Origin of the sequence: Streptomyces sp. NPDC016845 (assembly GCF_044332585.1) — a bacterium.
In the GTDB taxonomy this organism is placed as follows: domain Bacteria; phylum Actinomycetota; class Actinomycetes; order Streptomycetales; family Streptomycetaceae; genus Streptomyces.
Genome location: NZ_JBIRPI010000010.1, coordinates 58514 through 171521 on the forward strand (window position 1 = coordinate 58514; position 113008 = coordinate 171521).

Consider the following 113008-nt stretch of genomic DNA (forward strand, 5'->3'; position numbering starts at 1 on the left):
CGGCGCGTGCGGCGCCGTCGTGGCTGGTCGCGCAGTTCCCCGCGCCCCTGGCGGGGCGCTCCTTTCCGGCGGACCCGGCTCCTCGTCGGCTGTTGCACCGACGCCCGCGCGCCGTAGACGTACGTGTCTCGTCGGCGCGTGCGGCGCCGTCGTGGCTGGTCGCGCAGTTCCCCGCGCCCCTGGCGGGGCGCTCCTTTCCGGCGGACCCGGCTCCTCGTCGGCTGTTGTACCGACGCCCGCGCGCCGTAGGGGTTCGTGTCCTGTCGGCGCGTGCGGCGTCATCGTGGTTGCTCGCGCAGTTCCCCGCGCCCCTAGCGGGGCGCTCCTTCCTGGCGCCTGCGGGTGAGCCACAAGGTTCCCGCCACTCCGGCCAGGAGGACCGTTCCGCCCAGGGTGCCCAGGGCTATCGCGGAGTCCTCGGGGCCGGTCTGCGGGAGTTGGCTGTCGCCGGAGGCGGACGACTGGGAGTCGCCGGCTGTGGTGCTGCCGCTGTCGCCGCTGCCGGACGCGGCGCCGCCGGCGCCCTGCACGGTCAGTTCCAGTGACGGCTTCGGGCTGTTGCCCGGCGTGCAGGTCGTCGTCGTGCCGAGCGCCTCGATGGTCAGGACGCCCGCCGTGAACGTGACCTTGCCGCTGCTCTTCGGCGTGTACGTGCCCGAGAGATCACTGATCTTGATGGGGGTGTTGGCGGGGATCGCCGCGGAGTTCGGCGGGCCCGACACCGGCAGCGAGCCGCTGTCCGCACCGCCGAGTTTGATCACCGCGCTGGGCTTCATCGCACCCTTGCCGAGCTCGACCGGGCTGGAGGAGACGCCCTTCTGGAAGGTCATCGTGATCTTGTAGCCGCTGCCGCTCTTGACGCTCTTCATGTCGATCGGGGACACGGCCGACTTGTTGCCGATCGGCGTCTTGCACTGGTAGTTGACGTCCTGCACCGTGGCCTCGGCCGCGGGAGCGGCCATCAGCACCGCCGAGCCGGCCAGGGCCGCGCTGAGCGCACACGCGGCGGTTCGTTTCTGGTACGTCCGGTACGACACCTCGGGATCCCTCCAGACCGACGGCCGCCGACAGCACGTTTGCTGACGGTTCATCAGATGCGGGTGGCTCAAGGTACGCCCGGCGCCTTGCCGAGGGAAGACACAGAGCAGGGGAAGACAAAGAGCGCGCCGGATCGGTTTCGATCCGGCGCGCTCCTGGTACGCGTGAAGGGTGCGCCTCAGGCGGGAGTACCCAGCTCCGCCCAAACGGTTTTGCCGACGACCCCGGGCGCGCGCACGACACCCCAGTCGAGGCAGAGACGCTGAACGATGAACATGCCGTGCCCGCCGGGGCGCCCCGCGCGGTGCGGCGTGCGCGGCTCGGGCTGTCCGGCACCGTGGTCGGCGACCTCGATGCGCAGGACCTTGTTGTCGAGGGAGACCGTCAGCGAGTCCGGGCCCTCGGCGTGCAGGCAGGCGTTGGTGACCAGCTCGGAGACGACGAGCAGCACATCTTCGGCGGCGGCACGGCTCTCCGCGCTCGGGGCGGGCAGCCAGCCCCACGCGTGCAACGCGTCCCGGGAGAAGTCGCGGGCGAGCGGCACGATGCCGCTCGCCCCCGCGAGGCTCAGCGTGCGGACCTGCCGGCCGCCGGCAGCCGGGACATCGCCGGACTCGGGGCCGTGGTCGCCCGGCGAGTAAGGCCGGGTGGCGCTCATCAGCACTTCACCTCACCGATTCACCATTTCAGCTTCTTCTTCAGGACTCAGGGCTCAGGGTTGCAGGGGTGGTCGGGTGTCTCCTGCCCGGCCGGACGACGAGAACACCCATCGATTCGGTGTGGACCCTGTGACGCCGATAACGCCTCGGTCACGTGGAGACAACTGGAGCGTAACTTCTACCGCTCCAGGGCACGAGCGCATCCGCTCACTCGGCGGCGAGCGCCGCGGAGAGGGTTTCGTGCACCGTAAAGACGGCGTCGGCTCCGGTGATCTCGAAGACCCGGGCCACCACCGGCTGCATCCCGGCCAGATGGACCCCGCCACCCTGGGCCTCGGCCTTGAGGCGCGCCCCGAGCAGCACGTTCAGCCCCGTGGAGTCGCAGAACTCGAGCCGCGCACAGTCCACCACCAGCCGGGAGAAGCCGCTCACCAGGCATTCTTCGAGAGGTTCACGCAGCAGGTCCGCGGTGTGGTGATCCAGCTCACCCACCGGGGTCACGACGGCGCTGGCGCCCTCTTCCCGTACCTCGACCAGAAGCCGGCCCCGATGAGCGCTGCCGACTGTCCCGCGGTCCATGACGTCTCTCTCTCGCTGCCTTCGACGTGCCGGTTGACGCCCTCGAACACTACGCCTTCTCTATGGCACCCGGTACCCAACAACCCCTAAGAAACGGACATTTAGGGGCATAGCGCACTTGCGGCCCGGCGACGAAAGCGGGTAGGCCTAGTAAGGACAGAAAACGAACCCGCCGGCTTTGGAGGCGCCGCACTCCCGACAGTGCACGTATTGGCATCGGCAGCCATATGCCGAGAACGATGGAGGACATCATGTCACCCCGGCTCGACGCCTCGCATACCGACCAGGCGACGTCGACACCCGCACCGGAACGCCACCGCGACCTCGAGTCCGACGCTGCGGAAAGCGCTCTGGAAGGTCTCGACGGGCTCCCGGAGATCCCGCCGTTCGCCGAGGTGGGAGCGGTCGACGCCCGCGCCCTCTCCAAGACGCTCTTCGAGCGCCTTGAGTCCCTCGAAGAGGGCACCCACGAATTTTCTTATGTCCGCAACACCCTGGTCGAGCTGAACCTCGCCCTGGTGAAGTTCGCGGCCTCCCGGTTCCGCTCCCGCAGCGAGCCCATGGAAGACATCATCCAGGTCGGCACGATCGGCCTGATCAAGGCGATCGACCGCTTCGAGCTGAGCCGTGGGGTCGAGTTCCCCACCTTCGCGATGCCAACCATCGTCGGTGAGATCAAGCGCTTCTTCCGCGACACCTCCTGGTCCGTACGGGTGCCCCGGCGCCTCCAGGAGCTCCGTCTCGACCTCGCCAAGGCGGGCGACGAGCTCGCCCAGCAGCTCGACCGAGCACCCACGGTGGCCGAGCTCGCCGAGCGCCTGGGCCTGTCGAACGACGAGGTCGTGGAGGGCATGGCGGCGTCCAACGCCTACACCGCCAGCTCGCTCGACGCCCAGCCCGAGGAGGACGACTCCGAAGGCGCGCTCGCGGACCGTATCGGCTACGAGGACCACGGCCTCGAGGGCATCGAGTACATCGAGTCGCTGAAGCCCCTGATCGCCGAACTCCCGGCCCGCGACCGCAAGATCCTCTCCCTGCGCTTCGTCGCCAACATGACGCAGTCCGAGATCGGCGACGAGCTGGGCATCTCCCAGATGCACGTCTCCCGCCTGCTCTCCCGCACCCTCGTCAAGCTCCGCAAGGGGCTGACGGTCGAGGAATAGAGCGCCCAAGTCCTGCCGTGGGCCCGCCGGTCGTCACCGAGTGACGACCGGCGGGCCCACGACGTTCCGCAACATGCGCAGCGCCTCCTCCGAAGAGGAGCCCGGCGTGGCGGTGTAGATGACGACTCGCTGATCGCGGTCCATGATGTCCAGGACATCGCAGTTCACGGCGACGGTGCCGACCAGAGGGTGCTCGAAGGTCTTGCAGAGCGAACCCCCGGCTTCCGGTGCGGAGTTCACCGACCAGTGACCGCACTTCCGGATCGTCGGGGTAGCGGGCGGCCGTGGCCCACAGGTGACGCACCGAGGTTCTGATGAACTCGTCGGCGTCCGCGATCCCGTACAGCCGCCCCGGAAGAGATCGCCCAGGCGGCGGCGTGGCTGCTCAGCGACCGGGCGTCCTACGTCACCGGGACGGTTCTGCGGGTGGACGGGGGGATGTGGGCCTGAGCGCGAGCAGCGCGGAACCCCGGGCATCGCGGTCCCGGGAACCGGCGGCCGCCGCCCGTCCGGCCGGGCGCTCCCGCCGGGCTCAGGCGACTCGTGCCCCCGCCCGCCACACCTCGCCGACCAGCGGCACCCCCGGCCGGTACGCCAGATGTACGTGGCTCGGGGCGTCCAGGAACGCCAGGTTCGCGCGGGCGCCCGGTGCCAGGTGGCCCACGTCCGTCCTGCGGAGCGCCTTCGCGCCGCCCGCGGTGGCGGACCAGAGGGCCTCGTCCGGGGTCATGCCCATGTCCCGTACCGCCAGGGCGATGCAGAAGGGGACGGACGAGGTGAAGGAGGAGCCCGGGTTGCAGTCCGTGGAGAGGGCCACTGTCGCGCCCGCGTCCAGCAGGCGGCGGGCGTTCGGCCATTGCGCCCGGGTGGAGAACTCGGCGCCGGGGAGGAGGGTCGCCACCGTGTCGCTCTGGGCCAGGGCGTCCACGTCCTCGTCCGTGAGGTGCGTGCAGTGGTCGGCGCTGGCCGCGTCCAGTTCCACCGCCAGCCGGACTCCGGGGCCGTACGAGAGCTGGTTCGCGTGGATGCGGGGGGTCAGGCCCTTCGCCTTGCCCGCCATCAGGATCGCCCTCGCCTGGTCGCCGTCGAACGCGCCCTTCTCGCAGAAGACGTCGATCCAGCGGGCGTGGGGCGCGCACGCGTCCAGCATCTCGCCCGTCACCAGGTCCACGTAGGCCGCCGGGTCGTCCGCGTGGTCGGGGGGCACGATGTGCGCGCCCAGGTACGTGACCTCGTCCGTGTGGGACGCCGCGATGCGCAGCGCACGGGACTCGTGCTCCGTCGACAGCCCGTAGCCGGACTTCGTCTCGAAGGTGGTCGTGCCCTGGCGCAGGGCCTCGGTCAGGTAGCGGGTCAGGTTCGACTCCAGTTCGGCGTCTGTCGCCGCCCTTGTCGCCGCCACCGTCGTGCGGATGCCTCCGGCCGAGTACGCCCTGCCTTCCATACGGGCGTTGAACTCGTCCGTGCGGTCGCCCGCGAAGAGGAGGTGGGAGTGGCTGTCCACGAAGCCGGGGATCACGGCCCGGCCCTGTGCGTCGTACGCCTCGTCCGCCGCCGGGACGTTCTTGTCGGGGCCCGCCCAGGCGATCTTGTCGTCCTCGACGACCAGGGCGGCGTTCTCGATCCGGCCCAGGGGGCCGCTGCCCAGGTCCGGGCTGTTGGTGACCAGGGTGCCGATGTTGGTGATGGCTGTGGTCGTCATGGTGCTGTTCCTCTTCCCTGAGGTCACGGGGCTCCGCCCGGGGCCCCGCTCCTCGAACGCCGGAGGGGCTGAATGGGCCTATGCGCGCAGCGCCGCGATCGCGTCCGTCAAGGCCGTCGCCACGTCGCCGACCCGCGCGTGCCGGCCCTCCGCCACGATCCGGCGGCCGCCCGCGATCACGTCCGTCACGTCCGCCGCGCCCGCCGCGAAGACCGCCGTCTCCGCGCCCAGGCGCGGCGCCGCGCCCGCCGTGCGGACCGAGGTCAGGGACAGCGTCACCAGGTCCGCCACCGCGCCGGCCTCCATGGTTCCCGCGTCGGACCAGCCGAGCGCCGCGTGGCCGTCGACCGTGGACGCGCGGAGCAGGGCCGCCGCCGTCCAGTGGCCGCGTGTGCGGGAGCGCAGGCGCTCGTTCAGCTCCATCGCGCGCGCCTCCTCGAACGGGTCGATCACGGCGTGGCTGTCCGAGCCGAGGGAGAGCGGGGAGCCCGCCTTCTGGAGGGCCGCCGCCGGGCCGATGCCGTCGGCCAGGTCGCGTTCGGTCGTCGGGCACATGCAGGTGCCGGTGCCCGTGCCGCCGATCAACGCGATGTCGGCGGGCGTCAGGTGGGTGTTGTGGACACCCGTCGTCCCCCTCCCCAGCACACCGTTGTCGGCCAGGAGCCGGGTCGGGGTGCAGCCGTGGGCCGCCTCGCACGCCTCGTTCTCCGCCGTCTGCTCGGAGAGGTGGACGTGGAGGGGGGCACCGCGCGTCCTCGCCCACTCCGCCACCGTCGGCAACTGGTCCGCCGGGACCGCTCGCACCGAGTGCACCGCCGCGCCGATCCTCGCGTGCGGGCGGTCCTCGAGGAGCGACGCGCGTTCGGCCCAGGCCTCCGTCGTGCCGTCGGAGAAGCGCTGCTGGTGGCGGTCGGGCGCCTTGCCGAAGCCGGAGGAGACGTACGCCGTGTCGAGGAGCGTGATGCGGATGCCCGCCTCGGACGCCGCCGCGATGAGCGCCTCGCCCATCGCGTTCGGGTCGGCGTACGGGGTGCCGCCGGGGGCGTGGTGCAGGTAGTGGAACTCGCCGACCGCCGTGATGCCGGCCAGCGCCATCTCCGCGTACACCGCCCGCGCGAGCGCGTGGTACGTGTCCGGGGTCAGCCGTTCGGCCACCCCGTACATCGTCTCGCGCCAGGTCCAGAACGTGCCCGAGCCGACCTGGACCGTCGAGCGCAGCGCCCGGTGGAAGGCGTGGCTGTGGGCATTGGCCAGGCCGGGGAGGGTCAGGCCGCGCAGGACCACCGCCCCGGGCGGGGGTGTCGTGACCTCCTTGTGGACGGACGTGATCCGGCCGGCGCCGTCCTCGCCGGACGACACCTCCACCGTCACGCCCCGCTCCACCGTCGGGTCGAGCCAGGCGTACTCCAACCAGTACGTCGTCACTTGCAGGCCAGTCCTTCCAGTACGTCGGCCAGGGCGCGCACGCCCGCCACGCAGTCGTCCTCGGACGCGGACTCGGCCGGGGAGTGCGAGACGCCCGTCGGGTTGCGTACGAACAGCATGGCGGTGGGGACCGACGAGGCGAGTATTCCCGCGTCGTGTCCCGCGCCTGTCCCCAGGACGGGGACCCTGAGGCCGGCCGGAGCGGCGCTCGTACCGAGGATGCGAGCCAGTTCGTCGCGCAGCGCGTGGTCGAAGTCGACGACCGGGGTGAACGACTCGCGTGTCATGGCTACGTCGATGCCGTGTGCGTCCGCGTACGCGCGGGCCGCCTGCTCGATCGCCGTGACCGTACGGTCGAGCGCGTCCTGGTCCGCGGCGCGCGAGTCGAGCCAGCCGCGGACCAGGGACGGAATGGCGTTGACGCCGTTCGGCTCGACAGCGATCTTGCCGAATGTCGCCACCGCGCCCGCCAGTCGCGCTTCCCTGCGCGCCGCCAGGACCGTCTCCGCGTACGGGAGCATCGGGTCCCTGCGGTCGGCCAGGCGGGTCGTGCCCGCGTGGTTGGCCTCGCCGCGGAAGTCCAGGCGCCAGCGGCCGTGGGGCCAGATGGCACTGGCGATGCCCACCGCGTCGCCGGACAGGTCGAGGGCGCGGCCCTGTTCCACGTGCAGTTCGATGAACGCGCCGATGCGGGACAGGCGGTCCGGGTCCGGGCCGATCGTCTCCGGGTCGTAGCCCGCGCGCTCCATCGCCCGGGGGAGGGTGATGCCGTCGGCGTCCGTGAGGGCGTACGCCTGGTCTCGGGTGAGGTGGCCGCCCGTGAGGCGGGAGCCTACGCAGGCCAGGCCGAAGCGGGCGCCCTCTTCGTCGCCGAAGTTGGTGACGGCCAGGGGTCTGGTGAACTCGGCCCCCCGGTCCCGGAGTTCGTCCAGGGCCGCGAAGGAGGAGACCACGCCCAGGGGGCCGTCGAAGGCGCCGCCGTCCGGGACCGAGTCCAGGTGGGAGCCCGTGACGACCGCGTCGCCCGCCTCCGGGTCGCCGAGCCAGGCCCACTGGTTGCCGTTGCGGTCCAGTTCGTAGGTCAGGCCGCGGGTCTCGGCCTGGGCCTTGAACCAGGCCCGGCAGTCGGTGTCCGCGCCGGTCCAGGCGTGGCGGCGGTAGCCGCCGGAGTCCGCGTGCCGGCCGATCGGCGCCAGGTCCCGCCACATCTCCAGGAAGCTTGGGGCTGAGGTCGCGGGGCCCTGCCCCGGACCCCGCTGCCTCTCGTACGAAGGCGGGGCTTGGTGTGGGCCCGTGCTCACTCGCCCTCCCGCATCGGCACCCGCACGCCTCGCTCCGACGCCACCTCGGCCGCGTGCTCGTACCCCGCGTCCACGTGGCGGATGACGCCCATCGCCGGGTCGTTCGTCAGGACCCTCTCGATCTTCCGCGCCGCCAGCTCCGTACCGTCCGCCACGCACACCTGGCCCGCGTGGACGGAGCGGCCCATGCCGACGCCGCCGCCGTGGTGGAGGGAGACCCAGGACGCGCCGGAGGCCGTGTTGACCAGGGCGTTGAGCAGGGGCCAGTCGGCGATCGCGTCGGAGCCGTCCTTCATGGACTCGGTCTCGCGGTACGGGGAGGCGACGGACCCCGAGTCGAGGTGGTCGCGGCCGATGGCGACCGGGGCCGACAGCTCGCCGGACGCGACCATCTCGTTGAACTTCAGGCCCGCGAGGTGGCGTTCGCCGTAGCCGAGCCAGCAGATCCGGGCGGGCAGGCCCTCGAAGGAGATGCGTTCCGCGGCCATGTCGAGCCAGCGGTGCAGGTGCTTGTTGTCCGGGAAGAGTTCCTTGATCGCGGCGTCCGTCCTGGCGATGTCCGCCGGGTCGCCGGAGAGAGCCGCCCAGCGGAACGGGCCGAGGCCCTCCTCGAACAGCGGGCGGATGTGGGCCGGGACGAAGCCGGGGAAGTCGAAGGCGCGCTCGCAGCCGGCCTTGCGGGCCTCGTCGCGGATGGAGTTGCCGTAGTCGAAGACCTCGGCGCCCCTGTCCAGGAAGCCGATCATCGCTTCGACGTGCAGGCGCATGGAGTGGCGGGCCTTGTCCGTGAAGCCCGCCGGGTCCGCCTCGCGCTCCTTGTCCCAGTCCTCGACCGAGACACCGAGGGGGAGGTAGGCCAGCGGGTCGTGGGCCGACGTCTGGTCCGTCACGATGTCGATCGGGGCCTCGCGGCGGAGCAGCTCCGGGAAGACCTCGGCCGCGTTGCCGACGACGCCGATGGACAGGGCGCGGCGCTCGTCGCGCGCCTGGACGGCCAGTTCGAGGGCGTGGTCGAGGTTGTCGGCCTTCACGTCCAGGTAGCGGGTGCCGATGCGGCGGTCGATGCGGGTCTCGTCGACGTCGACGCAGACCGCCACGCCCTCGTTCATGGTGATCGCGAGGGGCTGGGCGCCGCCCATGCCGCCCACGCCCGCCGTCAGGGTGATCGTTCCGGCCAGCGTGCCGTCGAACCTCTTCCGCGCCACCGCGCCGAACGTCTCGTACGTGCCCTGCACGATGCCCTGCGAGCCGATGTAGATCCACGAACCGGCCGTCATCTGGCCGTACATGGTCAGGCCCGCGGCCTCCAGCTTGCGGAACTCCTCCCAGTTGGCCCAGTCGCCGACGAGGTTGGAGTTGGCGAGCAGCACGCGCGGCGCCCATTCGCTGGTGCGCAGGACGCCGACCGGCTTGCCGGACTGGACGAGGAGCGTCTCGTCCGACTTCAGCGTCTTCAGCGTGCGCACGATCGCGTCGAACGCCTCCCAGGACCGGACCGCCTTGCCCGTGCCCCCGTAGACGACCAGCTTGTCGGGGTGCTCGGCGACCTCGGCGTCGAGGTTGTTCATGAGCATCCGCAGGGCGCCTTCCTGCTGCCAGCCGAGCGTGTTCAGCTCGGTGCCGCGCGGGGCTCGTACGGGGCGTGGTCCTGACATCGGCGACATCGGCGGCCTCCTGGGATACTCCATTGACGATCCGGCTATTCACATCCTGGTCTTCTGAATAGAGCTAGTCAATACATTCCCCTCGACGCGCTCCGGGTGGTTGTCTGGACAACATGGCACCCACGGACGCATCCACCGGCCCGACCCTCGCGATCTCCGCCCTCTCCACCCGCCGTGACCGGGCCGTACGCGCCGCCGTCGGACAGGGACTCGTCGGCCCGGCCGCGCCCGTCGCCGGGCTCCTCGACGTGGCCGGTGTCCGCGCGTCCGCCGCCGCCCTGCGCGCCGCCTTCGCCGCTGTCACCGCCCCCGGCACCGAGGTCCTGCACGCCTTCGCCGTGAAGGCGACGCCGCTCGTGCCCGTACTGCGCCTGCTGTACGAGGCGGGCATCGGGGCCGAGGTGGCGAGCCCGGGGGAGCTGGCGCTGGCCCGGGCCGCCGGGGTGCCGCCGACGCGGACCGTCCTGGACTCCCCCGCGAAGACCGGCGCCGAACTGCGCGAGGCGCTCGCCGTCGGCATCGCGGTCAACGCCGACAACCCGCAGGAGCTGGCCCGTATCGACGCCCTGGTCTCCTCGGCGCCGACCTCGTCGCCCATCGGCGTACGCGTCAACCCGCAGATCGGCGCGGGCTCGATCGGCGCCCTGTCCACCGCGACCGCCACCTCCAAGTTCGGCGTCGCACTGCGGGACGAGGGCGCCCGCGACTGGGTCGTGCGCGCCTGCCTCGACCGGCCGTGGCTGACCCGCCTCCACACGCACACCGGGTCGCAAGGCGTACCTCTGGAGCTGATGGCGCAGGGTGTGCGGGCCGCGTACGAACTCGCCGAGGAGATCAACGAGGCGGCCGGGCGGCGGCAGATCGACACCCTCGACATCGGCGGCGGGCTGCCCGTCAACTTCGCCTCCGACGACCACACCCCCGACTACGCCACCTACGCGAAGCTGCTCGCCGCCACCGTTCCCGGGCTCTTCGACGGGCGCTACGGACTCGTCACCGAGTTCGGCCGGTCACTGCTCGCCAAGCACGGCACGATCCTCGCCCTCGTCGAGTACGCGAAGGAGAGCGGCGGGCGGCCGATCGCCGTCACCCACGCGGGTGTCCAGGTCGCCACGCGGACCGTGTACGCGCCCGCGTCCTGGCCGCTGCGGATCGCCGCCTACGACGCGCAGGGGCGGCGCAAGACCGGTCCGGCCGTCGCCCAGGACGTCGCCGGGCCCGCCTGCTTCTCCGGTGACCTGCTCGCCGAGAACCACGCGCTGCCGCTGCTCGAAGCCGGCGACTACGCGGCCGCGCTCGACACCGGCGCGTACTACTTCGCGCAGCACTACTCGTACAACTCGCTCACGCGGCCCGGCGTGTACGGGTTCGGCACGGCCGACGACGCGAACGGCGGCGTACGGTTCGCGACCGTGCGCGCGCCGCAGACCGTCGAGGAGATCGTGGCGGAGTCGGGCGGTGACCGGAGGGGCGCCCTGCTCGACCTGTGACGCCCGGGGCTGCCGTGAACCCTCCGCAATTGTCATGCGGTTGGCGGATTTTAGCCCTCTTCTGAATGTTCCACCGGAAAATGCCAGAACGCTCACCAGGTCGCCGCACAGTGCGTAGTTTCGTCGTCACGCAAGCGACAGCTTCGCACGAACACGACGATCTGGTGAGGAGTTTCAGGCGTGCCCGGAATCGACGAGTGCCTGCTCCAGGTCATGCGGCTGCCGGGGGCGCGCGGCGCCTCCGTCGTCGACTGGACCAGCGGGCTCGCCCTCGGCACCATCGGGGACTCGCCCAACGGGGACCATGAGGCGACCGCCGCGGAGGCCGCCGAGCTCGCCCGGCTCGCCGCCGAGCACCGGGTCTTCTCCCCGGCCGACGGCAGCGACTGGTCGCCGGGGTCCGCCAGCGACAAGGCGCCGCCCGTCGAGGACGTCATCGTCACCAATCGCGACGGCTACCACCTGCTGCGTTTCGTCCGGACCAGTTTCGACAGCAGCGTCTTCCTGCACCTGTGGCTCGACCGGGACGAGGGCAACCTCGCGCTCTCCCGGCTGCGCCTCGCCGACCTGGCCGACCGGCTGGTCCTGGGATGAGCGCGGCGACCGCCGCCGCGGGCGGAAAGATATCCCCGATGCTCGACCGGCTCGCCGAGGAGCGGGCCACCGGGGCGCTGATACGCGAGCACGGCACGCTCTACCTCGCCGACGGCCACGTCGTGCACGCGGAGGCGCCCGCGACGCCCGGCATGGACGTCCTGCTCACCGCCAGCGGCGCGATACAGGCCGACGGCTGGTGGGAGGCGGTCGACCGGGCGGGCGCCCGGCAGAGCGTCGGCCGCTACCTCGTCGAGCGGGGCCGTCTCTCGGACGGCGCGCTCGAACTCTGCCACCTCGGCGCCGTCTTCGACGCCGCGTACTTCATCCTCGCGCCGAGCAGCGGCCCCTCCCGTTTCCGGTACGGGGTCTCGCACTGGTTCGGGGCGGTACGGCCCGTGCCGGTGGCCGCCGTCGAGCGCGAGACCCGGCGCCGCCGCGAACTGCTCCAGCGGATCTGGCCCGAGCCCGACACCGACACCGCGCCCCTGGCCAGGACCGCCGGCCAGGAGCCGCCCGTACCCGCGCGCAGGCGCCGCGTCCTGGACCTGGTCGACGGGGTGCGCACCGCCTCGCAGATCGCGCTCGCCCTGGGCAGGCCCGCCTTCCACACCCTGGTCGACCTGCGCCGCCTGGCCGCGGGCGGCCTGGTCACCACCGCTCCCCCGGAGTCGGCCACCACATCCACCGCGATTCCCGTCCCCGCGTGGATGGCGCACGCCGCCGTCGAGGACCCCGACGTGGCGCTGCTGCGCAGGCTGCGCGCCGCGCTGGAGTCGCTGTGAAGCGCCTGCGCCGCATCGCGCGGGCCGGCTCCGAACCTCCCGTCACTTCCGGAAGGAGACCGCCGATGGCCGACGAGGCCGAAGTCCTCGGCGAACTGCAACGACTGCGCGTCCGGGTCCCCCAGGTCACCGGCGCGCTCGCGGCCAGCGTCGACGGACTCGTGCTCGCCCAGGACACGCCCGGCGTCGAACCCGAGGGCGTGGCCGCGCTGACCGCCGCCGCGCTCGGCGTGGCCCAGCGCCTCTCGGACGCCACCGGGCAGGGCGGCTTCCGCGAACTCCTGGTGCGCGGCACGGACGGCTACGTCGCCACGTACGCCGCCGGGGGCGCCGCCGTCCTCACCCTGCTCGCCGAGGACCGGATCAACGTGGGGCGGCTGCATCTGGAGGGCCGCCGCTCCGGTACCCGGATCGGCGAACTGGTCGACGCGGCCGTCGCCGCCGCCGAACCGCCCGCGAAGCCCCGCGGCCGGTCCCGGGCGCGTACGACACCCGCCCTGCCCCCGGCGCCCGCCGACAGCAGACTTCCCGTCCGCACGCCCAAGACCACCAGAGCTCCGGAGACCTCCGAGGCCGCCGGGGCCGAGCTTCCCGAACCCGAACTGCAACCCCGCACAGCCCGTTGAGGCAGCGTAGGAAAGGACCCAGCACCATGGCCAACACCGAGACCGCACTGAAGGACGCCGTCACCTCCATCGAGGGCGCGAGCGCCGCCGCCCTCGTGGACTACAACAGCGGCATGGCCCTCGGCACCATCGGCGGCTCCAAGAGCTTCGACCTGGAGGTCGCCGCCGCGGGCAACACCGATGTCGTCCGCGCCAAGCTGCGCACCATGGAACACCTCGGCCTGAAGGACGAGATCGAGGACATCCTCATCACCCTCGGCACGCAGTACCACCTGATCCGGCTGCTCAAGGGCCGCAGCGGCAACGGTCTCTTCCTGTACCTCGTGCTGGACTCCTCGCGCGCCAACCTGGCGATGGCCCGCCACCAGCTCAAGAAGATCGAGACCGAACTCGACGTATGAGCGAGCGGGCTGGGCGAATTCGCCGAGTTCGTCTCCGAGTCAGCGACGCCGTGCCCCGCCGGGCGCGGCGTCGCCCGCCGCCGTCCCCGTGGACCGGTACGCCTTGACCTGCTTGCCCGCGGGCGCGCCCGCGCGCGGGCCCAGCCAGTCCACGCGCAGCCACACCAGCGCGCTCTCCTCCCGCTCCCGGCGCCCCAGCCAGGCCGCCTTCAGCCACAGTCCGGCGCCCGCCCCGGCAAGGGCCATGCCGCCCGCCGCGGGCACCGCGAACGCGCCGGCGAGCGCCGCGAGGAAGGCGAGCACCAGCCACCACCGGTGGCCGCGCCGCCAGTTCCGTACGGTGACGTGCCGGCTCTGCAGCACATCGAACTTCCCCGCACGGGACGCCCCGCGCGCCAGCCGCACGTACCGCTGCCTGCGGCCGTACGCCACCGCCGCCGCGGTCACGAGGAACAGCGCGGCCCCGCCGAGCACCCCGATCCGCCGCCCGGTCAACCCGCCGGGGACGAGGCCGACGCCCGCCGCGACGACGCCGAGCCACCACAGCGGGGCGGCCCCTGCGCGTACCACCACAGCGGTCCTGACCAGTCCCTGCGCTCCGCGCGTCGCCACCTCGTGCCCTCCTACCGGCGTCCGTCCATGCGTCCGGTGCGGGAGGTTAGCGACGGTTTCTGAAGGTTGGGTGAGGAGGGTGACGAGGGGGTGCGGGGCGTGCCGCTCCGGGCGGAGGCCGCGGGCGACCGCGTCCGGCGGCTACTCCTCCCATTCGTCGGAGTCGCGCCGCTCCCGGCGCTTCTCCCCGAAGCGCGGCCAGACCCCCGCGTGCAGCGCGTTGACGCCGACGATGCCGCCCCACGCGATGAGCAGCCCCGGCAGGTGGGCGTTGACCACGGCGATGGCGGAGAGCGGGATCGCGAGGACGAGGGTGACGACGGCGAAGCCGAAGCGTTCGCCCCAGCCGTCACCGCCGGGGTTGCGGCCCCCGCGCGCGTCGCGGGCCACGACCATCTGCCGCTCGGCCAGCTGCCTGCGCACCCGGCGGTCCACGCTGGAGTCCAGGCGCTGCTCGACCTTGTCGAGGAACGAGTCGACGAGCGCGGTCTCGTACTCTTCGCCGAGTTCCCTGCGGGCGTGCAGGGTGGCGTCGAGTTCCTTCTTGAGTTCGGCGTCACGTGCCTGTTCACGGGCTTCCATACCCGGTAACGGTACGGAGCGCGGGCCCGTGGGGCATTGGGGTTATCCCCCCTCTTGTCAGGGGGTCGCGCCCGAGGCCACCGGTTCCGCGTGCGGCGCCTCCAGGATCGTCTCCGCCGGCACGTGCGCGGTGTCGCGGCGGGCGAGCAGCCAGTACAGGGCCGCCGGGACGACGAGCCCGACGATCCAGGAGACGTCGGCGCCGCCGAGCGGATCGACGAGCGGGCCTGTGTAGAAGGAGGTGGCCAGGAACGGGAACTGGGCGACGAGCCCGATCCCGTAGACCATGAGCGCCTTCCAGCGCCAGGCTCCGTAGCGGCCGTGCGGGTCGGCGAGGGCCGGGATGTCGTAGCGCTCGCGCGAGATCAGGTAGTAGTCGACGAGGTTGATGGCGCTCCACGGCGTGAAGAACGTCAGCAGGAACAGCAGGAAGTCCTTGAACGACGACAGGAAGCTGTCCTTGCCCGCGATGGCGACCGCCGTGCCCGCGACCATGATCAGTGCGATGTAGAGGGTCCGGCCGCGCTGGGAGAGGACGCGCTGCCCGCGGAAGCCGCTGACGCCGGTCACCATCGCCATGAAGCCGCCGTAGGTGTTGAGGACGTTGACGGTGAGCTTGCCGAGCGCGATGACGAAGTAGAAGACGGAGGCGACCGCGCCCGCGCCGCCGAGCGAGACGACGTAGCCGACCTGGTTGTCGAGGAACGCCTCACCGGCGGTCGCCGCGACGAGCACGCCGAACGTCATCGACCACTGCGAGCCGAGCGCCGACCCCGACAGCGTCCACCAGAACGTGGCCCTGGCGCTGGTGTCGCGCGGCAGATAGCGCGAATAGTCGGCGACGTACGGGCCGAACGCGAGCTGCCACGACGCCGACAGGGACACGGCGAGCAGGAACATCGGGAGCGAGAAGTGCGCGTCGCTCAGCAGGTCGCCGAGGTCGGCGCGGTCCAGCAGCCGGATGCCGAGGTAGACGAAGGCGACGGCACAGATGACGCTCGCGACGCGGCCGAGGACGTGGATGACGCGGTACCCGACGACCGCGAGTACGGCCGTGACCAGCGCGAAGACGATGATTCCGGTCGTGTCGTCCGTGTGCGTCAGCTCGGCCGTCGCCTGCCCGGCGAGCACGCTGCCGCTCGCGAAGAAGCCGACGTACATGAGGATCACCAGGAGCAGCGGCACGATGGCGCCCTTGACGCCGAACTGGGCCCGCGACTGGATCATCTGCGGCAGCCCGAGCTTCGGCCCCTGCGCGGAGTGCAGCGCCATGACGGCGCCGCCGAGCAGGTTGCCGAGCACGAGCCCGACTAGGGACCACACCACGTCGCCGCCGAAGACGACGGCGAGCGCGCCGGTGACGACGGCGGTGATGTGCAGGTTCGCGCCGACCCACAAGGTGAACTGGTTGAAGGCGCGCCCGTGCCGCTCACTGTCCGGGACGACGTCGATGGAGTGCTTCTCCACTACCGCTGCCATGCGTTGACCTCTTACTTCTTGCTCAGTCCGTGGGCGCGCGCGTAGTCGTTCGCGACGTCCTCGGGGTCTTTCTTGTCCTTGTCGACGAGCCGGTTCAGCTCGGTCAGCTGTTCGGTGGTGAGTACGTTGCCGAGCCGGGCCAGCGCCTTGCGGACGGTCGAGTCGGCCTTGCGGTCGGAGATCAGCGGGACGACGTGCTGACCGGGGACGAGGTTCTTGGGGTCGGTGAGGACGACCCAGTGGTTGGCGGCGATGTCGGTGTCGGTGGTGAACAGGTTCGCCACGTCGACGTCGCCCTTCCTCAGGGCGCCCTTCACCAGCGGCCCGGAGGAGTCGAGGGACTTGAACTCCTTGAACTCGACGCCGTAGACGTCCTTGAGCCCGACGGCTCCGACCTGCCGCTTCTTCACTTCCGGGGCGGCGCCGATGACGAGCTTCCCGTTGTGCTGCGCCAGGTCGGCGAGGGACTTGAGCCCGTACTTCTCGGCGGTCTCGCGGGTGACGGCGAACGCGTCCGAGTCCTCCGCCATCCCGTACGGCAGGATCTGCAGGCCCGCCGGGAGCGCCATGGCGAGGGCGTTCTGCATCTCGCCCTCCTCGGTGGCGTCGGCCTTGGTGTCGAGGTAGTGGAGCAAGGCCCCCTGGTACTCGGGCAGGAGGTCGATGTCGCCGCCCCTGAGCGCGGGGATGAGGATCTCGCGGGTGCCGAGGTTGGGGCGGACCTTCGTCTTCACCCCGGCCGCTTCGAGCACGGCGGCGTAGAGGTGGCCGAGGACCTGGTTCTCGGTGAAGTCGGCGGTGCCGATGGTGACGCCGTTCTCGCTGGAGCCGCCGCCACCGCCGCCACCGCCGTCCCCTTCGAGAGAGGTGATGCCGCTGGAGCAGGCGGCGAGCGCGGGCAAGGAGGCCGCGGCGACCAGACCGCCGAGGAGAGTACGTCGGTTCATCTGCATTGCTCTGCCTTGCTCCTAAGCCGGCTTCGGGGCGGCGGGACGGTGACGGAAGAGGAGACGCTGGAGCCCGGAGAGGGCCAGGTCGAGGACGACGGCGACGACCGCGACGAGGACCGCGCCGCCGAGCACCTGCACGAGGTCCCGCTGCGCGAGCCCGTCGAAGACGTAGCGGCCGAGCCCGCCGAAGGAGACGTACGCGGCGATGGTCGCCGTCGCCACGACCTGGATCAGCGCGAGCCGGAGCCCCGTCATGATCAGCGGGAGCGCGAGCGGCAGCTCGACCTGGAGGAGGACCTGGTGGGCGCGCATGCCCTGGCCGCGGGCCGCGTCCTTCACCTCCGGATCGACGGCGGTCATCCCCGCGTACGTGTTGGTCACGATGGACGGCACGGCGAGCGCGACGAGGGCGATGTAGACGGGCCACATCGAAAGGCCGCTGGCGAGGAAGACGAGCACGACGAGGCCGACGGTCGGCAGCGCGCGGCCGAAGGAGGAGAGGTTGATCGCGACGAAGGCGCCGCGGCCCGTGTGCCCGATGAGCAGGCCGACGGGGAGCGCGATCGCGGCGGCGACGAGCGTGGCGATCAGCGAGTACTGGAGGTGCTCGGCGAGCCGGTGCGCGATGCCGTCGGGGCCGGTCCACTGCTCGCCGCCGACCAGCCAGGAGCCGAGGTTCTTGAAGAGTTCGTACATGGCGGTCAGGCCTTCCGGGTGCGGGCCCACGGGGTGAGCAGCCGCTGTACGAGGACGAGAGCCGCGTCCGCGACGAGCGCGAGCAGCAGCGTGAGCACGACGCCGACGATCACCGGGGTCGGGAAGTTGCGCTGGAACCCGTCGGTGAAGAGCTGGCCGAGCCCGCCGTCACCGATGTACGTGGCCACGGAGACGAGCGAGATCGACATGACCGTCGCGATCCGCACCCCCGCCATGATCACCGGCAGCGCGAGCGGCAGCTCGACGGTGAGCAGGGCGCGCAGCGGCCGCGTGCCCATGGCCTTCGCGGCTTCCTTCGTCTTCTGCGGTACGGAGTCGAGACCCTCCACCGTGTTCCGGAGCAGGACGACCAGGGTGTAGATCGTCAGGCCGATGACGGTGGTGGTGCGGGTGAGTCCGGAGACCGGGAGGAGGAGGACGAAGACGGCGATGGACGGGATCGTGAACAGGACGTTCGACATCCCGAGGAGGAAGCCGCGCAGGGGTTTGACCCGGTGGGCGAGGACGGCGAGGGGGAGGGAGATGAGGAGGCCGAGCGCGACGGCGGTCAGGGCGGCCTGGAGGTGGGAGAGGGTGAGGGTGGTGAGGTCGGACCCGTGGGATCCGATCCAGTCCCAGTCGACGCTCATGCGGCATCGCGCCCGCTCGGACCAGCCGAATCAAGCCCCTCCGACGCATCCAGGCCCTCTGACTCATCAAGCCCCTTCGGCTCCTCAAGCCCCTCCGGCGATTGAGGAGCGGGGGCCGGGGTGGAGTCCCGAGACGGCGCGCCGGACAGAGCCGCGGCGTGAGCAGCCCCCGCCCGCACATGGATGTCGTCCCGGGACGAAACCCCGGTGAACACCCCGTCCGCGTCGACGCGGGCCACGAACCCGGCCGGCGACGCGACCGACTCGTTCAGAGCGGAAAGCAGCGAGTCCGAGTCGCGCAGGGGACGGACGGGCGCCTCGGCCCCGCCACCCCGCTCCCGCCAGCACAGCGGCTTGCGGGCGGCATCGAGCACCAGCTCCCAGCCCGCCCCGTCCGGCAGGGCCCCCTGGGCCACATCCGCGAGCACGCTCAGCGACAGCAGCTTCAACCCGCGCTCGGCCCCGAGAAAGTCCGCGACGAACCCGTCGACGGGCCGGGCCAGAAGCTCCGCGGGAGCCGCGCACTGGACAAGGTGCCCGCCCTCGCGGAACACGGCGATCCGGTCCCCGAGCCGCACCGCCTCGTCGATGTCGTGCGTGACGAAGACGATGGTCTTGCTCAGCTCCTTCTGCAGGCGCAGGAGTTCGTCCTGGAGCTGGCTGCGCACGACGGGGTCGACCGCGCCGAACGGCTCGTCCATGAGCAGCACCGGCGGATCCGCCGCGAGCGCCCGCGCCACGCCGACCCGCTGCTGCTGCCCGCCGGAGAGCTGGTGCGGGTAGCGCTTGCCCATCTCGGCGGCGAGCCCGACCCGTTCCAGGAGTTCACCGGCGGCGGCGCGGGCCTTCTTGCGGCCCCAGCCGAGCAGCAGCGGCACGGTGGCGACGTTGTCGAGGACGGTGCGGTGCGGGAAGAGGCCCGCCTGCTGGATGACATAGCCGATGGAGCGGCGCAGTTCGGCGGCGTCCTGGTCGAGGACGTCGCGGCCGCCGACGCGGATGGTGCCGGAGGTCGGCTCGACCATGCGGTTGATCATCCGCAGGCTGGTCGTCTTGCCGCAGCCGGACGAGCCGACGAAGACGGTCACGCCCCCTTCGGGCATGTCCAGCGTGAGGTCGTGGACCGCTGTCGTGCCGTTCGGGAACCGCTTGTGGACCGCTTCGAACTGAATCATGGAGCGCCTCTGTAGTCCTCTTGCCCGGCCTGCATACCTTCATGCAGAGTTCTCGGTGCGTGAATAACTTGTCAATGCCCCCGCGTAAATCGCTGGTAAATCACCCCGGGCCGCCCGGGATGTGAGACGCGACGGCCGTTCCGGCGGCGATTGACACCACAACAGACCCCTTCAGGCCCCTTCGAGGAGGAACAGCGCGTGATGCCCCCTATCGACACGGCACCGCCCCCGGTCGTCGTCCTCGACGGCCACGGCCTCCCGGTCACCGATGTGGTCCGCCTCGCCGACGCGGACGCACGACCTGTCCCCGGCACCGAGGCGATGAAACGCGTCGAGGGGTCCTGGAACGCGGCCCGCGAGATCGCCGCCTGGGGCCGCGTCTACGGCCGCTCCACCGGCGTCGGCGCCAACCGCAGCGAGGACGTGCCCACCGAGGCCGCCGCCGGCCACGGCCTGCGCCTGCTGCGCAGCCACGCGGGCGCCATCGGCGACGAGCTGCCCGAACGCGAGGTCCGCGCGATGCTCGCGGTCCGCGCCAACCAGCTCCTGGCGGGCGGCGCGGGCCTGCGCCCCACCGTCGTCACCGCCTTGTGCGAGGCGCTGGAGAACGGCGCCCACCCGGCGGTCAACGAACACGGCTCCGTCGGCACCGGCGACATCGCCGCCCTCGCCCAGATGGGCCTCGCCCTCGCCGGCGAACACCCCTGGCGCGGCAAGGGCACGGCGCCCGCCGCCCAGCCGCTCGACAACAACGACGCGCTCGCCCTGATCTCCAGCAACGCCCTCACCCTCGGCCAGTCCGCGCTCGCCCTGCACGAGCTGCGCTCCCTGCTCGCCGCGACCGGGCTCGTCGCCGCGCTCAGCCTCCTGGCCGTCGACGGCTCGTACGAGGCCTACGCGCTCCCCGTCCACGAGGCCCGCCGCCACAAGGGCTCCTACGAGGTCGCCGCCCGGATGCGCGGCCTCCTCGGCGCCCCCGACCGCCCGACCCCACCGCTCGGCCGCATCCAGGACCCGTACGGATTCCGCTGCGTGCCCCAGATCCACGGCCCGGCGCAGGACGCGGCGGACGCGCTCGAAGCGGTCCTCACCGTCGAGATCAACGCGGCGGCCGAGAACCCGCTGATCTCACCCGAGGACATGACCGCGTACCACCACGGCGGCTTCTACATGGCCCAACTCGCCCTCGCCCTGGACCACTTCAGGCTCGCCGTCACCCAGGTGGCCCGCCTGTCGACGTCCCGCCTGTCCACGCTCAACGAACCGGCGTACACGCGCCTGCGCCCGTTCCTCGCCGACGGCGAACCCGGCGCGTCCGGCGTGATGATCCTGGAGTACGCCGCCGGAGCCGCACTCGGCGACCTGCGCGCCTTCTCCGCCCCCGCCTCGCTCGGCCACGCGGTCCTCTCGCGCGGCGTCGAGGAACAGGCCAGCTTCGCCTCCCTGGCCGCCCGCCAGACCCTGCGCGCCTGCGCCGCCTACCGCCAGGTCGTCGGCTGCGAACTGGTCGCCGCGGTCCGTGCCCTGCGCCTGCGCGACCACCGCCCCGACGAGGAGCTGCCGGTGGGCCGCGCCTTCGCCCTCGCCGACGCAACCCTCGAACCGGACCTGACGGACCGCCCGCTGACGGAGGACGTGGAACGGGCGGCGTCGCTCCTCGACCGCTTCGCGGAACAGCGGTAGCCGGGTCTCGTCGCGACGCCGTGACAGGGCACACCCGGCGCCCCTACGCCCCCGCGGCCCCTGGCGCCGAACGCCACCGCCTGAATAACATCATGCACGGCGACTTTTTACTGAATGGACTGGACGGCGCGGGGCGCGGGACGGACGGGGACACATGACCGAGCACACGACGAACGACACCGGCGCTCCGGGGGGCCACAGCCCGGCCACCCGCCTCCAGCACCTCTTCGAGGGCCACCGCCTGACCCCCACCCAGCGCCGCATCGCGCACTGCATGGTGCGGCGTGCGGCCGACGTACCGTTCCTGTCCTCCGTGGAGCTGGCCGAACTGGCCGGGGTCAGCCAGCCCTCGGTGACCCGCTTCGCGGTCGCGCTCGGCTTCGACGGCTACCCGGCGCTGCGCAAGCACCTGCGCGAAGTGGCCCCCGCCGGACCCACGGCGCCCACCCGCGCCAACGAGTACCAGCAAGCAGTCGAGGCCGAGATCGCCAACCTCCGCCACCTGGCCGACCTCCTCGCCGACCCCGCCCCGGTCGAGCGCGCCGGCGCCCTCCTCGCCGCCTCCCGGCCCCTCCTCGTCCTCGGCCTGCGCGCGGCGGCCTCCCAGGCGTACGGGTTCTCGTACTTCGCGGCGAAGGTCCACCCCGACGTCCGCCTCCTCGACGAGGGCGGCACGATGCTCGCCGACCGCATCGACGCGGCCGTCCGCGCGGGCGCCACGGCCCTGCTCTGCTTCGCCCTGCCCCGCCACCCCCGCGAGGCCGTCGACACCCTCGCCTACGCCAGGTCCGTCGGCCTGACGGTGGTCACGGTGGCCGACTCGGCGTTCGCCCCGGTCGCCGCCCACTCCGACCTGCTCCTGCCCGCAGCCGTCGGCACGGGCCTCGCCTTCGACACGGCCTGCGCGCCGATGCTGCTCGGCCGCGTACTCCTGGAGGCGATGTGCGACGGCCTGCCCGAGGCGCAGGCGCGCCTGGAGGAGTTCGACGTACGGGCGGCGGAGCGCGGCCTCTTCATGGAGTGAGGGCGCCACCGTGTCGCCGCAGAGAATTGCGCGGGGACCGCCGCACCCCCTGTGACGGGGGGCGGGACGACGGCGGTCCCCGCGAGGAGCGCGCGACCGGGTCAGAACCGGCCTGCCGCGCCCAGGGCGTCCATGGAGATCCGGGAGCCGCTCCGAAACCGTCCTTGACGCCGCTCTGTGCCGTCAGAGGCGGGGAGCCGCTCCCGCCCCTTCCGACATCCACCAATGTGCCGGACCCGTGTTAAGCGGGTGCTGCGCGCACGTGACGTGCGCGTACCAGTTCGGCGACGTCCCTCTCCTGCTCCCCACGCCACACGGCCACGAAGGCCACGAAGGCCCCGAAGACCCCGAAGACCCTGAAGACTCCGACCGCCTGTACCGCGCCCCGACCGTGACCGACGACGGTCTCTTCATCGCGCGCCGGGCCGTCCACGGCCTCCGCCCGCCCGACCGCCCGTCGTCGAGCGAGGCGAACTGCGGCGAGGGCCGCCCCGCACCAGAGAGCGCACCGGACGGCACGCCCGGGGGACGCAGGTGCTCGGCCCCGGCGCCGTCACCGGCCGCGGGGCCGCACGAGGATCACTTGCCGTCGCCCGCCATGTAGGCCAGCAGGTCCTGGCGGCTGACCACACCGGTCGGCTTGCCCTCGACCAGCACGATCGCGGCGTCCGCCGCGCCGAGCACGGCCATCAGGTCCGCGACCGGCTCGCCGGAGCCGACCTGCGGCAGCGGTGCGGACATGTGCTTCTCCAGCGGGTCGAGCAGCGCGGCCCGCTTCGTGAACAACGCGTCGAGCAACTCCCGCTCGACGACGGAGCCGACGACCTCGGCGGCCATCACGTCAGGATGTCCCGCGCCGCGCTTCACCACCGGCATCTGGCTGACCCCGTACTCGCGCAGCACCTCGATGGCCTCGCCGACCGTCTCCTCCGGGTGCATGTGGATGAGACCCGGGATGGTCTCCTCCTTGTGGCTCAGTACGTCGAGCACCCGGCCGGCCTCGGCGGGCTCCTCCAGGAAGCCGTACGAGGACAGCCACTCGTCGTTGAAGATCTTCGAGAGGTACCCGCGCCCGCTGTCCGGCAGCAGGACGACCACGACGTCGTCGGGGCCGAGCCGCTCCGCCACCCGCAGCGCGGCCACGACCGCCATGCCGCAGGAGCCGCCGACCAGGAGGCCCTCCTCCTTGGCGAGGCGGCGGGTCATCTGGAAGGAGTCCTTGTCGGAGACCGGGACGATCTCGTCGGCGACCTCACGGTCGTAGGCGCTCGGCCAGAAGTCCTCGCCGACGCCCTCGACGAGGTACGGGCGCCCGGAGCCGCCCGAGTAGACGGAGCCCTCCGGGTCGGCGCCGATGACCTGGACGCGGCCCTCGCTCGCGTCCTTCAGGTAGCGGCCGGTGCCGGAGATGGTGCCGCCCGTGCCGACGCCCGTGACGAAGTGCGTGATGCGCCCCTCCGTCTGCTCCCACAGCTCGGGGCCCGTGGAGTGGTAGTGGGAGAGCGGGTTGTTGGGGTTGCTGTACTGGTCCGGCTTCCAGGCGCCCGGCGTCTCGCGTACGAGCCGGTCGGAGACGTTGTAGTACGAATCCGGGTGCTCCGGGTCGACGGCGGTCGGGCAGACGACGACCTCGGCGCCGTACGCGCGCAGCACGTTGATCTTGTCCGTGGAAACCTTGTCGGGGCACACGAAGATGCACTTGTACCCCTTCTGCTGCGCCACGATGGCCAGGCCGACACCCGTGTTGCCGCTGGTGGGCTCCACGATCGTGCCGCCCGGCGCGAGCTCCCCGCTCTTCTCGGCCGCCTCGATCATGCGCAGCGCGATGCGGTCCTTCACGGAGCCGCCGGGGTTGAAGTACTCGACCTTGGCCAGGACGGTCGCCTGGAGCCCTTCGGTCACCTTGTTGAGCCTCACCAGCGGGGTGTTGCCGACGAGGCTGATCATCGAATCGTGGATCTGCACGTTGTCTCCGGGTCTCCTACAGACAGTTGTGTTCAGCGTATGCCGGACATCGGCCCTTCATCCCCGGTTGCGATTGACCGACCGTGCTTACGGGGCAAGGACTCTGAGAGCCGTAAAAGCGAAAGAGGTGGCCGCGGAACATGTCGAGCAGGGCAAGGGTGGCACGGCGGATCGCCGCGGGTGCGGCGTACGGCGGCGGCGGGATCGGACTGCTGGGCGCGGCGGCGGTCGGGGTGGTGGTGGCGGAGGTGCAGTTCGCGCGGCGCCAGGTGGGCAATCACGGTTCCTCGCCGGTCCATCTCCCCTCGGCCGACGGTATCTACGGCAGAACGTACGGGGACTCGGGCTCGGAGCCGCTGCGCTTCGCCATGCTGGGTGACTCCACGGCGGCGGGCCAGGGTGTGCACCGGGCCCGGCAGACCCCCGGCGCGCTGCTCGCGTCGGGCCTCGCGGCGGTCTCGGAGCGGGCGGTGCAGCTCCGCAACGTCGCGCTGCCCGGCGCCATGTCCGACGACCTCGACCGGCAGGTGGTCCTGGTCCTCGCCGACCCGGAGTGGCGTCCTGACGTCTGCGTCATCATGATCGGCGCCAACGACGTCACGCACCGCATCCCCGCCACCAAGTCCGTGCGCCACCTCTCGGCGGCGGTACGGCGCCTGCGCACGGCCGGCGCCGAGGTCGTGGTCGGCACCTGTCCCGACCTGGGCTCGGTCGAGCCGGTGCAGCAGCCGCTGCGCTGGCTGGCCCGCCGCGCCTCGCGCCAGCTCGCCGCGGCCCAGACGATCGGCGTGGTGGAACAGGGCGGCCGCACGGTCTCCCTGGGCGACCTCCTCGGCCCGGAGTTCTCCGCGAACCCGCGCGAACTCTTCGGCCCCGACAACTACCACCCCTCCGCCGAGGGCTACCAGACGGCCGCCATGGCCGTCCTGCCCACCCTCTGCGCGGCCCTGGGCGCCTGGCCCGACGAGGAACGCCCCGACGTCTCCCGCGCGGAGGGCTTCCTCCCGGTGGCCCGCGCCGCGGCGAAGGCGGTCGAGGAGGGCGGCACGGAGGTCACGGCCGCGATGCCGACGGGCCCGCGCGGCCCCTGGGCCCTCCTCAAGCGCCGCAGGCGCCACCGAGTCGAGACCCAGGACCCGATGCCAACCGATACCCGCATCTCAAGCCCCTCCGGCGACTGAGTTCCCTATCAAGCCCCTCCGGCGACTGAGCTCCCTATCAAGCCCCTCCGGCGATTGAGGAGCGGGGTCCGGGGCGGAGCCCCGAAACCCGGGCCCCGGCCGCCGACCCATCAGGCCGGAACAAGGACCCGGCCGAACCGGCGGAGCCCTGAGCAAGCGCTTAGAAAAATGCGGCAGGGGTCACACACCCACACCCGTGACCCCCGCCATACGTACGGGTAACTTCCCAAGCGGTCCTGCCTTTCGCCAGAAACCCCTGGAGCCGTGATGCCCGAAGCCGTAATCGTCTCAGCCGCCCGCTCCCCCATCGGCCGCGCGTTCAAGGGCTCCCTGAAGGACCTGCGCGCCGACGACCTGACCGCGACGATCATCCAGACCGCGCTCGCCAAGGTCCCGGAGCTGGACCCGCGCGACATCGACGACCTGATGCTCGGCTGCGGCCTCCCCGGCGGCGAGCAGGGCAACAACCTGGGCCGCATCGTGGCCGTGCAGATGGGCATGGACCACCTCCCGGGCTGCACGGTCACCCGGTACTGCTCCAGCTCCCTGCAGACGACGCGCATGGCGCTGCACGCCATCAAGGCGGGCGAGGGCGACGTCTTCATCTCGGCGGGCGTCGAGATGGTGTCGCGCTTCGCGAAGGGCAACTCGGACTCCCTGCCCGACACCCGTAACCCGTTCTTCGCCGAGGCCGAGGCCCGTACCGCCGCGGTCGCCGAGCAGGAGGGCACGAGCTGGCACGACCCGCGCGAGGACGGTCTGGTGCCGGACGCCTACATCGCGATGGGTCAGACGGCCGAGAACCTGGCCCGCCTGAAGGGCGTCACCCGCGAGGACATGGACGCCTTCGGCGTGCGCTCGCAGAACCGCGCCGAGGAAGCGATCAAGAACGGCTTCTGGGAGCGGGAGATCACCCCGGTCACCACTCCGGACGGCACGGTCGTGAGCAAGGACGACGGCCCGCGCGCCGGCGTGACGACGGAGGGCGTGGCGGGCCTCAAGCCGGTCTTCCGCCCCGACGGCATGGTCACGGCGGGCAACTGCTGCCCGCTGAACGACGGCGCCGCCGCCCTCGTGATCATGTCCGACACGAAGGCGCGGGAGCTGGGCCTGACCCCGCTGGCCCGCGTCGTCTCCACCGGCGTCTCCGGTCTCTCCCCCGAGATCATGGGCCTGGGCCCGGTCGAGGCGAGCAAGCAGGCGCTGAAGCGGGCCGGTCTCGGCGTCGGCGACATCGACCTGTTCGAGATCAACGAGGCGTTCGCCGCGCAGGTCATCCCCTCCGCCCGCGACCTCGGCATCGACGAGGACAAGCTGAACGTGAACGGCGGCGCCATCGCCGTCGGCCACCCCTTCGGCATGACCGGCGCCCGCATCACCGGCACGCTGATCAACAGCCTCCAGTTCCACGACAAGCAGTTCGGCCTGGAGACGATGTGCGTCGGCGGCGGCCAGGGCATGGCCATGGTCGTCGAGCGCCTCAGCTGATCCCGGAGCCGGCCAGCACCCCGCTGTCCTGAATCCGGCTATGCAATCGTGATCCAATCTCCCCCAGGATGTGACGTACATCTCGGGGGAGAGGGATTTCGCAGGTCAGGGCGGTACCCGGACCATATGTGGGCTAAACGCCTGGCCAAAAGACCTGTCCATTTCGTGACGTAATGCACTGACAGCGGGTTCGTCCAGGCTTCAAGCTGATGTAGGAAGTCGGGGGTCGACTTGAAACCGGGAGTACGTCAGTGAGCGCCATCCCTCTTGCACTGCTGCTCGCCACGGCCGCTGCCACGGCCGTCGGCGCCGCCACCCTGCACAACGTCCGGGGTCTGCGACGACAGATCACGGACCTGCGCGAAGAGGTGTCACGTGCCCGTGCCACCGGCGCGCACCCGGGCGTGCCCGCCGCACGCACCGCCTCGGACCTGAACGCCGACATGGACGCCATACGGGTCGCCGTCGCCGACGCCCTCGCCGAGGAGCGGGAGCGCGAGCTGGCGGAGGCGCGGGCGTTCTGGGCCGCGCAGGAGGCCCGGGACACCTCGGACCTGCCCCCGTTCCTGGCGGGCGGCGGTCTCGGCGGGGGCGCGTCCCTGGACGAGGTGCTCGGCGGCGACTTCTTCATGCCGCGCCAGTCCGACTTCGCGGGTCTGGAGCCGGTCGTCGAGCCCGTGGTCGAGTCGGTCGTCGAGTCGGCCCTCGAGCCCGAGGACGAGTTCGCGGGTGAATCGCCCGAGCTGGCCGCCGCCCGGCGCCGCCACCCCTCGCACCCCGGCTTCGTCCCCGTCCAGTCACCGGTCGTCAGCGACCACGAGCGCACGGTGGCGTGCCTGGAGGAGCTGGCGCACACCCGCACCGCCCTGTCCGACGTCCGTCCGGGGCCGCTCGGCACCCTCGACGTCTACGTCTTCGCCGACGGGACGACACTGTGCATGACCCCGGGCCACCGCGAGACGGCGGAACAGCTCGCCGCGGCCCTGCGCGACGGCGACAGCCCGGTCCTGCTCGGCGGCTCCGGCGTCTCCGGCGCGTACGCCCTGACCTTCGAGTGCGCGGGCGACAACGTCTACATCCTGGCGGACCGCGTCATAGCGTCGGCCTGACCCCGGCCGGGGCCGAAGGATCGGATCCCGGCCAGGACCGAAGGGCCGGATCCTGCCGAGACCGAGGAGGTCAGACCCCGGCCCGCTTCATGGCGGCCTCGACGAGGTCGACGGCGTCCGCCAGTCCGCCCTCCTCCCGGAGGGCGACCGCCAGGTCCCGCGCGGCGACCGTCACCTGGTCCGCCGCCGCGAACATCCCGGCGTCGGGCATCTCCCGCACCGGCGCCCCCGGTTCCTCCAACCGCTGCGCCCGCGCGGACAACTCTCTGGCCAGGGCCAAAGCCTCCGCGGCGGCCCCCCGTTGCAGCCGGCTCTGCGGCGCGGCCCGCAGCCGGTCCGCGAACTGGTCCACCGCGGCGGTCAATGACGTCGTATCAAGCACTCGGCGACTGTAGCTGTTTACAAGCGTGCGGCGCTCAGGCACGGTGGCGGGAAAGGACAGGCAACATCGAAGCGTTCCGGAGGCGCCGATGTCCCAAGTCTTCTACGCGGAGACCCACCGCAATCTGCTGGCTCGCATCCCCCACTGCACCGGTCGTGAGATCTCCGACTGGCTGCGCACCGTCGAAGAGGGCCCCTGCTTTCTTCGCTTCGAAGAGAAAGTGAGCTGGCTCCGCGGAGAGCACGACCTCGCGTACGGCCACGCCAAAGCGATCATCCACGAGTACGACCTCAGGCGCGCCGCTCGACGGTTCGGCTGACCACCCGACTCCCCCACACACAAACGGCGAGGGCCCGCGCACCGGAGTGCGCGGGCCCTCGACTCATGAGGCGACCGGTCAGTCGTTGCCCTGCAGGATCGCGATGATCCGCAGGAACTCCATGTAGATCCAGACCAGCGTCATGGTCAGACCGAAGGCGGCGAGCCACGCCTCTTCCTTCGGGGCGCCGTACGCGATGCCGTCCTCGACCTGCTTGAAGTCCAGAGCCAGGAAGCACGCGCCGAGCAGGATGCCGACGACGCCGAACACAACGCCGAGGCCGCCGCTGCGGAAGCCGAGGCCGTCACCGCCGCCGAAGACGGCGAACAGCAGGTTCACCGCCATGAGCAGGATGAAGGCCATCGCGGCGGCCATCACGAAGCCGTAGAAGCGCCGGTTGACCCGGATCCAGCCCGCCTTGTAGGCGATGAGGACGGCGGCGAAGACGGCCATCGTGCCGAGCACGGCCTGCATGGCCGCACCGCTCGCGATGCGGTTGTCGACGACGCTCGACACGACGCCGAGGAAGACACCCTCGAGCGCCGCGTAGCCGATGATCAGCGCCGGGGACGCCGAGCGCTTGAACGCCTGGACGAAGCCGAGCACCATCGCCACGAGGCCGGCGCCGATCGCGATGCCGTACGACTTCGCGATGTTGGCGTCGTCGACCGGCAGCAGCGCCCAGGCGAGCGCCGCGGTGACGATCAGGACACCGAGGGTGGTGGCCGTGCGCATGATGACGTCGTCCATCGTCATGCGGCCGGTGGTGGCGGGCGCCTGCGGGGCGCCGTACTGCACGTCCTGCTGCGCGTAGGGGTTCTGCGCGTACGGGTTGCCGGCGGGTGCCTGGCCGTACGGGTTGGCCTGCGTACCGACCGCGGGGCCCCCGGCCTGCGGCTGCGCGTTGAACTGCGCGTAGCCGTTGTCGCGGCTGAATCCCCGTCGCGAGAAGACCGGGTTGCTGCTCCTCATTTCACTCCTCCATGGCCACCGTGTATGGCCTTGCCACAAGAGTAATAGGCTGGCAAAGATCTGGCCCTAGTGCTCAGGGAGGATCTTTCCCGACCTGTTACCGCACAACGTGCGGGGTACTCCTGTTGTTCCGCGCACAGGCGGCACATTGCCCGCTCAGAGCGTTCAGAGTGTTCAGAGCGTTCAGAGCGGGAATCCGGTGTACGCCTCCGCGAGATCGGTCTCCGCGGCGCGCGACGTGGTGACGCGGTCGAGCCGGGCGAGCTGGATCCGGTCGTCGAACGCGGTCGCGTCGGGCGCGCGGTGCAGCATCGTCGTCATCGCGTACGAGAACCGCTCGGCCTGCCAGACGCGGCGCAGGCAGGTGGCGGAGTACGCGTCGAGCAGGGTGGGGTCGCCCTCGGCCAGGTGGGCGGTGAGGGCGCGGGCGAAGGTGACGACGTCGCCGACGGCGAGGTTGAGGCCCTTGGCGCCGGTCGGCGGGACGATGTGGGCCGCGTCGCCCGCGAGGAAGAGCCGGCCGTGCCGCATGGGCTCGTGCACGTAGCTGCGCATGGGCGTGACGGATGTGGCGGTGATGGGTCCGCGGGCGAGGCGCCAGTCCGGGTCGTCGACCTCCAGACGCCGGTCGAGCTCGTCCCAGATCTCCTCGTGCGTGAAGGCGTCGGCGTCCGTGCCCTCGGGGACTTGCAGGTACGCGCGCGTGACCGTCGGGGAGCGCATGGAGAGCAGGGCGAAACCGCGGTCGCTGCGTGCGTAGACCAGTTCGTCGTGGGAGGGCGCGACGTCGGCGAGGATGCCGAGCCAGCCGAAGGGGTACGTGCGCTCGTACGTCGCCGAGAGCGCTTCCGGCACCGCCGCGCGGGCCACGCCCCAGAACCCGTCGCACCCCACGACGTAGTCGCACTCCAGAACCTGCTCGCTGCCCTCGTGGCGGTAGCGGACGCGCGGGGTGTCGCTCTCGGCGCCCTCGACCGCGAGCGCCTCCGCCTCGAAGAGGAGCGGGCCGCCGTCGGCGAGCCGGGCGGCGATCAGGTCCTTGCAGACCTCGGTCTGCGCGTACACCATCACCGACCGGCCGCCGGTCAGGCCGGGGAAGTCGACGCGGTGGCGGCGGCGGTCGAAGCGCAGCTCGATGCCGTCGTGCGGCAGGCCCTCGCGGTCCATGCGCGCGCCGACGCCCGCGGCGCGCAGTACGTCGACGGTGCCCTGCTCCAGGATCCCGGCGCGCTGGCGGCGCTCCACGTAGGCCCGGTCGCGGCTCTCCAGGACGACGGAGTCGATCCCGGCGTTGTGCAGCAGCCTGGCGAGCAGCAGGCCCGCGGGGCCCGCTCCGATGATCCCGACGGTGGTGCGCATACGGTCCCTCTCCACTGCCAGCGTTCGCCTGGCGAACTTTCGTTCACGTGCGGTTCAGCGGGATCATCTGCCGTCGGCTCCGCCGGTGTCAATGGGTCAGGACGCCCGGCCTGATCTCGATCCGGACGCTGTCGTCGTCCTCGATGACGTAGATCGGGCCGGTCCGGCGCTCCCAGCCCAGGGGCAGCAGGTAGTACCTGTGGTCCCGTTCGACGAGCAGCCGCAGGCCCTCGTAGCGGTACCGGTAGTGGGCCGCCTTGCCGAGGTCCTGGCCGCGCGGGCCCGGGGGCGCGATGGAGAGCCGGTCGGCGCTCAGGACGACGACGGAAGGGCGGCGCACGATCAGCCGCGCGTCGGCCTCCGCGTCCTGGCGGCCGAGGGCACCGGCGACCAGGGCGACCGCCCAGATGAGGAACAGCCCCGCCATGAGCAGCGACACCGCGCGCTCCCAGCCGGCCCGCGCCCCCGCCGCCTGCGCCTGCCCGAGCAGCAGCCCGCCCGCGACGAGCAGCGGCGCCACCCAGCCGTACGGCTGGACCCACCGCCACAGCGACAGCAGTACGGCGCCGGCCGCGACCGGCACGAGATGCGCGCGGGCCGCCGCGCGCCCCGCGCCCCGCACCCGCTCGACATGGTGCGCGGGCACCCGCAGCGCGGCGAGCAGCCGCGGCAGCGCGGGCGCGAGCAGCAACAAGGTGAGCACTTCCAGCACCGGCAACGTGGCAAGCCGCAAGCTCCGCATGACCAACTCGAAGGTGTCGAACCCGACAGCGAACGTATCGAGCCGGAAGTACCCGAAGTAGGCGTTGGTGTAGATGTACCCGGCGTACAACATGAGCCCGCCGACGAACGAGGCGGCCCCGACGAGGGAGTTGACCAGGTCGAGCCGGATCCCGCGGGCGGGTGCCGGGTCGGCGGGCGGGGGCCGCGGCGCCGCGGGTCCGGGTCCCGGCGCCGGAACCCTTGGCGGGTAGGAGGGCGGCGGCGGTACGGAGCCGGTCATCGGGCCCCCCGCCCGCTCACCGGCGCCGATGCCAGGCCGCCGGCCCTTGCCTCACCCCTCCCCGGACCCACCGGTCTCCCCCGGCGTGGGCCCTGCGCCCTCCGGTGTCGTGGGATGCGTGGTCTCCGGGGAAGGGGGCGGCGGCTCGGAACAGGAGGCGCCCGGCGTCGCCGCGCTGGGGTCCACACAGCCGGAGGGGCCGGTGGGGGAGCCGGCCGGGGGTGGGCTCCCGCTCACTCCGGGGCCCGTGCCGGGGTCCGGGCCGGTGTCCGTGGGAGGCGGGGCGACCGACGGGACACCAGGATCGCCGCCGCCACCGTCGCCGTCACTTCCGCCCCCGGTGATCTCACCGTCGACGCTGCCGCCGCCCGCGGGCTGCGCGAGCGACGAGCCGACGGTTCCCCCGCCCCCTGGGCCGTCGCCGCCTCCCGAGCCGCTCCCGGCGCACCCGCCCGCGCCGAGCACCGCTGTCGCCGCCGCCCCCACCACCGCGTGTTGGAACAGCACCCTTCCGCGCATGAGCCACTCCCCCGTGTCCGCGCCGGTTCCCGTTCGTGTCAGGGCAGCAGGTTGCCACCGGTGGGCCGGGGCGTGCGTGTACCGGCGGCAAGACCCTCAAAAGTGAGGGGAAGGGGAAAGGAAGTCGGAGGTGCCCGGAACCGGACTTGAACCGGTACGCCCACGAAGGGCAGCGAGGTTTAAGCTCGCCGTGTCTGCATTCCACCATCCGGGCAGGCTGTGGGGCTCCGCGTAGACCGTCCGAGCCTATCCGGCGGCCTCCCCCGGCCAGCGGGCCGATGGCCCGATGTTGTCTTATTTTATTGGCGTCTGAGGGTGCATCAGCACAAGACAGTGGCCATACGCACTTGCCGGGGGCCCTTCCACGGTTGACGGCCCGTCGCCGGGGATTGACGGAATTTCACCGCCCGCCGGGGAGCCGCGCAAGTGCGCCCCTCTCAGGGATCCGTGTCATCCCCAGGTATGACACCGCCCCGCACGGTCCGACCGAAGTCGCCCCCAGGAACGGGATCAGCGGCTGACTACACGCGCTCCGGCGGCCGGGACGATGGAAACGTCCCCAGCAGTCGTCCCGACAGGAGCGCCCTCCCGTGACCACCACCCCCCTCGCCGGCCGGACCACCACGGCGGCCGCCCGCGCCACGGATCTCTCCAAGGTCTACGGACAGGGCGAGACCCAGGTGGTCGCCCTCGACCGGGTCTCCATCGACTTCCGGCAGGCCGAGTTCACCGCGATCATGGGCCCGTCGGGCTCGGGCAAGTCGACGCTGATGCACTGCGTCGCGGGCCTGGACACCTTCTCCTCCGGCTCGGTCCGCATCGGCGACACCGAGCTGGGCTCGCTCAAGGACAAGCAGCTCACGAAGTTGCGCAGGGACAAGATCGGGTTCATCTTCCAGGCGTTCAACCTGCTGCCGACGCTGACCGCCCTGGAGAACATCACGCTCCCCATGGACATCGCGGGCCGCAAGCCCGACAAGCAGTGGCTGGAGAACGTGATCCACATGGTGGGCCTGTCCGACCGCCTCCGTCACCGCCCGTCCCAGCTCTCCGGCGGCCAGCAGCAGCGCGTGGCGGTCGCCCGTGCCCTGGCCTCCCGGCCGGAGATCGTCTTCGGCGACGAGCCCACCGGCAACCTGGACTCCCGCTCCGGCGCGGAGGTCCTCGGCTTCCTGCGCAACTCCGTACGCGAACTGGGCCAGACCGTCGTCATGGTCACCCACGACCCGGTGGCGGCGGCGTACGCGGACCGCGTCGTGTTCCTGGCCGACGGCCGCATCGTCGACGACATGTACGAGCCGACGGCGGACCGGGTCCTGGACCGCATGAAGCGCTTCGACGCCAAGGGCCGCACCAGCTGACCCAGGCGCGCGTCAGCGGCCCGAGGGGGCGCGGGGAACCGCGCGCCCAGCCATGACGCACGCGCGTCCGCCCACGAAACAGCAGCCCCTGCGGCGAACAGGCCGAGGGCGCCCCGCCAACCCCTGGACTGGCAGAAACCCATGTTCCGTACCGCCCTGCGCAACGTCTTCGCGCACAAGGCCCGCCTCCTCATGACGGTCCTCGCCGTCATGCTCGGCGTCGCCTTCGTCTCCGGCACCCTCGTCTTCACCAACACCATCTCCTCCGCCCTGGAGAAGTCCTCGTCCAAGGGCTTCGACCAGGTCGACGTGGCCGTCACGCCGGGCTGGAAGGACGGCACCGACGACAAGGTCGGTGAGGACATCGAGCTGACCGACGCCACGCTCGAGAAGGCGCGGAGCGTGCCCGGCGCCGCCTCCGCGACCGGCGTGCTCAGCGGGTACGCCGCCGTCGCCGACCAGGACGGCAAGCTGGTCGGCAACGGCTTCTCCACCAAGGGCGGCAACTACTGGGGCGACAAGGACAGCCGCTACCCCCTCAAGGAGGGCACGGCCCCGCACGGCAAGGACCAGGTCGCGCTCGACGCCGAGACGGCGAAGCGCGCCGGGTACAGGGTCGGTGACCAGGTCCGGATGTCCGTCGACGGGCCGGTCCTCACCCCGACCCTGACGGGCGTCTTCACCACCGACGACGGCAACGTCACGGCGGGCGGCTCCCTCGCCCTCTTCGACACGGCGACCGCGCAGCGGCTCTTCCACAAGCAGGGCACGTACGACGAGATCGACGTGCGGGCCGCCCCGGGCACCACCCAGGACCAGCTGCGGGCGGGGCTCGACAAGGCGCTCGGCACGAAGAACGTGGAGACGGAGACGGGTCAGCACCTCGCCGACGAGCAGGCCGAGATGATCTCCTCGTCGATGAGCTCCATGAAGCAGCTGCTCCTCGGCTTCGCCGGTGTCTCGCTCTTCGTCGGCATCTTCATCATCGCCAACACCTTCACGATGCTGGTCGCCCAGCGCACCAAGGAGCTGGCCCTGATGCGCGCGGTCGGTGCCTCGCGCCGCCAGGTCACGCGCTCCGTGCTGATCGAGGCGTTCGTGGTGGGCGCCGTCGCCGCCGTCACCGGTCTGGCGGTCGGCGTCGGGATCGGCGCGGGCATGCGCTCCCTGATGAACGGCACGGGCGCGATCATCCCGGACGGCCCGCTCGTGATCTCCATGGGCACGGTCGTCTCCGCGCTGGTCGTCGGCGTCCTGATCACGATGCTGGCCGCCTGGCTGCCGGGCCGCCGCGCCGCGAGGATCCCGCCGGTCGCCGCGATGAACGCGGTGCACGCCGCCCCGACCGCCAAGTCGCTGATCCTGCGCAACACCCTCGGCTCGCTCGTCTCGGCCGCGGGCACCGCCGCCGTGCTCGCCGCGACCACCATGAAGGGCGACGCGGGCCAGGCCCCGATGGCGCTCGGCGCCGCGCTCCTCGTCATCGGCGTCTTCATCCTGACCCCGCTGCTCTCCCGCCCCTTGATCGCCGCCGCCTCCCCGCTGCTTCGCGTCTTCGGCATCTCCGGCAAGCTGGCCCGCCTCAACTCGGTCCGCAACCCGCGCCGCACCGCTGCCACCGCCTCGGCGCTGATGATCGGCCTGACGCTGATCACGGGCCTCACGGTCATCGCGGGCAGCGTGCAGTCGGCGATCAACAAGATGGCCGCCGACGCCATCAAGGCCGACTACGTCGTCTCCATGGCGAACGGGAACTCGCTCTCCTCCGACGTCCGCGAGAGCCTCGACAAGACCGCCGGGACCACCGCCACCAGCGGCCTGTCCAACTCGCCCGCCGTGATCGGCGGCTCCGGCGAGGACCTGACCGGTGTCAACGGGAAGACGATCGGGCAGCTCGTCGAACTGCCCGTGAAGGACGGCGAGTTCACCGTCGGCGGCACGCGCGTCGTCGTCGACGACGCGACAGCCGAGGACCACCACTGGAGCGCCGGTTCGGCCTTCACCGTCACCTATGAGGACGGCAAGAAGCAGCGGCTCACCGTCGCGGGCGTCTACGAGGCCAACGACATGATCCGCGGCATCATGGTCGACTCCCCGACCCTCACCCCGCACATGACCGACGGCGTCTCGGACATGCAGGTCATGGTGAAGACCTCCGGCGGCGCCTCCGACGCCACGAAGGACAAGCTCACCAAGGCGCTCGGCGAGAACCCGGCCATCAAGATCCAGGACCGGCAGGACATCTCCAACGAGGTGGCCCAGATGTTCACGCTGATGCTGAACATGCTCTACGGCCTGCTCGCCATGGCGGTCGTCGTCGCCGTCCTCGGCGTCATCAACACCCTGGCGATGTCGGTCTTCGAGCGTCAGCAGGAGATCGGGATGCTCCGCGCGATCGGCATCGACCGCAAGGGCATCAAGCGCATGGTCCGCCTGGAGTCCCTGGTCATCTCGCTCTTCGGCGGCGTGCTCGGCATCGGCCTCGGCGTGTTCTTCGGCTGGGCCGCGGGCGAGCTGATCGGCAAGACCATGTCGACGTACACCCTGATCCTGCCCTGGGGCCGGATGGGCGTCTTCCTCGCGCTCGCCGCGGTCGTCGGCATCCTGGCCGCCCTGTGGCCGGCCCGCCGCGCCGCCCGCCTGAACATGCTTTCGGCGATCAAGGCCGAGTAGCGGCGGCGAAGGGGTTACGTGGCTGGGGGCGCCCGGTGGTCATCACCGGGCGCCCCCAGCCACGTACGGCTCACTGAGACGCTAGTTCCACGTACGGGCCCGCAGCGGCATCCCCGACGCCCCGCTCTGCGGGGTCTTCACGGCGAGGATCTGGTTGACGCCGATGCGGTTGCGCTCGAAGCTCAGGGCGGAGGCGGCCATGTAGAGGCGCCAGACGCGGGCCCGGCCGGGGCTGACCAGCTTCATGGCCTCGGTCCAGCGGGCCTCCAGGTTGCGCACCCACTGGCGCAGGGTGAGCGCGTAGTGCTCGCGGATCGCCTCCAGGTCGCGGACCTCGAACCCGGCGCGCTCCAGGAGCCCGGCGGTCGTGCCGACCGGGGCCAGCTCACCGTCGGGGAAGACGTAGGCGTCGATGAACTCGTCGACCTCGTACGCCGACTCGTCCTCCTGGGGGCGCCGGCCGATCTGGTGGTTGAGCAGCCGCCCGCCGGGCTTGAGCAGGGCGTACAGGTCGCTCGCGTACTCCAGGTAGCGGGCCGAGCCGACGTGCTCGGCCATGCCGATGGAGGAGATCGCGTCGTAGGGGCCGTCGCGCACGTCGCGGTAGTCCTGGACGCGGATCTCCACGCGGTCGGTGAGTCCCTCGTCGGCGACGCGCTTCCTGGCGTACGCGGCCTGCTCCTGGGAGAGCGTGACACCGACGACGCTCACCCCGTGCTCGCGGGCGGCGTGGATGGCCATGGAGCCCCAGCCGCAGCCCACGTCGAGCAGGCGCATGCCGGGCCGCAGGCCGAGCTTGCGGGCGACGAGGGAGAGCTTGTCGCGCTGGGCGGATTCGAGCGTGGCGCCGGGCGACTCCCAGTAGGCGCACGAGTAGACCATCGAGGGGCCGAGGACCAGCTCGTAGAAGTCGTTGCCGACGTCGTAGTGGTGGCTGATGGCCTGTCTGTCGCTGCCCTTGGTGTGCAGATGGAGGCGGCTTCTGCGGCGCATTTCCTCGGCGGGCGGGGCGGGTGGCGGGAAGGGGCCTGCCAGCTTGGCCAGGTCCGCCGCGGCGGCGCGCACCTCGGGGTCTCTGAGGGCCTGGACGAGTGATCTGTGCTCGCCGTCCGCGTCCGGCTCCCGCTCCCAGATGAGTCCGGCCATGACGTCGAGCGCCTCGTAGAGGTCGCCCTCGACGTCGAGTTCACCGGCGACCCACGCGCGCGCGAGCCCCAGTTCGCCCGGCTTCCACAGCAGCCTGCGCAGGGCGCGCCGGCTGCGTACGACGAGTACGGGGGCCTCAGGGGGACCGGCCTCCGAGCCGTCCCAGGCGCGCAGGCGCACCGGGAGTTCGGTGCCGAGCAGTCGCTCGGCGATGTTCTTCAGCCGCTGTGCGGCGTCCTGCATGGCGCACACCTCCGTGACAGGGGGTTCCCGGAACGGTCCAACACCACGTAAACACCGAGCGGCACATTCCGCAGTCCCGCTATCGCGTCACGGATGGGCAAAATATGTGTACGTGCCACGCATGTGGTCGGAGGGACGCCGAAGGGGCCACTCGCACCACGGATGGCGAGCGGCCCCTTCGGGGTTGCGCGGTCCTACGGAACCACCGACTGCGCCCGGGTCAGGAGGCCTTGGCCTTCTCCCCGGCCTTGTCGCTGTTCTCGGGCGACTTCTCGGCGGCCGGCTTGGGCGCCGGAGCCGGCTTGGCGGCCTCGTAGAACTCCTCGCGCGGAGTCTCCAGGGCGCCGAGCGCGGTGATGTCGCGCTTCTGGAACATGTTGATCGTCCACTCGGCGATCACACGGATCTTGCGGTTGTACGTCGGCATGGCCATGCCGTGGTAGCCACGGTGCATGTACCAGGCGAGACGGCCCTTGAGCTTGATCTTCATCTTGCCCATGACGATCATCGCCACGCCCTTGTGGAGGCCGAGACCGGCCACCGCACCCTTGTTGGCGTGCTTGTACTCGCCCTGCGGGAAGCCCCGCATGCCCGAGACCACGTTGTCACCGAGGACCTTGGCCTGGCGCATGGCGTGCTGCGCGTTCGGCGGGCACCAGGCGTTCGGGTTGCCGTTCTTGCGGCCGACGAGGTCCGGGACCTGGGCGTTGTCGCCCGCGGCCCAGATGTAGTCGGTGCCCTGGACCTGCAGCGTCGCGCCGGTGTCCACGTGGCCGCGCGGGCCGAGCGGGAGACCGAAGCGGGCGAGCGCCGGGTTCGGCTTGACGCCGGCGGTCCAGACGACCGTGTTGGAGTCGGCCTCCAGGCCGTTGCTCAGCACCACGTGACCGTCCACGCAGGAGGGCATCGTCGTGGAGAGGTAGACCTCGATACCGCGGGACTCCAGGTGCTTGCGGCCGTAGACGCCGAGCTCCGGACCGACCTCGGGCAGCACCTTGTCGGCGGCGTCGACCAGGATGAAGCGCATGTCCTCGCGCTTCACGTTCTTGTAGAACTTGGCGGCGTCGCGCGCCAGGTCCTCGACCTCACCGATCGTCTCGGCACCCGCGAAGCCACCGCCGACGAAGACGAAGGTGAGCGCCTTGCGGCGGATCTCCTCGTCCGTCGTGGACTCGGCCTTGTCGAGCTGCTCAAGTACGTGGTTGCGCAGGCCGATGGCCTCCTCGACACCCTTCATACCGATGCCCACCTCGGCGAGGCCGGGGGTCGGGAAGGTGCGGGAGACCGCGCCGAGCGCGATCACCAGGTAGTCGAAGGGCACCTCGTACGCCTCGCCGACGAGCGGGGCGACCGTGGCGACCTTGCGGTCCTGGTCGATGGTGGTGACGCGGCCGGTGAGAATCTCGGCTCCCGGCACAGCGCGTCGCAGCGGGACGACGACGTTGCGCGGCGAGATGCTGCCTGCGGCGGTCTCGGGGAGGAAGGGCTGGTACGTCATGTACGAGCGCGGGTCGACGACCGTGACGGTCGCTTCCGCGTAACGCATCTTCTTCAGGATGCGTCGCGCCGCGTACAGGCCTACGTACCCACCCCCGACAATGAGGATCCTGGGACGCTCCGTGGTGCTCATGCCATCGAGTATCCACCCGTGTGGAGGGGGGTGCTCGTGCGCCCCTTCACAAGAACGGACGGTGCCTCTGCTACACTTCGCCGCCCACGTGACCCATGTCATGGTCGGCGAGGGGAACCACGGTGTACCGCCACTCGTTGCTCACCCCTCTTGAGCAGCCACAGTGAGCCTTCCGACGCACTGGACCACTCCCGGAGTTCACCCTCCCGCAACACGCGGGACACACCACGGGCAGGCCCCGCCACCCCACCTGGACGCCGCCGAACGGGCCTGTGGGCCACAAAGCGCGCCCAACAGGGCCGAATTCCTTGTGAAGAACTTCACGAACTTTGTCGCCGGGGCACGCGAAGAGCGTGTCGCGACCCCCTTCAACCATGCTCAGACGGGGCGCGACACGCTCAGGCGAGATCATTCGAAGGCCCTGCGGTCAGATTGCGGTCAGATTGCGGCAGGCCGCGGTCAGACCGCGGTCAGGCGAGCGACCAGGCGATTCCGTCCAGAATGTCGTGTTCGCTCACGACCACCTCACGGGCGCCGGTCCGCTCCATGACCAGCCGCAGCACGAGCGCCCCCGAGGCGATCACGTCGACGCGACCGGGGTGGATCACCGGGTTCAGGGCGCGCTGGTCGTGCGTGGACGTCAGCAGCCACTCCGTCAGCTCGGCGACCTTCTCGTAGGAGACGCGCGAGTGGTGGATCGCGGCCGAGTCGTACTCCTTGAGGCCGAGCGCGAGCGCCGCCACCGTCGTCACCGAACCGGCCAGGCCGACGAGCGTGCGGGCCTCGGCCAGCGGGACCAGCCCCGCCACCCGGTCCAGCGCCGCCACGATGTCCTCGCGGACCGCCTCGACCTGCGCGGCGGTCGGCGGGTCGGTGACCGTGCCGTCCTGCGCGACCAGGTGCCGCTCCGTCATCCGTACGCAGCCGATGTCGACCGAGTGCGCGGCGCGCACCTCCTCGTCACCGACCACGAACTCGGTCGAGCCGCCGCCGATGTCCACCACCAGGAACGGCGTGTCCAGGTCGGCCCGGCCCGTCAGCTCCTTCGTCGCACCCGTGAAGGAGAACGCCGCCTCCTGCTCACCGGTGATCACCTCGGGCTCGACGCCCAGGATGTCCAGGACGCCCCGGACGAAGTCGTCCCGGTTCGAGGCGTCGCGCGAGGCCGACGTGGCCACGAAGCGGACGTGCTCGGCGCCGTGCTCCTTGATCACTTCGGCGTACTCACGGCACGCCGCGAAGGTGCGCTCCAGCGCCTCGGGGGCCAGGCGCCCCGTCTTGTCGACGCCCTGGCCTAGCCGGACGATCGTCATCCGCCGGTCCAGGTCGACGAGTTCACCCGTCCCCGGATCCGCGTCCGCGACGAGCAGCCGGATCGAGTTCGTACCGCAGTCGATGGCGGCGACACGGGTCACTCGGCCACCTCCGGGGAGACGCACGGGCCCTTCTTCCACCACTCGGGCAGCATCTCGATCGCCTCGTCGCCCAGCGGGTTCACCCCGGGGCCCGCCGCCAGCGAGTGCGCCACGAGCACGTGCAGGCACTTCACACGGTCCGGCATGCCGCCCGCGCTCGGGAAGTTCTCCAGGACCTCGATGGCGTCACGACGGGCGATGTAGTCCTCGTGCGCCGCCCGGTACTGGCGCGCCAGCTCGGGGTCGGTCGCGAGCCGCTCCGTCATCTCCTTCATCACGCCGTTGGCCTCGAGGGTGCCGATGGCCGAGGCCGCGCGCGGGCACGTCAGGTAGTACGTCGTCGGGAACGGCGTGCCGTCCTCCAGACGCGGGGCCGTCTCGACGACGTCCGGGTTGCCGCAGGGGCAGCGGTGCGCGATGGCCCGCAGGCCGCGCGGCGGGCGGCCCAGCTGCTCCTGGAACGCGTGGATGTCGGCGTCCGTGGGCGCGGTGGGCTCGGTCTGGGGCGGGGGCGTTTCCATGCCTGTCTTTCACTTCGGTGTGGGGCGGGGTAACGGTGATCAGTTCGCGCGGTCGGCCTTGTCGACGCCGTCCCAGACGTTCGAGTACCAGGGGCGGTCGGCCGCGCCCTGCTCGTCCCGGCCGTCCTCGGTGGCGCGGGGATCGGGCACCACGTACCCGGTCTCCCCCGGCGCCACCATGTGCAGGCGCTCCCGGATCCGCTGCTCGGCGTAGGCGTCGTCCTGCCAGCGCGCCTTCTCGTCGCGCAGCCGCTCGACCCGGTCCTTCGCCTCCTGCTGCTGGCGTTGCAGGTCCGCGATCTCGCCGCGCTGGGACACGTACTGCCTCATCGGGTAGGCGAGCGCGACCACGAGCGTGCAGACGACGAGGGCGAGCAGCGCGGCCCGGCCGGTGAGGCGGGAGCGGCGGGCCTGGCGCTTGTTCTGCGAGCGGTAGACGCGCTCGGCCGTCTGCTCGCCGAGCACGCGCAGGCGGGTGGCGGTGGAGAAGCGGGCCGAGTCGCCCTGGCCCCTGCTCCTTACCTTTCCCGGCATTCGCCTGTCGCCTCCCCGATCCGAGCGCCGTCCGGCCGCCCACGTGCGTACGTCCCCGCACACGGTACGGGACCGAGTGCGGGGACGTACGGAACTACGGCGCCGGGGCGGTCAGCCCCTGCAACGCGGGAGCTCAGCCCTTGAAGCGCGGGAAGGCCGAGCGGCCGGCGTAGACCGCCGCGTCGTCCAGGATCTCCTCGATGCGCAGGAGCTGGTTGTACTTGGCGACGCGCTCGGAGCGGGCCGGGGCGCCGGTCTTGATCTGGCCGCAGTTGGTGGCGACGGCGAGGTCGGCGATGGTGACGTCCTCGGTCTCGCCGGAGCGGTGGGACATCATGCACTTGAAGCCGTTGCGCTGGGCCAGCTCGACGGCGTCCAGGGTCTCGGTCAGCGAGCCGATCTGGTTGACCTTGACGAGCAGGGCGTTGGCCGAGTTCTCCTCGATGCCGCGGGCCAGGCGCTCCGGGTTGGTGACGAACAGGTCGTCGCCGACGAGCTGCACCTTGTCGCCGAGCTTCTCGGTGATGGTGTTCCAGCCGGCCCAGTCGTCCTCGAACAGCGGGTCCTCGATGGAGACGAGCGGGTACGCGTCGACGAGCTCGGCGTAGTACTCGGTCATCTCGGCGGCCGAGCGCTGCTTGCCCTCGAACTCGTACACGCCGTCCTTGTAGAACTCGGAGGCGGCGACGTCGAGCGCGAGCGCGACCTGCTGGCCGGGGATGTAGCCGGCCTCCTTGATCGCTTCGAGGATGAGGTCGAGCGCGGCGCGGTTCGACTCCAGGTTCGGGGCGAAGCCGCCCTCGTCGCCGAGGCCGGTGGACAGGCCCTTGGTCTTCAGCACCTTCTTGAGGGTGTGGTAGACCTCGGTGCCCCAGCGCAGCGCCTCGGAGAAGGACTCCGCGCCGATCGGGGCGATCATGAACTCCTGGATGTCCACGTTGGAGTCGGCGTGCGACCCACCGTTCAGGATGTTCATCATCGGGACGGGCAGCAGGTGCGCGTTCGGACCACCGAGGTAGCGGAACAGCGGCAGGTCGCTGGCCTCGGACGCGGCGTGCGCGACGGCGAGGGAGACGCCGAGGATGGCGTTGGCGCCGAGCGAGCCCTTGTTGTCGGTGGCGTCCAGGTCGAACATCGCCTGGTCGATCAGGCGCTGCTCGGTGGCGTCGTAGCCGACGAGCTCCGGGCCGATCTGCTCGATGACGGCGAGGACGGCCTTCTCGACGCCCTTGCCCTGGTAACGGTTGGGGTCACCGTCACGGAGTTCGATGGCCTCGAAGGCACCGGTGGAGGCGCCCGACGGGACGGCAGCACGACCCGTGCTGCCGTCGTCGAGGCCGACCTCGACCTCGACCGTGGGGTTGCCTCGGGAGTCCAGGATTTCCCGGGCTACGACGACGTCGATGGACGGCACGAGCATCTCCTTCTGGGATGTGACACAACAGCGCGGGCGGCTGGCCCGCACCCCTGAGCGTAACCGCCCCGGGGGCATCGGCCAGCCGACCGCCCGTGTTGTGGACAACGCCGATAGCGAAATGTTTCCTAACGGAACAAAGACGGCGACCCCCGTTCCGCACACGTGCGGCGGAACGGGGGTCGCCTGAGCGAGCGGCCCTGGACCCGGCGTCCGCCGATGCCGGGTCGTCTAACTCCGGGGCTCCGGGGGCTCCGGGAGCTCCAGGGGTCCTACTTGAGGTGCAGCTGCTGGCCCGGGTAGATCAGGTCGGCGTCGGCGACGATGTCCTTGTTGAGCTTGAACACCTTCTGCCAGTTGGTGCCGTGCGCCTCGGCGATCTTGCTGAGCGTGTCGCCGGTGACGACCTTGTACTCGCCGTCGCCCTTCTCGACCTTCTTGCCGGTCGGGGTGGTGACGGTGTCCTTCTTGGTCTCCTGCTGCGGCTGAGCCTGCTGCTGCGGCTGCTCACGCTGCTGCGAGCGGGTCGTCGTGGAGGAGTCCGAGCGCTCCTGCTGCTGCGGCTGGGACTGCTGCGAGGACTGCGACTCGACCGGGGCGGAGTTGCCGGTGGAGGCGCCGGACAGGCCCACGCCGCAGCTCGGCCAGGCACCCTTGCCCTGCGAGGCGAGAACCTTCTCGGCGACCGATATCTGCTGCGCCTTGGAGGCCTGGTCGGCGGAGGACGCATAGGCGGTGCCGCCGTACGCGGCCCACGTCGAGGACGAGAACTGCAGGCCGCCGTAGTAGCCGTTGCCGGTGTTGATCGACCAGTTGCCGCCGGACTCGCAGGAGGCGACCTGGTCCCACTCGGAGGTGGAGGCGGCGGAGGCGCCCGTGGCACCCATCAGCGGAACGGCGACGGCGGCACCGGCGACACCCGCGAGGGTGGCGACACGGACAGCCTTGGACGGGCGACGGTGCTTGCCCTTGCTGGAAAGCAGCATGAAGGAATCCCCTCACCGACGCCTACGAGGTGAGCTGTCGGGTTCGGACCAGTGAGTGTCCGGCCGCGCAACCTTGTGCGCGGCTTAACCCCAAGCCGGCGGACCGGCGCTTACCTTGGGTCCCCCGCTCCTGCCTACGGCGCTGACGCGTCGACTGTTCCCGTACGGACGTTGGCAGGATTCGGCGTGACGTCCGTCGGGGCCCGCTGTGGCGAGCGGTGACGACGTTAAGCAGTCGATCCGCCCGATTTCAAAGACGATCAGGGTGTTTGAGACTCATGTCTCACTCTCGCAAAAGTGGACATACGCGCCTCAACCCTCCCTATTTTTCAGTTACTTTTCATCCGTTTCGAGGCCAAGATCCAGACTCTGACCAGGAAGGATGAGATCCGGGTCGGTACCGACCGTCTTCTTGTTGAGGTCGTAGAGGGCATTCCACCCGCCGTCGACGTTCTGCGCGGCCGCGATGTCCGTCAGATTGTCGCCGGAGCGGACCGTGTACGCGCTCTCGGCGCGGACCTCCTCGCGGGAGGCGTGACGGCCTTCACCCTGCCGGGAGACGGCGGTGTCGTCGGCGGCGCGGTCGCCCCGGTGGCGGCCGGCGGAGGACGCGTCCGGGCCGGCGTCGGAAGTGGCGTCCGTCTGCCCCGACTTGCCCGACTCGCCCTCTTCGGCGGTGCCGCTCGGCTCGTCGCTCGCCGTGTTACCGGGGGTATCGCCGGTGGCTCCGGCCGACGGGGCGTCAGATGCGGGCGCGTCGGCGTCCCCGGAGGAGCCGGAGCCGGATGTGCCGCCGTCCGCGCCCGACCCGCGCGCCTCGGACGCGCCACTCGCGCCCGGGTCCTGGTGACTCTTCTCTCCATCGGAGGCCGAAGAATCCGCCGAGTCCGCTGAATCCGACGAGTCCGCCGAGTCCGAGGCGCCGGAGGAACCCGCGGAACCGACCGCGTCCGGCGACTGGGCGAGGCCGGACGGCCGCGGGGAGACGCTCACCCCCGGGTCCACCTCGGCCGCGTCGTCGCTCTGCGTCAGACCGGCCACGATCGAGCAGCTGGGCCACACGCTGGGCCCCTTCGCCTGGAGCGCCTTCTCGGCGACGGCTATCTGCTGCGAACGGCTGGCCTCGTCGGCGGTCGGGGCGTAGTCGAGGCCCCCGTACTGCTCCCACGTCTCCTGCGACAACTGCAGCCCGCCGTAGTAGCCGTTGCCCGCGTCGAGGCTCCACTGCCCACCGGACTCACACTCGGCGAGCTTGTCCCAGGTGGTGGTGGTTGCGGCGTTCGCGCCCGTCGCGGCGAGCAGCGGGATCGCGATGGCGCTGCCGGTGACACCGGCGGCGACGACCAGAGCAGGGGCCTGACGAGGGCGACGGTGACGACCGTTCCCGGTGAGCATGCGGTTGCCTTTCGCGAGACTGATGCAGCACGCGACAGGGTGGCGGAAGTGGTGCCGGTTGTGCCTGTGTCGCGATGACTGGTGAACGTAGCGGGACTCGAACGCTTGTCACAAGTCGATGCAGCGCAGATCACGTGAAAGTCACGAAGTTGAAAATCTGTCAGCTTTCCGGGGTGTACGTCCGGCCGCGCTCGGGCGTGAACTCCACGGGCAGCGTGCGCAGTCCGCGCATGATGAGCCCGCCGCGCCAGCGGAGTTCGGCCGGCTCCTGGGCGAGCCGCAGGTCCGGAAGGCGCGTCAGAAGCGTGGCGAGGGCGGTCTGTCCCTCCAGCCGGGCGAGGGGCGCGCCGAGGCAGTAGTGGATGCCGTGGCCGTAGCCGAGATGCTGGTTGTCGCGGCGGGAGAGGTCGAGGGTGTCGGGCTCCGCGAACCGCGCCGGATCGCGGTCCGCGGCGGCGAGGACGACGAGGACCGGGTCGCCGGTGGCGATGGACTGGCCGCCGATGGTGAGGGGTTCGGTCGCGAACCGCCAGGTCGCCAGCTCGACGGGGCCGTCGAAGCGGAGTAGCTCCTCGACGGCGGTGGCGAGGAGAGCGGTGTCGTTCCCGGCCAGGCCGCGCTGCAGCCGCTCACGCTGCTCAGCGTGTGTGAGCAGGGCGAACGTCCCGTTGCCGATCAAGTTGACCGTGGTCTCGAAACCCGCGAACAGCAGAATGAAGGCCATGGCCGCGGCCTCGTTCTCGGTCAGGTGCTCGCCGTGGTCGGAGGCGCGGATCAGGCCGGAGATGAGGTCGTCGCCGGGCTCCTGGCGCTTGCGGTGGATGAGTTCGGCGAGGTAGCCGCGCATCTTCTTCACCGACCGGGCGACGCCGCCGCGCGGTCCGCCCCCGTGCCGGATCATCATGCCCGCCCAGTCCCGGAAGTCGTCCTGGTCCTCGCGCGGGACACCGAGCAGGTCACAGATGGCGTAGATGGGGAGCGGGAAGGCGAAGTCGTGGATCAGGTCGGCCTCGCCCTTCGCCGCGAACCGGTCGATGAGGTCGTCCGCCAGCTCCTGCACCCGGGGTGCGAATTCGGCCACCGTACGCGGGGTGAACGCCTTGGAGACGAGGCGACGCAGCCGGGTGTGGTCCGGAGGGTCGATGTTGAGCAGGTGCGTCATCAGATCGGCCTTGCGCTCACCCGGAATGCCCGTCTTGCCCTTGGCGTGCGAGGGCTCGTCGTGATGCTCCGGATTCTTGCTGAGCCGCTGGTCGGCAAGGGCCTGCCGGGCATCCGCGTACCGCGTGACCAGCCATGCCTCGACCCCGCTCGGCAAGGTGGTGCGATGCACGGGCGCGTGCTCGCGCAGCCAGGCGTAGGCGGGGTACGGGTCGCTCGCGAACTCCCAGGTGAAGAGTTCGGGCATGTCGGCGGGGGCGGGGCTTTCGGTCACCCTCCGACGGTATCCGGAGCGGGTGGCGGAGCCGTAGCGAAGGGGGCTAGTCCTCGTCGAGCCCCTCGTCGAGTCCCTCGGCCACGCGTACCGCCGCCCGGTACGCCCGTGCCGCCGCCCTCAGCGCTGTCTCCGGGTCGACGCCCTCCGCCTCCGCGCGCAGGGCCAGGGCGAGGAGTTCGTAGCCGATTCCTGTGCCGGTCGGCAGCGGGACGTCCAGGGACGCCGTGCGTACGCGGGAGCCGAGTTTCGCGGCGAGGGCGAGACCGGGCTGGCCCACCGGGACGCCGTCCGTGACCGAGGCGCGGCGCTTGGCCTCGCCCTTCTTGCGGAGCCAGATCTCCCTGACCTCTTCCGGCGTGGACGCGGTCTCGTCGCCGAAGACGTGCGGGTGGCGGTGGATGAGCTTGGTGACGATGCCGCCGGCGACGTCGTCCACGGAGAAGGGCTCCTCGGGGTCCTCCTCCGCGATACGTGCGTGGAAGACGACCTGGAGGAGGACGTCGCCGAGCTCCTCGCGCAGCTCCGTACGGTCGTCCGTCTCGATCGCCTCGACCAGCTCGTACGCCTCCTCGATCGCGTACTTCGCCAGCTCCTCGTGGGTGCGCAGGGACGACCAGGGGCATTCCCGGCGGATGCGGTCCATGACCTGGACGAGGTCGAGGAGGCGGGCGCCGGGGAGGTCGTAGGAGCCGGGGAGGAGTTCCAGGGACGGCATCCGCTCGCGGCCCGAGCCGGCGAGCGTGGCGAGGCCGTCCGTGAGGCGGCGGTCGCCCTCGGCCGTCGTGAGGACGACCGCCGTGCGGTCGCCGTCGGCGCAGAGGTCGACGAGGTCGCGGGCCGTCAGGGGCCCGGCCGCGAGCGTCACCTCGACGCCCGCCTCCTTCAGGTACGGCAGCTGCGGGTGCGCGGCGTCGGCGCACAGCACCGCGTCGGCACCCCGCAGCACCTCCCACGCCGGCCAGGACAGCAGCCCGGGGGCGACCCGGTGGCTCGTGGTGAGCAGGACGATGCGGCCCGCCGCGTCGTCGCCGGTCGCGCTGGTGGAGGCGTGCATCTCTCGATCGTTCACCATTCGAACGTAACCCAGGGGGCGAGGGTACGAAGACAGGCTCCTACGCCGTCTGCTGGGACGACGGGGGCTCCTGGCGCGTGACCTGCTTCAGCCATGGCGTCTTCGACTCGACGAGACGGCTGCGCGGGGACACCTCCCAGGCGCCGTAGCGCGGGTTCAGGTCGACGTTGAGCTCCTTGGACGCCTCGCCGATCGCCTTCCAGAACGTGCTCTGGCCCTCCTGCGTCTGCATGTCGGCGCCGAGCGCGGTCGCGAGCTTCTGCGCCTCGATCTCGGTGCGCAGGCTCTCGGTCAACCGTTTCGGCGGCACGTTGTACTGCGCCAGCCAGCCGGTCTCCAACTGTTCGGCGCCGCCCGCCCGTTGTTCCAGACCGGCCCGCATGTCCTGCATCTCCTTGCGGGTGACGGTGACGCCCGCGTCGGTGGCGGCGCGGTGCAGGACCCGGTCGAGGACCATGGTGTGCAGGGTGTTGCGGGTCAGGCCGCCGGATTTGGCGATGGCCTGTTCGTACTCGGCGCTGTCCTTCGTGGCGGCCTGCTGGGCGTCCCGTACCTCGTTGACCCGGGTCTCGAGCTGGGCGACCGTGATGCGCTGGCCGCCGACGACGGCCGCGGCGCCGGGGTGCGCCTCGCTCCCGCAGGCGGTCAGAAGGGGCGCGGCGGCGATGGCGGCGGCGGACAGGACGAGCGCGGTACGGCGACGGCTGCTGGTGCGGCGGTGCAAGGTGAGCCTCCCTGCGGCGAGTTTGTGCGTCGGTGCACAAAGTCCGTGATCGATGGTAGGAGGTGGCCGCTGGCTCGGCCACCTATTCGACAACGATTCGCCGCGAGTTGAGGTACTCGGGTCCGAACGGGTGGTCGGCGCGGGAGGGGTCAGCCGACGATCGCGACCGGCGCGTCCCACGCGTTGCGGTCCACGGTGATCGTGTAACCGCCGCGCTTCTCCTTGCTGTTGACCATGTACTGGTGGCCACGGCTGTGGTTCGTGTACAGCGACTTGGCCCAGGGCCAGTCGGACGTGGTGGTGTTCACCTTGTCCCACTTCGCGTACCAGAGGTTGCCCGGCAGGTCGGTGCGGTCCTTGGCGGTGGCGACGGCGGCGGCGCTGGAGCTGCTGAACCCGTAGTAGCCGGCGCGGTACGTCTTGGCGCGCAGCACCTTGTCGAAGGAGCGCACATAGGTGAGCACGGCCTTGTTGCAGGACGCGTTCTTGATGTCGTAGGGCTCCATGTCGAGGTAGAGCGCGCTGCCCGCCTTCATGCCGAGCGCGGACGCCTTGGCGACGGCGTCCTTGCCGTCGGCGGTGCCGAGCGAGGCCGCGCCGGAGGCGGTCATCTTCTCGTTCCTGGTGCCGGTCTGGCAGGGCGGCTGGGCGCCCACGTAGAGCGGGATGAGCTTCCAGCCCTGCGCGTTGACCGTCTTGACCCAGGACTTGGTCAGGTTGGGCTGGGCGCAGCCGCGGTTCTTTCCGCCGATGTAGACGGCGGCGGCGCCGTAGAAGCCGGTGTGCCAGGCCTTCATGGCGGCGGCGGAGGGCGCGGTGCAGGTGTCGAAGGCGCGGCCGGTGTACGTCTTCTGCGCGGGCCACGTGGTGGCGGCCGAGGCGTTGGTGGCGGCGAACGCGGCGCCCGCGACGACGACCGCTCCGGCGGCGCCCCAGGCCACGTAGCGGTTGCGCTTGGAGAGCCGGTGGCTGCCCGGTCTGGAGCCCTTGGTGCTGCTCGTCATGAGATCCCCACCCCTGTGTGCTGTTCCGGAGCCGATCGCGGCGATCGGCGGCTACGAAAGATAGCCGGTGCCCCGCGTCAGCCCCTGACCTGCCCCAGCCACTGCAGCGTGCGCCGTACCTCCGCCGGGAACGGGTGTCCGGGTCCGTGCAGCCGTTCGGCGTCGTGCAGCAGGCGTACGAGCGTCTCGTGCGCGGCGCCCCGGTCGCCGACGGCGAGGAGGAGCTGGCCGATGCGGCGGCGTACTTCGAGGGCGAGGCGCAGGTCGGTGGTGGCGTACTGGTTCTCGTAGTACGGAAGCAGTGAGCGGTACTCGGCGAGCGCGGCGGCCGGTTCGCCGAGGGCCTCCAGGCACTGGGCCGCCTCGTAGCGGAACTGCAGCGACTGCGGGTCGGCGTGACCGGCCTCGGCGGCGCGCTCGTCGGCGAGGCGGCGCAGCTCGGGCAGGGCGCGGCGGTACTGGCCGTCGTCCATGAGCGTGGCCGCGTACTGCTTGCGCAGGGTGCGCACCACGGGAGAGTGCTCGCCGTGCTGGGCCGCGGCGGCGGGCAGGATCGCGCCGAGGATGTCGACGGCCTGGGTGATGCGGCCCTCGCCGAGGAGGCGCTTGACCTCGTCGACGGCGCGGGCGACGTCGGGGCGCTCGCCCTGGACGTCGGAGCCCGCGGGCTGCGGCGCGGGCGTACGGGCCCGGTCCGGCCAGGGCGCGTGCGGGCGCAGGAACGGGCGGGTCGGGTCGAGCGGATGCCCGGTGGGCACCCCGCGCGGGGGCAGCAGCGGGAGCAGTTCCTCGTACGTCTGCTGCGCGGAGGCGGGCCGGTGCTGGGGGTCCTTGGCGAGGAGGCGCAGGACGAGGTTCTCCAGCGCTTCGGGGACCTCGGGGCGGATCCTGCGGACCGGGACCGGCGCCTCGTACAGGTGGCGGTGGAGGATGCCGAGGGCGGTGGTGCCCGCGAAGGGGACGTCGCCGCTGAGGAGTTCGAAGAGGAGCACGCCGAGCGCGTAGAGGTCGGTGTACGGGCCGACGGCGCCGCCCATCGCCTGCTCGGGCGCCATGTAAGCCGGGGTGCCGATGGGTGAGCCGGTGTGGGTGAGGCGGGTGGTGTCGCTGTCCATGACGGAGGCGACGCCGAGGTCGAGGACGGTGATCGTGCCGTCCTTCTTCACCATGATGTTGCGGGGTTTGAGGTCCCTGTGGACGATCGGCACCGCGTGCACGGCGGAGAGCACGGCGCACAGCTGGGCGGCGACCGAGACGGCCCAGGGCCACGGGTACGGGTCGTGCTCGGCGAGGTGGTCGCCGAGGTCCGAGCCGTCGATGTACTGCATGACGAGGTACAGGAACGAGGAGGCTTCCTCGCCCTCCGTGCCCGCGTCGTGCACGGTGACCAGGCCCGGGTGGTCGACCTGGGCGGTGACCCGGCACTCGCGCAGGAAGCGGCGGCGCAGCTCGTCGGCCTCGGCGCCCGCGACGCGGTCGGGGCGCAGGAGTTTGACGGCGACGCGGCGGTCCAGGCGCTTGTCGTACGCCGTCCAGACCTGGCCCATGCCGCCCTGGCCGATGAGCGTGGAGAGTTCGTAGCGCCCGGCGATGACGTGGCCGCCGCTCGCCGCGGCGGCGGGTGGCGGGAAGGTCACCGGCCGCCGTCCTCCCGCTTGCGCAGGTAGTCGCTCAGCTCGTCCAGCTCGGCGCGGACCTGGTCGATGCGGTGCGGCGGCGGGGGCGGGGTCTGGTTCTGCGGCGCGGGGGCCGACGGCGCCGGCGGGACGGGGGCGGGCGCCGGGTTCGCGGCCTGGGTGGGCATGGCGTGCATCGGCCGCGTGGGCGGCTGGGGCTGCGCGTAGGGCTGAGGCTGGTGCTGAGGCTGGTGCTGCGGGTAGCCGTAGCCGACCGTGGTGGCCGTCGGCGGGTACGGGTGCGCGTGCGGATGCGGCAGCTGGGAGCGGCGTATGTCGAACACCAGGAAGTGCGCGGCGCTCGCGGCGGCGATGATCAGGACCGCGGCGAGCGCCACGTCGGTGCGGTGGTCCCCCTCCGGCAGCGAGCCGACGACGGCGAGGAGCGCGAGGGTGACGGGCAGCGCCGTCCAGGCGAGCACCCAGTCGAGCGCCTTTCCGCGCAGCACCGCGATCCGGAACAGCGGCACGCACGAGAGCAGGCCGCAGCTGATGACCGACAGCACGGGGAACAGGACCCGGAGGGTGATGACCGTGCCCTCGTTGCGCGAGGGCGGCGCCGCGCCGGGCCCGTACATGTCTGCTCCTGCTGGTCTGTTGCCGCTGCGAACCGCACGCTAGGAACCGCGTGCTGCTCCGAGCGTATAGGCCGACAGGGACAACAGGCCCCGGGATGGGCCCACTCCGGTTCTCCTCGTTGGTTCCGGTTCGATCACACCGTTCATTCCGGTTCGATCACACCGTTCATTCAGGTTCGGTCACGCCGTTCATTCCGGTTCGATCACGCCGTCCGTGAGGCCGTCGTGCAGGCCCTGTACGAGTTGCTCGCCCAGGCGGCCCGCGGAGCGCAGCGCGTTCTCGAAGGCGGCGAGCGACTTGAACCGGGCGCCGTACCCGGCCTGTTCGGTCAGGGGCAGGCGGGGCAGCTGGAGGCGGCGCACGTCGAGCCGGGTCGCCGTGGAGGCGTAGCTGCTGGCCTGCCGGTTGTTGGCGGTGCCGCGCAGGAACCCGGCGATGAACCAGGGGTCGAGCGCGGCCGGGTCGGGGCGGAGCAGGGCGAGGCCGCGGCCGAGGGCGGCGCCCGCGGTGGCCTCGTCGACGACGCGGGCGGTGGCCCCGCCGCCGACGACCGGCACGACGACGTCCCCCACTTCCAGGAGGACGGGTTCGCCGTCGACGGCGGCGCCGGTGTGGCTGCCGGAGGGAGCGGACCCGGTGAGCACGTCGTGGTCGGTGAGGACGGGCACGCGCGCGTGGCCGTCGATGTCGCCGCCCAGGGTGACGGTGGTGGCCGAGCGGAGCGTGAGCGCGCCCGCGCGCGCGAGTTCGCCGATCGTGGTCTGCGGCCAGCGCGCGGGTGACGCGGCCGGGGTCGCGTCCTTCGGGGTGAGGTCGGTGGTCAGGCGCAGGGTGTCGGTGAGCTGCTCGCGCACGGCGGACAGCTCGGCGGCGCCGCCGCCCGCGGCCTGCGGCGGGAGGCGGCGGGCGGGCGCGAGGTCGACCTCGTCGTCGAGGAGTTCGATGACGGGCACCGAGCGGGCGAGTTCGGGCCGTTCGGCGAGGGAGCCGGCCCGGTCGAAGGCGCGCCAGGCGTCGAGCACGGCGTCCCGTACGGCGGCCCAGCCCTGCTTCTCGCGTACGTCACCGGCGGCGGTCAGGGAGGTCGTGTCGACGAGGAGCAGTTCGGGGGCGGCGAGCGGCTGCGCGGCGGGCCTGCGCAGGACCCACAGGTGCAGCGGGATGTTGTTCGGCGGGACGGCTCCGGCGGGCAGGGCGATGACCGCGCGCAGGGCGCCGCGCCGCAGCAGGTCGGCGCGGATGCGGCGGCCCGAGCGGCGGGAGGCGACGGCGGGGGGCATCAGGAGCACGGCGGTGCCGCCGTCCTTGAGGCGTGCCAGGGCGTGCTGCACCCAGGCGAGTTCGGACTCGGTGCGGGCCGGGAAGCCGTACTCCCAGCGCGGGTCGTAGGCGAGTTCGTCGTGGCCCCAGCCGCGCTCGTTGAACGGCGGGTGGGCGAGCACGACGTCGGCGCGTACGTCGCTCAGGGCGTCGCCGCGCAGGGTGTCGGCGGCGGCGGTGCGGATGGCCGGGGTGCCTCCTTGCCCGTCCTGTCCGTCGAGGGCGAGGCGCAGCGCGGTCAGGGCGGCGAGTTCGGCGGTTGAGTCCTGGCCGTAGAGGCGCTGTCCGGGGCGGGTGTCCAGGGCGCGTACGGCGTGCAGCAGTGCGCCGGTGCCGCAGGCCGGGTCGAGCGCGGTCTTCGCGGGTCCGGCGAGGGCGGCCATCAGCTCGGCGGGGCCCGGCGGGGTCAAGGTGTACTGGCGGGGGTTGGCGTCGAGGTGGCGGCCGAGCAGGAAGGCGAAGGTGCGGCGGGCCCCGAGGTCGGCGGCGAGCTCGCCGACGCCGCGCAGCAGGGACACGGACGGCAGCAGAGCCGCGGGGTCCGCAGTGGGCAGGGCGCGCTGGGTGGTGTGGCCGAAGCGCGGGGTGAGCACGCCTTCGAGGGCCGGGGACAGCAGCTCGGCGAGGGTGTGGTCGTCGTCCGTCTTGGCCAGCGCCAGCCATTCGGTGGGCCGGTCGTGCACGAGCAGCAGGACGCTTCCGGCGTGCAGGAGGGCGGTGACCGGGCCGGCCGGGTGCCCTGCGAGCTGCTGCCAGACGCGCTCGCGCAGCGGGACCTCGGCGAGCTTGCCCTGGGCGCGCAGCCAGTCCTCGATCTCGGCGAGCGCGAAGGAGGGGCTTGTCTCGGTGCCGCCGACGGGTCTGGGGAAGTCGGCGTGGCGGCGCCGCCAGTTGCTGACGGCGGCCCGGCCCACGCCCGCGAGGCGGGCGATCCCGGCGGCTGTCACCTCTGTCGCGTTCTCCTGCACCGCTTCGTCTCCCCTCGTGGCGGTCGGTGTGCGCGCCTGGCACGTATGAGTCCGCCTGGCATGTGTACGCCTGGCGGCGTGTGTGCACAGCTGACCATACCGACTGTCGCGTAAGAGGCCCGTTCACACGTGTAGGGACCCGAACGGCGTGAACACGGTTGACTCGGTTCACAGGCTGTGGTGTCCTTGACCCAGCCAACCGCCGGACACACGGAAAGCCGGGGGGAGGTTGGCGTCTCTCATCACGGAGGAACCCATGTCCCAGACCCAGCAGCACCCGCAGTACCCGCCGTTCCAGCCGCCGCAGCAGCAGCCGCAGGTCGCGCGCAACGGGCTGGGCACGGCGGCGCTGATCCTCGGCGTCATCGGCGCGCTGTCCGGAATCATTCCGATCCTGTTCTGGCTGGCCGGCATCCTCGGCGTGATCGCCCTGATCCTGGGCCTGACGGGCCGCGGCCGGGCCAAGCGCGGCGAGGCGACGAACAAGGGCGTGGCGCTGACCGGCGTGGTCCTCGCGCTGGTCTCCCTGGGCCTCGCGGTCTTCGGCGCGGTCACAACGTTCAAGGCGGTCGACGACGCGGTGGACGAGATCAACAAGTCGGTCCAGGACACGAAGGCCAAGGACACGAAGACGTCCGACGACGCCAAGGACACGGGCGACGCCAAGGACACGGGGGACTCCGGCGCCGCGGCGGACGAGAAGAAGCCCGACCCCGACAAGGCCCTCGAGGCAGGCGACGCCATCATCTACGAGGACGACCTGACGGTGACGGTCTCCAACCCGGTGGCCTACAACCCGGACGAGTTCGCGGCGGGCCACACCAAGGGCAACCACGCCTACAAGGTGACCGTCACGGTCACCAACGACAGCAAGGCCAAGTTCGACTCGGCCCTGCTCAGCACCACCGCGCGGGCCGGCAAGGACGGCGTCGAGGCCGAGCAGATCTTCGACGACAAGGTCGGCACCGGCTTCGAGGGCACGATCCTGCCCGGCAAGAAGGCCACGGTCGTCTACGGCTTCGACGCCCCGGCCGCCGCGAAGAACCTGACGGTCGAGGTCACGCCGAGCTTCGAGTACAACGCCACGCAGTGGGACCTGAAGCTGTAGGAACCGGTCGCCCGAGGGGGGAGATGACCGGCCTGCACCCGCGGCACGCGCTGTTCACAGCGCGTGCCGCACCCACACGTTCGGCTCCACGTACGAGGCGTGGTCATGGGCCGGCTCGCACCGCACCGGCACCAGGGCGCCCGGCACCTCCACCGGCCCCGCCGCGTCGAAGGCGAGACCGGTCCACGCACGCCACTGCGCGAGCGACCCGGACACGGCCATCGAGGCTGGGGCGACCTTGTCGATGACGGCGCCCGCGCGGACGTGCACCCGCAGCCACGGATCGCTCGGCAGCCCGTCCGCCTCCCGCACCCGGTACGCGTACTCGCTCATCGGCACGGCCGGCTCCAGGTGCTTCGCGCTGGGCCGCACGGGGGCGACGACCTCACGGAAGCCCCGCCCGCGCGCGTTGTCCCGCATGGCGGCGAGCATCAGCCCGGACAGCCCCCTGCCCTGCATCGCGGGCACGACCGTGATCTCGACGGCGCTGACCGTGTCCGGCGCCCGGCCGCTCGCCAGGTCGGCGAACGCCCACTGCAGCACCTGGTCCCAGCCCCGGTCCGGCAACTCCCCGCGCTCCTCGGCGTACAGCGCGAACGGCACGCTGAAGCCCCGGGCGACGACCTCCCCGTCGGCGTCGGTGGCGACGAGCACGTACTCGGGCAGCTCGTCACGAATGCGCGGCATGAGCAGCACGGCGGCCGGATCCCGCACGGCGAAGACCGGCCAGTTGTCCGGCATCGCCCACAGGGCGGCGGCCAGTTCGGGCCGCTCGGCGAGCGTGGTGATCCTCAGCGATGGCGCGGACCGGGACGAGGGGCCGGGCGGGGTGCTCATGCCCTCATCGTGCATGGAACCGGGACGGCGCCGCAGTCGGATTTCCGCCCGTCGGCAGCTTCTGCTCCGGGCACGTGCCGAGCACCTTCTTCATGGCGTCCCGCTCGGCGGCGGTCACCCACACCCCGTACTTCTTCTTCACGGCGACCTGCCCGGCCACGTACGCGCACCGGAAGCCCTTCTTCGGCGGCAGCCAGGTCGCCGTGTCACCGTCGCCCTTGCTGCGGTTGGGGGTGGCGTCGACGGCGAGCAGGTTCAGCGGGTCGTTGGCGAACGCGATGCGCTTGCTCGGCTCCCACTGGAAGGCGCCCTTCTGCCAGGCGTCGGAGAGGGCCACGAGGTGGTCGATGTCGACCTTGCTGCGCCCGCGCGTGTAGGTGATGTCCCTGCCTCCGTACGGATCGGGCGCGAGCCGCCCGGAGACGACCTTGCACTTCCCGTCCGAGTAGCGAACCGACTCCAGGTCGCGCTTGAGGATGTCGTCACGGGTGCCGCAGCCGTTGGAGTCGGTGTCGGCCCACGCGGTGCCGAACCGTTCCCTCGCATAGCCGGTCTTGGGCGCGCGCCCCTTGACCGCGAGCTGGTCGACGGCGGCGAGCGCGCTGCCCGCCTTGCCCTGCCCCTGGCCCTGCGGCTCGGGCCCCGCCCCACCGGCCCGGTCCACCTCGGCCTTGCACCCGGTGACGGCGACGACGGCCATCAGCACGGCGGCCGCCCCCTGCCCAGCGCCTCGCAGCACGGCACTACCTCCCCTTTTGTTCGCGTACGGCCCGCTCACCGTACCCGAGCAAGATCACGCGGCGCCGGGACAGGGCCGGGGAATCGGATACCCCAAACGGGCCCGGCGACGCCGCGCGTTCGGCCCGGCAGGCGCCGAGGCAGGCGCCGAGGCAGGCGCCGAGGCAGGCGCTACGGCCAGCGGTACGGCCAGTGCTTCGGCAAGCGCTACGGCAGACGCTACGACCCCAGGATCGACGTGAGGAACTCGCCCGCCCAGGCGAGGAGTTCGCGGCCCATCAACGGCTTGCCGCCCACCTTCGCCGTCTTCGGACGCGGTACGAGGACCTGGTGCGTGGCCGCCTTGATCACCGTGCCGGGGTAGAGCCGCTTGAGGCGCAGCTCCTGCGACTCCCGCAACTCCACCGGGGCGAAACGGATGTTGTTGCCCTGGAGGACGATCTCGCCGACGCCGCACGCGCGCGCGAGCATGCGCAGGCCCGCGACGAGGAGCAGGTTCTCGACCGGCTCGGGCAGCTTGCCGTAGCGGTCGGTCAGCTCCTCGCGCACCGCCTTGACGTCCTCCTCCGTGTTGGCGGAGGCGATGGCGCGGTAGGCCTGGAGGCGCAGGCGCTCGCCGGGCGCGTAGTCGTGCGGGACGTGCGCGTCGACCGGCAGCTCGATCTTGACCTCGAGGGGCGGCTCCTCCTCCACGCCACCCTCCAACGAGGCGCGGTAGTCGGCCACGGCCTCGCCGACCATCCGTACGTACAGGTCGAACCCGACGCCCGCGATGTGCCCGGACTGTTCGCCGCCGAGGAGGTTTCCGGCTCCCCGGATCTCCAGGTCCTTCATCGCCACGTACATGCCCGCGCCCATCTCCGTGTGCTGGGCGATGGTCGCGAGCCGCTCGTGCGCGGTCTCGGTCAGCGGCTTCTCCGGCGGGTAGAGGAAGTAGGCGTAGCCGCGCTCGCGGCCACGGCCGACGCGTCCGCGCAGCTGGTGCAGTTGCGAGAGGCCGAAGTTGTCGCCGCGCTCGACGATGAGCGTGTTGGCGTTGGAGATGTCGATGCCGGACTCGACGATCGTCGTCGAGACGAGGACGTCGTACCGCTTCTCCCAGAAGTCCACCACGACCTGTTCGAGGGCCTGCTCGGACATCTGGCCGTGGGCCGTCGCGATCCGGGCCTCGGGGACGATCGCGCGCAGCCGGGCCGCCGCGCGGTCGATGGACTCGACGCGGTTGTGGATGTAGAAGACCTGGCCCTCGCGCAGCAGCTCGCGCCGGACGGCGGCGCCGATCTGCTTCTCCTCGTACGGGCCGACGAAGGTGAGGACCGGGTGGCGCTCCTCGGGCGGCGTGGTGATCGTCGACATCTCACGGATGCCCGTCACGGCCATTTCGAGCGTACGGGGAATGGGCGTGGCCGACATGGTCAGCACATCCACATTGGCGCGGAGCTTCTTCAGCTGCTCCTTGTGCTCGACGCCGAAGCGCTGCTCCTCGTCGACGATGACCAGGCCCAGGTCCTTGAACTTGGTCTCGGAGGAGAAGAGTCGGTGCGTGCCGATGACGATGTCGACCGAGCCGTCCCGCAGCCCTTCGAGCGTCGCCTTCGACTCGGTCTCCGTCTGGAAGCGGCTGAGCGCCTTCACGCTGACCGGGAACTGGGCGTAGCGCTCGGAGAACGTGCCGAAGTGCTGCTGCACGAGGAGCGTCGTCGGGACGAGGACCGCGACCTGCTTGCCGTCCTGGACCGCCTTGAACGCGGCGCGCACCGCGATCTCCGTCTTGCCGTAACCGACGTCGCCGCAGATCAGCCGGTCCATCGGGACCGTCTTCTCCATGTCCTCCTTGACCTCGGCGATCGTGGTGAGCTGGTCGGGCGTCTCGATGTACGGGAACGCGTCCTCCAGCTCGCGCTGCCACGGCGTGTCCGCGCCGAAGGCGTGACCGGGGGCGGCCATGCGCGCGCTGTAGAGCTTGATCAGGTCGGCGGCGATCTCCTTGACGGCCTTCTTGGCGCGCGCCTTCGTCTTCGTCCAGTCGGCGCCGCCGAGCCGGTGCAGCGTGGGGGCCTCGCCGCCCACGTACTTGGTGATCTGCTCCAGCTGGTCGGTGGGGATGTAGAGGCGGTCGCCGGGCTGGCCGCGCTTGGCGGGCGCGTACTCGACGACGAGGTACTCGCGGGTCGCGCCCTGGACCGTGCGCTGCACCATCTCGATGTAGCGGCCGACACCGTGCTGCTCGTGGACGATGTAGTCGCCGGATTCGAGGGTGAGCGGGTCGATGGTCTTGCGGCGCCGGGCGGGCATCCGCTGACCGTCCTTGCCGGCGGTGCGCTGGCCGGTCAGGTCGGTCTCGGTGAGGACGGCGAGCTTCAGCTCGGGGTGGACGAAGCCGACTTCCAGGCAGCCGCAGCTGACCTGCACGACGGACGGGGCGAGCTGGTCCAGCTCCTTGTCGAGGCGGGCCGCGATGCCCTCGCCGCCGAGCACCTCGACCGTACGGGCGGCGGGGCCGTGCCCCTCGGTGACGTAGACGGTGCGCCAGCCGTCGGCCAGCCAGCCCTTGGTGTCCGCCAGCGCCTTCGCGGTGTCGCCGCGGTAGGTGTCGGGGGCGTGCATGCCCAGCTTGAGGGTGTCCGCGTCCAGGTCCAGATCGGCGGCGAACGGCGACACCGACCACCACATCATGCCCAGCTCGCGCGCCCGCTCCCGGACGTCCGCGATGCCCCACAGCGAGGCCGCGCCCACGTCGATCGGGGCCTCGCCGCCGGTCGCCGACGCCGCCCAGGACGCCTGGAGGAACTCCTGCGAGGTGGCGACGAGGTCGGCGGCGCGGGTGCGCACCCGCTCGGGGTCGCAGACCAGGGTCATCGCGCCCTCGGGGAGGACGTCGAGGAGCAGCTCCATGTCGTCGACGAGGACGGGCGCGAGGGATTCCATGCCCTCGACGGCGATGCCCTCGGCGATCTTTCCGAGCAGTTCGCCCAGCTCCGGGTGGAGTTCGGCGAGGTCGGCGGCCCTGGCGCGTACGTCGTCGGTGAGCAGCAGCTCGCGACAGGGCGGAGCCCAAAGGCCGTGCTCGGCGATCTCCAGCGAGCGCTGGTCGGCGACCTTGAAGTACCGGATCTCCTCGACGTCGTCGCCCCAGAACTCGACGCGCAGCGGGTGTTCCTCGGTCGGCGGGAACACGTCGAGGATGCCGCCGCGGACCGCGAACTCGCCGCGTTTCTCGACGAGTTCGACCCGGGCGTACGCGGCCGCGGCGAGGGCTTCGACGACCTCGCCCAGGTCGGCGCTCTGCCCGCTGCGCAGGGCGACGGGCTCCAGGTCACCGAGCCCCTTGACCTGCGGCTGGAGCACGGAGCGGACGGGCGCGACGACCACTGACACCGGGCCGGTCTCGGGGTCGTCGGGGCGCGGGTGCGCGAGGCGGCGCAGTACGGCGAGGCGGCGGCCCACGGTGTCGGAGCGCGGGGAGAGGCGTTCGTGCGGCAGCGTCTCCCAGGACGGGAACTCCGCGACCTCGTCCTCGGGGAGCAGTGAGCGCAGCGCGGCGGCCAGGTCCTCGGCCTCGCGCCCGGTGGCGGTGACGGCGAGGACGGTCCGCTTCGTCTCGCGGGCGAGTGCGGCCACGGCGAAGGGGCGGGACGCGGGCGGGCCCACGAGGTCGATGTGCATCCGGTTGCCGTCGCCGGCGGCCTTCACCGCTTCGGTGAGGGCCGCGTCCTTGACGACGGCGTCGAGCAGTCCGTACAGGCTCATGGGTGGGGCTTGGCCTTTCCCGTCCGGGGTGGGCAACGCAAGAGGCCCGACACGTCGAACGGGCCGGGGGTTCCAGGGTACGTCGCGGCTGGGGCTGTCGCTCGATCGAGGGACTGCACTGAAGGTGCGGGAAGTGTACAGTTCTGTACATGAGCGAGACGCTGCCCATCACCGAGGCCCGTGCCCGGTTCGGTTCCCTGGTCCGTCGCACCGCGCACACCCGCGAGCGCATCACGATCACGGATCACGGCCAGCCCGCGGCGGTTTTCATCAACCCCGACGAGCTGGCGGAACTAGAGCAGCTGCGGGAGCGGGTACTGGAACTGGAGGAGCAACTGGCCCTGGCGGATTACCGCGCCCGTAGGGCAACCGGCACGTTCGTGGGCGTCCCGCACGAAGAGGTCCGCAAGCGGCTCGGCCTGGACCGCGGGTGACCTTTCAGATCATCTGGGACGAGCAGGCGACGGACGCCGCGGTTCGCTTCCTGAAAGACGACCCCGACGGGTTGCGCCAGGTGTTCAGCGCGGTTGACCTGCTCGCGGACGACCCCCGCCCCACCGGCACCTTCTCCCACGGATACCCGAACACCTGCCGCTTGCGGGTCGGCTTCTATCGCGTGCTGTACGAGATCGACGACGCCACCGTCACCATCGCGGTCCTCCACCCCGGCCGCACCGCCTGAACGCGAAAGGGCCCGGGGAGCACAAGCTCCCTGGGCCCTTTCGCGTACGGAACGACGAAGTCAGTCCGTCGCGATGGCGTTCAGCACATTCATCCGGCCCGCCCTGAACGCCGGCACCAGCGCCGCGAACAGGCCCACGAAGGCCGAGCCGATGAAGACCGCGATGATCGTCGGCCAGGGGATCTCCAGGACGCCGAGGCCCTCCAGGGCGAGGAGCTTCTGGGCGGTGGCGCCCCAGCCCATGCCCAGGCCGAGGCCGAGGAGCGCGCCGAAGAGGGCGATGACGACCGACTCCAGGCGGATCATGCGGCGCAGCTGGCGGCGGGAGAGGCCGATGGCGCGCATGAGGCCGATCTCGCGGGTCCGCTCGACCACCGAGAGGGCGAGGGTGTTCACGACGCCGAGCACCGCGACGATGATCGCGAGGGCGAGGAGGCCGTAGATCATGTTGAGGAGCTGGCCGATCTGGTCCTTCAGGGACTCCTTGTAGTCGGTCTGGTCCTTGACCTTGACGGTCGGGTCGGCGGCGACGGACTTCTTGAGCGCCGCGTACGCCTGGTCGTCCTTGCCGTCGGCGGCCTTGGCGAACATCATCCCGTTCAGCGGCACCCGGTCCGCCGGCAGATAGCGCGTGGCGGTGGCGATGTTGGTGTACATCGCGCCCTTGTCGAAGACGGTGTCGTCGGAGGTGATCGCGGCGACCTTGAGCTTGGTGGTGCGGCCGTGCTCGAAGGCGACGGTCATCGTGTCGCCCACCTTGACGTCGTTCTTCTCCGCGAAGTCGGAGCCGACCGACATGGAGTTCGCGCCGTACGCCGCCGCGAGCGCTCCGGAGGTCGCCTCGCGCCGCAGGTCCTGCGCGTAGGACGGGCTGGCCGCGACCAGTTCCTCCTTCTCCTTCCTTCCCGACGGAGTGGTGAGCGTCGTCTTGACGTACTTGACCTCGGTGACGTGGGAGACGACCCCCGTCCCGGCGGCCTTCTTCAAGGACGCGGCGGCCTGCGGCGTGATCGTCCCGTTGCTGGGTTCGACGATGAAGTCCGCGCCGACCGACTTGTCGAGCTGGTCGGTGGCCGAGGCGACCATCGAGGAACCGACGACGGAGAGGCAGGCGACGAGCGCGAGCCCGATCATCAGGGCGGCGCCGGTGGCCCCGGTGCGGCGCGGGTTGCGCAGCGCGTTGCGCTCGGCCATCCGTCCGACGGGCCCGAAGAAGCGGAGCAGAACCGCGCTGATCACCCGGACGACCAGACCCGCCAGGACCGGTCCGACGACGACGAAGCCGATCAGCGAGGCGACGATGCCGAGCCCGAGCCACGAAGCGCCCTGACTCGCCTTGTCGGCCTGCGTGGCGAGGTAGAGCGCGACGCCGCCGCCACCGGTGAGGAGGAGGCCGAGGACGGCGCGTACGGCACCGGCCTTGCCGTCGGCCGGGGTCCCCGCGTCACGCAGGGCGGCCATCGGGGAGACCTTGCCGGCCCGGCGGGCGGGCAGGTAGGCGGCGAGGACGGTGACGACGATGCCGAGGAGGAGGCCGATCGCCGGGGTCGTCCAGGCGACGGTGAGGTCGTCGGTCGACAGGTCCATGCCCGCGGCCGACATCAGCTTCATCAGGCCGATGGCGAGACCCACCCCCGCGCCGACGCCCACCACGGAGCCGACGACGCCGAGGAGCAGCGCCTCGACGAGCACCGAGCGGTTGATCTGCTTGCGGGAGGAGCCGATGGCCCGCATGAGGCCGATCTCCCGGGTCCGCTGCGCGACGAGCATCGAGAACGTGTTGATGATCAGGAAGATGCCGACGAGGAACGCGATCCCGGCGAAGCCGAGCAGCGCGTACTTGATGACGTCCATGAAGGAGGAGACGTCGGCGGCGTTGGCGTCCGCGGCCTCCTTCTGCGTCTGGATCTTGTACGGGCCGTCGAGGGCCGCGGCGACGTTCGCCTTCAGTTGGGCGTTGCTGACGCCGGGCTCGGCGACGAGGTTGATGGCGGTGAACCGGCCGGCCGCGCCGACGAGTTCACGCTGGGAGGTGGCGGTGTCGAAGTAGACGACGGCCGCGCCGGGGTTGGTGACCTTGAAGTCGGCGACGCCGACGATCTTCGCCTTGATGTCGCCGGTGGCGGTGATGGTGCGCAGCTCGTCGCCGAGCTTGAGGTGGTGCTTGTCCGCCGTGTCCGAGTCGATCATGGTCTCGGTCGGTCCGCGCGGGGCGTGGCCCGAGGTGATCTCCATGGAACGGAGGTCGTTCCTGGTCCAGTTGCCGGCGATGGTGGGCGCGCCGGTCTCGGATCCCATGTTCTTGTTGTGCGAGTCGACGACGGTCACGTTCATCGAACTGATCGCGCCCTCGGCCGACTTGACGCCGTCGACCTTGCCGGCGGCGGCTATCGCGGAGGCGGGCAGCGACTCGGGGCGACCGGTCGCGGTCCCCTCCGTGTCGGCGTCCTTCGGGCTGACGGTGACATCGGCCGCGGTCGCCGTGAAGATCTTGTCGAACGTCTTGTCCATCGTGTCGGTGAAGACGAGCGTCCCGCAGACGAACGCCACCGACAGGAGGACGGCGACCGCGGAGAGGGCCATGCGGCCCTTGTGCGCGACGAAGTTGCGCAGCGAGGTCTTCAGCACGGTGTTGGCGCTCATGACGTACGTCCCCGGGCGTCGAAGTCCTTCATCCGGTCCAGGACCGCCTCGGCCGTCGGGCGGTGCATCTCGTCCACGATGCGGCCGTCGGCCAGGTACAGGACGCGGTCGGCGTAGGAGGCGGCTACGGGATCGTGGGTGACCATCACGATGGTCTGCCCCAGTTCGTCCACGGAGCGGCGCAGGAAGCCGAGCACCTCGGAGCCGGCCCGGGAGTCCAGGTTGCCGGTGGGCTCGTCGCCGAAGATGATCTCGGGCCGGGCGGCGAGCGCGCGGGCCACGGCGACGCGCTGCTGCTGGCCGCCGGAGAGCTGGGTGGGCCGGTGCTTGAGCCGCCCGGCGAGCCCGACCGTCTCCACGACGCGGTCCAGCCACTGCCGGTCCGGCTTGCGGCCCGCGATGTCCATGGGGAGCGTGATGTTCTCCAGGGCGTTCAGGGTCGGCAGCAGGTTGAACGCCTGGAAGATGAAGCCGATCCGGTCGCGGCGCAACTGCGTGAGCCGCTTGTCCTTGAGGCCGGTGATCTCGGTCTCGTCCAGGTAGATCTGGCCCGAGGTCACCGTGTCGAGCCCGGCCAGGCAGTGCATGAGCGTCGACTTGCCGGAGCCCGACGGGCCCATGATCGCGGTGAACCGCCCGCGGGCGATGTCCACGTCCACGTGGTCGAGCGCGACGACCCGGGTCTCCCCCGCCCCGTACGCCTTCACGACCTGCCGCGCCCGCGCGGCAACGGCCGTACGCTCTCCAGTGCCCCCGGTCCTGGGAATGGTCACAGCCGATGCCACGGTGTTCTCCTATGTCGGTCACATGTCGGTTTCCCGACCCCGCAGTGCTCTGCGGTACGTCCAAGTCTGGTGATGCGGGGCCCCGGGCGCCCTGGTGGAAGTCACCGTCTTTCCCGGGGGAAAACCCCACCCCCTGACGGTAGGAAGAACCCCCGGCCGCCTCCTCCTCCACGGGGACGAACGGCCCCCGGTCCGAAGTACGGAGGGACCCCTAGGGGAGCTGCACCCTTCGATGGACTCCGTCTCAGGGTCGCCTCCGCCCACCGCCCCCACCGGCCGCTCCGAACCGTCCCGACCGATCGGTATGCGCGCCCCCTCCCCAACCCCCCTACCTCCGAGTAGCGTTCCGCCTCCCCGTACGGCTCCGGCCACGCAAGGAGAACGGGATGCCGCACCCCGCCCATGCCCACCGCGCCCCGGCCCACCGGCTGCCGCGCCACCCGGACCTGCCCCCACCGGGCGGGCCGAGCCACGACCTGGTGCTGCTGCGCACCGCGTACCGCTGGCAGCGCCGCGTCGCCACGCTCACCGCGCTGGGCCACTTCACGCTGTTCCTGCTGCTCTCCGCGTTCGCCCCGGCCCTGATGAACCGCGCCGTCACCGGCGGCCTCTCCACGGGAATGCTCGTCGGCCTGTGCCAACTCCCGGTCACCGGCGTGGCGTTGTTCCTGTACGAGTACACGGCCCGGCGGCGCGTGGACCCGCTCGCCCACCGGCTGCGACAGCAGGGCAGGCGCGCGTGAACGGGTCCTCGGCGGAGTCCATGTCCCTCGTGGCGTTCACCGCGGTCGCCACGGTCACCCTCCTGCTCTGCATCGTGACCGGCCCCGACCGGGACAACCTGGAGGAGTTCTACACGGGCTTCGGCCGTCTCTCCCCGATGGGCAACGGGCTCGCCGTGGCGGGCGACTACATCTCCGCCGCGACCGTCCTCGGCACCGGCGGCATCATCGCCCTGACGGGCTACGACGGAGTCGTCCTCGCCCTCAGTACGGCACTCAGCCTGATGCTCCTGATGTTCCTGCTGGCCGAACCGCTGCGCAACGCGGGCCGCTTCACCATGGGCGACGCGCTGGCCCGCCGCATGCCGGGCCGGGCGGTGCGCATCGCCGCCTGCGCCACCACGCTCACCGCGCTCGTCCCGCTCATGCTCGTCCAGCTGGCGGGCACCGGCGACCTGCTGGCGTTCCTCCTCGGCTTCACCAGCCAGGGCTTCAAGACCGGCTGCGTCGTCGCCCTCGGCGCGCTGATGATCAGCTACGCGGCGATCGGCGGCATGAAGGGCACGGCCGTCATCCAGATCGTGAAGATGGTGATGCTGCTCGGCTCGGGCACGGTCGTCGCGGGCCTGCTCCTGCACCGGTTCGACTGGAACCCCGGCACCCTCCTCGCGACGGCCGCACGCCAGAGCGACGCGGGCAGCGCCTACCTCAAACCGGGCATGGAGTTCACGGACAGCCCCCTCCCCCGGATGGACATGATCAGCTCCCAGCTCACCGTGGTGCTCGGCGCGGCCTGCCTGCCGCACGTCACGATGCGCATGTACACGGCCCGCCACGCGCGCGAGGTGCGGCGCTCCATGACGTGGGCGGTGTCCTCGGTGGGCTTCTTCGCACTGATCGTCTCCGTCGTGGGCATCGGCGCGACGGCGCTGCTCGGCCGCTCGGCGATCACGGCCGCGCACCCGCAGGGCAACACCGCGTACCTGCTCGGCGCGCGCGCCGCGTTCGGGCCGACGATGTCCACGACCGAGGCGCTGCTGTTCACGACGGTCACCACGGCCCTGTTCCTGACGCTGCTCGCGTCGGTGGCGGGCGCGATCCTGGCCTGCGCGAACTCCCTCGCCCACGACGTGTTCGCGTACGGCAGGCGGCAGTTGGGCGAGCGGGCCGAGCTGCGGACGGTGCGGATCACGGCGCTCGCGGTCGGCGCGCCCGCGATCGTCCTGGCCACCCTCGTCCAGCACCGCAACCTGCAGCCCCTGGTCACGCTCTCCTTCTGCCTGGGCGCCTCCGCCCTGGCCCCCGCCCTCGTCTACAGCCTCTTCTGGCGGCGCTTCACGCGCGCGGGCCTGATGTGGACGCTCCTGGGCTCCACGGCGGTCTGCCTCGCCCTGATGACCGGCACCAATCTGGTCTCGGGCTCCCCGGGCTCGGCGTTCCCCGGCCACGACTTCAACTGGTTCCCGTTCACGACGACGGGGATCGTCTCCGTCCCGCTCGGCTTCCTCTTCGGCTGGCTCGGCACGGTCCTCACCCCGGCGCGCAGCGCGGCCGAGCAGCGGCGGCGCTACGAGGCGGTCGAGGAGTGGATCCTGGCCGGGGCCGTCCGGCGGACGGATCCCGGGGCCGTACGGCAGACAGATCATGGGGCCGTCCGGCGGACAGATCCCAGGGCCGTCCAGCAGACAGACCCCGGGGCCGTTCAGCAGCCGAATCCCGCACCGGAACGGTAACCCCCGGCGCGCCGACCGCCCCTGACCTCAGCGGCGGACGCTCACTTGCCCAGGCGCTCGGCGACGGCCGCACGGCGGGCGAAGACCCCGTCCCGCAGCTCGCCCATCTCCCGCAGCGCTTCCCGGCGGTCCCGCTTGCCGAGCCGGTCGATGTAGAGGCGGCCGTGCAGATGGTCCGTCTCGTGCTGGAGGCAGCGGGCGAAGTAGCCGCGGCCCTCGACGACCAGCTCCCGGCCGTCCTTGTCCCGGCCCCGGACGACGGCGTGATCGGCGCGCGCCAGCGGCCGGTACGGGCCGGGGACCGACAGACAGCCCTCCATCTCCTCGACGAGCCTGCGGGTGGCGAGCGGCTCCTCGGCCAGGACGGGGTTGGCGATGTGGCCGACGTGGCGCACGCCCCAGTCGTCCTCGATGTCCCACACGAACAACTGGAGGTCCACGTCGACCTGGTTGGCCGCGAGTCCCGCGCCGTGCGCGACGTGGTTCGTGGCGAACATGTCGTCGATCAGGCGCGCCAGCTCCGGCGTGCCGAACTCCGCGTCCGTGACCGGCTCGCAGCGGCGGTGCAGCACCTCCTCGCCGACCACCGTGATGCGCCGCACGGCGCCCCGCTCGACCTCCGGCAGCAGCCCCTCACCCATCGCGCGCCAACTCCTCGTCCCTGCCCGACACTTGCCCGAAGGCTTTGCAAAGTAGCACTCGTCGCAAACCTGCCGGCAGGGCCGGGCGCCGTGCCGGTGACGGCCGGCGCCCGCCCGCGTCCCGGTGAGCGGGTACCGGGACTACTCCGCCGGCGCCCGTCCCGTCAGGGTCGCCAGCGAGCTGCGCACATGATCCATGTGGGCCCGCAGCCCGTCCCGCGTCTCCTCGTGGTCGCGCAGTATCCGCTCGGTCTCCCGGTCGACGGCCTCCGCCCGGGCCCGCGCCCGCGCGAGCAGCTCCCCGGCGGCGGCCTCCGCGTCCTCCTGACGGTGCCGGGCCGCCTCGCCCGCCTCCGCGTACGCCCGCTTCGCCGCGGCGAGCCGCTCCCCGGCCTCGGTGACGGCGAGCGACTCCCGCGCGTCCGCCGCGGCCACCCACTCCGCGGCCTCGCGCCCGAACGCCTCGGCCGCCTCGGACTGCTCCTCGGCCTGCTCGGCGAGCGCGGCCTCGCCCCGGCGCCGCGTTTCGCGCAGCAGGGCCAGGGACTCGCCCCGCACCTCCTTCACGTCGCGGCGCGCGGCGACCCGGATCTCGTCGGCGTGCGCCCGCGTCTCCCGCTCCCGGCGCCCGGCCCACTCCTCGGCCGCGCCGCGCACCTCGTCGGCGTGGGCACGGGCGGCGTCGCGCGTCGCGCGGCCCGCCTCCGCCGCGGCCTCGGTCACGGCGTTCGCCTGGCTGTGCGCCTCCTGCCGGACGGCGACGGCCTCCTCCTCGGCCAGCTCGAGCAGATACTGCGCGCGCTTGCCGAGGGTCTCGTACGTCTGCGGGGCGAGGTGTGCGACGACCTCGCGCAGCCGTTCGGCCTCCGCCTCCATGTCCCTGGCGAGGACGGTCAGCCGCGCGGCGCGTTCCCACGCGTCGTCACGGGCCCCGGACAGTTCGGCGGCGACGGCCTCCACCTGCTCGGGGCGGTACCCACGGCCCCGTACGACGACGAACCCGTACGGCGACGACGACGCTCCTGCACCGCTCATCTCGATCCCTTCTGCGCGATCCCCGCGAAAACACGCGATCGGCGCACATCCTGATGGATCAGGCGCGGGCGCCGATACCACGACACACGACGCACACACGTCACAGGTGACACATCCACCCGACCTACTCGGTCAAGGATGCGTCATTTGGAGTCGAAAGTCGGAATCGCGGTGTCGTCCTTCAGCGCGGTGAAGAGCCGGCGCGCCTTGTCGCGGTCCCACTCGACGACGTCGCCCGCCCCGGGGACGTACGGTTCGCTCGCCACCGGCACGGTCGCCGTCCCGGCCAGGTCGCGGACCTTGAGGCCCATCGAGGCGAGGGCGCCGACGCCGGTGCCGGGGTCTACGGTCAGCGCGTCGAGGGTGGTGCGCACGAACGGGATCAGCTTCCACGGCGGCAGCGCCACCGACGGGCCGAGCGCCTTGTCGGCGATCGCGTCGACGAGTTGACGCTGGCGCTTGACGCGGCCCAGATCACCCTGCGGGTCGGAGTAGCGGGCCCGCGCGTACTGCAGCGCCTGCACCCCGTCCATGTCCTGGCAGCCCGCGTCGAAGTCGGCGCCGGACTTCTCGTCGCGCAGACCACCGTCCGGTACGCAGATGCGGACGCCGCCGATCGAGTCGACGACGTCGACCAGGCCGAGGAAGCTGATCTCCGCGTAGTGGTCGAGGCGCAGCCCCGTCGCCTGCTCGACGGTGCGGGTGAGCAGCTTCGCGCCGCCCATCGAGTACGCCGAGTTGATCTTGCCCCGGCCGTGGCCCGGGATCGGGACGTAGGAGTCGCGCGGGATCGAGACCAGGTACGGGCCGCTGTCGCCGTAGTGCAGGATCATGATCGTGTCGGTGTTCAGACCACCATCATTGCCGACATGCAACTGTTTGCGCTGTTCGGGCGTCAGGTCCGCGCGCGAGTCCGAACCGACGAGCAGCCAGTCCGTGCCCTTGCCGCCCGTCGGACGGTCGCTGTCGTCGCCGAACGCCTCGGTGGTCCGCAGTCGCTGATCCGCCCAGAAATACAGCCCTGCGCCGTATCCGACGAGCAGCACGAGCACGAACAGCAGGGTCACCAGGACGCGCCTGGGCCAGCGCCGCCTGCCCGACGCCCCGGTCCGCCTCCGTGTCGCTGCCATGAGCGCATGATCGGGGCGCCCGACCGGTTCCGCAGGTCGAGCGCCCCGATCGGGTACGGCTCAGCCGACTACAGCAGGCCGTCCCACATCTGTTCGAGCAGCACCGACCACCAGGTCTCGGGCGAGCCGAGCGCCACCGGGTCGATCGCGTTCAGCTGCGCCTGGAAGTCGACCGTCCAGCGGCCCGCCTGCTCCGGGTTGAGGCCGTAGCGCAGCCGCCACATCCGGCCGAGCAGCCCCAGCGAACGCGCGAACTCCGGAAGGCCGGTGTTGACGAACTGCGGCGGCACGGGCGCGCCGCCCGGTCCGGCCTCCACGGGCACGGCCACGATGTGCGCCGTCCCGTACTGGACACAGATCGCCTTGCCGAAATCGCTCCCCATCACCAGGTACGAGCCCGCGTCCGACGCCGGCTGCACCCCGCGCTCCTGCGCCAGCTCGGCCAGCGTCGGCACCGGACGGCCCGGCTGGGCCTGCGCCCAGAAGAACGGCCCGAAGTCCGCGGGCAGCCCCGCCACGACCAGCGTGTGCGCCACGATGTCCGGCACGCCCTGCCGCGACACCGCCCGCTGGTCGAACCGGAACACACCGGGACCGAACGCCCCGGCCAACTCCTGCGCGATGGCCTCCGGCGGGACCGGCGGGGAGGGCTGCGCGGGCGGCAGCGGCGCCCGCACCGGCGCCGGACGCGCCGGGCCGTCGGCCACCTGGTGCAACTCGCCCTGATGCGCGATCAGTTGCTGCATTCCCTGCTGGCGCGACGCGTGATCGGTGCCGTACGGCGCGATCGACGTGATCCGCGCCTGCGGCCACTGCTCCTTGATCATCCGTGCGCAGTACGCGCCCGGCAGCGCGCAGGACTCGAGCTCCGTGTGGAGTTCGAGCACCTGGTCCGGCGGGACGTTCATGCCGCGCAGCTCATGGAAGATCTGCCACTCCGGGTGCGGCGTACCCGGCGCCGAACGCCGGATGAGCTGCTGCTCGGAGCCGTCGGGCGCGCGGTAGCGCAGCACGGCCTGGTAGCCGGGTCCGACGGTCGGCTGACCGCCCTGCTGCGGGTAGCCGTACGCGGCCGGGGGCGCCGGCGCGGGCGGCGGCACGGGTCCTCCCGGACCCTGCGGCACCGGTCCGGCGAGCATCGTCGCGGCGTGGTGCACACCGCCGCCCGCGGGGGGCGGAGGCGTGGCGCCGGGCGGCGCGGGCGCGGGCGGCGGCTGCGGCGCACCGGGAGCGCCAGGAGCGCCGGGCGGCCCCGGCGGGGGCGGCGTCTGACCACCTGGGCCACCCGGGCCACCGACGGCAGGACCCGCCAGCATCGTGGCGGCGTGGTGCACGCCGTCGGCGGGCGGCGACGGTTGCGACGGCGGCTGCGGTTGCCCGTCCGGGCCGAGCGAGGAGACCAGCTGGGTCGGCACGTACCCACCGGCCGGCCCACCCGGCGCCCCGGGCACCCCGGGCGCCTGCGGAGGCGGCGGCGCCCCCGGCCCGTCCCCGCGTCCGGGGCCCTGCGCCTTGCTGGTGGCGACATCGGCGATGTCGTTGGCACCCGGGGCCGGGGGCGGCGGAGGCGGAGTGCCGGGCGCCCCCGAGCCCTGCGGGTACCCGTACGGCTGGGCCCCCGAAGGCGGAGCACCCGCCACGGCCGAACCCGGCGCGGGAGGCGGGAACGGGGCGCCCGGCGCGGAAGGCGGAGGCGGGGTGTGGGACGACGCGCCCGGCGCGGACGAGGCACCGGGCGCGCCCGGCGCACCAGCGCCCTGCGGGTACCCGTACTGCTGTCCCGGCGGAGGCGTACCCGGCCCGGCCGAACCCGGCGCGGGAGGCGGGAACGGGGCGCCCGGCGCGGAAGGCGGAGGCGGCGTGTGGGACGACGCGCCCGGCGCGCCCGGGCCCTGCGGGTACCCGTACTGCTGGGCACCCGGAGGCGGCGTACCCGGCCCGGCGGGCGGCAACGGCGCACCCGGTGCCGGAGGCGGCGTGTGGGACGGCGCGCCCGGTGCGGGCACGCCGTCGGGCGTGCCCTGCTCAATCCCGTACTGCGTGAACCCCGGCGGAGGCGTGAGCGGCACGGCCGAACCCGGCACCGGCGGCGGCAACGGGGCACCCGGCGCGGCCGGAGGCGGAGGCGTGTTCGCGCCGCCGACCGGGCCCTGCGGATACCCGTACTGCGACGCGCCCGGGGGCGGCGTGCCCGGGACCGCGGGCGGCAACGGCGCACCCGGCGGCGGGGTCGCGGGAGTCGCCGGGGGCCGCTGCTGGTCCGGGGCGTCGTCGAGCGGCGGGGCCATCTGCGTGCGCGGCAACTGGCTGCCGCCGGAGATCAGGGCCGTCTTCGCGTCCGGGGTGACACCGGGCGGCGGCGTGTCCTCGGACAGGGGCGGCGAGAACACCGTCTCGGGCAGCGGCACCGAGCGGTCCTCCTCGTCACCGGCCCCGTTCGTGTCCGTACCGGCCCAGGGCGTCGCACCGTCGGGCACATGAGGCACGGCGTCCCGCGGCTCAGCCGGAGCCGCCGGGGCGGACGGAGCGGCCGGGGCCGACGGACTCGGCGTACGGCGGTCCGGGATGCCCAGCTTGTCCGCCGCCTCCTGCAACCACTCCGGCGGACTGAGCAGGAACGACGTCTGGTTCAGATCCACCCGTTCCGGCGCCCGGGGCGCCACCGGCTGCGCCGGGACCTCCGGCAGCCCGTACTCCTCCTCGTACCGCCGGATCACCTCACCGACAGGCAGCGACGGCCAGAGCGTGGCCTCGCCGCTGTCGCGCGCGATGACGAGCCGCTGCCGGCCGCCGTCGGAGACCGGGCCGTTCTCCCGGTCCTCCGCCCACACGACGAAGCCCAGCTCGAACTCCCGCACCCGCACCTCGCGTTGCTGGTAGCCGGGCACATCGCCGTTGATCCATTCCTCGGCGCGCTCCTGCGCCTGCGCGAACGTCACCATCGGACCTTCACCCCTCGTCCGCGTACGTCGAGACCGGGACGGCGCTCGCGAAACCGCCGTCCACCATCAGGTTCGCCACCGTCTCCAGCTCCGGCGGGTTGCCGGCCAGCCGGGACAGGAACACGTCGAAGTCGTCACCGCACGGCAGGAGCAGCCGCTCCACCCGCTCGGCGACCGACAGGGCGGCCGTGCCGCCGCCGTCCCGCGCGTCGTCGTACGCGCAGAACCAGACCGAACCGGCCCTGACACCGCGCACCTTCACGGCGAGGATGCCGCCCTGCACGAAACCGACCGCCAGGTAGTCCTTGGTCAGGTGGTCGCGCAGGCACTTGTTGACGTAGACCACGTCATTGACGGCGGCCTCGTCACGGACCGTGAAGAACGGCTGGTCGATGAGGAGGCCGAGCTCGGCGTCGAGCGCCGTGCCGACGGGCGCGCAGCCGCCGGCCGCCTTCAGGAACGAGCGGTAGGCGCCGGGCAGCCGGTAGCCGAGGTCCTCCTCCACGCCGAGGACCTGCTGCTCCGTCACCGCCACCGACGACTTGGGCAGGCCGAAGTGGGCCGGCCGGGTGTCCTGGAGGGGACGGGTGCCACGCTTGTGCTGGTCGACGGCGGCCGTCGCGAGCCCGCCGTGGTGCCGCAGCAGCGCCTTGACCTCGACCGGTACGAGTTCGAGACGGCGCGAGCCGCGCACGTGGTGCCAGGTCCAGCCGTGCGGGGTCGCCACCGCCGGAATCGTGTCCCACAGTTCGTGGCCGGACGCGGCGAGCGCCGCGTTGGCCGACACGTAGTCCGTGAGCCGCAGTTCGTCGACGCCGAAACCCTGGGGCGGCTCCGCGATCTCGGCCGCCGCGCGCGCGTACGCCGAGAAATCCGGATAGCCGTCACCGTCCACCCGTACCCCTCGGGGGTGCCGGGCGGCGCGGACCGGGTCAGGGAAGTTCACTACCTGCCCGGCATAAGCCGCGTTCGGCGGCGCGGCCTGCTGCCCGAGCCGACCTGTCGTCATGGCGGTTGCCCCCTGCGGCGCTGTTGACGGGTACCTGCTTCACCGCGGCCGAACGGGTGCCGAACTCGTGGACTGTTCCCGGCCCGTGTCGATCGCGGACAACGACAGCCTATGCGGTCGTCCGGCACCGGTCACCGGGCGTCCGGTTCCATGACCAGCAGTCACCCTCGTGTCACCACCCCGTGACGATCGGGCGTGTCGGCGGGTACCGGCTTCCGCACCCGGCGCCCCGTTTGGCACTCTGTGCAGGCAACCTGGGGGATTGCAGGAGGGGAAGCACTACATGAACAGCGGTATCGCAGAGACGACCGCGGGGCCGTCCGCGGTCACGGACGCGGCGTCCGGCAACGACCCGCGCGTCGGCTGGAGCGCGGCCGACGCCATCGACGTACCCGTCCTTCGCGGGCGCAGGGACGGCATCCTGCCCGCTGTCGCGGCCGCGCTCTCGGTGCGCGGCGCCACGCTCACCTCCACCGCCGCGCGCGGCGAACTGCCGCCCGCGCTGCATCCTTTGGTGCAGGATTTCCTGGACACGTTGACGAGTGCGCAGCGGGACCGGTTCACCGGACGCTGCGCCGAGGCCATCCTCATCTCACGCCACCTCGTCACCACGGACGCCGAACGCACCGAGAAATCCAAGCGCGCCCGGCGCAGACCCATGACCATGGGCGAGGCCCGCAAAGCCCTCAAACACGCCAAACTCACCACCCGGCGCATCCGCGAGGACGGCGACCCGCTGCACGGCGGCTTCGCCCGCCCCTGCCGCGCCTGCGCCGCGCTGACGGCCCACTTCGGCGTACGCGTGGTGGACCCCTCCGCAGACACAGCCGAGAGCGAGACGGCCCCCTGATGCCCACCCAGAGTTCCCCCTCCACCGCCCTCTCGGACCGCACGTCGAGCACCCGCTTCACCGTGCCCGTCGACGCCGCGCTGCGGGCCGCGGGGTGGCAGCCCGGCCGCTGGGACATCAAGCAGGCCGAGTTCTGGGCGGACGCCCTGCGCTCCCACGTCTCCCCCGCCGGACACCGCCACGCGGTCTTCCCGGCGGCGGTCGAGGCCTGGGCGGAGTTCGGCGGCCTGCACCTCACCCCCACCGGGCCCGGCCGCCAGATCGCCCCGGTCCAGCCGCACCTCGACCCGCTGCACGGCCTCCACATGGCCCGCACCCTCGGCGACCTCGGCCGCGCTCTGGACACGGAGGTCGCCCCGCTCGGCGCGGAGTCCGGCACGGAGGCGCTCCTCGCCATCGACACGGAGGGCCGCGTCTACGCCCTCGACCACAGCGGCGACTGGTACCTGGGCCCCAACATCGACCGCGCCCTGGAAACCCTGACGACAGGCGTCCAGCCGGCCAGACTCCAGGCAACATAAACCCAACAACCCAGAACCGCCCCAACTCAGGCCGACCCGGCTCCGGCCGACCTGGCTCCAGCCGACCTGGCTCCGGCCAACCCGGCTCCGGCCAACCCGGCTCCGACCGATCCGGCTCCGACCGACCCGGCTCCGAGGACCCGGCCCCAGCCAACCCAGCTCCGGCCAACCCGGCTCCGACCAACCGGCTCCAGCCGACCCAGGTCCGACCAACCCGGCTCCGACCGACCCGGCTCCCAGGACCCGGCTCCAACCAACCCGGCTCCGACCGACCCGGCTTCAGCCGACCCGGCTCCGACCGCCCCAGCCCCAGCCATCCCGGCCCCAGCCGACCCGCGTCGCCCGGCCCGCAGAGGGCCTACGCCGCCGGAAGCACCGCCGACACCCGATAACCCCCGGCATCCGTCGGGCCCGAGACGAAGACGCCGCCGAGCACCGCCACCCGCTCCTTCATGCCGACCAAGCCGTTCCCGCCCGAGGGAAGACCTGCCGACGACGCGTCCGCGAGCACCGGCGGCGGCTCGTTCTCCACCTGCATGGCGACCTCGGCGGCGCGGTGCGCCAGGCGGACATAGGTCTTCGCGCCCGCCGCGTGCTTGTGCACGTTCGTCAGAGCCTCCTGCACCACGCGGTACGCGGTCTGCTCCACCGCCCCCGCATACTCACGCACATCCCCCTCCACGGTCATCTCGACGACCATCCCGGCCTCCCGTGACTGGCCCACCAGCTCGTCGAGGTCGGCCAGGCACGGGCCGCCGTCCGCCGGCCCCTCCTCCGCCTCCGCCCGGGACGCCGCCGCTGCCGCCGCCACCCCGACCGCCGCGAGCGGCACGCTCAGGCCACGCTCCGGCACCGGATCCCCGGACCGCAGCACGCCCAGCATCTCCCGCAACTCGGTCAGCGCCTGCCGGCCCATGTCCCCCACCAGCGCCGCGTTGCGCACCGCCTTCTCCGGGTCCTTCCGCGCCACCGCCTGCAACGCCGCCGCGTGCACCACCATCAGCGACACCCGGTGCGCCACCACGTCATGCATCTCCCGGGCGATCCGCGTCCGCTCCTCACCGCGCGCCCACTCGGCCCGCTCCTCCGCCCGCTCCGCGAGCAGCGACAGCTCCCGCTCCAACGACTCGTTGCGCTCCCGCAGGCTCTCCATCAGGCGACGCCGCGCACCCACGTACAGACCGAGAAGCAGCGGCGGCGCCGTCACGCCCAGCGAGGTGGTGATGGCGACGAACGGAACGAACCACCCGCCCACCTGGAACCGGTCGCTGTGCACCATGTCCTGCTGCGCCCGCACCACCGACACGATCAGCGTCCCGACGAACGACATACAGGCGAGCGACCCGATGATCCGGCGCGGCATCTCGGAAGCGGCCAGCGAGTACAGGCCGACGACCGTGAGCATGATGCCCATCTGCGCCGGGGTCACCGCCACCGAGACCAGCACCACCGCGATCGGCCAGCGCCGCCGCAGCAGCAGCGTCGCCCCGGTCAGCACCCCGAAGACGATGCCCGTCCAGACCGGCAGCCCGGCCTTGTGGGCGAACGGCACCCCCTCGAACGCACACTCGACAGCGGACGCCGCCGCGAGCCCCACATCAAGCACGGCACCGCGCCGCCGCTCCCACCACCACGGCCCCCCGGCCGCGGCTCGGTGAATCTCCCCCGTCGTGGTCATGCCCCCAGCCTACGGGCGGTCGGCGCCCGATTTCCGGTGAGTTTTACTTACCGGCCCCCACCACAGCCCGACGTCGAACAGAGCCGAAACCGCCCGGAATCCCTCGAACTGCTGACCAGCATCGATTTACACACCGGACGCCCGTGTCGCGGGCGAGCCTTTGCCCATGACACAGACCACAGACAAGTACGCGGCCTTCGAGGCGCTGCGCGAGCGGGCGGTCACCCTGCGCCGCCAGGGCCTCAGCCGCCGCCAGATCCGCGACGCACTGCACGTCGACAACAACGACATCCTCAACCGCCTCCTGGAAGGCGAACCCCCGCCCGACTGGACCCGCCGCCCCAACGCCAAGGACGCCCTGCGCTCCCGCGCCCGCGAACTCCGCCTCCAGGGTCTGACCTACGACCAGATCCAGCTCGAACTGGGCTGCTCGAAGTCCTCGATCTCCCTATGGGTACGGGACCTCCCGAAGCCGGAACGGCGCGACCCGTCGGAACAGGCGAGGCTGGCGGCGACCAAACGGTGGGAGCGCGAGTCGGTGGTGCGCGAGGCCGAGCGCCGACAGACCAAAGAGGCCGCCACGGCGGAGGTCGGAGCGATGACCGACCGGGAGGTCTTCCTCGCGGGCGTCACCCTGTACTGGGCCGAAGGTGCCAAGGACAAGGCGTACAGCCGCCGCGAGAAGCTGTACTTCGTCAATAGCGACCCGAACGTCATCAGGTTCTACCTGCGCTGGCTCGACGTGCTGGGCGTCGGCCGTGATCGGCTGCGCTTCCGTGTGAACATCCACGAGTCGGCGGACGTGGCGGGCGCGGAGGGCTTCTGGGCCGATCTTGCCGGGGTCGACGCCTCCACCTTCCAGCGGACGACCCTCAAGAAGCACAACCCGAAGACCTCCCGGAAGAACACCTCTGAGGCGTACCGGGGGTGTCTTGCCGTTTACGTGCTCGGGGGCGCCGAGTTGTACCGTCGCGTAGAAGGTGCCTGGTACGGCATAGTGTTGGGTGCCTGCTCGACGGACTGACGCAATGTCCGTTTCGCCGAGTTTATTCCCCCGTGGTGTAATTGGCAGCACTGTGGCTTTTGGTGCCATCTGTCCGGGTTCAAGTCCTGGCGGGGGAGCCATGCTCGGTTCGGGGCCCGACCTACCGGTCGGGCCCCGCCCTCGTTTCGCCTCTCGAACACCCCGGTATCCTGCGGATGTCCACCCCATTCGAAGCCGAAGGGCACCTCCGTGAGCGCCATCCGCCCGGCCGCCGTCGTCGTTCTCGCAGCGGGTGAGGGCACCCGTATGAAGTCGGCCACCCCCAAAGTCCTGCACGAACTCTGCGGCCGCTCCCTCGTCGGCCATGTGCTGGCCGCCGCTCGTGAGTTGGACCCCGAGCAGCTCGTCGTGGTCGTCGGGCACGCGCGCGAGAAGGTCACCGCCCACCTGAACACCGCGGACGCCGCGGTCCGCACCGCCGTACAGGCGGAGCAGAACGGCACCGGGCACGCCGTCCGCATGGGCCTGGAGGGCCTCGCCCCCGAGGGCGCCCTCGACGGCACCGTCGTGGTCGTCTGCGGCGACACCCCGCTCCTGACCGGCGAGACCCTGACGGCCCTCGCCGCCACCCACTCCGCCGACGGCAACGCGGTGACCGTGCTCACCGCCGACGTCCCGGACGCCACCGGCTACGGCCGTATCGTCCGCGACGGCGAGACCGGTGCCGTGACGGCGATCGTCGAGCACAAGGACGCCACCGAGGAGCAGCGCGCGCTCACCGAGATCAACTCGGGCGTCTTCGCCTTCGACGGCCGCCTCCTCGCGGACGCCCTGAAGAAGGTACGGACGGACAACAGCCAGGGCGAGGAGTACCTGACGGACGTCCTCGGCATCCTGCGCGCCGCCGGACACCGCGTCGGCGCGTCCGTGGCCCGCGACCACCGGGAGATCGCGGGCATCAACAACCGCGTCCAGCTCGCCGAGGCCCGCCGCATCCTCAACGACCGCCTGCTCGAGCGCGCGATGCTCGACGGCGTCTCGGTCGTCGACCCGGCCACCACCTTCGTCGATGTCACGGTCACCTTCGACCGGGACGCGACGGTCCTGCCGGGCACGCAGCTGCACGGCACCACGCACGTGGGCGAGGGTGCCGTCGTCGGCCCCAACACCCGCCTGACCGACACCACGGTCCACGCGGGCGCCCGCGTGGACAACACGGTGGCCGACAGTGCGGAGATCGGCCCGCAGGCGAGCGTCGGCCCGTTCGCGTATCTGCGGCCCGGCACGCGCCTCGGCCTGAAGTCGAAGGTCGGCACGTTCGTCGAGCTGAAGAAGTCGTCGCTGGGTGAGGGCACGAAGGTGCCGCACCTGTCCTACGTGGGGGACGCGACGATCGGTGATTTCACCAACATCGGCGCCGCGAGCGTCTTCGTGAACTACGACGGGCAGGACAAGCACCCGTCGGTGATCGGGTCGCACTGCCGGACCGGCGCGGACAACATGTTTGTGGCTCCTGTCACGGTCGGGGACGGTGCTTACACCGCCGCCGGGTCCGTGATCACGAAGGACGTACCGGCCGGTTCGCTGGCCGTCGCCCGGGGCCAGCAAAGGAATATCGAGGGTTGGGTGGCGCGTAAGCGTCCGGGTAGCGCGGCCGCGAAGGCGGCCGAGGCGCTCACCGAGGGACCGGGCAGCGAAGGCTGACCGGAAACAGGTGCGTCCGACACGGCGTACCGTGATAGATGCTCACGATTCGCCTGGCTCGCTGCTATAGGGACGCGCGGGCAGCTGCGGCGGACGAACTCGTCTGAGGAGACTAGTGCTGTGACCGGGCTTAAGACGCAGGGCGAGAAGAAGATGATGTTCTTCTCTGGCCGCGCCCACCCCGAGCTTGCCGAGGAGATCGCGCACCAGCTCGGTGTCGGGATCGTCCCGACCAAGGCGTTCGATTTCGCCAATGGTGAGATCTACGTCCGCTACCAGGAGTCCGCTCGCGGTGCCGACTGCTTCCTGATCCAGAGCCACACGGCTCCGATCAACAAGTGGATCATGGAGCAGCTCATCATGATCGACGCGCTGAAGCGTGCGTCGGCCCGCTCCATCACCGTCATCGTGCCGTTCTACGGTTACGCGCGGCAGGACAAGAAGCACCGTGGACGTGAACCGATCTCGGCGCGTCTGATCGCGGATCTGATGAAGACGGCGGGTGCCGACCGCATCCTCACCGTGGATCTGCACACGGACCAGATCCAGGGCTTCTTCGACGGCCCGGTGGACCACCTGTTCGCGCTGCCGATCCTGGCGGACTACGTGGGCGCGAAGGTCGACCGCTCCAAGCTGACGGTGGTCTCCCCGGACGCCGGCCGCGTGCGCGTCGCCGACCGCTGGTGCGACCGGCTCGGCGCCCCGCTGGCGATCGTGCACAAGCGCCGTGACAAGGACGTCGCCAACCAGGTGACCGTCCACGAGGTCGTCGGTGACGTGAAGGGCCGGGTCTGTGTCCTGGTCGACGACATGATCGACACCGGTGGCACGATCTGCGCCGCCGCGGACGCCCTGTTCGCGCACGGTGCCGAGGACGTCATCGTGACGGCGACGCACGGTGTGCTGTCGGGTCCGGCCGCGGACCGTCTGAAGAACTCGAAGGTGAGCGAGTTCGTCTTCACGAACACGCTGCCGACACCGAACGAGCTGGAGCTCGACAAGATCACGGTCCTGTCGATCGCCCCGACGATCGCCTCCGCCGTGCGCGAGGTCTTCGAGGACGGCTCGGTGACCAGCCTCTTCGAGGGCGAAGCCTAAAAAGCCCGGCTGAAGATCGATTTGGGTACGGCCTCCCCCGCCGAGTAAACTGTCGAAGTTGCTCGGCGAGGGAGGCCGTACTTTTGTACGGCGGTCCGTTATCGACGCGCTCTTCGTAGCAGGCCGTTCGTGGCCGGGTGACCGCCTTTTTCAAGGTCCCCTAGTTCTACGAGGAGTTGAAGAGCATGTCCGAGGTCAAGCTCGCCACCGAGACCCGCACCGAGTTCGGCAAGGGCGCCGCCCGCCGCGTCCGCCGCGAGGGCAAGGTCCCCGGTGTCGTCTACGGTCACGGCGGCGACCCGATCCACATCACGCTGCCGGGCCACGAGCTGCTGCTCGCCCTGCGTACGCCGAACGTCCTGCTCTCCCTGGAGCTCGAGGGCAAGACCCAGCTGGCCATCCCGAAGGCCGTGCAGCGCGACCCGCTGAAGGGTTTCCTCGAGCACGTCGACCTGCTCCTGGTGAAGCTCGGTGAGAAGGTCACCGTCGAGCTCCCGATCGTCACCGAGGGCGAGCTGGCCCCTGGCTCCACCATCCTGGAGCACGTCCTGAACACGCTGACCGTCGAGACCGAGGCCACGCACATCCCGGAGTCGGTCACCGTCTCCATCGCCGGCCTGGACGCCGGTGACTCGGTCGCCGCCAAGGACATCAAGCTGCCCTCCGGCACCACCCTCGCCGTCGACGAGGACGCCGTCGTCCTCCAGGTCCTGGCCGCGCAGGCCGAGGAGGCCCCGGCCGACGCCGAGGGCGACGAGGCCGCGGAGGCCTGAGCCTTCGCCGCATGAAGTCCCGGTGTACGGGGTGGTGGGCACGGCCCGCCACCCCGTACAGCCATCTTTGGCGCCCCCCGAATCGAAGGAACGCTGATGTCCGACGACAACGCCCCCTGGCTGATCGCCGGGCTCGGCAACCCCGGCCCCGAGTACGCGATGAACCGGCACAACGTCGGCTTCATGGTGGCCGACCTCCTCGCGCACCGGATGGGCGCCAAGTTCAAGCGGGCGACGAAGGGCCAGGCCCAGGTCGTCGAGGGGCGGATCGGCCCGCCCGGCCCCGCGAACCGTCGCGTGATCCTCGCCAAGCCGATGTCGTACATGAACGTCTCCGGCGGTCCCGTGACGGCGCTGCGCGACTTCTACAAGGTGCCGACCGACCGCATCGTGGCCGTCCACGACGAGCTGGACATCGACTACGGGGTGCTGCGCCTGAAGCTGGGCGGCGGCGACAACGGGCACAACGGCCTGAAGTCGATGACGAAGGCGATGGGCCCCGACTACCACCGGGTGCGGTTCGGTATCGGCCGCCCGCCCGGCCGGATGCAGGTCGCCGACTTCGTTCTGAAGGACTTCTCCTCGACGGAGCGCAAGGAGCTCGACTACTTCGTGGACCGCGCCGCCGACGCGGTGGAGGCGCTCATCGCGGAGGGTCTGGAGCGCGCGCAGTCCTCGTACAACTCCTGAGTCCGTTGGGAAGTTGACCGTACGCGTATCCATGGCCAAAGATCACGGCCATGGCTTCAGCGGTGGCGGTGGCGGTGTCCCGGCGGATCGCGGCGTTGGCGATCGCCCTGCTCCTGTTGGTGGCGGGGTTCTGGGCGTCGTGGGGCGCCGCGCAGCACGTGGTGTTCCCCAAGGGGCGTCTCCACGGTGAGCTGCTCGTGGAGCGGTGCGAGGGCAGCAAGTGCGGCGGGCCGCTGGCCTCCGCCCCCGACGGCGCGGACGTGTGGATGCGGCGCTCCGTCGGTGTGAAGAAGGGCGCCCGCATCGAGGTCGTCGTCAAGCCGAGCAGCCGGCAGGCCGTGCGCTCGGGGACGCCGGGGTTCTTCACCGCGCTCATGCCGCTGGGCGGCGCGCTGCTGCTCGCGTCGGTCGTGCTCGCGGGCGGAATGCTGAACCGGCGCCTGGCGTGGATCACGTCAGGCGCCGGTGTCGCGCTGCTGACGGCGGCGTTCGTCGCCGTCAGCTGAGCGGTCTCACAACGGGTCAGCCGGTGTTGCGCAGGCCCGCCGCCACACCGTTCACCGTGAGCAGCAGGGCCCGGGCGAGCGTCGGGTCCGGCTCCTCGCCCGCCGCCGCCGCGTCGCGCTGGCGCTTGAGCAGGGCGACCTGGAGGTAGGAGATCGGGTCGAGGTAGGCGTCGCGGATGTCGAAGGTCTGCTTCAACACCGGCTGTGCCGCGAGGAGTTCGCTCCCGCCGGTGACGCGGAGCACCTCGCGGACGGTCAGCTCGTGCTCGGCCTCGATGTTGGCGAACACGTGCTTGAGGTTGTCCGGGACGAGCGTGTCGACGTAGTGCCGGGCGATGCGCAGGTCCGTCTTGGCGAGCGTCATCTCGACGTTGGAGATGAAGTTCCGGAAGAAGTGCCACTGCTCGTGCATCTCGTCGAGCATGGAGTCCAGACCGGCCTCGCGCAGCGCCTTGAGGCCCGAGCCGACGCCGAACCAGCCGGGCACGATCTGCCGTGACTGGGTCCAGCCGAACACCCACGGGATGGCGCGCAGCCCGTCGAGGGAGACGCCCGAGCCGGGGCGGCGGGAGGGCCGCGAGCCCAGGTGCAGGTCGGCGAGCTGGTCGACGGGGGTGGAGGCGACGAAGTACGTCGGCAGGTCCGGGTCCTCGACGAGCTTGCGGTATGCGGCGTGCGCTGCGTCGGAGACGACGTCCATGGCGGCGTCCCAGCGGGCCAGAGCCTCGTCGGACTGGCGCGGCGAGGTGTGCAGGGCGGACGCCTGCAGGGTGGCCGCGACGGTCAGTTCGAGGTTCTCGCGGGCGAGGGACGGCACGAGGTACTTGTCGGAGATGACCTCGCCCTGCTCGGTCACCTTGATCTCGCCCTCCAGGGTGCCCCAGGGCTGGGCGAGGATCGCGTCGTGCGAAGGGCCGCCACCGCGGCCGACGGTGCCGCCGCGGCCGTGGAAGAGACGGAGCCGTACGCCGTAGCGGTGCGCGACGTCGCGGAGCCGCCGCTGGGCCCGGTGAATCTCCCACTGACTCGTGGTGATGCCGCCGAACTTGGACGAGTCGGAGTAGCCGAGCATGACCTCCTGCACGTCCCCGTTGAGCGCGACGAGGCGCCGGTAGGACGGGTCGGAGAGCATGTCCTCAAGGATCGTGTCGGCGGCCTTCAGCTCGTCCGTCGTCTCCAGGAGCGGCACGATGCCGATCTTCGCCCAGCCGGCGTGCAGGTCGATGAGGCCGGCCTCGCGGGCGAGGACGGTCGCGGCGAAGACGTCGTCGGCGCCCTGGCACATCGAAATGATGTACGACTCGATGACCTCGGGCCCGAACACTTCGAGCGCCTTGGCGACGGTGTGGAAGACGCCGAGGGTCTTCTCTCCGGCGGCGTCGAGCGGCGCCGGGGTCGGCGCGAGCGGGCGGCGCGAGCGCAGCTCCTTGGCGAGGAGCTTGCCGCGGTAGTCGCGGGGCATGTCGGCGTAGCGCCAGGACTCCTCGCCGAGCCGGTCGAAGAGCTGGCCGAGGGCGTGGTGGTGGGCGTCGGCGTGCTCGCGTACGTCCATCGTGGCGAGCTGCAGGCCGAACGCGGCGAGCGTGCGGATCGTACGGTTCATCCGGCCGTCGGCGAAGAGGCCGCCGCGGTGCTCGCGCAGCGAGGTCTGGATGAGGGTGAGGTCGCGGAGCAGCTCGGCGGTGCCGAGGTAGTCGCGGCCGTCGACGTGCGGGGTGTTCCTGGCGAGCCGCTCCTTGGTGTTCTCCAGCTTCTGCCGGATCGCGGTCGCCTTGAGCCGGTAGGGCTCCTCGGAGTTGAGCCGCTTGTAGCGGGGGCTGATCTCCGGCAGCCGCTCCAGGTCGGCCTGGAGGGAGGTGAGCAGTTCCTCGGTGGCGCCGGTGTAGCGGATCGAGTTCGACAGGAAGCCGCGCAGCTCGTCGATGAGGTCGAGGGCGTCGTTGATGCCGTGCTCGTGCTGGAGGATCAGGACGTCCCAGGTGACCTGCGGGGTCACGTTCGGGTTGCCGTCGCGGTCGCCGCCGATCCAGGTGCCGAAGGTGAGGGGGCGGACCTCCTCGGGCAGGGAGACGCCGACGCGCTCCAGTTCGGCGGTGAGGTCCTCCAGGACGTCGCCGACGGCGCCCGCGTGCAGCTCGTCGAGGTAGTAGATCGCGTTGCGCGACTCGTCGGTGACCTCGGGGCGGACGACACGCAGCTCGTCCGTCTGCCACACCAGGTCGATGTTCTCGGCGAGGCGGGTGTCGTAGCGGCGGCGGTCGGCCTCCAGGACCGGCGTCTCGAGCAGCTCGGCGATGCGCCGCAGCTTGTTCAGGACGGAGCGCCGGGCGGCCTCGGTCGGGTGGGCCGTGAAGACGGGCCGCACGTTCAGGTTCTGCACGGTCTCGCGCAGGTGGTCCGGGTCGGCGTCCTTCAGGCGGTCGGCGGTGCGGGCCAGCAGACCGCCCTCGGCCTCGCGCTTGGCGCGCATCTCGCGGCCACGGTGGACCTGCTCGGTCACGTTGGCGAGGTGGAAGTAGGTGGAGAAGGCGCGGACCAGCTTGGCCGCCGTCTCCAGTTCGGTACCGCGCAGCAGTTCGGCGGCGGCCTCGCCGTCCTCGCGCGTCAGGCGGCGGACCTTCTCGACGAGTTCGAGGAGCTCGGGCCCCTCCTGTCGGACGAGGGTCTCGCCCAGCAGATCGCCCAGTCGGCGGATGTCGGCGCGCAGCTCGGCACTGGTGCTCGTCGAGGCGGTCTGTTCGGCACTGCTCACAGGTGCGGCTCCTTGCAGTGGTGAAGCTCGTCTGGAGGAAAAGAGTCCCCGGAACCGGGTACAAGTCCCGGGTGGAGATTCAGAGCGGACCGCGCTGTCCGACCGTTCCCAAGGATATGTGTCCGTGCTCGCGGCGCTGCCCGGGGCCTCGTGGCGCCCGGATACGCGCCGCTACGCTTACGACCCCGTAAGTTACGGAACCGTAGGAATGACGGAGCCTTCCGTGGATCTCCTGGATCTCCCGGATTCCCCCGGATTTCCCGGATTTCCCGGATCTCCGTGGATCTCCGTGGATCTCCATTGATCCCGATCCCGGAGGAACTCCTCACCAGTCCTGGCCCGTCTCAACCCTCCACGCCCCCTCCGACCCGCTCGCTCAGCCCTTGACCCGACCCTCGACGTACAGGGGAACCCATGGCCACACAGTCCGACGTGATCGAGGACGCTCCGCAAGGGGCGTCCCGACCCTCCTCCGCCCCACCCGCACCGGCGACCCTCGGCGGTGAGCAGAAGCGGTCCGTGGAGCAGTTCGCGCTGCTCGTCTTCATCGTCGTGCCGTTCCTCGCCCTGGTCGCGGCGGTGCCGCTGGTCTGGGGCTGGGGGGTGAGCTGGCTCGACCTCGGGCTGCTCGTGTTCTTCTACTACCTCGGCTGCCACGGCATCACGATCGGCTTCCACCGCTACTTCACGCACGGCTCCTTCAAGGCGAAGCGCCCGCTGCGCATCGCGCTCGCCGTCGCCGGTTCGATGGCGGTCGAAGGCCCGCTGGTGCGCTGGGTCGCGGACCACCGCAAGCACCACAAGTTCTCCGACGCGGAGGGCGACCCGCACTCGCCGTGGCGGTACGGGGAGGACCTGCCGGCCCTGATGAAGGGCCTGTGGTGGGCGCACATGGGCTGGATGTTCGACGAGGAGCAGACCTCGCAGGAGAAGTACGCGCCCGACCTGATCAAGGACCCGGCGCTGCGGGCCGTCTCCCGCCAGTTCGTCCTGTGGACGTCGCTCTCGCTGCTCCTGCCCGCCCTGATCGGCGGTCTGGTGACGATGTCGTGGTGGGGAGCGTTCACCGCGTTCTTCTGGGGTTCGCTCGTACGGGTGGCATTGCTGCACCACGTCACGTGGTCGATCAACTCGATCTGCCACGCGGTCGGCAAGCGCCCCTTCAAGTCCCGTGACCGCTCGGGCAACGTGTGGTGGCTGGCCGTCCTCTCCTGCGGCGAGTCCTGGCACAACCTCCACCACGCCGACCCGACCTCGGCCCGGCACGGCGTGCTCCGCGGCCAGATCGACTCCTCCGCCCGCTTCATCCGCTGGTTCGAACAGCTGGGCTGGGCGCACGACGTGCGCTGGCCGTCGAAGGAGCGGATCGAGCGCCGCAAGGCCGAGGCAGAGGTACCCGACGCCGCGTGAGTGGCGCCAGGCATGATGGGAGTGTGGCGACCGACTCAAGCACCCCCAGCAGCGCGAGCAGCGACCGGCCCGAGAAGCCACGGCGTGCGCGCCGTACGCGGATGACGGGAGCCGAACGCCGCCAGCAGTTGCTGGAGATCGGCCGCACTCTCTTCGCCGCGAAGGGGTTCGAGGGCACGTCGGTGGAGGAGATCGCGGCGAAGGCCGGGGTCTCCAAGCCGATGGTGTACGAGCACTTCGGCGGCAAGGAGGGCCTGTACGCGGTCGTCGTGGACCGGGAGATGCGCCAGCTCCTCGACATGGTCACCGGCTCCCTGACCGCCGGCCACCCGCGCGAACTGTGCGAGCAGGCCGCTTTCGCGCTCCTCGACTACATCGAGGAGTACACGGACGGCTTCCGCATCCTGGTCCGCGACTCCCCCATCCCGCAGTCCACGGGCTCGTTCGCCTCGCTGATCTCCGACATCGCCACGCAGGTCGAGGACATCCTGGGGCGCGAGTTCAAGGCCCGCGGCTTCGACTCCAAGCTCGCCCCGCTCTATGCGCAGGCGCTGGTCGGCATGGTCGCGCTGACGGGCCAGTGGTGGCTGGACGCCCGCAAGCCGAAGAAGGCGGAGGTCGCCGCCCACCTGGTGAACCTGGCGTGGCACGGCCTGGACGGCCTGGAACCGAAGCCGCGCCTGATAGGCCACCGCAAGGCCTAGGGCCGGGGTTCCAGGAACTCGAGCCGGTTGCCGACGGGATCCGCGCAGTAGAAACGCCGGTGAGCGGGCAGCAGCCCGTCGTCCCAGGTGACGCGAGTACCGCGCCGGGTCAGCCGCAGTGCGAAGGCGTCGATGTCGTGGACGAGCAGCCCCGGGTGGGCCTTGCGGGCGGCCCGGAAGGGTTCCTCGACGCCGAGATGCAACCGGGCGCTCCCCGCCTCGAACCAGCAGCCGCCGCGCGCCGCGAGCGCCGGCGGCTTCGGCGTCTCGGCCATGCCGAGGATGTCGACGTAGAAGGCGCGCAGGGCGTGCTCGCTGCCCGCGGGGGCGGCGAGCTGTACATGATCAAGCCCCGTGATCATGTCGTGACGGCGACGACGAAGATCCGGCGGAACGGGAGCACGGTGCCGTGCGGTGTCGCCGGATAGGCGTCGCGCAGAAGATCGCGGTAGGCGACGACGAAGGCGTCACGCGCGTCCGGGTCGTCGGCGAGAGCGGTGAGCACAGGCCGGAGCCCGGTCCCCTTCACCCAGTCCAGAACGGGATCGTCCCCGGTCAGCAGGTGTGCGTACGTCGTCTCCCAGGCGTCCACCGAGCACCCGAGCCCCGTGAGCCGCTCCAGGTAGGCGGCGGGGGTCAGCACCGCGTCACCGTGGCGCAGCACCCCTGCGAGCCGGTCCCGCCAGGGCGCGGAGCCGGCGAGTTCCCGCATGAGTACGTGGCTGGGGGCGTCGAAGTTGCCGGGCACCTGGAAGGCGAAGGTCCCGCCGGGCGCGAGGGCCTCCAGGAGCGCCGGGAAGGCGTCGGCATGGTCCGGCACCCATTGCAGCGTGGCGTTGGAGGCGATGAGGTCGTACGTCTCCGGGGGCGTCCAGCGCCGCAGGTCGGCGGGGGCGAAGTCGATGCGCCCGCCGTTCGCTGTCCGCCCCGCGTACGTCTCGGCCTTGCTGAGCATCTCCGGCGAATTGTCGTAGCCGGTGATGTGGGCGGTGGGCCAGCGGTCGGCGAGGAGCGTGGTGACGTTGCCGGGGCCGCAGCCGAGATCCGCGATGCGGGCCGGGTCCTGCGGGAGGGCGGGGACGCGGGTAAGGAGGTCGGCGTAGGGGCGGGCGCGGTGGTCGGCGTGGCGGAGGTACTGGGCGGGGTCCCAGGTGGGAGAGGTGGAGGAAGACATGGGGACAGCGTCCCGCCCACTTCTCTCGACGTCAAGTAACTTGACGTCAAGAGACTTCACGTCGACACACCCTCTACACTGATCGTCATGGAGGACGAGGTCGACCGCTTGGTCGCAGCGTGGCGCCGGGAGCGCCCTGACCTCGACGTGGAGCCCCTCGAGGTGCTCAGTCGGGTCAGCAGGCTGGCGCGCCATCTCGACCGTGCGCGGCGTCTCGCGTTCGCCGAGCATCAGCTGGAGCCCTGGGAGTTCGACGTCCTCACGTCCCTGCGGCGTGCGGGCGCCCCGTACCAGCTCTCCCCCGGTCAGCTGCTGACGCAGACCCTCGTCACGTCCGGCACCATGACCAACCGCATCGACCGCCTCGCCAAGAAGGGCCTCGTCGAACGCCTCCCCGACCCGAGCGATCGCCGGGGCGTCCTCGTCCGCCTCACGCCCGAGGGGCGGGACCGGGCGGATCAGGCCCTGGCGGGTCTGCTCGCGCAGGAACGGGCGATCCTGGCGGAACTGTCACGCTCCGAGCGCGGGGAACTGGCGTCGCTTCTACGGCAGTTGACGGCACCGTTCGACAACATCCCCGGATAGCGGGCCGCGCCTCGGCGTCGTGGGGCGCCGGGTGGATGGCGACTGCGGGCTGCGTCGTGGCTGGTCGCGCAGTTCCCCGCGCCCCTGAAACGCGCACTGCGTGCGGCATTCCCCCTAGGAGGCTGCGGCGAAGCCGCGCCTCCTAGGGGCGCGGGGAACTGCGCGAGCAACCACGACGCAGCGCGCGCCCACAATCAGCGCGAACGGGGCAGACGCTCAGGGGCGCGGGGAACTGCGCGACCAGCCACGACGCACGCCGCACCCGACAACCGGACTCGGACTCGGAGGGGCCTAACTGGCCGCTTCAAGATCGGCCGGTCCCACACCCGCCCGGCGCGCGAGCGCAACCGCGGCCAGCGTCGAGTGCACCCCAAGCTTCCCGAGCACGTTCTGCATATGCGTCCGCACCGTATGCGGCGACAGGAACAGCCGCTCGGCCACGGCCTTGCGCCCCAGCCCAGCCACCATGCACCGCAATACCTCACGCTCACGCGGCGTAAGTGACTCGACCAGCCGCTCGGACTCCGTCCGATGCTTGCGCGCCGCGGTCAGCTCCCGCAGCACACCCGTGAGCAACGCCGGAGGCAGATGCGTCTCGTCCCGCAGGACGCCCCGGATCACCGTGAGCAGCCGGGACAGGGAGCAGTCCTTGGCCACCCACCCCGACGCCCCCGCCTGGAGGGCGAGCGCGGCGCGGCGCGGATCATCCCGCTCCGCCAGCACCACCGTACGAACGGCCGGCTGGCCCGAGCGGACGCCCGCGACCAGCGAGATCCCGTCGACGAGACCCTCCTGCGCGGGCCCGTCGGGCACCACGGTCGGCGGCCGCAGGCCTTGCATGGACGCCGCGCCCAGGTCGGCGTCGACGAGCAGCACATCGAATCTGCGCCCCTCGGCGGCGCCCCGGTCGAGGCTGCGCAGAGCGGCCGGGCCGCTGCCCGCGGCCGACACGTCGACGTCCGGCTCGGCAGCGAGCGCCGCCGCCAGGGACTCGGCGAAGATGCGATGGTCGTCGACGACCAGAACCCGGATACGAACCACGTGAAACCCCCTTCCCCGCTCTCTCGTGGAGCGGGGGGTACCCGATCGTCGGGAGATGGATCAACGCGGGTACGGCGCCCGGCGTGCGGGTCACCGCGGTCGCACGGCCGCCGCCGCGTCGGTTCCGCTACCCCCACCCCGGGCGTCGTACCCGGCTGTCTCGCCCCCTGATCAACACCGGCCCCCACCGGTGTTGTCCCTCAGAGTAGGGCTGTGCGGCAGGAGGGGAAGGTAATTCACAGAACTGGTTACCCGTTGGCCGGTCGTCGCCCGTCCGGCGCGTTTAGGGTGTGGCACATGTTTCGCATTGAGACAGAAGTCGACAAAGAGCGCCGCCTTCTGCTCCGGTCGCTGCTCGCGGACGCCGACACGGCGGCCTCGCCCGTCCTGCGCGACCTGCGCGGAACGCCCGCCGACCGCGAAACTCCGCTCCAGATCTGGGCGTTGACGGACGACGGCTCACTGGCCGCGGGCCTCGACGGACACACCTGGGCGACCTGGCTGCACGTGAATCTGCTCTGGGTCGACGACCGGCACCGCGGCGCGGGCCTGGGCTCGCGGCTCCTCGTGGAGGCGGAGCGGATCGCCGTCGAGGAGCACGGCTGCGTCAACTCCCGCGTGGAGACGTGGGACTTCCAGGCCCCCGGCTTCTACCGGCAGCACGGTTACGACGTGGTCGCCGTGGTGCCGGACTATCCGCCGGGGGTCAAGGAGTTCACGCTGACGAAGCGACTCGGCTGAAACCCGTCCGGAACCCCTCCGGGACCCGACCGGAACCCTGCGGAACCCCTGCGGAACCCGTCCGGAACTCCTCCGGAACCCTTCCAAAATTCAGGACACCCGGTGCGCCCCCGGCGACGGCACCGCCGGGAACACCCGCGGCGCCGTGTACCCGGCCTCCTCGAACGCCGTCAGAACCGCCTTGGTCACGGCGTCCGCGTCGGCGCTCTCCACGAGGACGACCGCCGAGCCGCCGAACCCGCCGCCCGTCATACGGGCGCCGACCGCGCCCGCCGCGTCGGCCGTGGCGACGACGAGGTCCAGCTCCGGGCAGGAGATGCGCAGGTCGTCACGGAGCGAGCGGTGCCCGTCGGTGAGGATCGGCCCTATCGCGCGTACGTCGGCGGAGTCGCCGGTGTCGAGCAGATCGATGGTCTGCTCGACGCGGTGGTCGTCGGAGACGACGTGCCGGACGTAGCGGACGACCTTCTCGTCCACCTCGGCCTGCTCCAACCTGCGCAGTGCCGCGTCGAGTTCGGCGAACGGGACGTCACGGAGGTGCGAGACACCGAGAACCCTCGCCCCCTCCTCGCAGCCCGCCCGGCGCTCCGCGTACGCCCCGTCGCCCAGCTCGTGCTTGACGCGGGTGTCGACGACGAGGAGCTGGAGCCCGTGCGCCGGCAGGTCGAACGGGACCTGCCGGGTCGACAGGTCGCGGCAGTCCAGGTGCAGAGCGTGCCCCTCGGTGGCGCAGGCGGAGGCCATCTGGTCCATGACGCCGCACGGGACGCCGACGAAGTCGTTCTCGGCGCGCTGGGCGAGAACGGCGATCTGCGGTCCGGTGAGGCCGAGCCCGAAGAGTTCGTTGAGCGCGGACGCCGTCACGACCTCGAGCGCGGCCGACGAGGACAGACCGGCACCGGTCGGCACCGTGGACGCCAGGTGCAGATCCGCGCCGGTGATCGCGTGGCCCGCGTCGCGCAGCGCCCAGACGACGCCCGCCGGGTACGCGGCCCAGCCGCCCTGCCCGTACTTGGAGAGCGGGGTCAGGTCGTCGACGCGCAGTTCGGTGACGGGGGCGTCGATGTCGGCGGAGTGCAGGCGAAGCACGCCGTCCGTCCGCTTGGCCACGGCGGCGACCGCGGTGTGCGGCAGCGCGAGCGGCATGACGAAGCCCTCGTTGAAGTCGGTGTACTCGCCGATGAGGTTGACGCGGCCCGGGGCCGCCCACACCCCCGCGGGCTCGTACCCGTACAGATCGGTGAACTGCGCGGCGACAGACATGAGTTGACTACCTACCCTGCTACGACGACGAGTGGTGACTACTGACGCGCCTGGGCGAAGCGCCAGGCGTCGGCGACGATGTCCGCGAGGTCGGCGCGGGACGGGTTCCAGCCGAGGCGCTCGCGGGCGGTGGCGGCGGAGGCGACGAGGGTCGCCGGGTCGCCGCCGCGGCGCGGTGCGATGACCTCGGGGATCGGGTGCCCGGTGACCTTGCGGACGGTCTCGATGACCTCGCGGACGGAGAAGCCGTTGCCGTTGCCGAGGTTGCAGATGAGGTGCTCGGCCGGGCGGGCCGCCTCGACGGCGAGGAGGTGGGCCTCGGCGAGGTCGGCGACGTGGATGTAGTCGCGCACGCACGTGCCGTCGGGCGTCGGGTAGTCGTCGCCGTAGACCGAGATGGCGTCGCGGCGGCCCTGGGCGACCTGGAGGACGAGCGGGATGAGGTGCGACTCGGGGTCGTGGCGCTCGCCGCACTCGCCGTAGGCGCCCGCCACGTTGAAGTAGCGAAGGGAGACGGCGGCCAGGCCGTGCGCGGTCGCCTCGCCGCTGATCATGTGGTCGACGGCGAGCTTCGAGGCGCCGTACGGGGAGGTGGGCGCGGTCGGGTCCGACTCGGTGATCGGCGTGCTGACGGGCTCGCCGTACGTGGCCGCGGTGGAGGAGAAGACGAGCTTGCGCACGCCGGCCCCGCGCATCGCGGCGAGCAGCGCCATCGTGCCGCCGACATTGTTGTCCCAGTACTTCTCGGGCTTCACCACGGACTCGCCGACCTGGGAGAACGCGGCGAAGTGCAGCACCGCGTCGTAGGAGGAGTCCAGCCACTTGGCGGCGTCGCGGATGTCGCCCTCGACGAAGACGGCGCCCGCGGGCACGCCCTCGCGGAAGCCGGTGGAGAGGTTGTCGAGGACCGTGACGTCGTGGCCCGCTTCGATCAGGTGTTGGGCGACGACACTGCCGACATATCCCGCGCCACCCGTGACCATGTACTTCTTAGGAACGACCTTGCCCATTACTTGCTCGCTACCTCTCGCAGTCGCTCGGCCGCGGTCTCCGGCGGCACGTCGTTGATGAACACGTTCATGCCGGACTCGGAACCCGCGAGAAACTTCAGCTTGCCGGAAGTGCGGCGGATGGTGAAAAGCTCGAGGTGGAGCGCGAAGTCGTCACGGTTGGCCCCCTCGAACTCATCCAGCGTGCCGAACGGGGCCTGGTGCCACGCCGCGATGTACGGCGTTGGCGGCTCGTCCTCACCGAAGATCCGGTCGAAGCGCTTCAAGAGTTCCAGATAAATCTTGGGGAACTCTGTGCGCGCGTCGTCGTCGAGCCCGAGCAGGTCGGGAACCTGGCGCTTGGGGTAGAGGTGGACCTCATAGGGCCAGTGGGCGGCGTACGGCACGAAGGCGACCCAGTGCTCACCGTCGATGACGATGCGCGAGCCGTCCGCGATCTCCCCTTCGACGGTGTCGGCGAAGAGATTGCGTCCGCCCGTCTGCTCCTTGTGCTGGGCGAGCGAGCGGAGCATGAGGGCGGTGCGCGGGGTGGTGAAGGGGTAGCCGTAGATCTGCCCGTGCGGGTGGCCGAGGGTGACGCCGATCTCGGCGCCCCGGTTCTCGAAGCAGAAGACCTGCTCGACGGAGTCGAGGTGGGACAGCTCGGCGGTCCGGTCGGTCCACGCCTCCAGGACGAGCCCCGCCTGCTCCTCGCTCAGGTCGGCGAAGGACTTGTCGTGGTCGGAGGTGAAGCAGACGACCTCGCAGCGCCCCGAGTCCCCGGCGAGCGAGGGGAACCGGTTCTCGAAGACGACGACGTCGTACGACGAGTCCGGGATCTCGCTGAGCCGGTCGCCCTCGGTCGGGCAGAGGGGGCACTGGTCGGCCGGCGGGTGGTAGGTGCGGCCCTGGCGGTGCGAGGCGATGGCGACGGAGTCGCCGAGCAGCGGGTCGCGGCGGATCTCGGAGGTGGTGACGGTGCGGTCGAGGGGGCGCCGGTCGGCGGCCTCCCGTACGACGTCGTCGCGCGAGTCGTAGTAGATGAGCTCGCGCCCATCAGCCAGCCGGGTCGACGTCTTCTTCACGTCCGACACTCCTCATCGCGCCAACCAACCAAATAAACAGAACCAAACACAACTAAGCATAAGGCAACAGGGCCGTCAAGGGGACGGGCGCACAGGAGGCCAGCGAGGTCTCGATCACAATCAAACAAAGAACGCCATGGGAACTGTTCACTTATTGAACATGGAGGCGTAGGTTCCGGTCTGATCAGTTCGCGCAACGAAGCGAGTTCCCATGCAGTCCCCCACACTGTCCGACACGACAACCCTGGCCGAAGGGCTACGGCTGCCCACCAACGGCCTCGACTACGCGATCCTCGCGATCTACTTCGTCGTCGTCCTCGGCATCGGCTTCATGGCCCGCCGCTCGGTCAGGACGAGCCTCGACTTCTTCCTCTCCGGGCGCTCCCTGCCCGCCTGGGTGACGGGTCTCGCCTTCGTCGCCGCCAACCTGGGCGCCACCGAGATCCTCGGCATGGCCGCCACCGGCGCCCAGTACGGCGTCGCGGTCGTCCACTGGTACTGGATCGGCGCCATCCCGGCCATGGTCTTCCTGGGCCTGGTCATGATGCCGTTCTACTACCGCTCGAAGGTGCGCTCGGTCCCCGAGTTCCTTCTTCAGAGGTTCGACAAGTCCGCCCACCTGCTCAGCTCGATCCTGTTCGCCTTCGCGGCGATCCTGATCGCGGGCGTCAACCTCTACGCCCTGTCGATCGTCGTCGAGGCGCTGCTCGGCTGGCCGCAGTGGGTGGCCATCGTGGTCGCGGGCGCGTTCGTCCTCGCGTACATCACCATCGGCGGTCTCTCCTCCGCGATCTACAACGAAGTCCTGCAGTTCTTCGTGATCCTCGCGGCGCTCATCCCCATCTGCATCATCGGCCTCAAGCGGGTCGGCGGCTGGGGCGGCATGACCGACTCCCTGAAGTCCCAGCACGGCGACAACTTCATGTCGGCCTGGGGCGGCACCGGCATCGGCGACGCCAACCCGCTCGGCGCGAACTGGCTCACGATCATCCTCGGCCTCGGCTTCGTCCTCTCCTTCGGCTACTGGACGACCAACTTCGCCGAGGTGCAGCGCGCCCTCTCCGCCAAGAACCTCTCGGCCGCCCAGCGCACCCCGCTGATCGCCGCGTTCCCGAAGATTTTCATCGTCTTCCTGGTGATGATCCCCGGCATGGTCGCCGCGGTGCTCGTCCCGAAGATCGGCGGCGCCGGCTCGGACCTCACGTACAACGACGCGATCCCGTACCTGATGCAGGAACTGCTGCCCAACGGTGTCCTCGGCATCGCCGTCACCGGTCTCCTCGCCGCCTTCATGGCGGGCATGGCGGCGAACGTCTCGTCCTTCAACACCGTGTTCACGTACGACATCTGGGCCAAGTACGTGAAGACCGACAAGCCCGACGGCTACTACCTGAAGTTCGGCCGCGCGATCACGGCGATCGGCGTCGTGCTCTCCATCGGCACGGCGTTCATCGCCTCGTCGTTCTCGAACATCATGGGGTACCTCCAGACCCTGTTCTCCTTCTTCAACGTCCCGATGTTCGTCGTCTTCATCATCGGCATGTTCTGGAAGCGGGCGTCCATGAAGTCGGGCGTCTGGGGCCTGGTGGCCGGCACCTCGGCCGCGATGATCAACTACTTCTACATCTACAAGCAGGGCGTCATCGACATCCCGACCGACCAGGGCGCCAACTTCGTCTCGGCGATCGTCGGCTTCGTCGCGGGCGCGGTCGTCATGGTCGTCGTCACCCTCTTCACGGCCCCCAAGCCGGAGGCGGAGCTCGCCGGTCTGGTCTACGGCACGACAGCGCCGGGCATCGAGGAGCCGCCCGCCGAGGGCGACGACGCCTGGTACCGCAGGCCCGCGCTGCTCGGCTGGGGCGCCATCGTCGTGGCCGCGCTCTGCTACCTCCCCTACTCCCTCTGATCGGAGGCTGACCCCCCATGTCTGAACTGCAGAACGAAGTCTCCGAGCTGGAGAGCAAGTCGGCGACGGCGGCCCGCCTCTTCGACATCCGCCGCATCATCGGCGGCCTGTTCGTCCTCTACGGCGTCATCGTCACCATCGCCGGCATCACGGCCTCCGACGCCGACCTCAAGAAGGCCGAGAACATCAACATCAACCTCTGGACGGGCCTCGGCATGCTCGTCCTGGGCCTCTTCTTCCTGATCTGGCTGAAGGTACGGCCTACGGCGCCGCCTACGCCGGACGAGGCGGAGTAGGGACTTCTTGCTTGGAACAGGGCGGGGCTGGGCTCCATCGCTACGCGCGATGGGGCCCAGCCCCGCCCATTCCTGTCGGTCGTGACCAGTCAGTCCTGATCAGTCCTGGTCGGCTTTGCTTGGTCCTGCGCCGGGGGTGAACAGATCGGCCGGGTCGCTCACGTGCACGGCGCGCTCGGCCCAGACAGTGAGCTGCTCGGTATCGGAGCAGGCGAGGACGCGATCACGCACCACACCGGGCACGGACAGGCCGCGCCATTCGAGGATGCGGAGGGTCATCTCGGCCCGATCCTGAGCACGGCCTTCCTCGCGGCCCTCTTCCCGCACCTGCTCCGCGACGGGGTGCCGGAAGAAGTAGCTCACCTGCGTCATCAGGTTCCTCCAGATTTCCTTCGCCTGGGGATTGACCAGGCCCGTGTCCACGAACTGCGCGAGCATTCCCGCGCTGTCGCTCTCGATGGTCCTCAGTGCGGATGCGAGCGATTCCAGTATCGCAGCGGCATCAGAGCCCCGGCCATGAACAATCGCGGAGAACGCCGCCAATGACGGATCCTCCATGGCCTGCTTCTCGTCGGTGATCTTCGGAACGTTGTCCGGCCCGAGCACAAGGGGGCGCACCGTCAGTGACGGCCACTCCCTGAGCCCCAGCCGGATGGGCCGCGCCGCCCAGCGCGCCGTGGCACGACTCTGGGTCAGGACGATAAGCACCGGTTCGATGCCGTACTTCGCATACAAGTACGCCAAGTAGTACGCCCAACTTCCGCGCTTCGACTCATCGCGCTTGCCCTGCGACTCGTACGCGAAGAGGTAATTGCCCTCGTCCGTGTCCACCCGCATCAGGGTGTCCACGCGTCGCTCGACCGGTGTGACCTCGGTCAGGTCGGTATTGAGGACCGCAATGTCACGGGCTTCCGGGAACGGCACATGGAACAGGCGCTGGAAGTTACGCACCATCATGGCCGTTTCCTTGCGGAAGAAGTGGTGCATCGTCTCGTGCGGGGAGCTCACCATCAGGCCGCTCCCAGGTCACACCACACGTACTTGCCCCGGTCACTGGCCCCGGCAGGGCCGCCAGTCGTCATGGGGTACCAGCCCCAACCGTCCGCGAACGCGCGTACGAGGTCCAGGCCCCGGCCCTGTTCCGACTCAGCGGGGACCAGGAGAGCCCGGGCGGGGGCCGGGGCCGGTGGTTTCGGGTCGGCGTCCCATACGCCGATGCGGAGAACGCCGTTCTTGTAGTGCAGGCGCAGCCCGGCGGGGCCTTTTGTGTGGCGCACGGCGTTGCTCGCCAGCTCGGTCGCCAGCAGCTCGGCCGTCTCCGTGAGGTGCGGCGGGCCGTGCAGGGTGAGGATCAGGCGCAGGGCGCGGCGGCAGACCGTGACGGCGCGCGGGTCGTTGGGGTAGTACACGGTGTACTCCCAGGGGGCGGGGGCTGGTGCGGGCATGGGTGAACTCCGTTGTTTGTAAGGGAGTTGATGCCGGGCGGTGGCCTTGTCACTGCCGTCACGGCATGGCGGAGTGGTGCGCTTCCGAGACCCGGTAGCGTTGCGTCGACTAACCACCACCGACAGTAGGTACTAACTTTAAGACCGTGCAAGCCCCGGCCGTAATGTCTGCCCGAACGGGGCATAGCTGCGCTGAAGTTGAAACGGGAGGGACACATGCCGCGCAGGAAACAGGCCACGGCCCGCCAGGGAAGACTGGGTGCCGAGCTGCGCAGGCTGCGGGAGTCCGTGGGCCTCACGGGGCGGAAGGCCGCGGCCCTGCTCGGGGTGGACTCGGTGCAGATGAGCCAGATCGAGTCCGGGATCGCGGGCGTCAGCGAAGAGAGGGTGCGTCGACTCGCGGCGAACTACGCGTGCTCGGACGCTGCCCTGATCGAAGCGCTCGTAGCCATGGCCACGGCGCGAACACGCGGCTGGTGGGAGGAGTATCGCGGCGTACTGCCCGACCCGTTCCTGGACCTTTCGGAGCTGGACCACTACGCGACGTTCCGCCGGGACGTGGCCGTCATTCACGTCCCGGGGCTTCTCCAGACCGACGCCTATGCACGCGCCCTTTTCGGGTACATGCACCCGGAGTGGCCCGATGACGAGCGGGAACTATGGGTCGAGCACCGGATCAAGCGGCGCTCAATCATCGAGGGTGCCTCCCCGCTCCCGTACGAGACGGTGATCCATGAGGCCGCGCTCCGCATCCAGGTCGGTAGCCGGAGAGAGTTCCGGAGGCAGTTGCTGCGCATCGCGGAGGCCTCGACGGCGGACCATCTGACCGTGCGGGTCATCCCCTTCGCCATAGGAGAATTCGCAGGTGGCGGGAGCTCTATGGTGCACCTGGGCGGAGCACTGCCGCGCCTGGACACCGTGGTGCGAGACGCCCCTCACGGCACCGCTTTCATCGATACCGAGGCCGAGCTGACGCAGTTTCGAACGCTCTTCCGTAAAGTAGAGGGCGTGTCACTCGACCCGTGCAGGTCGCGGGAGTTCATTCACCGGTTGACCGAAGAACTGTGAGGCCGAGCCGTGAGCACCCCTACCCAATGGCAGAAGTCCTCCTTCTCCGGCGGCGGCATAGGCAATGACTGCGTCGAACTCGCCAGCCTGGACGGTGCGATCCGGATCCGCGAAAGCAACGAACCCGGCATCGAACTCATAACCGGCCACGCCCCGCTGCAAAACCTGATCCGGACCCTCAAGGCTCAGCGCCGGGAGGGCTGACCTCAGCGGATACGGACGCGGGCCGCGCCCGGTGGCGGTGAGCCCCGGTGCGGTCTCGTCGCGGGCGGGCCGGCCGGTGGGGGTGCGGGTCCGGCGCGTGCGCGCCGGTGGGGTGGTGCGGGTGGGTCGAATCCGGGTGCCGGCCGGTGGCCACCTTGTTATTGGATTACGTGGCTGGTGCCCGGTGGGTGGTTGCGACGCCCTCCGCTCGTCTCGTCGTCGGCGGACCGCCGTCCTGGGCTGGCTTTCGCCGGTTGGGGTTGTGGGTGGAAGGGGATCGAGTCACCGGTTGTGTACAGGCCCTTCGGGCTTCGACGCCGCAGTCGCCGACGGGTTGGGTGCGGCTATGAGTGGGGTCGTCGCAGACAAGCGCAGCAGCAGGGGCGAGGGGCGGGGGCGGTTATCCACAGGGGCCCCCGATGGGTGCGGTTCGCGGGATGCTGTGGGTGGCTTTCTGAGGGTTGAGTGTGGGTGGGAAAGCGGTTTCTGCACCGAGTGTTCTGATGCCCTTCGGGGGGCGGGCAGGTGGCTGATGGGGATGGAAAGTGGGTGCGGAAAGCGCTTGCCGAGGCGTGATAAGGGCGTACCGCTGCGGGAGTTGGCTGTTGAAGGGGTGTTGCTTTGCACGTGGGCTCTTGCGCACGGGTGGAGTCGGAGCACGCTCTACCAGCGGCTTAAGGACGAACGGTGGCGGCGGCTGGGTGAAGGGGCCTTCCTGGCGCCCGGTGTTGTCCACAGTGTGCGGGTGCGGTTGTTGGCTGAGCAGTGGGCCGCCCCGCACTTGGTGGTGAGCCACTCTGCCGCTGCCTGGCTCTGGGACATCGAAGTGCCCCGCGCCTTCGCCGAGTTCACTGCCCTGCGGAGCCGCCTCAGCCGCAAGCAGCCCGGGGTTCATTGCCTCTCGCTGAGCCAAGAGGAAGTTGTCCTGCGGCGCGGGCTGTGGTGCACCGGGGTGGACCGGACCATCGGGGATCTCATGCGCGGCGCCGGGCAGGACGAGGCTGTCGTCGCCGTCGAGTCCGCCCTCACCTGGCGGCGCATCCGCAGCTACCGGCGCGCCCCGCTCACCACCCTGGACAACGTCACAGCCGAGGTTCGCCGCCCTCGCATACACGGGCGGCGCCAGGCCCTGCAACGGCTGCGGCTCATCGACCCGCAGGCCGCCTCCCCCGCCGAGACCCTGGCCAGGCTGCGGATGCACGAGGCCGGGCTCCGCCCCGTAAGCCAGGCCGAACTGGTCACCCACGAGGGCCGAAAGGTGCGGCCCGACTTTCTCTTCACCCGGGAAGGGGTCGTCGTCGAGATCGAGGGCTACGTCTATCACGGCAGCCGCGAGGCCCACCGCCGAGACCTCGCCCGCTTCAACGACCTCCAGCTCTGCCCCGAAGTCCGCCTCGTCCTGCGCTTCACCGCCTCCGAAGTCATGCGCTCCCCCGCCGACATGATCAGCCGCATCCGCCACGCCCTCGCACCCCGGACATGGAAATCGACATCGGCCCACCCCTGACTCGCCCGCGCCGGACCCGTTCGCTTCCGTTGCTGCGCTTGTCCGCGGCCACCCCGCTCATAGCCGCACCCGGCCCGGCAGCGACTGCGGCGTCCGAGACCGAAGGGGATCTGCCATACAAGTGACTTCCGCCCCTTCCGCCCACGACCCCAACCGGCGAAAGCCGGCCCTCGACGGCGGATCGACGACGACGAGACGAGCGGAGGGCGTCGCAACCACCCACCGGGCCCCAGCCACGTAATCCAATAGCAAGGTGGCCACCGGTCGGCACCCGGATTCGAGCCACCCGTACCACCCCACCGGCGCGCATGCGCCGGACCCGTCGCCCCACCGGCCGTCCGCCTGCCGCGAACCGCACCAGGGCACCAGGGCACCAGGACCAGCCCGACCGGCCCGCCCAACGCGCAAGTCCCGCCCTGCCGTAGCAGAGCGGGACTTGGAGTGGAGCGCCGGGCAGGGATTGCACCTGCATTTCCCCGCAGGAAGCGGGGCGTCTTGACTTGGACCACCGACGCATCGTTCAGCGGCCGCTGTTGCGGTGCGCCGAACAAGATCCACTGTAACCCGTCGAGCCGGGTATGGCCAGCGATCAGCGCTTCAGCAGCTCCCTGATCACGCCCGTCACCTCGTCCGGCGCCGCCTCCGCCATGAAGTGGCCCGCCCGGGTGAGCCGGTGATCCAGGTCCGGGGCCCACGCCCGCCACACCGCCGCCGCGTCGTAGCCCAGCTGCGCGCCCCAGTCCTGCTGCATGACCGTGACGGGCATGGCGAGTTGAGAGCCCGCGTCCAGGTCCGCCTGGTCGTGCGTGACGTCGATGGTCGCCGAGGCGCGGTAGTCCGCCACGATCGACTCGACCGCCGCCGCACTGGCCCGCAGGTACTCGGCCCGCACAGCGTCCGGCAGCGTCGAAGGGCCGACGGACCACGCGTCCAGGAACGAGCCGAAGAACGTGTCCGCGCTGCCCGCGATCAGCGCCTCAGGAACGCCGGGCGGCTGTGCCATCAAGTAGAGGTGGTAGGCGACCGCCGCCTGGACGCCGTGCAGGACGTTCCACATGTCCAGCGTCGGGACGACGTCCAGGATGCCCAGATGGGTGACGGTCTCCGGGTGGTCGAGACCCGCGCGGAAAGCGACCAGGGCGCCCCTGTCATGGCCGATCAGGGCGAAGCGCTCGTGGCCCAGCGCTGCCGCCACCCGGACCACGTCGGCCGCCATCGTGCGCTTCGCGTAGACGTCCGGGTCCGTGGCCGCGGGCTTGTCGCTCGCTCCGTAACCGCGCAGGTCGGGGCAGATCACCGTGTGGTCGGCCGCCAGTCGTTCCGCCACGTGGCGCCACATGAGGTGGGTCTGCGGGAAGCCGTGCAGCAGGACCACCGGGGTGCCGGTGCCGCCTACGGCGACCGCCAGCTCCACGTCGTCCGTCGCGCCCGGCAAGCGTACGTGTTCGAAGCAGGCGGGAAGGGTCTCTGTCATTTCGGGGCTCCTTCGAGGAGGCAGGCGGCACAAGGACTTCCTCCTCAGACTCCGGCCCCGCGATCAGCAACCGATCAGTGCCGGTGCGCGCCGCACCGTCCCGCCCCGCACGATGGACCCATGCGAATCGACGTACTCGGCGCCGTACGTGCCCTCCATGACGACGGGAGCCCCGTCGCGCTCGGCGGGCCCCGGCATCGGGAGGTGCTGGGGCGGCTGGTCGCGGCGGAGGGGCGGATGGTCAGTACCGACACGCTCGTCGATGATCTGTGGGCCGCTGATCCGCCGGTCCGCGCGGTAGGTGCCCTGCGTACGTTCGTCGCCGCCCTGCGCCGCGCCCTCGAACCCCACAGGCCGCCTCGCGTCGCGCCGCGCGTCATCGTCACCGAAGGTCCCGGGTACGCCCTGCGGCTGGCGCGCGAGGACATCGACGTCCAGGCTTTCGAGGACACCCTGGGCCGTGCCCGCCGGAACCCGGCCGCCGTCGACGACCTCGCCGCCGCCCTCGCCTCCTGGCGCGGCCCCGCCTACGCCGACGTACCCGACTCCGCGTGGGCCCAGCGCGAGCGGACCCGCCTCGAGGAGCTGCGGCTCGAGGGGTTCGAGCTGCGGGCCCGGATTCTTCTCGAACGGGGGGACGGGGCCGAGCTGGTCGCCGAGCTGGACGCGCATGTCGCCGAGCACCCCTGGCGCGAACCCGCCTGGGGGCTGCTCGCCCGCGCCCTCCACCGCGCGGGGCGCCAGGCCGACGCCCTGTCCTCCCTGCGGCGGGCCCGCGCCATCCTCGTCGGCCAGCTCGGGCTCGATCCGACGCCCGAGCTCCAGCGCCTGGAGACGGACATCCTCAACAACTCCCTCAGCGAAAACGTCAACGGGGAAGAGGCCACCCCGGCGCCCTTCAACGTCCGTCTCGGGCCCCGTACCACCGTCGACCTCGCCCGGACCCTCGCCCTCGCGGGCGGCGACGCCCTCGTGCACGCGCGGCGCGACCGGCTCGCCGCCGCGCAGGCCGCCGAACGCAGCGGGGACCTCGTCCTCACCGCCCGCATCATCGGCGCCTACGACGTGCCCGCGCTCTGGAGCCGGGCCGACGACCCCGCGCAGTCCCGGGCCGTCGTCGCCGCCGCCGAGCGCACGCTCGACGCCCTGGGGGCCGACGGGCCCGCCGATCTCCGCACCCGCCTCCTGGCCACCATCGCCGTCGAGAGCCGCAGCGCCGACCTGACGTCGGAAGAGGCCGAGCGCGCCCGGCATGCGGCCCGGCAGTCCGAAGCCCTGGCGCGCGCCTCCGACGACCCCGCGCTCCTCGCCTTCGCCCTCAACGCCGTCTTCCTCCAGTCCTTCCACCGGTGCGGGCTCGCCCCCGTACGGGACCGGGTCGGCGCGGAGATCCTCGGCCTCGCCACCCGGCACGGCCTGCCGCGCTTCGCCGTCCTCGGGCGGCTCGTCCGGCTGCAGTCCGCTTCCGCCCTCGGTGATCTCGACGCCGCCGCCGCGCACGCCGAGGCCGCCGAGCGCCTCGCCGCCGCCATCGAGTCGCCGCTCGTGCCCGTCCTGGCCGACTGGTTCCGGGCCCGTGTCGCCGCGGAGTCGAACCCCGCCGGCGCCGCCGCCCGCTACCGCGCCGCCGAGGACCGTCTCCGTACGGCCGGGATGCCGGGGCTGCACCGCGGCCTCTTCCCGCTGGCCGTCCTCGGTCTCCGGCTCCTCAACGACCGGCCCGCGCCCACCGATCCCCGGCTCGACTGGGGTCCGTACGAGCCCTGGGCGCGGCCCCTCGTCCTCCTCGCCCAGGGGCGGGACGCGGACGCCCGTACGGCCTTGGACGCGGTACCAGAACCGGCGCACGATCATCTGCAAGAGGCCATGTGGTGTCTCACCGCCCGCGCCGCCGCGCGTCTCGGCGCGCGCGACATCGCCGCCCGCGCCGCGCAGGCCCTACGCGACGCCCGAACCGAACACGCGGGCGCAGCCAGTGGGTTGCTCACCTTCGGGCCCGTGGCCCGGTACCTCGACGAGGTGGACGCGATGGCGTGAACGCACGAGTCCCGCCCTGCCATGACAGCGGAGCGGGACTTGGAGTGGAGCGCCGGGCAGGCCTTGCACCTGCATTTCCCCGCAGGAAGCGGGGCGTCTTTCCTTGGACCACCAACGCACTGTCCGTGCACCGCGGTTGCGGTGACCAACAAGATCAACTGTAGCTCACGAGTCCGGTTCCGGCGAGTCCGGAGTGGGAGAGGTGGGGACGGGGGCCGGGATCGGGCCCGCCCTGTCCAGCAAGCCCGTGCGCGCCGCCAGGGCCGCCGCCTCCAGGCGGGAGCCGACGCCGAGTTTCATCAAAACGCGCTGGACGTGCGTGCGGGCCGTCGAGGGGGCGATGCCCATGCCGGCCGCGATGAGGCGGGTGTCCTCGCCGTCCGCGACGCGGACCAGGACCTCGACCTCGCGCGGCGTCAGCATCTGGAGCAGGCGCTGGCCCTCGTCGTCGGGCTGGGCGGCGGGGTTCAGCAACTCGCTGAACGCGCCCTGGAGGAGGGCCGGCGCCACCGCCGCCTCTCCTGCCCTGGCCTTCATGAGGGCCCGCTCGACACCCTCTATGCGCTCGTCATGACGTACGTAGCCGGAGGCGCCCGCGGCGAAGGCGGCGGCGATGCCGCGCGGGGACGGAACGGGGCCGAGGACCACGACCGCCACTTGGGGGCGCTCCTTCTTGATGCGGACCACCGGGTCGAAGGTGCCGGGCTCGGCCGGGGTCGCGGTGCCGATGAGGCAGACCTCGGGCGCCCGGGATATGACCAGTTCGGCGGCGCCCGCGGCGGGCGCCGCCGCGGCGAGCACCCGGTGCCCGCGCAGCTTGAGGGCCGAGGCGAGTGCCTCGGCGAGCAATCGGTGGTCGTCGACCACCATGAGCCGCACACCCATTGAGCAAACCCCCCAGTTCGCCCCAGAAGCTGACTATGGACTCCGGGGCCCCCCACGGACAGGCGAGCCCCCCGACTCTCCGTCCTCCTTCATCCCCCGGAAGCTACACGCTTGTTCGACGTTGCGCGCCCCCTACCGGTGAGATGCGGCCCGCATTGCTGAAATTCCGGCCTTCGCGTACGCGACGGCCCCGCCTCCCGATACGGGGCGCGGGGCCGTCAGGCGAGCAAAGCTCGTATTTCGTACGTTACTTGGCGGTGAAGCCGACCGCCGAGTACTGCTTGTCGTTCGACGAGTACCGCTCGCTGATGAGGTCCTCGGCCAGGAACAGGTGGCCGTTCCCGTACAGCATCTCGGACGACCTCGGGACCATGCGGCTCAGGACGTCGCGGACGGTCTGGGTCGCGGGGGTCTCCAGGAGCGTCGTCTGCTTGCCGCCCTTCGCGGCGATGGTGATGACCTGGGCGCCCTTGTCGTAGGGGCCGTCCTTGTACGCGAGGACGTTGCCGCCGTCCATCCGCAGCGGGAAGATCTCGTAGTCCGCCCCGCTGTCGAAGCGGTCACCGGTGAGCTGCCCGTCGGCGAGGTCGAACGACACGATCTCGTTGACCTGGTCGGTGCCGCTGCCGTCGTGCTGCTGGGAGGGCAGGTAGAGGCGGTCGTTGCCGACGACGACGCCCTTGCAGCCGTGCACCTCGCCGACCTCGCAGTCGACGTCGTACTTGTCCGGGTCGATGGAGATCTTGGCGCGCAGGCCGCCCTTGTCGTCGAGCGCGAACGCGTCGGTGTACTTGACCTCTTCGCCGAGCGCGACGCCGAAGACGACCGGCTTGCTGGAGAAGACCGAGAGGAGGTTGACGCTGCCGGCCTGGCCGGGGACCTTGTACGTCGACTTGGGCTTGCCGGAGGCCGGGTCGAGGACCTGGACCTCGTACGTCTCGGCGTCGAAGTCACCGCACTTGCGGACCGCGACGAGCTGCTCGCCGCCGCGGTAGCCGACGTCCTCGCAGCTGCCCTGCTGCGGCTTCCACAGCGACTTGCCGCTGGTGATGTCGAAGGCAGCGCCGCCGTCGTAGCCGCCGCCGACCGCCAGCGTGTTGCCGGTGATGGACAGCTCCTTGAAGGCGATCTTCTGGCCGCTCGACTCGACGCTGTTCGTCCACACCTTCTTACCGGTGTTGACGTCGAAGACCGTGATCTCGGTGCACTTGAAGTAGTCCTTCTCCTTCTTGCGCTTGCCGTCCTCGGAGAGCACGGCGGCGAGCCCGGCCTCCGTCACCTCGGGCGAGGCGCCGCAGGTCTGCCCGGAGAGCGGGAGGGTCCACTTCTTGGTGCCGGAGTCCGGCTCGTAGCCGATGAGTTCGCCGAGTCCGGACTTCACGTACGTGGAGTCGGTCAGCCACGATCCCTCGACGCTCCACACGGCGTCCTTGACCACGGCGGGCGCGGGCAGCTGGAAGGCGATGCTCGCGGCGGTGGAGCCGGGGACCTTCTCCTCGCCCGCGCCGCTCTCGGCGCCGCCGCCCTTGCCCTCGTCGCCGCCCTTGTCACCGCCGTCGGCGGAGTTGTTCTTGTCGTCCTTGCCGTCGTCGTCGGAGGAGCCGGCGTAGAGGATGCCGCCGCCGACGATGAGGGCGATCACCACGACGGCCGCGGTGATGATCCAGACGACGGGCGAGGGCTTCTTGCCGCCGCCTCCCGCCCCGGGCGCGGCCATCGGGGTGGTCGGCGGCTGCGGGTAGCCGTACTGCGGCTGCTGGCCGTAGGGCTGCGGTTGCTGGCCGTAGGGCTGCTGCGGCTGGCCGTACGGCGGCGGCTGCTGGCCGTACGCGGGTGTCGGCGGCTGCTGCTGCGGCGGCTGGGCCGGGTAGCCGTAGCCCGGGGCCGGAGCGCCCTGCGGCGGGGGCGGGGTCGGGGCGCCGAAGCCGCCGGGCGGGGGCGTGGTGGGCGCGCCGAAACCACCGGGGGCCGGGGGCTGAGGCTGCTGCGGCGGCTGCTGCGGCTGCTGCGGCTCAGGCTGCTTGCGGAAAGGGTCCTGCGGGGGCTGGTTCGGGGGCTGGTTCGGGGGCTGCTGCGGGGGTGGCGGCGGCTGTGTCATGGCGTGGGTACCTCGGTGCCTGGAGCGAGCGGGGACGGGAGAGAGAAGGAGCGTGCGGGTCAGTCGCCGTACGCCAGCATCAGCTTCTGCTGGCCCTTGGCGCTGCCGGACAGGCGGGTGGCGGACATGTAGAAGCGTCCGTCGCGCCAGGCGACGTCCGGCGAGGAGAAGCCGCTCTCGATCTCGGCGGTGCCCGCCGGGTTCTGCAGCAGCGTCTTCGGGGTGTGCGCGCCCGAGATCGGGACGGACACCACGCGGCCCGCGCTGCCGCTGTACGAGGCGCCCATGTACGCGACGACGGCGCCGTTCTCCGCCGTCAGCGGCTGCAGCGGCAGGTCGTCCGGCGACTTGACGCGCCAGCGCTCCTTGCCGCTGGTGAGGCTGATGGCGACGACCTCGTTCTGGCCGCCGGTCTCGCCCTGCGTCGGCATGTAGAGGGTGGAGGCGTCCGCGATCACGCCCGAGCAGCCGTCGACGTTCCGGGCCAGGGAGAAGATGCCGGAGCCGCCGCAGCGCGTGTCGAGGCCGTCGACGGAGACCTCGGCCTGCACGGCGCTGCTGTTGTTCCTGAAGGAGGCGATGTTGTACTTCTTGGCGTCCGTGTTCGTGCTGTACACGACCAGCGGGCTGACGGAGTACACGTTCCCGATGGACCAGTCCTTGGGGAACTTCTTGGTCCACAGGGCCTTTCCGGTCTCCGGGTCGAGCTGGCGCAGCTCCTCGTGCGCGTTGTCGCCGCCCGCCCCGCAGGAGGCGACGGAGAGCAGCTTGCTCTTGTCGCCGGTGTAGGCCTTGGGGAAGCAGTTGCTGCCGTACTCACTGACGACGAACTTCTTCTTCGCCCCGGTCTTCGCGTCCAGGGCCAGGCCCGACATCTCGCGGCCGACCATCAGGGTGTCGGTGCCGACGTAGGCCAGGGAGATGCTGGAGCCGGTGCCGTCGAAGAAGTCGTCCTTGTCCTCGCGCTCGGGGATCTTCGCGGTCCAGCCCTTGGCGCCGGTGGCGAGGTCGATCTCCTGGACCTGGTTGCAGTGCGCGCGGGAGGTGGTGCCGCTCATGTACGCGACGACGATCTTGCCCGCGTCGGACGGCGCCTTGGTGACGGAGCAGATCTTCTGCGGCAGGGTGATCGCGGGCCAACTGACCTTGCCGTCACCGGTGTCGTAACCCAGGATCTCCTTGTACGCGGCCTTGACCGCGACCTTGTCGGTGATCCACATGCCGGGGGCGTCGGCGCCGTCGCTGCCCACCTTGGGGGCGGTCTTGTACCAGAGGACCTTGGCCTCGCCGTCCTGGCGGCCCGCGTTGAGGTCCTCCTCGCCGCCGTGCCCGTCACCCTGCCCGTCACCCGGGTTGACCGGGGCGGACGCGGATGCCTTCGGGTCCTTGTTCTTGTCGGCGACGTCCTTCTTGCCGTCGTCACCGTCGTCATCGCCGACGACGGCGAACACCACGCCGCCCGCGACGACGAGGAGGGCGACGGCCGCGGCCGCGATCACCCACGTCCTGCCCTTGACGCCACCGCCGCCGCCGTTGCCGGAGCCGCCCGGCATGGCCGGGGGCTGCTGCGGCGGGTAGCCGTACTGCGGCTGCGGCTGCTGGCCGTAGGGGCCCGGCTGCTGCTGCGGGTAGCCGTACGGGCCCGGCTGCTGCTGCTGCCCGTAAGGGCCGGGCTGCCCGTAGGGGCCCGGCTGCTGCGGAGGCTGCCCGTACGGTCCGGGCTGCTGCTGCGGATATCCGTAGCCGGGCTGCGCCGGGGCGTTCTGCGGGGGCGGCGGACCTTGCGGGTTCTGCGGGTTCGATGGATCCTGCGGCGCTCCGAACCCGCCGGACGGCGGCCCGCTGGGCGGCTGAGTCATCAGCGCTCCCCCCTCTTTCACTGCTGATGTACCGGCACGCCTGGGTGTTTTCCGGACGTTCTCAAGGTGGTCACGGGGTGCGCTCAGGCCGCCCCCAGCCGCCCTTTCTATCACTCTGGACACGCATGCGAAGGGCCGGTCGACCCCCTGTTCCCAAGGGTGGACCGGCCCGTGATGCGTCTGTTACGCGCCTACACGCGGCCTTCACGCGTCATCGGCGAGTTCCAGCCAGCGCAGTTCCAAGTCCTCGCGTTCGGCCACCAGTTCGCGCAGCTCGGCGTCGAGTTTGGCGACCTTCTCGAAGTTTGTGGCGTTGTCGGCGATCTGCGTGTGCAGCGTGGACTCCTTGGAGGAGATCTTGTCCATCTGGCGCTCGATCTTCTGCAGCTCCTTCTTCGCGGCGCGGGCGTCGGCGGCCGACGGGCCGGACTTCGCGGCGGCGGGGGCGGCCACGGGCGCGGGCGACGCGGCCTCGATCATCCGCTGCCTGCGCTCCAGGTACTCCTCGATGCCGCGCGGCAGCATCCGCAGGGTGGCGTCGCCGAGCAGCGCGAACGTGTTGTCCGTGGTCCGCTCGATGAAGAAGCGGTCGTGGGAGATGACGATCATGGAGCCGGGCCAGCCGTCGAGGAGGTCCTCCAGCTGGGTCAGGGTCTCGATGTCGAGGTCGTTGGTCGGCTCGTCGAGGAAGAGGACGTTCGGCTCGTCCATGAGCAGGCGCAGGAGCTGCAGACGGCGCCGCTCGCCACCGGACAGGTCACCGACGGGCGTCCACTGCTTCTCCTTGCTGAACCCGAACTGCTCGCACAGCTGGCCCGCGGTCATCTCGCGGCCCTTGCCGAGGTCGACGCGGTCACGGATCTGCTGGACGGCCTCCAGGACGCGCAACGAGGCGGGCAGCTCGGTCACGTCCTGCGACAGGTAGGCGAGCCGGACCGTCTTGCCGACGACGATCCTTCCGGCGGCGGGCTGCTGCTCGCCCTGGGTGCGGGCGGCGTCCGCGAGGGCTCGCAGCAGGGACGTCTTGCCCGCGCCGTTCACACCGACCAGGCCGACGCGGTCGCCGGGGCCGAGGTGCCAGGTTAGGTGCTTGAGCAGCACCTTGGGTCCGGCCTGGACCGTCACGTCTTCGAGATCGAACACGGTCTTGCCGAGGCGGGCGTTGGCGAACCGCATCAGCTCGCTGGTGTCGCGGGGCGGCGGCACGTCGGCGATCAGTTCGTTGGCGGCCTCGATGCGGTAGCGGGGCTTGCTGGTGCGGGCCGGGGCGCCGCGGCGCAGCCACGCCAGCTCCTTGCGCATCAGGTTCTGGCGCTTGGTCTCCTCGGTCGCGGCGATGCGCTCACGCTCGGCGCGGGCGAACACGTAGTCCGAGTAGCCGCCCTCGTACTCGTAGACCGCGCCCTTCTGCACGTCCCACATGCGGGTGCAGACCTGGTCGAGGAACCAGCGGTCGTGCGTGACGCAGACGAGGGCGGAGCGGCGGGCCTGGAGGTGGCGGGCGAGCCAGGCGATGCCCTCCACGTCGAGGTGGTTGGTGGGCTCGTCGAGGATCAGCAGGTCAGGGTCGTCGATGAGCAGCTTCGCGAGGGCGATACGGCGGCGCTCGCCGCCGGAGAGCGGACCGATGACGGTGTCCAGGCCCTGGTCGAAGCCCGGCATGTCCAGGCCGCCGAAGAGGCCGGTCAGCACGTCCCTGATCTTGGCGTTGCCCGCCCACTCGTGGTCGGCGAGGTCGCCGATGACCTCGTGGCGCACGGTCGCCGCCGGGTCGAGGGAGTCGTGCTGTGTCAGCATGCCGAGGCGCAGGCCGCCGCTGTGCGTGACCCGTCCGGTGTCGGCCTCCTCCAGCTTGCCGAGCATCCGGATCAGGGTCGTCTTGCCGTCCCCGTTCCGCCCGACCACGCCGATCCGGTCGCCTTCCGATACGCCGAGGGAGACGCCGTCGAGCAGGGCCCTTGTGCCGTAGACCTTGGTGACGTTCTCGACGTTGACCAGATTGACTGCCATTTCGCTCCTGCCGCGGGGGTATCTGCCCTCCAGCGTAGTCGGGGTCGTGGGGTGGGCTTCGCGCCGCGGGGTCCGGGGCGGGCGTCGCCGGGCGCGGCGTTCGTCGTAGCTGGTCGCGCGGTTCCCCGCGCCCCTGCGATGCGCACCGCGTGCGCCCTCTCCGGGGAGGCGCGGCGAAGCCGCAGCCGCAAGGGGCGCGGGGAACGGCGCGACCAGCCACGACGCGTCCGCACCCGGCGACGCACGTCCGGCGCGAGTACCCCCGGCGACGTCCAGGTGAACACGGAACCGGGACAAATCCACCCCCTGCCACAGCCGCGTAACGGCGGCCCCGCACCACACAACTCCCACCCCGGGCACCCCGTCGAACAGGGTGCGTCGCACACCCGCGCCGCGGCGGAACCGGTACCGCCCGGCGCACATCCTCGGACCGACAAGGAAGTTCCGAACGTGCCTGCAAACGCCCTGCCGACGCGGCTCGCCGCCACCGCCGCCCTGCTGCTCGCGACCGGCGCCCTGACCGCGCCCGCCGCCTCCGCGGACCCCGCGCCCGGCGACCCGTACGTCATCGACGTGACCACCGACCCGGCCGGCACGGACTACGACCACCGCACCGTCGACGTCACGGGCACCGTCACCAAGGCCGACGGCACCCCGGCGCCGAACGTGCCCGTCACGGTCCAGGAGGTCGTCCAGTTCACGACCTGGAACCCGTGGGGCGACCCGATCGACCCCAACTACTACGAGCCCCGCGACCTGGGCATCCCGGTCACCGACGCGAACGGCAAGTTCACCGTCCCCGACGTCGAGATCGACCACACCACCAACAGCAGCCTGCTCAACGTCCAGCAGGACGTGCACATCACCGCCATGTGGGACGAGGACGGCGACCTCAACACCCCGCAGGACGGCTACTTCGACGAGACCACCGTGCACGCCACGGCCAAGCCGACCTCGGTCACGTACAAGGTCAACAAGAAGAAGGTGAAGAAGGGCGACATCCTCACCGTGCAGGGCAAGGTGACCGTGCCGCGCGGCGTCGACCCCGGGGACAACGAGGTCTTCCTGCAGACCTACTGGGAGGACCAGGACCGCGTCAACGTCACCACGGACGACGACGGCACCTTCGTGATGTCCGTACGGGTCCGCGCCGAGGACGACACCTTCGTGCTCCGCACGGCCACGCGTGATCTCTACGTGGCCGGCACGGAGACGACGCTGCCGATCACCAACACCTCGCT

97 protein-coding genes, 3 tRNA genes, 2 pseudogenes and 1 riboswitch (1 of these 103 only partly in view) are annotated in these 113008 nt (G+C 71.3%); of the genes and pseudogenes, 40 read left to right on the plus strand and 62 right to left on the minus strand.

From position 1 onward, the window contains the following. Positions 1-311: 311 nt before the first annotated feature. The 3 genes from ACH4RC_RS23920 to ACH4RC_RS23930 all read right to left on the minus strand — a co-directional run bounded on the left by ACH4RC_RS23920 (position 312) and on the right by ACH4RC_RS23930 (position 2276). On the minus strand, positions 312-1037 hold the full coding sequence (locus ACH4RC_RS23920) for an LPXTG cell wall anchor domain-containing protein (protein WP_398204290.1): 726 nt from the start codon (positions 1035-1037) through the stop codon (positions 312-314). Positions 1038-1216: 179 nt separating this feature from the next. Then, positions 1217-1696 (minus strand): ATP-binding protein, encoded by a 480-nt coding sequence (locus ACH4RC_RS23925; RefSeq protein WP_398204292.1) that lies wholly within the window; start codon positions 1694-1696, stop codon positions 1217-1219. A 208-nt stretch (positions 1697-1904) separates the two neighbouring features. Continuing rightward, positions 1905-2276 carry an STAS domain-containing protein gene (locus ACH4RC_RS23930; protein WP_398204294.1) on the minus strand — a complete coding sequence of 124 codons (372 nt, stop codon included), beginning with the start codon at positions 2274-2276 and terminating at the stop codon, positions 1905-1907. Positions 2277-2527: 251 nt separating this feature from the next. On the opposite strand from ACH4RC_RS23930, the gene ACH4RC_RS23935 reads away from it, so the two are divergent. Further along, positions 2528-3439 carry an RNA polymerase sigma factor SigF gene (locus tag ACH4RC_RS23935; RefSeq protein WP_398204667.1) on the plus strand — a complete coding sequence of 304 codons (912 nt, stop codon included), beginning with the start codon at positions 2528-2530 and terminating at the stop codon, positions 3437-3439. A 33-nt stretch (positions 3440-3472) separates the two neighbouring features. Here ACH4RC_RS23935 and ACH4RC_RS23940 read toward each other — a convergent pair. After that, positions 3473-3743, minus strand: a pseudogene (locus ACH4RC_RS23940) (hypothetical protein). Between the two features lie 26 nt (positions 3744-3769). Here ACH4RC_RS23940 and ACH4RC_RS23945 point away from each other — a divergent pair. After that, positions 3770-3889, plus strand: a pseudogene (locus ACH4RC_RS23945) (SDR family oxidoreductase); the annotation flags it as partial. Between the two features lie 82 nt (positions 3890-3971). On the opposite strand, the gene hutI reads toward ACH4RC_RS23945, so the two are convergent. The 4 genes from hutI to hutU form a co-directional block, all read right to left on the minus strand. Then, positions 3972-5141, minus strand: a complete 1170-nt coding sequence (gene hutI / locus ACH4RC_RS23950) for an imidazolonepropionase (protein ID WP_398204297.1) — start codon at positions 5139-5141, stop codon at positions 3972-3974. Positions 5142-5219: 78 nt separating this feature from the next. Then, positions 5220-6572, minus strand: a complete 1353-nt coding sequence (locus ACH4RC_RS23955) for a formimidoylglutamate deiminase (RefSeq protein WP_398204670.1) — start codon at positions 6570-6572, stop codon at positions 5220-5222. Beyond that, entirely contained in the window at positions 6563-7774 is a 1212-nt protein-coding gene (locus ACH4RC_RS23960; RefSeq protein ID WP_398204299.1) for an allantoate amidohydrolase, read from the minus strand. The genes ACH4RC_RS23955 and ACH4RC_RS23960 overlap by 10 nt, the downstream gene beginning before the upstream one ends. 89 nt (positions 7775-7863) lie before the next feature. Continuing rightward, the gene (gene hutU, locus ACH4RC_RS23965; protein ID WP_398204672.1) at positions 7864-9522 is read right to left on the minus strand and encodes a urocanate hydratase; all 1659 of its coding nucleotides are present in this window, start codon (positions 9520-9522) and stop codon (positions 7864-7866) included. A 122-nt stretch (positions 9523-9644) separates the two neighbouring features. Between hutU and ACH4RC_RS23970 the strand changes: the two genes are divergently transcribed. The 5 genes from ACH4RC_RS23970 (at position 9645) to ACH4RC_RS23990 (ending at position 13427) form a co-directional block, all read left to right on the plus strand. Continuing rightward, a complete protein-coding gene (locus ACH4RC_RS23970) occupies positions 9645-11021 on the plus strand; it encodes a diaminopimelate decarboxylase (protein ID WP_398204301.1) in 1377 nt (458 codons plus the stop codon). Between the two features lie 180 nt (positions 11022-11201). Beyond that, positions 11202-11615, plus strand: coding sequence for a hypothetical protein (locus ACH4RC_RS23975; RefSeq protein WP_398204304.1), 414 nt, complete (start codon positions 11202-11204; stop codon positions 11613-11615). Further along, positions 11612-12400, plus strand: coding sequence for a transcriptional regulator (locus tag ACH4RC_RS23980; RefSeq protein ID WP_398204306.1), 789 nt, complete (start codon positions 11612-11614; stop codon positions 12398-12400). Before ACH4RC_RS23975 ends, ACH4RC_RS23980 begins: the two co-directional genes overlap by 4 nt. Positions 12401-12465: 65 nt before the next feature. Then, a complete protein-coding gene (locus ACH4RC_RS23985; RefSeq protein ID WP_398204308.1) occupies positions 12466-13026 on the plus strand; it encodes a roadblock/LC7 domain-containing protein in 561 nt (186 codons plus the stop codon). Positions 13027-13052: 26 nt separating this feature from the next. Continuing rightward, on the plus strand, positions 13053-13427 hold the full coding sequence (locus tag ACH4RC_RS23990) for a hypothetical protein (protein WP_398204311.1): 375 nt from the start codon (positions 13053-13055) through the stop codon (positions 13425-13427). Between the two features lie 39 nt (positions 13428-13466). Here the strand turns inward: ACH4RC_RS23990 and ACH4RC_RS23995 are convergent, their stop codons facing one another. From ACH4RC_RS23995 to ACH4RC_RS24025, 7 genes are all read right to left on the minus strand, one after another. Continuing rightward, the gene (locus ACH4RC_RS23995) at positions 13467-14039 is read right to left on the minus strand and encodes a hypothetical protein (protein WP_398204313.1); all 573 of its coding nucleotides are present in this window, start codon (positions 14037-14039) and stop codon (positions 13467-13469) included. 141 nt (positions 14040-14180) lie between these two features. Beyond that, complete coding sequence (locus ACH4RC_RS24000; RefSeq protein ID WP_398204315.1) at positions 14181-14621, minus strand: hypothetical protein; 441 nt, start codon at positions 14619-14621, stop codon at positions 14181-14183. A gap of 57 nt (positions 14622-14678) precedes the next feature. Continuing rightward, positions 14679-16100, minus strand: a complete 1422-nt coding sequence (locus ACH4RC_RS24005; RefSeq protein WP_398204318.1) for a purine-cytosine permease family protein — start codon at positions 16098-16100, stop codon at positions 14679-14681. Positions 16101-16111: 11 nt separating this feature from the next. Continuing rightward, on the minus strand, positions 16112-17047 hold the full coding sequence (locus ACH4RC_RS24010) for an ABC transporter substrate-binding protein (protein ID WP_398204320.1): 936 nt from the start codon (positions 17045-17047) through the stop codon (positions 16112-16114). Positions 17048-17068: 21 nt separating this feature from the next. After that, positions 17069-17746, minus strand: coding sequence for an ABC transporter permease (locus tag ACH4RC_RS24015; protein WP_398204321.1), 678 nt, complete (start codon positions 17744-17746; stop codon positions 17069-17071). Positions 17747-17751: 5 nt separating this feature from the next. After that, on the minus strand, positions 17752-18396 hold the full coding sequence (locus tag ACH4RC_RS24020) for an ABC transporter permease (protein ID WP_398204324.1): 645 nt from the start codon (positions 18394-18396) through the stop codon (positions 17752-17754). Beyond that, positions 18393-19571, minus strand: coding sequence for an ABC transporter ATP-binding protein (locus ACH4RC_RS24025; protein ID WP_398204327.1), 1179 nt, complete (start codon positions 19569-19571; stop codon positions 18393-18395). Before ACH4RC_RS24025 ends, ACH4RC_RS24020 begins: the two co-directional genes overlap by 4 nt. Positions 19572-19772: 201 nt before the next feature. On the opposite strand from ACH4RC_RS24025, the gene ACH4RC_RS24030 reads away from it, so the two are divergent. Together ACH4RC_RS24030 and ACH4RC_RS24035 are read left to right on the plus strand one after the other, a co-directional pair. Then, complete coding sequence (locus tag ACH4RC_RS24030) at positions 19773-21254, plus strand: aromatic amino acid ammonia-lyase (protein WP_398204329.1); 1482 nt, start codon at positions 19773-19775, stop codon at positions 21252-21254. Between the two features lie 154 nt (positions 21255-21408). Beyond that, the gene (locus ACH4RC_RS24035; RefSeq protein ID WP_398204331.1) at positions 21409-22278 is read left to right on the plus strand and encodes a MurR/RpiR family transcriptional regulator; all 870 of its coding nucleotides are present in this window, start codon (positions 21409-21411) and stop codon (positions 22276-22278) included. A 579-nt stretch (positions 22279-22857) separates the two neighbouring features. On the opposite strand, the gene ACH4RC_RS24040 is transcribed toward ACH4RC_RS24035, so the two are convergent. Then, positions 22858-24243 (minus strand): cystathionine beta-synthase, encoded by a 1386-nt coding sequence (locus tag ACH4RC_RS24040; protein WP_398204334.1) that lies wholly within the window; start codon positions 24241-24243, stop codon positions 22858-22860. 140 nt (positions 24244-24383) lie between these two features. Between ACH4RC_RS24040 and ACH4RC_RS24045 the strand changes: the two genes are divergently transcribed. The 3 genes from ACH4RC_RS24045 (at position 24384) to ACH4RC_RS24055 (ending at position 28021) form a co-directional block, all read left to right on the plus strand. Continuing rightward, positions 24384-25424: an SGNH/GDSL hydrolase family protein gene (locus ACH4RC_RS24045; protein WP_398204335.1), complete on the plus strand. Its 1041-nt coding sequence runs from the start codon at positions 24384-24386 to the stop codon at positions 25422-25424. 267 nt (positions 25425-25691) lie between these two features. Next, positions 25692-26912, plus strand: coding sequence for an acetyl-CoA C-acetyltransferase (locus ACH4RC_RS24050; protein WP_398204336.1), 1221 nt, complete (start codon positions 25692-25694; stop codon positions 26910-26912). A 251-nt stretch (positions 26913-27163) separates the two neighbouring features. Further along, on the plus strand, positions 27164-28021 hold the full coding sequence (locus ACH4RC_RS24055) for a hypothetical protein (protein WP_398204338.1): 858 nt from the start codon (positions 27164-27166) through the stop codon (positions 28019-28021). A 70-nt stretch (positions 28022-28091) separates the two neighbouring features. Here the strand turns inward: ACH4RC_RS24055 and ACH4RC_RS24060 are convergent, their stop codons facing one another. Then, positions 28092-28403 carry a hypothetical protein gene (locus ACH4RC_RS24060; RefSeq protein ID WP_398204340.1) on the minus strand — a complete coding sequence of 104 codons (312 nt, stop codon included), beginning with the start codon at positions 28401-28403 and terminating at the stop codon, positions 28092-28094. A gap of 88 nt (positions 28404-28491) precedes the next feature. On the opposite strand from ACH4RC_RS24060, the gene ACH4RC_RS24065 reads away from it, so the two are divergent. After that, the gene (locus tag ACH4RC_RS24065) at positions 28492-28722 is read left to right on the plus strand and encodes a DUF4287 domain-containing protein (protein WP_361071810.1); all 231 of its coding nucleotides are present in this window, start codon (positions 28492-28494) and stop codon (positions 28720-28722) included. Between the two features lie 78 nt (positions 28723-28800). On the opposite strand, the gene ACH4RC_RS24070 is transcribed toward ACH4RC_RS24065, so the two are convergent. From ACH4RC_RS24070 to ACH4RC_RS24085, 4 genes are all read right to left on the minus strand, one after another. Further along, positions 28801-29694, minus strand: coding sequence for a Bax inhibitor-1/YccA family protein (locus ACH4RC_RS24070; RefSeq protein ID WP_398204343.1), 894 nt, complete (start codon positions 29692-29694; stop codon positions 28801-28803). A gap of 183 nt (positions 29695-29877) precedes the next feature. After that, a complete protein-coding gene (locus tag ACH4RC_RS24075; protein ID WP_398204346.1) occupies positions 29878-31053 on the minus strand; it encodes a 4-hydroxybenzoate 3-monooxygenase in 1176 nt (391 codons plus the stop codon). Between the two features lie 88 nt (positions 31054-31141). Further along, entirely contained in the window at positions 31142-32056 is a 915-nt protein-coding gene (locus ACH4RC_RS24080) for a hypothetical protein (RefSeq protein ID WP_398204349.1), read from the minus strand. A gap of 650 nt (positions 32057-32706) precedes the next feature. After that, positions 32707-32789, minus strand: a tRNA-Leu gene (locus ACH4RC_RS24085). Positions 32790-33165: 376 nt separating this feature from the next. On the opposite strand from ACH4RC_RS24085, the gene ACH4RC_RS24090 reads away from it, so the two are divergent. Together ACH4RC_RS24090 and ACH4RC_RS24095 are read left to right on the plus strand one after the other, a co-directional pair. After that, a complete protein-coding gene (locus ACH4RC_RS24090) occupies positions 33166-33936 on the plus strand; it encodes an ABC transporter ATP-binding protein (protein WP_398204351.1) in 771 nt (256 codons plus the stop codon). Between the two features lie 141 nt (positions 33937-34077). Continuing rightward, on the plus strand, positions 34078-36609 hold the full coding sequence (locus tag ACH4RC_RS24095; protein ID WP_398204353.1) for an ABC transporter permease: 2532 nt from the start codon (positions 34078-34080) through the stop codon (positions 36607-36609). 81 nt (positions 36610-36690) lie between these two features. On the opposite strand, the gene ACH4RC_RS24100 is transcribed toward ACH4RC_RS24095, so the two are convergent. The 15 genes from ACH4RC_RS24100 to ACH4RC_RS24170 form a co-directional block, all read right to left on the minus strand. Further along, complete coding sequence (locus ACH4RC_RS24100; RefSeq protein ID WP_398204355.1) at positions 36691-37998, minus strand: class I SAM-dependent methyltransferase; 1308 nt, start codon at positions 37996-37998, stop codon at positions 36691-36693. A gap of 220 nt (positions 37999-38218) precedes the next feature. Next, positions 38219-39628 (minus strand): NAD(P)/FAD-dependent oxidoreductase, encoded by a 1410-nt coding sequence (locus ACH4RC_RS24105; protein ID WP_398204356.1) that lies wholly within the window; start codon positions 39626-39628, stop codon positions 38219-38221. Positions 39629-40098: 470 nt separating this feature from the next. Continuing rightward, on the minus strand, positions 40099-41043 hold the full coding sequence (locus ACH4RC_RS24110) for an exopolyphosphatase (protein ID WP_398204358.1): 945 nt from the start codon (positions 41041-41043) through the stop codon (positions 40099-40101). Next, positions 41040-41564, minus strand: a complete 525-nt coding sequence (locus tag ACH4RC_RS24115; protein WP_398204361.1) for a DUF501 domain-containing protein — start codon at positions 41562-41564, stop codon at positions 41040-41042. The genes ACH4RC_RS24110 and ACH4RC_RS24115 overlap by 4 nt, the downstream gene beginning before the upstream one ends. A gap of 39 nt (positions 41565-41603) precedes the next feature. Next, positions 41604-42098 carry a septum formation initiator family protein gene (locus ACH4RC_RS24120; RefSeq protein ID WP_398204363.1) on the minus strand — a complete coding sequence of 165 codons (495 nt, stop codon included), beginning with the start codon at positions 42096-42098 and terminating at the stop codon, positions 41604-41606. 133 nt (positions 42099-42231) lie between these two features. After that, a complete protein-coding gene (gene eno, locus ACH4RC_RS24125) occupies positions 42232-43512 on the minus strand; it encodes a phosphopyruvate hydratase (RefSeq protein WP_398204366.1) in 1281 nt (426 codons plus the stop codon). A gap of 272 nt (positions 43513-43784) precedes the next feature. Then, positions 43785-44498: a transglycosylase family protein gene (locus ACH4RC_RS24130; protein ID WP_398204368.1), complete on the minus strand. Its 714-nt coding sequence runs from the start codon at positions 44496-44498 to the stop codon at positions 43785-43787. Between the two features lie 4 nt (positions 44499-44502). Beyond that, a riboswitch (cyclic di-AMP (ydaO/yuaA leader) is annotated at positions 44503-44695 on the minus strand. A 136-nt stretch (positions 44696-44831) separates the two neighbouring features. Next, a complete protein-coding gene (locus ACH4RC_RS24135) occupies positions 44832-45893 on the minus strand; it encodes a transglycosylase family protein (RefSeq protein WP_398204369.1) in 1062 nt (353 codons plus the stop codon). A gap of 160 nt (positions 45894-46053) precedes the next feature. Then, complete coding sequence (locus ACH4RC_RS24140; protein WP_398204675.1) at positions 46054-47301, minus strand: cytochrome P450; 1248 nt, start codon at positions 47299-47301, stop codon at positions 46054-46056. Between the two features lie 73 nt (positions 47302-47374). Next, on the minus strand, positions 47375-48385 hold the full coding sequence (locus ACH4RC_RS24145) for a nucleoside triphosphate pyrophosphohydrolase (protein WP_398204371.1): 1011 nt from the start codon (positions 48383-48385) through the stop codon (positions 47375-47377). A gap of 58 nt (positions 48386-48443) precedes the next feature. Next, positions 48444-49127, minus strand: coding sequence for a SurA N-terminal domain-containing protein (locus ACH4RC_RS24150; RefSeq protein ID WP_398204372.1), 684 nt, complete (start codon positions 49125-49127; stop codon positions 48444-48446). Positions 49128-49276: 149 nt separating this feature from the next. Next, positions 49277-50131 (minus strand): glycoside hydrolase domain-containing protein, encoded by an 855-nt coding sequence (locus tag ACH4RC_RS24155; RefSeq protein ID WP_398204375.1) that lies wholly within the window; start codon positions 50129-50131, stop codon positions 49277-49279. Positions 50132-50208: 77 nt separating this feature from the next. Then, a complete protein-coding gene (locus ACH4RC_RS24160) occupies positions 50209-51723 on the minus strand; it encodes a protein kinase (protein ID WP_398204677.1) in 1515 nt (504 codons plus the stop codon). A gap of 41 nt (positions 51724-51764) precedes the next feature. Further along, positions 51765-52385: a hypothetical protein gene (locus ACH4RC_RS24165; protein WP_398204377.1), complete on the minus strand. Its 621-nt coding sequence runs from the start codon at positions 52383-52385 to the stop codon at positions 51765-51767. A gap of 189 nt (positions 52386-52574) precedes the next feature. After that, positions 52575-54674: an N-6 DNA methylase gene (locus ACH4RC_RS24170; protein WP_398204379.1), complete on the minus strand. Its 2100-nt coding sequence runs from the start codon at positions 54672-54674 to the stop codon at positions 52575-52577. Positions 54675-54930: 256 nt separating this feature from the next. Between ACH4RC_RS24170 and ACH4RC_RS24175 the strand changes: the two genes are divergently transcribed. Further along, the gene (locus ACH4RC_RS24175; protein ID WP_398204380.1) at positions 54931-55782 is read left to right on the plus strand and encodes a DUF4190 domain-containing protein; all 852 of its coding nucleotides are present in this window, start codon (positions 54931-54933) and stop codon (positions 55780-55782) included. Positions 55783-55836: 54 nt separating this feature from the next. On the opposite strand, the gene ACH4RC_RS24180 is transcribed toward ACH4RC_RS24175, so the two are convergent. The 3 genes from ACH4RC_RS24180 to mfd all read right to left on the minus strand — a co-directional run bounded on the left by ACH4RC_RS24180 (position 55837) and on the right by mfd (position 61107). Continuing rightward, entirely contained in the window at positions 55837-56619 is a 783-nt protein-coding gene (locus ACH4RC_RS24180; protein WP_398204383.1) for an N-acetyltransferase, read from the minus strand. Positions 56620-56623: 4 nt separating this feature from the next. Beyond that, positions 56624-57319, minus strand: coding sequence for an HNH endonuclease family protein (locus ACH4RC_RS24185; RefSeq protein WP_398204680.1), 696 nt, complete (start codon positions 57317-57319; stop codon positions 56624-56626). A gap of 257 nt (positions 57320-57576) precedes the next feature. Beyond that, the gene (gene mfd, locus ACH4RC_RS24190; protein ID WP_398204385.1) at positions 57577-61107 is read right to left on the minus strand and encodes a transcription-repair coupling factor; all 3531 of its coding nucleotides are present in this window, start codon (positions 61105-61107) and stop codon (positions 57577-57579) included. 149 nt (positions 61108-61256) lie between these two features. Here mfd and ACH4RC_RS24195 point away from each other — a divergent pair, with 149 nt between their 5' ends. Beyond that, positions 61257-61541 (plus strand): type II toxin-antitoxin system Phd/YefM family antitoxin, encoded by a 285-nt coding sequence (locus tag ACH4RC_RS24195; RefSeq protein ID WP_398204386.1) that lies wholly within the window; start codon positions 61257-61259, stop codon positions 61539-61541. Then, positions 61538-61789: a type II toxin-antitoxin system RelE/ParE family toxin gene (locus ACH4RC_RS24200; RefSeq protein ID WP_398204389.1), complete on the plus strand. Its 252-nt coding sequence runs from the start codon at positions 61538-61540 to the stop codon at positions 61787-61789. The genes ACH4RC_RS24195 and ACH4RC_RS24200 overlap by 4 nt, the downstream gene beginning before the upstream one ends. A 60-nt stretch (positions 61790-61849) precedes the next feature. On the opposite strand, the gene ACH4RC_RS24205 is transcribed toward ACH4RC_RS24200, so the two are convergent. Both ACH4RC_RS24205 and ACH4RC_RS24210 read right to left on the minus strand, forming a co-directional pair. Continuing rightward, positions 61850-64432 (minus strand): ABC transporter permease, encoded by a 2583-nt coding sequence (locus ACH4RC_RS24205; RefSeq protein ID WP_398204392.1) that lies wholly within the window; start codon positions 64430-64432, stop codon positions 61850-61852. Beyond that, the gene (locus ACH4RC_RS24210; RefSeq protein WP_398204394.1) at positions 64429-65217 is read right to left on the minus strand and encodes an ABC transporter ATP-binding protein; all 789 of its coding nucleotides are present in this window, start codon (positions 65215-65217) and stop codon (positions 64429-64431) included. Before ACH4RC_RS24210 ends, ACH4RC_RS24205 begins: the two co-directional genes overlap by 4 nt. Before the next feature lie 386 nt (positions 65218-65603). Between ACH4RC_RS24210 and ACH4RC_RS24215 the strand changes: the two genes are divergently transcribed. Both ACH4RC_RS24215 and ACH4RC_RS24220 read left to right on the plus strand, forming a co-directional pair. Continuing rightward, a complete protein-coding gene (locus ACH4RC_RS24215) occupies positions 65604-65960 on the plus strand; it encodes a DUF485 domain-containing protein (protein WP_398204395.1) in 357 nt (118 codons plus the stop codon). Positions 65961-65980: 20 nt separating this feature from the next. Continuing rightward, complete coding sequence (locus tag ACH4RC_RS24220) at positions 65981-67672, plus strand: cation acetate symporter (RefSeq protein ID WP_398204682.1); 1692 nt, start codon at positions 65981-65983, stop codon at positions 67670-67672. Between the two features lie 41 nt (positions 67673-67713). Here ACH4RC_RS24220 and def read toward each other — a convergent pair whose 3' ends face one another. The 5 genes from def to ACH4RC_RS24245 all read right to left on the minus strand — a co-directional run bounded on the left by def (position 67714) and on the right by ACH4RC_RS24245 (position 74429). Next, entirely contained in the window at positions 67714-68313 is a 600-nt protein-coding gene (gene def / locus ACH4RC_RS24225) for a peptide deformylase (RefSeq protein ID WP_398204398.1), read from the minus strand. 141 nt (positions 68314-68454) lie between these two features. Further along, positions 68455-69348 (minus strand): cellulose-binding protein, encoded by an 894-nt coding sequence (locus ACH4RC_RS24230; RefSeq protein WP_398204400.1) that lies wholly within the window; start codon positions 69346-69348, stop codon positions 68455-68457. Positions 69349-69491: 143 nt separating this feature from the next. Continuing rightward, positions 69492-70478: an LCP family protein gene (locus tag ACH4RC_RS24235; RefSeq protein WP_398204403.1), complete on the minus strand. Its 987-nt coding sequence runs from the start codon at positions 70476-70478 to the stop codon at positions 69492-69494. Positions 70479-70546: 68 nt separating this feature from the next. Continuing rightward, on the minus strand, positions 70547-73420 hold the full coding sequence (locus ACH4RC_RS24240) for an SUKH-4 family immunity protein (protein WP_398204405.1): 2874 nt from the start codon (positions 73418-73420) through the stop codon (positions 70547-70549). Positions 73421-73427: 7 nt separating this feature from the next. Further along, positions 73428-74429: an SMI1/KNR4 family protein gene (locus ACH4RC_RS24245; protein ID WP_398204406.1), complete on the minus strand. Its 1002-nt coding sequence runs from the start codon at positions 74427-74429 to the stop codon at positions 73428-73430. Positions 74430-74712: 283 nt separating this feature from the next. Here ACH4RC_RS24245 and ACH4RC_RS24250 point away from each other — a divergent pair, with 283 nt between their 5' ends. Together ACH4RC_RS24250 and ACH4RC_RS24255 are read left to right on the plus strand one after the other, a co-directional pair. After that, positions 74713-75279: a YwqJ-related putative deaminase gene (locus tag ACH4RC_RS24250; protein WP_398204409.1), complete on the plus strand. Its 567-nt coding sequence runs from the start codon at positions 74713-74715 to the stop codon at positions 75277-75279. Then, positions 75279-75800 carry an SUKH-3 domain-containing protein gene (locus ACH4RC_RS24255; RefSeq protein ID WP_398204410.1) on the plus strand — a complete coding sequence of 174 codons (522 nt, stop codon included), beginning with the start codon at positions 75279-75281 and terminating at the stop codon, positions 75798-75800. The genes ACH4RC_RS24250 and ACH4RC_RS24255 overlap by 1 nt, the downstream gene beginning before the upstream one ends. A gap of 358 nt (positions 75801-76158) precedes the next feature. On the opposite strand, the gene ACH4RC_RS24260 is transcribed toward ACH4RC_RS24255, so the two are convergent. Continuing rightward, on the minus strand, positions 76159-77478 hold the full coding sequence (locus ACH4RC_RS24260) for a sensor histidine kinase (protein WP_398204412.1): 1320 nt from the start codon (positions 77476-77478) through the stop codon (positions 76159-76161). Between the two features lie 166 nt (positions 77479-77644). On the opposite strand from ACH4RC_RS24260, the gene ACH4RC_RS24265 reads away from it, so the two are divergent. The 7 genes from ACH4RC_RS24265 to ACH4RC_RS24295 all read left to right on the plus strand — a co-directional run bounded on the left by ACH4RC_RS24265 (position 77645) and on the right by ACH4RC_RS24295 (position 83234). Further along, a complete protein-coding gene (locus ACH4RC_RS24265; RefSeq protein ID WP_398204415.1) occupies positions 77645-78502 on the plus strand; it encodes a hypothetical protein in 858 nt (285 codons plus the stop codon). A gap of 26 nt (positions 78503-78528) precedes the next feature. Beyond that, positions 78529-78603: transfer RNA gene (locus tag ACH4RC_RS24270), tRNA-Gln, on the plus strand. A gap of 109 nt (positions 78604-78712) precedes the next feature. Continuing rightward, positions 78713-80167 (plus strand): bifunctional UDP-N-acetylglucosamine diphosphorylase/glucosamine-1-phosphate N-acetyltransferase GlmU, encoded by a 1455-nt coding sequence (gene glmU / locus ACH4RC_RS24275; protein WP_398204418.1) that lies wholly within the window; start codon positions 78713-78715, stop codon positions 80165-80167. A gap of 120 nt (positions 80168-80287) precedes the next feature. Next, entirely contained in the window at positions 80288-81265 is a 978-nt protein-coding gene (locus ACH4RC_RS24280) for a ribose-phosphate diphosphokinase (protein ID WP_324771365.1), read from the plus strand. 185 nt (positions 81266-81450) lie between these two features. Beyond that, a complete protein-coding gene (locus ACH4RC_RS24285; RefSeq protein ID WP_398204422.1) occupies positions 81451-82038 on the plus strand; it encodes a 50S ribosomal protein L25/general stress protein Ctc in 588 nt (195 codons plus the stop codon). 96 nt (positions 82039-82134) lie between these two features. Beyond that, a complete protein-coding gene (gene pth, locus ACH4RC_RS24290) occupies positions 82135-82728 on the plus strand; it encodes an aminoacyl-tRNA hydrolase (RefSeq protein WP_398204425.1) in 594 nt (197 codons plus the stop codon). 50 nt (positions 82729-82778) lie between these two features. Continuing rightward, positions 82779-83234 (plus strand): hypothetical protein, encoded by a 456-nt coding sequence (locus ACH4RC_RS24295; protein WP_398204428.1) that lies wholly within the window; start codon positions 82779-82781, stop codon positions 83232-83234. A gap of 16 nt (positions 83235-83250) precedes the next feature. Here the strand turns inward: ACH4RC_RS24295 and ppc are convergent, their stop codons facing one another. Beyond that, positions 83251-85986: a phosphoenolpyruvate carboxylase gene (ppc, locus tag ACH4RC_RS24300; protein WP_398204430.1), complete on the minus strand. Its 2736-nt coding sequence runs from the start codon at positions 85984-85986 to the stop codon at positions 83251-83253. 414 nt (positions 85987-86400) lie between these two features. Here ppc and ACH4RC_RS24305 point away from each other — a divergent pair, with 414 nt between their 5' ends. Both ACH4RC_RS24305 and ACH4RC_RS24310 read left to right on the plus strand, forming a co-directional pair. Then, positions 86401-87396, plus strand: coding sequence for an acyl-CoA desaturase (locus ACH4RC_RS24305; protein ID WP_398204433.1), 996 nt, complete (start codon positions 86401-86403; stop codon positions 87394-87396). Between the two features lie 23 nt (positions 87397-87419). Then, positions 87420-88100: a TetR family transcriptional regulator gene (locus ACH4RC_RS24310; RefSeq protein ID WP_398204435.1), complete on the plus strand. Its 681-nt coding sequence runs from the start codon at positions 87420-87422 to the stop codon at positions 88098-88100. On the opposite strand, the gene ACH4RC_RS24315 is transcribed toward ACH4RC_RS24310, so the two are convergent. Then, a complete protein-coding gene (locus ACH4RC_RS24315; protein WP_398204438.1) occupies positions 88097-88462 on the minus strand; it encodes a VOC family protein in 366 nt (121 codons plus the stop codon). The two genes, ACH4RC_RS24310 and ACH4RC_RS24315, sit on opposite strands and share 4 nt — an antisense overlap. Beyond that, positions 88459-89274, minus strand: a complete 816-nt coding sequence (locus ACH4RC_RS24320; protein WP_398204440.1) for a trans-aconitate 2-methyltransferase — start codon at positions 89272-89274, stop codon at positions 88459-88461. Before ACH4RC_RS24320 ends, ACH4RC_RS24315 begins: the two co-directional genes overlap by 4 nt. Positions 89275-89361: 87 nt before the next feature. Between ACH4RC_RS24320 and ACH4RC_RS24325 the strand changes: the two genes are divergently transcribed. Further along, on the plus strand, positions 89362-89859 hold the full coding sequence (locus tag ACH4RC_RS24325) for a MarR family transcriptional regulator (RefSeq protein WP_361071929.1): 498 nt from the start codon (positions 89362-89364) through the stop codon (positions 89857-89859). Positions 89860-90150: 291 nt separating this feature from the next. On the opposite strand, the gene ACH4RC_RS24330 is transcribed toward ACH4RC_RS24325, so the two are convergent. Next, on the minus strand, positions 90151-90900 hold the full coding sequence (locus ACH4RC_RS24330) for a LuxR C-terminal-related transcriptional regulator (RefSeq protein WP_398204443.1): 750 nt from the start codon (positions 90898-90900) through the stop codon (positions 90151-90153). Positions 90901-91197: 297 nt separating this feature from the next. Here ACH4RC_RS24330 and ACH4RC_RS24335 point away from each other — a divergent pair, with 297 nt between their 5' ends. Next, positions 91198-91641: a GNAT family N-acetyltransferase gene (locus tag ACH4RC_RS24335; RefSeq protein ID WP_398204446.1), complete on the plus strand. Its 444-nt coding sequence runs from the start codon at positions 91198-91200 to the stop codon at positions 91639-91641. A 90-nt stretch (positions 91642-91731) separates the two neighbouring features. Here the strand turns inward: ACH4RC_RS24335 and galK are convergent, their stop codons facing one another. Genes galK through galT form a run of 3 tightly spaced genes read right to left on the minus strand, consistent with a single transcriptional unit; the run spans position 91732 to position 94978 of the window. Next, positions 91732-92904, minus strand: coding sequence for a galactokinase (gene galK, locus ACH4RC_RS24340; protein ID WP_398204448.1), 1173 nt, complete (start codon positions 92902-92904; stop codon positions 91732-91734). Positions 92905-92942: 38 nt separating this feature from the next. After that, entirely contained in the window at positions 92943-93914 is a 972-nt protein-coding gene (galE, locus tag ACH4RC_RS24345) for a UDP-glucose 4-epimerase GalE (protein WP_398204450.1), read from the minus strand. Then, a complete protein-coding gene (galT, locus tag ACH4RC_RS24350; protein ID WP_398204452.1) occupies positions 93914-94978 on the minus strand; it encodes a galactose-1-phosphate uridylyltransferase in 1065 nt (354 codons plus the stop codon). The genes galE and galT overlap by 1 nt, the downstream gene beginning before the upstream one ends. Before the next feature lie 211 nt (positions 94979-95189). Between galT and ACH4RC_RS24355 the strand changes: the two genes are divergently transcribed. Both ACH4RC_RS24355 and ACH4RC_RS24360 read left to right on the plus strand, forming a co-directional pair. Then, positions 95190-96884 carry a sodium:solute symporter family protein gene (locus ACH4RC_RS24355; RefSeq protein ID WP_398204455.1) on the plus strand — a complete coding sequence of 565 codons (1695 nt, stop codon included), beginning with the start codon at positions 95190-95192 and terminating at the stop codon, positions 96882-96884. Between the two features lie 17 nt (positions 96885-96901). Further along, entirely contained in the window at positions 96902-97180 is a 279-nt protein-coding gene (locus tag ACH4RC_RS24360) for a hypothetical protein (protein WP_398204457.1), read from the plus strand. Positions 97181-97279: 99 nt separating this feature from the next. On the opposite strand, the gene ACH4RC_RS24365 is transcribed toward ACH4RC_RS24360, so the two are convergent. After that, a complete protein-coding gene (locus tag ACH4RC_RS24365) occupies positions 97280-98191 on the minus strand; it encodes a hypothetical protein (protein ID WP_398204460.1) in 912 nt (303 codons plus the stop codon). Next, on the minus strand, positions 98191-98625 hold the full coding sequence (locus ACH4RC_RS24370; RefSeq protein WP_398204462.1) for an ATP-binding protein: 435 nt from the start codon (positions 98623-98625) through the stop codon (positions 98191-98193). The genes ACH4RC_RS24365 and ACH4RC_RS24370 overlap by 1 nt, the downstream gene beginning before the upstream one ends. A gap of 216 nt (positions 98626-98841) precedes the next feature. Between ACH4RC_RS24370 and ACH4RC_RS24375 the strand changes: the two genes are divergently transcribed. The 3 genes from ACH4RC_RS24375 (at position 98842) to ACH4RC_RS24385 (ending at position 101404) form a co-directional block, all read left to right on the plus strand. Next, a complete protein-coding gene (locus tag ACH4RC_RS24375) occupies positions 98842-99693 on the plus strand; it encodes a helix-turn-helix domain-containing protein (RefSeq protein ID WP_398204464.1) in 852 nt (283 codons plus the stop codon). Positions 99694-99702: 9 nt separating this feature from the next. Continuing rightward, positions 99703-99897, plus strand: a complete 195-nt coding sequence (locus ACH4RC_RS24380; RefSeq protein WP_398204467.1) for a DUF397 domain-containing protein — start codon at positions 99703-99705, stop codon at positions 99895-99897. 745 nt (positions 99898-100642) lie between these two features. Next, positions 100643-101404 (plus strand): hypothetical protein, encoded by a 762-nt coding sequence (locus ACH4RC_RS24385; RefSeq protein WP_398204470.1) that lies wholly within the window; start codon positions 100643-100645, stop codon positions 101402-101404. Positions 101405-101846: 442 nt separating this feature from the next. Here ACH4RC_RS24385 and ACH4RC_RS24390 read toward each other — a convergent pair. Together ACH4RC_RS24390 and ACH4RC_RS24395 are read right to left on the minus strand one after the other, a co-directional pair. Then, a tRNA-Gly gene (locus tag ACH4RC_RS24390) sits at positions 101847-101919 on the minus strand. A 74-nt stretch (positions 101920-101993) separates the two neighbouring features. Continuing rightward, positions 101994-102878 carry an alpha/beta fold hydrolase gene (locus ACH4RC_RS24395; RefSeq protein ID WP_398204472.1) on the minus strand — a complete coding sequence of 295 codons (885 nt, stop codon included), beginning with the start codon at positions 102876-102878 and terminating at the stop codon, positions 101994-101996. Positions 102879-102998: 120 nt separating this feature from the next. On the opposite strand from ACH4RC_RS24395, the gene ACH4RC_RS24400 reads away from it, so the two are divergent. Then, positions 102999-104915: a BTAD domain-containing putative transcriptional regulator gene (locus ACH4RC_RS24400; protein WP_398204475.1), complete on the plus strand. Its 1917-nt coding sequence runs from the start codon at positions 102999-103001 to the stop codon at positions 104913-104915. Between the two features lie 165 nt (positions 104916-105080). Here the strand turns inward: ACH4RC_RS24400 and ACH4RC_RS24405 are convergent, their stop codons facing one another. The 4 genes from ACH4RC_RS24405 to ACH4RC_RS24420 all read right to left on the minus strand — a co-directional run bounded on the left by ACH4RC_RS24405 (position 105081) and on the right by ACH4RC_RS24420 (position 111767). Beyond that, the gene (locus ACH4RC_RS24405; RefSeq protein ID WP_398204477.1) at positions 105081-105800 is read right to left on the minus strand and encodes a LuxR C-terminal-related transcriptional regulator; all 720 of its coding nucleotides are present in this window, start codon (positions 105798-105800) and stop codon (positions 105081-105083) included. A gap of 247 nt (positions 105801-106047) precedes the next feature. Then, positions 106048-107898, minus strand: coding sequence for a PQQ-binding-like beta-propeller repeat protein (locus ACH4RC_RS24410; protein WP_398204480.1), 1851 nt, complete (start codon positions 107896-107898; stop codon positions 106048-106050). A gap of 59 nt (positions 107899-107957) precedes the next feature. Further along, positions 107958-109757 carry a PQQ-binding-like beta-propeller repeat protein gene (locus tag ACH4RC_RS24415; protein ID WP_398204482.1) on the minus strand — a complete coding sequence of 600 codons (1800 nt, stop codon included), beginning with the start codon at positions 109755-109757 and terminating at the stop codon, positions 107958-107960. Positions 109758-109961: 204 nt separating this feature from the next. Continuing rightward, positions 109962-111767 (minus strand): ABC-F family ATP-binding cassette domain-containing protein, encoded by a 1806-nt coding sequence (locus tag ACH4RC_RS24420; protein WP_398204484.1) that lies wholly within the window; start codon positions 111765-111767, stop codon positions 109962-109964. 450 nt (positions 111768-112217) lie between these two features. On the opposite strand from ACH4RC_RS24420, the gene ACH4RC_RS24425 reads away from it, so the two are divergent. Beyond that, a protein-coding gene (locus tag ACH4RC_RS24425) for an acyl carrier protein (RefSeq protein WP_398204487.1) crosses the window boundary here: on the plus strand, positions 112218-113008 show its 5' portion. Its footprint extends 13 nt past the window's final position; 791 of the gene's 804 nt are visible here — the first part of the coding sequence; the start codon lies at positions 112218-112220; its stop codon lies beyond the right edge, outside the window.

Coding starts and splice junctions, on each gene's coding strand:
- ACH4RC_RS24375 (WP_398204464.1), top strand. CDS start 98,842: ATGCCGCGCAGGAAACAGGCCACGGCCCGCCAGGGAAGACTGGGTGCC.
- ACH4RC_RS24220 (WP_398204682.1), top strand. CDS start 65,981: ATGTCCCTCGTGGCGTTCACCGCGGTCGCCACGGTCACCCTCCTGCTC.
- galK (WP_398204448.1), bottom strand. CDS start 92,904: ATGTCTGTCGCCGCGCAGTTCACCGATCTGTACGGGTACGAGCCCGCG.
- ACH4RC_RS24000 (WP_398204315.1), bottom strand. CDS start 14,621: ATGGAAGCCCGTGAACAGGCACGTGACGCCGAACTCAAGAAGGAACTC.
- ACH4RC_RS24020 (WP_398204324.1), bottom strand. CDS start 18,396: ATGAGCGTCGACTGGGACTGGATCGGATCCCACGGGTCCGACCTCACC.
- galE (WP_398204450.1), bottom strand. CDS start 93,914: ATGGGCAAGGTCGTTCCTAAGAAGTACATGGTCACGGGTGGCGCGGGA.
- ACH4RC_RS24355 (WP_398204455.1), top strand. CDS start 95,190: ATGCAGTCCCCCACACTGTCCGACACGACAACCCTGGCCGAAGGGCTA.
- ACH4RC_RS24235 (WP_398204403.1), bottom strand. CDS start 70,478: ATGGCAGCGACACGGAGGCGGACCGGGGCGTCGGGCAGGCGGCGCTGG.
- hutI (WP_398204297.1), bottom strand. CDS start 5,141: ATGACGACCACAGCCATCACCAACATCGGCACCCTGGTCACCAACAGC.
- ACH4RC_RS24035 (WP_398204331.1), top strand. CDS start 21,409: ATGACCGAGCACACGACGAACGACACCGGCGCTCCGGGGGGCCACAGC.
- ACH4RC_RS24410 (WP_398204480.1), bottom strand. CDS start 107,898: ATGACACAGCCGCCGCCACCCCCGCAGCAGCCCCCGAACCAGCCCCCG.
- ACH4RC_RS24295 (WP_398204428.1), top strand. CDS start 82,779: ATGGCTTCAGCGGTGGCGGTGGCGGTGTCCCGGCGGATCGCGGCGTTG.
- ACH4RC_RS24320 (WP_398204440.1), bottom strand. CDS start 89,274: ATGTCTTCCTCCACCTCTCCCACCTGGGACCCCGCCCAGTACCTCCGC.
- ACH4RC_RS24145 (WP_398204371.1), bottom strand. CDS start 48,385: ATGCACGCCTCCACCAGCGCGACCGGCGACGACGCGGCGGGCCGCATC.
- ACH4RC_RS24180 (WP_398204383.1), bottom strand. CDS start 56,619: ATGAGCACCCCGCCCGGCCCCTCGTCCCGGTCCGCGCCATCGCTGAGG.
- ACH4RC_RS24240 (WP_398204405.1), bottom strand. CDS start 73,420: ATGGTGACGTTCGCGCAGGCGCAGGAGCGCGCCGAGGAATGGATCAAC.
- ACH4RC_RS24250 (WP_398204409.1), top strand. CDS start 74,713: ATGAACAGCGGTATCGCAGAGACGACCGCGGGGCCGTCCGCGGTCACG.
- ACH4RC_RS24260 (WP_398204412.1), bottom strand. CDS start 77,478: ATGACCACGACGGGGGAGATTCACCGAGCCGCGGCCGGGGGGCCGTGG.
- ACH4RC_RS24065 (WP_361071810.1), top strand. CDS start 28,492: ATGTCCCAAGTCTTCTACGCGGAGACCCACCGCAATCTGCTGGCTCGC.
- ACH4RC_RS24245 (WP_398204406.1), bottom strand. CDS start 74,429: ATGACGACAGGTCGGCTCGGGCAGCAGGCCGCGCCGCCGAACGCGGCT.
- ACH4RC_RS24185 (WP_398204680.1), bottom strand. CDS start 57,319: ATGGCCGTCGTCGCCGTCACCGGGTGCAAGGCCGAGGTGGACCGGGCC.
- ACH4RC_RS24195 (WP_398204386.1), top strand. CDS start 61,257: ATGAGCGAGACGCTGCCCATCACCGAGGCCCGTGCCCGGTTCGGTTCC.
- ACH4RC_RS24100 (WP_398204355.1), bottom strand. CDS start 37,998: ATGCAGGACGCCGCACAGCGGCTGAAGAACATCGCCGAGCGACTGCTC.
- ACH4RC_RS24415 (WP_398204482.1), bottom strand. CDS start 109,757: ATGACTCAGCCGCCCAGCGGGCCGCCGTCCGGCGGGTTCGGAGCGCCG.
- ACH4RC_RS23930 (WP_398204294.1), bottom strand. CDS start 2,276: ATGGACCGCGGGACAGTCGGCAGCGCTCATCGGGGCCGGCTTCTGGTC.
- ACH4RC_RS24140 (WP_398204675.1), bottom strand. CDS start 47,301: ATGCCCGAACTCTTCACCTGGGAGTTCGCGAGCGACCCGTACCCCGCC.
- ACH4RC_RS24230 (WP_398204400.1), bottom strand. CDS start 69,348: ATGAGCGGTGCAGGAGCGTCGTCGTCGCCGTACGGGTTCGTCGTCGTA.
- ACH4RC_RS24285 (WP_398204422.1), top strand. CDS start 81,451: ATGTCCGAGGTCAAGCTCGCCACCGAGACCCGCACCGAGTTCGGCAAG.
- ACH4RC_RS24315 (WP_398204438.1), bottom strand. CDS start 88,462: ATGATCACGGGGCTTGATCATGTACAGCTCGCCGCCCCCGCGGGCAGC.
- ACH4RC_RS23980 (WP_398204306.1), top strand. CDS start 11,612: ATGAGCGCGGCGACCGCCGCCGCGGGCGGAAAGATATCCCCGATGCTC.
- ACH4RC_RS24075 (WP_398204346.1), bottom strand. CDS start 31,053: ATGCGCACCACCGTCGGGATCATCGGAGCGGGCCCCGCGGGCCTGCTG.
- ACH4RC_RS24400 (WP_398204475.1), top strand. CDS start 102,999: ATGCGAATCGACGTACTCGGCGCCGTACGTGCCCTCCATGACGACGGG.
- ACH4RC_RS24215 (WP_398204395.1), top strand. CDS start 65,604: ATGCCGCACCCCGCCCATGCCCACCGCGCCCCGGCCCACCGGCTGCCG.
- ACH4RC_RS24095 (WP_398204353.1), top strand. CDS start 34,078: ATGTTCCGTACCGCCCTGCGCAACGTCTTCGCGCACAAGGCCCGCCTC.
- ACH4RC_RS24165 (WP_398204377.1), bottom strand. CDS start 52,385: ATGTACGGGCCCGGCGCGGCGCCGCCCTCGCGCAACGAGGGCACGGTC.
- ACH4RC_RS24050 (WP_398204336.1), top strand. CDS start 25,692: ATGCCCGAAGCCGTAATCGTCTCAGCCGCCCGCTCCCCCATCGGCCGC.
- ACH4RC_RS24015 (WP_398204321.1), bottom strand. CDS start 17,746: ATGTACGAACTCTTCAAGAACCTCGGCTCCTGGCTGGTCGGCGGCGAG.
- ACH4RC_RS24395 (WP_398204472.1), bottom strand. CDS start 102,878: ATGACAGAGACCCTTCCCGCCTGCTTCGAACACGTACGCTTGCCGGGC.
- ACH4RC_RS24025 (WP_398204327.1), bottom strand. CDS start 19,571: ATGATTCAGTTCGAAGCGGTCCACAAGCGGTTCCCGAACGGCACGACA.
- ACH4RC_RS24030 (WP_398204329.1), top strand. CDS start 19,773: ATGCCCCCTATCGACACGGCACCGCCCCCGGTCGTCGTCCTCGACGGC.
- def (WP_398204398.1), bottom strand. CDS start 68,313: ATGGGTGAGGGGCTGCTGCCGGAGGTCGAGCGGGGCGCCGTGCGGCGC.
- ACH4RC_RS24205 (WP_398204392.1), bottom strand. CDS start 64,432: ATGAGCGCCAACACCGTGCTGAAGACCTCGCTGCGCAACTTCGTCGCG.
- ACH4RC_RS24005 (WP_398204318.1), bottom strand. CDS start 16,100: ATGGCAGCGGTAGTGGAGAAGCACTCCATCGACGTCGTCCCGGACAGT.
- ACH4RC_RS24325 (WP_361071929.1), top strand. CDS start 89,362: ATGGAGGACGAGGTCGACCGCTTGGTCGCAGCGTGGCGCCGGGAGCGC.
- ACH4RC_RS23960 (WP_398204299.1), bottom strand. CDS start 7,774: ATGTGGCGGGACCTGGCGCCGATCGGCCGGCACGCGGACTCCGGCGGC.
- ACH4RC_RS24080 (WP_398204349.1), bottom strand. CDS start 32,056: ATGACCGGCTCCGTACCGCCGCCGCCCTCCTACCCGCCAAGGGTTCCG.
- ACH4RC_RS24335 (WP_398204446.1), top strand. CDS start 91,198: ATGTTTCGCATTGAGACAGAAGTCGACAAAGAGCGCCGCCTTCTGCTC.
- ACH4RC_RS24255 (WP_398204410.1), top strand. CDS start 75,279: ATGCCCACCCAGAGTTCCCCCTCCACCGCCCTCTCGGACCGCACGTCG.
- ACH4RC_RS24360 (WP_398204457.1), top strand. CDS start 96,902: ATGTCTGAACTGCAGAACGAAGTCTCCGAGCTGGAGAGCAAGTCGGCG.
- ACH4RC_RS24105 (WP_398204356.1), bottom strand. CDS start 39,628: ATGAGCACCACGGAGCGTCCCAGGATCCTCATTGTCGGGGGTGGGTAC.
- pth (WP_398204425.1), top strand. CDS start 82,135: ATGTCCGACGACAACGCCCCCTGGCTGATCGCCGGGCTCGGCAACCCC.
- ACH4RC_RS23990 (WP_398204311.1), top strand. CDS start 13,053: ATGGCCAACACCGAGACCGCACTGAAGGACGCCGTCACCTCCATCGAG.
- ACH4RC_RS24115 (WP_398204361.1), bottom strand. CDS start 41,564: ATGGAAACGCCCCCGCCCCAGACCGAGCCCACCGCGCCCACGGACGCC.
- ACH4RC_RS23935 (WP_398204667.1), top strand. CDS start 2,528: ATGTCACCCCGGCTCGACGCCTCGCATACCGACCAGGCGACGTCGACA.
- hutU (WP_398204672.1), bottom strand. CDS start 9,522: ATGTCAGGACCACGCCCCGTACGAGCCCCGCGCGGCACCGAGCTGAAC.
- ACH4RC_RS24155 (WP_398204375.1), bottom strand. CDS start 50,131: ATGACGAGCAGCACCAAGGGCTCCAGACCGGGCAGCCACCGGCTCTCC.
- ACH4RC_RS24045 (WP_398204335.1), top strand. CDS start 24,384: ATGTCGAGCAGGGCAAGGGTGGCACGGCGGATCGCCGCGGGTGCGGCG.
- ACH4RC_RS24130 (WP_398204368.1), bottom strand. CDS start 44,498: ATGCTGCTTTCCAGCAAGGGCAAGCACCGTCGCCCGTCCAAGGCTGTC.
- ACH4RC_RS24420 (WP_398204484.1), bottom strand. CDS start 111,767: ATGGCAGTCAATCTGGTCAACGTCGAGAACGTCACCAAGGTCTACGGC.
- ACH4RC_RS24405 (WP_398204477.1), bottom strand. CDS start 105,800: ATGGGTGTGCGGCTCATGGTGGTCGACGACCACCGATTGCTCGCCGAG.
- ACH4RC_RS24305 (WP_398204433.1), top strand. CDS start 86,401: ATGGCCACACAGTCCGACGTGATCGAGGACGCTCCGCAAGGGGCGTCC.
- ACH4RC_RS24370 (WP_398204462.1), bottom strand. CDS start 98,625: ATGCCCGCACCAGCCCCCGCCCCCTGGGAGTACACCGTGTACTACCCC.
- ACH4RC_RS24010 (WP_398204320.1), bottom strand. CDS start 17,047: ATGAACCGACGTACTCTCCTCGGCGGTCTGGTCGCCGCGGCCTCCTTG.
- ACH4RC_RS24265 (WP_398204415.1), top strand. CDS start 77,645: ATGACACAGACCACAGACAAGTACGCGGCCTTCGAGGCGCTGCGCGAG.
- ACH4RC_RS23970 (WP_398204301.1), top strand. CDS start 9,645: ATGGCACCCACGGACGCATCCACCGGCCCGACCCTCGCGATCTCCGCC.
- ACH4RC_RS24175 (WP_398204380.1), top strand. CDS start 54,931: ATGTCCCAGACCCAGCAGCACCCGCAGTACCCGCCGTTCCAGCCGCCG.
- ACH4RC_RS24120 (WP_398204363.1), bottom strand. CDS start 42,098: ATGCCGGGAAAGGTAAGGAGCAGGGGCCAGGGCGACTCGGCCCGCTTC.
- ACH4RC_RS23985 (WP_398204308.1), top strand. CDS start 12,466: ATGGCCGACGAGGCCGAAGTCCTCGGCGAACTGCAACGACTGCGCGTC.
- ACH4RC_RS24070 (WP_398204343.1), bottom strand. CDS start 29,694: ATGAGGAGCAGCAACCCGGTCTTCTCGCGACGGGGATTCAGCCGCGAC.
- ACH4RC_RS24365 (WP_398204460.1), bottom strand. CDS start 98,191: ATGGTGAGCTCCCCGCACGAGACGATGCACCACTTCTTCCGCAAGGAA.
- ACH4RC_RS23925 (WP_398204292.1), bottom strand. CDS start 1,696: ATGAGCGCCACCCGGCCTTACTCGCCGGGCGACCACGGCCCCGAGTCC.
- mfd (WP_398204385.1), bottom strand. CDS start 61,107: ATGAGCCTGTACGGACTGCTCGACGCCGTCGTCAAGGACGCGGCCCTC.
- ACH4RC_RS24135 (WP_398204369.1), bottom strand. CDS start 45,893: ATGCTCACCGGGAACGGTCGTCACCGTCGCCCTCGTCAGGCCCCTGCT.